This is a genomic window from Nocardia sp. NPDC019395 (genome assembly GCF_040632335.1).
In the GTDB taxonomy this organism is placed as follows: domain Bacteria; phylum Actinomycetota; class Actinomycetes; order Mycobacteriales; family Mycobacteriaceae; genus Nocardia.
Genome location: NZ_JBEYBT010000004.1, coordinates 112785 through 225173 on the forward strand (window position 1 = coordinate 112785; position 112389 = coordinate 225173).

Annotated in this window: 115 protein-coding genes (1 of these 115 cut by a window edge); 64 read left to right on the forward strand and 51 right to left on the reverse strand. The window is 66.4% G+C overall.

Translation table 11 applies throughout. The features are described 5' to 3' along the window. Positions 1-242 precede the first annotated feature (242 nt). The 3 genes from ABZ827_RS13910 to ABZ827_RS13920 are packed head-to-tail and all read left to right on the forward strand — an operon-like array spanning position 243 to position 2510. On the forward strand, positions 243-500 hold the full coding sequence (locus ABZ827_RS13910; RefSeq protein ID WP_357236863.1) for a hypothetical protein: 258 nt from the start codon (positions 243-245) through the stop codon (positions 498-500). A gap of 41 nt (positions 501-541) precedes the next feature. Continuing rightward, positions 542-748, forward strand: coding sequence for a lasso peptide biosynthesis B2 protein (locus ABZ827_RS13915; RefSeq protein WP_357236865.1), 207 nt, complete (start codon positions 542-544; stop codon positions 746-748). Next, the gene (locus tag ABZ827_RS13920) at positions 735-2510 is read left to right on the forward strand and encodes an ABC transporter ATP-binding protein (protein ID WP_357236867.1); all 1776 of its coding nucleotides are present in this window, start codon (positions 735-737) and stop codon (positions 2508-2510) included. The genes ABZ827_RS13915 and ABZ827_RS13920 overlap by 14 nt, the downstream gene beginning before the upstream one ends. Positions 2511-2820: 310 nt before the next feature. Here ABZ827_RS13920 and ABZ827_RS13925 read toward each other — a convergent pair whose 3' ends face one another. The 5 genes from ABZ827_RS13925 to ABZ827_RS13945 form a co-directional block, all read right to left on the reverse strand. Continuing rightward, positions 2821-3366: a hypothetical protein gene (locus ABZ827_RS13925; protein WP_357236869.1), complete on the reverse strand. Its 546-nt coding sequence runs from the start codon at positions 3364-3366 to the stop codon at positions 2821-2823. A gap of 290 nt (positions 3367-3656) precedes the next feature. Further along, positions 3657-3962, reverse strand: coding sequence for a hypothetical protein (locus ABZ827_RS13930; protein WP_357236871.1), 306 nt, complete (start codon positions 3960-3962; stop codon positions 3657-3659). After that, positions 3959-4705, reverse strand: a complete 747-nt coding sequence (locus tag ABZ827_RS13935) for a TNT domain-containing protein (RefSeq protein WP_357236873.1) — start codon at positions 4703-4705, stop codon at positions 3959-3961. Before ABZ827_RS13935 ends, ABZ827_RS13930 begins: the two co-directional genes overlap by 4 nt. A 29-nt stretch (positions 4706-4734) precedes the next feature. Beyond that, positions 4735-5145 (reverse strand): hypothetical protein, encoded by a 411-nt coding sequence (locus tag ABZ827_RS13940; protein WP_357236874.1) that lies wholly within the window; start codon positions 5143-5145, stop codon positions 4735-4737. Continuing rightward, positions 5142-8951 carry a glycohydrolase toxin TNT-related protein gene (locus ABZ827_RS13945; RefSeq protein WP_357236876.1) on the reverse strand — a complete coding sequence of 1270 codons (3810 nt, stop codon included), beginning with the start codon at positions 8949-8951 and terminating at the stop codon, positions 5142-5144. Before ABZ827_RS13945 ends, ABZ827_RS13940 begins: the two co-directional genes overlap by 4 nt. Before the next feature lie 673 nt (positions 8952-9624). Here ABZ827_RS13945 and ABZ827_RS13950 point away from each other — a divergent pair. The 4 genes from ABZ827_RS13950 (at position 9625) to ABZ827_RS13965 (ending at position 12739) form a co-directional block, all read left to right on the forward strand. Further along, entirely contained in the window at positions 9625-10194 is a 570-nt protein-coding gene (locus ABZ827_RS13950) for a DUF3558 domain-containing protein (RefSeq protein WP_357236878.1), read from the forward strand. A 50-nt stretch (positions 10195-10244) separates the two neighbouring features. Beyond that, positions 10245-10730, forward strand: a complete 486-nt coding sequence (locus ABZ827_RS13955; protein ID WP_357236880.1) for a hypothetical protein — start codon at positions 10245-10247, stop codon at positions 10728-10730. 8 nt (positions 10731-10738) lie between these two features. Then, on the forward strand, positions 10739-11899 hold the full coding sequence (locus ABZ827_RS13960; RefSeq protein WP_357236882.1) for a hypothetical protein: 1161 nt from the start codon (positions 10739-10741) through the stop codon (positions 11897-11899). 78 nt (positions 11900-11977) lie between these two features. Beyond that, on the forward strand, positions 11978-12739 hold the full coding sequence (locus ABZ827_RS13965; protein ID WP_357236884.1) for an ESX secretion-associated protein EspG: 762 nt from the start codon (positions 11978-11980) through the stop codon (positions 12737-12739). A gap of 73 nt (positions 12740-12812) precedes the next feature. On the opposite strand, the gene ABZ827_RS13970 is transcribed toward ABZ827_RS13965, so the two are convergent. Both ABZ827_RS13970 and ABZ827_RS13975 read right to left on the reverse strand, forming a co-directional pair. Then, the gene (locus ABZ827_RS13970) at positions 12813-13007 is read right to left on the reverse strand and encodes a hypothetical protein (RefSeq protein WP_357236885.1); all 195 of its coding nucleotides are present in this window, start codon (positions 13005-13007) and stop codon (positions 12813-12815) included. Between the two features lie 173 nt (positions 13008-13180). Beyond that, positions 13181-13369 (reverse strand): hypothetical protein, encoded by a 189-nt coding sequence (locus ABZ827_RS13975; RefSeq protein ID WP_357236887.1) that lies wholly within the window; start codon positions 13367-13369, stop codon positions 13181-13183. 284 nt (positions 13370-13653) lie between these two features. On the opposite strand from ABZ827_RS13975, the gene ABZ827_RS13980 reads away from it, so the two are divergent. Then, positions 13654-14538 carry a helix-turn-helix transcriptional regulator gene (locus ABZ827_RS13980; RefSeq protein ID WP_357236889.1) on the forward strand — a complete coding sequence of 295 codons (885 nt, stop codon included), beginning with the start codon at positions 13654-13656 and terminating at the stop codon, positions 14536-14538. Further along, positions 14535-14744 (forward strand): DUF397 domain-containing protein, encoded by a 210-nt coding sequence (locus ABZ827_RS13985; protein WP_357236890.1) that lies wholly within the window; start codon positions 14535-14537, stop codon positions 14742-14744. Before ABZ827_RS13980 ends, ABZ827_RS13985 begins: the two co-directional genes overlap by 4 nt. Before the next feature lie 164 nt (positions 14745-14908). On the opposite strand, the gene ABZ827_RS13990 is transcribed toward ABZ827_RS13985, so the two are convergent. Then, positions 14909-15799 carry a MerR family transcriptional regulator gene (locus tag ABZ827_RS13990; protein ID WP_357236892.1) on the reverse strand — a complete coding sequence of 297 codons (891 nt, stop codon included), beginning with the start codon at positions 15797-15799 and terminating at the stop codon, positions 14909-14911. Positions 15800-15944: 145 nt separating this feature from the next. Continuing rightward, positions 15945-16595: a Uma2 family endonuclease gene (locus tag ABZ827_RS13995; RefSeq protein ID WP_357236894.1), complete on the reverse strand. Its 651-nt coding sequence runs from the start codon at positions 16593-16595 to the stop codon at positions 15945-15947. A 141-nt stretch (positions 16596-16736) separates the two neighbouring features. Between ABZ827_RS13995 and ABZ827_RS14000 the strand changes: the two genes are divergently transcribed. Both ABZ827_RS14000 and ABZ827_RS14005 read left to right on the forward strand, forming a co-directional pair. Continuing rightward, the gene (locus ABZ827_RS14000; RefSeq protein ID WP_357236896.1) at positions 16737-18188 is read left to right on the forward strand and encodes an MFS transporter; all 1452 of its coding nucleotides are present in this window, start codon (positions 16737-16739) and stop codon (positions 18186-18188) included. Between the two features lie 197 nt (positions 18189-18385). Continuing rightward, positions 18386-18898 (forward strand): anthrone oxygenase family protein, encoded by a 513-nt coding sequence (locus ABZ827_RS14005; protein ID WP_357236898.1) that lies wholly within the window; start codon positions 18386-18388, stop codon positions 18896-18898. Positions 18899-18977: 79 nt separating this feature from the next. Here the strand turns inward: ABZ827_RS14005 and ABZ827_RS14010 are convergent, their stop codons facing one another. Beyond that, the gene (locus tag ABZ827_RS14010) at positions 18978-20021 is read right to left on the reverse strand and encodes a ferredoxin--NADP reductase (RefSeq protein WP_357236900.1); all 1044 of its coding nucleotides are present in this window, start codon (positions 20019-20021) and stop codon (positions 18978-18980) included. 100 nt (positions 20022-20121) lie between these two features. On the opposite strand from ABZ827_RS14010, the gene ABZ827_RS14015 reads away from it, so the two are divergent. The 4 genes from ABZ827_RS14015 to ABZ827_RS14030 are packed head-to-tail and all read left to right on the forward strand — an operon-like array spanning position 20122 to position 24270. Further along, positions 20122-21543, forward strand: a complete 1422-nt coding sequence (locus tag ABZ827_RS14015; protein WP_357236902.1) for an AMP-binding protein — start codon at positions 20122-20124, stop codon at positions 21541-21543. Next, complete coding sequence (locus ABZ827_RS14020; RefSeq protein ID WP_357236903.1) at positions 21521-22426, forward strand: acyl-CoA dehydrogenase family protein; 906 nt, start codon at positions 21521-21523, stop codon at positions 22424-22426. Before ABZ827_RS14015 ends, ABZ827_RS14020 begins: the two co-directional genes overlap by 23 nt. Further along, positions 22413-23501, forward strand: a complete 1089-nt coding sequence (locus ABZ827_RS14025; RefSeq protein ID WP_357236905.1) for an acyl-CoA dehydrogenase family protein — start codon at positions 22413-22415, stop codon at positions 23499-23501. The genes ABZ827_RS14020 and ABZ827_RS14025 overlap by 14 nt, the downstream gene beginning before the upstream one ends. A gap of 1 nt (position 23502) precedes the next feature. Then, entirely contained in the window at positions 23503-24270 is a 768-nt protein-coding gene (locus ABZ827_RS14030; protein ID WP_357236907.1) for an enoyl-CoA hydratase/isomerase family protein, read from the forward strand. Positions 24271-24457: 187 nt separating this feature from the next. Here ABZ827_RS14030 and ABZ827_RS14035 read toward each other — a convergent pair whose 3' ends face one another. Beyond that, entirely contained in the window at positions 24458-25195 is a 738-nt protein-coding gene (locus ABZ827_RS14035) for an SDR family NAD(P)-dependent oxidoreductase (protein WP_357237415.1), read from the reverse strand. Between the two features lie 143 nt (positions 25196-25338). Further along, the gene (locus ABZ827_RS14040) at positions 25339-26103 is read right to left on the reverse strand and encodes an SDR family NAD(P)-dependent oxidoreductase (RefSeq protein WP_357236909.1); all 765 of its coding nucleotides are present in this window, start codon (positions 26101-26103) and stop codon (positions 25339-25341) included. 100 nt (positions 26104-26203) lie between these two features. On the opposite strand from ABZ827_RS14040, the gene ABZ827_RS14045 reads away from it, so the two are divergent. From ABZ827_RS14045 to ABZ827_RS14055, 3 genes are all read left to right on the forward strand, one after another. Then, the gene (locus ABZ827_RS14045) at positions 26204-27352 is read left to right on the forward strand and encodes a thiolase family protein (protein WP_357236911.1); all 1149 of its coding nucleotides are present in this window, start codon (positions 26204-26206) and stop codon (positions 27350-27352) included. Beyond that, entirely contained in the window at positions 27349-28290 is a 942-nt protein-coding gene (gene meaB, locus ABZ827_RS14050; protein WP_357236913.1) for a methylmalonyl Co-A mutase-associated GTPase MeaB, read from the forward strand. Before ABZ827_RS14045 ends, meaB begins: the two co-directional genes overlap by 4 nt. Before the next feature lie 231 nt (positions 28291-28521). Further along, positions 28522-28803, forward strand: a complete 282-nt coding sequence (locus tag ABZ827_RS14055) for a hypothetical protein (protein WP_357236914.1) — start codon at positions 28522-28524, stop codon at positions 28801-28803. A 28-nt stretch (positions 28804-28831) separates the two neighbouring features. Here the strand turns inward: ABZ827_RS14055 and ABZ827_RS14060 are convergent, their stop codons facing one another. The 4 genes from ABZ827_RS14060 to ABZ827_RS14075 are packed head-to-tail and all read right to left on the reverse strand — an operon-like array spanning position 28832 to position 31924. Further along, positions 28832-29260 carry a nuclear transport factor 2 family protein gene (locus ABZ827_RS14060; protein WP_357236915.1) on the reverse strand — a complete coding sequence of 143 codons (429 nt, stop codon included), beginning with the start codon at positions 29258-29260 and terminating at the stop codon, positions 28832-28834. Between the two features lie 2 nt (positions 29261-29262). Continuing rightward, positions 29263-30336, reverse strand: a complete 1074-nt coding sequence (locus ABZ827_RS14065) for a dihydrodipicolinate reductase (RefSeq protein WP_357236917.1) — start codon at positions 30334-30336, stop codon at positions 29263-29265. Positions 30337-30364: 28 nt separating this feature from the next. Next, positions 30365-31219, reverse strand: coding sequence for an acyl-CoA thioesterase domain-containing protein (locus tag ABZ827_RS14070; protein ID WP_357236918.1), 855 nt, complete (start codon positions 31217-31219; stop codon positions 30365-30367). 48 nt (positions 31220-31267) lie between these two features. Further along, a complete protein-coding gene (locus ABZ827_RS14075; RefSeq protein WP_357236919.1) occupies positions 31268-31924 on the reverse strand; it encodes a TetR/AcrR family transcriptional regulator in 657 nt (218 codons plus the stop codon). A gap of 184 nt (positions 31925-32108) precedes the next feature. Between ABZ827_RS14075 and ABZ827_RS14080 the strand changes: the two genes are divergently transcribed. The 4 genes from ABZ827_RS14080 (at position 32109) to ABZ827_RS14095 (ending at position 35642) form a co-directional block, all read left to right on the forward strand. Beyond that, a complete protein-coding gene (locus ABZ827_RS14080) occupies positions 32109-33107 on the forward strand; it encodes an acyl-CoA dehydrogenase (RefSeq protein ID WP_357236921.1) in 999 nt (332 codons plus the stop codon). A gap of 119 nt (positions 33108-33226) precedes the next feature. Continuing rightward, the gene (locus ABZ827_RS14085; RefSeq protein ID WP_357236923.1) at positions 33227-34015 is read left to right on the forward strand and encodes an enoyl-CoA hydratase; all 789 of its coding nucleotides are present in this window, start codon (positions 33227-33229) and stop codon (positions 34013-34015) included. Positions 34016-34213: 198 nt separating this feature from the next. Beyond that, complete coding sequence (locus ABZ827_RS14090) at positions 34214-34723, forward strand: hypothetical protein (RefSeq protein WP_357236925.1); 510 nt, start codon at positions 34214-34216, stop codon at positions 34721-34723. Between the two features lie 364 nt (positions 34724-35087). Next, positions 35088-35642, forward strand: a complete 555-nt coding sequence (locus tag ABZ827_RS14095; protein ID WP_357236927.1) for a hypothetical protein — start codon at positions 35088-35090, stop codon at positions 35640-35642. Between the two features lie 79 nt (positions 35643-35721). Here the strand turns inward: ABZ827_RS14095 and ABZ827_RS14100 are convergent, their stop codons facing one another. The 7 genes from ABZ827_RS14100 to ABZ827_RS14130 form a co-directional block, all read right to left on the reverse strand. Further along, entirely contained in the window at positions 35722-36543 is an 822-nt protein-coding gene (locus tag ABZ827_RS14100) for an acyl-CoA dehydrogenase family protein (protein ID WP_357237417.1), read from the reverse strand. 51 nt (positions 36544-36594) lie between these two features. Next, positions 36595-37710 carry an acyl-CoA dehydrogenase family protein gene (locus ABZ827_RS14105; protein WP_357236929.1) on the reverse strand — a complete coding sequence of 372 codons (1116 nt, stop codon included), beginning with the start codon at positions 37708-37710 and terminating at the stop codon, positions 36595-36597. 71 nt (positions 37711-37781) lie between these two features. Next, on the reverse strand, positions 37782-38198 hold the full coding sequence (locus ABZ827_RS14110) for a nuclear transport factor 2 family protein (RefSeq protein WP_357236930.1): 417 nt from the start codon (positions 38196-38198) through the stop codon (positions 37782-37784). After that, positions 38182-39396, reverse strand: a complete 1215-nt coding sequence (locus tag ABZ827_RS14115; RefSeq protein WP_357236932.1) for an amidohydrolase family protein — start codon at positions 39394-39396, stop codon at positions 38182-38184. The genes ABZ827_RS14110 and ABZ827_RS14115 overlap by 17 nt, the downstream gene beginning before the upstream one ends. A gap of 3 nt (positions 39397-39399) precedes the next feature. Beyond that, positions 39400-39735 carry a hypothetical protein gene (locus ABZ827_RS14120; RefSeq protein ID WP_357236934.1) on the reverse strand — a complete coding sequence of 112 codons (336 nt, stop codon included), beginning with the start codon at positions 39733-39735 and terminating at the stop codon, positions 39400-39402. Then, positions 39725-40987 (reverse strand): aromatic ring-hydroxylating dioxygenase subunit alpha, encoded by a 1263-nt coding sequence (locus ABZ827_RS14125; protein WP_357236935.1) that lies wholly within the window; start codon positions 40985-40987, stop codon positions 39725-39727. The genes ABZ827_RS14120 and ABZ827_RS14125 overlap by 11 nt, the downstream gene beginning before the upstream one ends. A 4-nt stretch (positions 40988-40991) precedes the next feature. Further along, positions 40992-41522: a carboxymuconolactone decarboxylase family protein gene (locus ABZ827_RS14130; RefSeq protein ID WP_357236937.1), complete on the reverse strand. Its 531-nt coding sequence runs from the start codon at positions 41520-41522 to the stop codon at positions 40992-40994. A gap of 337 nt (positions 41523-41859) precedes the next feature. On the opposite strand from ABZ827_RS14130, the gene ABZ827_RS14135 reads away from it, so the two are divergent. From ABZ827_RS14135 to ABZ827_RS14215, 17 genes are all read left to right on the forward strand, one after another. Then, the gene (locus ABZ827_RS14135) at positions 41860-43233 is read left to right on the forward strand and encodes an ABC transporter substrate-binding protein (RefSeq protein ID WP_357236939.1); all 1374 of its coding nucleotides are present in this window, start codon (positions 41860-41862) and stop codon (positions 43231-43233) included. A 6-nt stretch (positions 43234-43239) separates the two neighbouring features. Continuing rightward, positions 43240-45366 carry an ABC transporter permease gene (locus tag ABZ827_RS14140; RefSeq protein WP_357236941.1) on the forward strand — a complete coding sequence of 709 codons (2127 nt, stop codon included), beginning with the start codon at positions 43240-43242 and terminating at the stop codon, positions 45364-45366. Further along, positions 45344-46057: an ABC transporter ATP-binding protein gene (locus ABZ827_RS14145; RefSeq protein WP_357236943.1), complete on the forward strand. Its 714-nt coding sequence runs from the start codon at positions 45344-45346 to the stop codon at positions 46055-46057. The genes ABZ827_RS14140 and ABZ827_RS14145 overlap by 23 nt, the downstream gene beginning before the upstream one ends. Beyond that, positions 46054-46761 (forward strand): ABC transporter ATP-binding protein, encoded by a 708-nt coding sequence (locus tag ABZ827_RS14150; RefSeq protein ID WP_357236944.1) that lies wholly within the window; start codon positions 46054-46056, stop codon positions 46759-46761. Before ABZ827_RS14145 ends, ABZ827_RS14150 begins: the two co-directional genes overlap by 4 nt. Next, positions 46758-47135, forward strand: a complete 378-nt coding sequence (locus ABZ827_RS14155; RefSeq protein ID WP_357236945.1) for a hypothetical protein — start codon at positions 46758-46760, stop codon at positions 47133-47135. The genes ABZ827_RS14150 and ABZ827_RS14155 overlap by 4 nt, the downstream gene beginning before the upstream one ends. A gap of 150 nt (positions 47136-47285) precedes the next feature. Next, positions 47286-48452: an acyl-CoA dehydrogenase family protein gene (locus ABZ827_RS14160; RefSeq protein WP_357237419.1), complete on the forward strand. Its 1167-nt coding sequence runs from the start codon at positions 47286-47288 to the stop codon at positions 48450-48452. Beyond that, positions 48452-49219, forward strand: coding sequence for an SDR family NAD(P)-dependent oxidoreductase (locus ABZ827_RS14165; protein WP_357236947.1), 768 nt, complete (start codon positions 48452-48454; stop codon positions 49217-49219). The genes ABZ827_RS14160 and ABZ827_RS14165 overlap by 1 nt, the downstream gene beginning before the upstream one ends. After that, positions 49219-50454 (forward strand): CaiB/BaiF CoA-transferase family protein, encoded by a 1236-nt coding sequence (locus ABZ827_RS14170; protein WP_357236949.1) that lies wholly within the window; start codon positions 49219-49221, stop codon positions 50452-50454. Before ABZ827_RS14165 ends, ABZ827_RS14170 begins: the two co-directional genes overlap by 1 nt. Next, positions 50451-51320, forward strand: a complete 870-nt coding sequence (locus ABZ827_RS14175; protein ID WP_357236951.1) for an enoyl-CoA hydratase-related protein — start codon at positions 50451-50453, stop codon at positions 51318-51320. The genes ABZ827_RS14170 and ABZ827_RS14175 overlap by 4 nt, the downstream gene beginning before the upstream one ends. Positions 51321-51395: 75 nt before the next feature. Beyond that, positions 51396-52559: a thiolase family protein gene (locus ABZ827_RS14180; RefSeq protein WP_357236953.1), complete on the forward strand. Its 1164-nt coding sequence runs from the start codon at positions 51396-51398 to the stop codon at positions 52557-52559. 7 nt (positions 52560-52566) lie between these two features. Continuing rightward, positions 52567-53715 carry an acyl-CoA dehydrogenase family protein gene (locus ABZ827_RS14185; RefSeq protein WP_357236955.1) on the forward strand — a complete coding sequence of 383 codons (1149 nt, stop codon included), beginning with the start codon at positions 52567-52569 and terminating at the stop codon, positions 53713-53715. A 70-nt stretch (positions 53716-53785) separates the two neighbouring features. Continuing rightward, positions 53786-54439, forward strand: coding sequence for a hypothetical protein (locus tag ABZ827_RS14190; RefSeq protein ID WP_357236957.1), 654 nt, complete (start codon positions 53786-53788; stop codon positions 54437-54439). Between the two features lie 124 nt (positions 54440-54563). Further along, positions 54564-55370: an alpha/beta hydrolase gene (locus ABZ827_RS14195; protein ID WP_357236959.1), complete on the forward strand. Its 807-nt coding sequence runs from the start codon at positions 54564-54566 to the stop codon at positions 55368-55370. A gap of 84 nt (positions 55371-55454) precedes the next feature. Continuing rightward, positions 55455-57218 carry a non-ribosomal peptide synthetase gene (locus ABZ827_RS14200; RefSeq protein WP_357236960.1) on the forward strand — a complete coding sequence of 588 codons (1764 nt, stop codon included), beginning with the start codon at positions 55455-55457 and terminating at the stop codon, positions 57216-57218. Continuing rightward, positions 57215-58441, forward strand: coding sequence for a cytochrome P450 (locus ABZ827_RS14205; RefSeq protein WP_357236962.1), 1227 nt, complete (start codon positions 57215-57217; stop codon positions 58439-58441). Before ABZ827_RS14200 ends, ABZ827_RS14205 begins: the two co-directional genes overlap by 4 nt. Positions 58442-58458: 17 nt before the next feature. Further along, entirely contained in the window at positions 58459-59640 is a 1182-nt protein-coding gene (locus ABZ827_RS14210) for an aminotransferase class I/II-fold pyridoxal phosphate-dependent enzyme (RefSeq protein WP_357236964.1), read from the forward strand. Positions 59641-59875: 235 nt separating this feature from the next. Then, entirely contained in the window at positions 59876-60694 is an 819-nt protein-coding gene (locus tag ABZ827_RS14215) for an LLM class F420-dependent oxidoreductase (RefSeq protein ID WP_357237420.1), read from the forward strand. Positions 60695-60831: 137 nt separating this feature from the next. Here ABZ827_RS14215 and ABZ827_RS14220 read toward each other — a convergent pair whose 3' ends face one another. The 4 genes from ABZ827_RS14220 to ABZ827_RS14235 form a co-directional block, all read right to left on the reverse strand. Next, entirely contained in the window at positions 60832-61809 is a 978-nt protein-coding gene (locus tag ABZ827_RS14220) for an NADPH:quinone oxidoreductase family protein (RefSeq protein WP_357236966.1), read from the reverse strand. Next, positions 61806-62582, reverse strand: a complete 777-nt coding sequence (locus ABZ827_RS14225) for an enoyl-CoA hydratase-related protein (protein WP_357236968.1) — start codon at positions 62580-62582, stop codon at positions 61806-61808. The genes ABZ827_RS14220 and ABZ827_RS14225 overlap by 4 nt, the downstream gene beginning before the upstream one ends. 71 nt (positions 62583-62653) lie before the next feature. Next, positions 62654-63640: a phosphotransferase family protein gene (locus ABZ827_RS14230; RefSeq protein ID WP_357237421.1), complete on the reverse strand. Its 987-nt coding sequence runs from the start codon at positions 63638-63640 to the stop codon at positions 62654-62656. A gap of 26 nt (positions 63641-63666) precedes the next feature. Continuing rightward, positions 63667-64968, reverse strand: a complete 1302-nt coding sequence (locus ABZ827_RS14235) for an acyl-CoA dehydrogenase family protein (RefSeq protein WP_357236970.1) — start codon at positions 64966-64968, stop codon at positions 63667-63669. A gap of 36 nt (positions 64969-65004) precedes the next feature. Between ABZ827_RS14235 and ABZ827_RS14240 the strand changes: the two genes are divergently transcribed. From ABZ827_RS14240 to ABZ827_RS14275, 8 genes are all read left to right on the forward strand, one after another. Then, positions 65005-65676 carry a helix-turn-helix domain-containing protein gene (locus tag ABZ827_RS14240; protein WP_357236972.1) on the forward strand — a complete coding sequence of 224 codons (672 nt, stop codon included), beginning with the start codon at positions 65005-65007 and terminating at the stop codon, positions 65674-65676. Between the two features lie 175 nt (positions 65677-65851). Then, a complete protein-coding gene (locus ABZ827_RS14245) occupies positions 65852-67087 on the forward strand; it encodes an acyl-CoA dehydrogenase family protein (protein ID WP_357236974.1) in 1236 nt (411 codons plus the stop codon). Positions 67088-67376: 289 nt separating this feature from the next. Then, positions 67377-68321: an acyl-CoA dehydrogenase family protein gene (locus ABZ827_RS14250; protein WP_357237422.1), complete on the forward strand. Its 945-nt coding sequence runs from the start codon at positions 67377-67379 to the stop codon at positions 68319-68321. A gap of 6 nt (positions 68322-68327) precedes the next feature. Then, positions 68328-69107, forward strand: a complete 780-nt coding sequence (locus ABZ827_RS14255; protein ID WP_357236976.1) for an enoyl-CoA hydratase/isomerase family protein — start codon at positions 68328-68330, stop codon at positions 69105-69107. Continuing rightward, the gene (locus tag ABZ827_RS14260) at positions 69104-70300 is read left to right on the forward strand and encodes an acyl-CoA dehydrogenase family protein (protein ID WP_357236978.1); all 1197 of its coding nucleotides are present in this window, start codon (positions 69104-69106) and stop codon (positions 70298-70300) included. Before ABZ827_RS14255 ends, ABZ827_RS14260 begins: the two co-directional genes overlap by 4 nt. After that, positions 70297-71412 carry an acyl-CoA dehydrogenase family protein gene (locus ABZ827_RS14265; protein WP_357236980.1) on the forward strand — a complete coding sequence of 372 codons (1116 nt, stop codon included), beginning with the start codon at positions 70297-70299 and terminating at the stop codon, positions 71410-71412. Before ABZ827_RS14260 ends, ABZ827_RS14265 begins: the two co-directional genes overlap by 4 nt. Before the next feature lie 94 nt (positions 71413-71506). Continuing rightward, entirely contained in the window at positions 71507-71758 is a 252-nt protein-coding gene (locus ABZ827_RS14270; protein ID WP_357236982.1) for a hypothetical protein, read from the forward strand. Continuing rightward, on the forward strand, positions 71755-72165 hold the full coding sequence (locus tag ABZ827_RS14275; RefSeq protein WP_357236984.1) for a PIN domain-containing protein: 411 nt from the start codon (positions 71755-71757) through the stop codon (positions 72163-72165). The genes ABZ827_RS14270 and ABZ827_RS14275 overlap by 4 nt, the downstream gene beginning before the upstream one ends. Before the next feature lie 64 nt (positions 72166-72229). On the opposite strand, the gene ABZ827_RS14280 is transcribed toward ABZ827_RS14275, so the two are convergent. The 6 genes from ABZ827_RS14280 to ABZ827_RS14305 form a co-directional block, all read right to left on the reverse strand. Further along, entirely contained in the window at positions 72230-72946 is a 717-nt protein-coding gene (locus tag ABZ827_RS14280) for a histidine phosphatase family protein (RefSeq protein WP_357236986.1), read from the reverse strand. Between the two features lie 193 nt (positions 72947-73139). Then, positions 73140-74840 carry a class I adenylate-forming enzyme family protein gene (locus tag ABZ827_RS14285; protein WP_357236988.1) on the reverse strand — a complete coding sequence of 567 codons (1701 nt, stop codon included), beginning with the start codon at positions 74838-74840 and terminating at the stop codon, positions 73140-73142. A gap of 161 nt (positions 74841-75001) precedes the next feature. Continuing rightward, positions 75002-76195, reverse strand: a complete 1194-nt coding sequence (locus ABZ827_RS14290) for a MaoC family dehydratase N-terminal domain-containing protein (RefSeq protein ID WP_357236990.1) — start codon at positions 76193-76195, stop codon at positions 75002-75004. A 12-nt stretch (positions 76196-76207) separates the two neighbouring features. Further along, positions 76208-77191, reverse strand: coding sequence for an MDR family oxidoreductase (locus ABZ827_RS14295; protein WP_357236992.1), 984 nt, complete (start codon positions 77189-77191; stop codon positions 76208-76210). Between the two features lie 170 nt (positions 77192-77361). Beyond that, a complete protein-coding gene (locus tag ABZ827_RS14300; protein WP_357236994.1) occupies positions 77362-78138 on the reverse strand; it encodes an SDR family oxidoreductase in 777 nt (258 codons plus the stop codon). Positions 78139-78182: 44 nt separating this feature from the next. After that, a complete protein-coding gene (locus tag ABZ827_RS14305; RefSeq protein ID WP_357236996.1) occupies positions 78183-79718 on the reverse strand; it encodes a class I adenylate-forming enzyme family protein in 1536 nt (511 codons plus the stop codon). Between the two features lie 100 nt (positions 79719-79818). On the opposite strand from ABZ827_RS14305, the gene ABZ827_RS14310 reads away from it, so the two are divergent. The 5 genes from ABZ827_RS14310 to ABZ827_RS14330 are packed head-to-tail and all read left to right on the forward strand — an operon-like array spanning position 79819 to position 83783. Then, positions 79819-81063: a CoA transferase gene (locus ABZ827_RS14310; RefSeq protein WP_357237423.1), complete on the forward strand. Its 1245-nt coding sequence runs from the start codon at positions 79819-79821 to the stop codon at positions 81061-81063. Beyond that, the gene (locus tag ABZ827_RS14315) at positions 81060-82328 is read left to right on the forward strand and encodes an acetyl-CoA hydrolase/transferase C-terminal domain-containing protein (RefSeq protein ID WP_357236998.1); all 1269 of its coding nucleotides are present in this window, start codon (positions 81060-81062) and stop codon (positions 82326-82328) included. Before ABZ827_RS14310 ends, ABZ827_RS14315 begins: the two co-directional genes overlap by 4 nt. Then, positions 82329-83096 (forward strand): enoyl-CoA hydratase-related protein, encoded by a 768-nt coding sequence (locus tag ABZ827_RS14320; RefSeq protein ID WP_357237000.1) that lies wholly within the window; start codon positions 82329-82331, stop codon positions 83094-83096. A 44-nt stretch (positions 83097-83140) separates the two neighbouring features. Further along, positions 83141-83356, forward strand: a complete 216-nt coding sequence (locus ABZ827_RS14325) for a hypothetical protein (RefSeq protein WP_357237002.1) — start codon at positions 83141-83143, stop codon at positions 83354-83356. After that, positions 83337-83783, forward strand: coding sequence for a PIN domain-containing protein (locus ABZ827_RS14330; RefSeq protein WP_357237004.1), 447 nt, complete (start codon positions 83337-83339; stop codon positions 83781-83783). The genes ABZ827_RS14325 and ABZ827_RS14330 overlap by 20 nt, the downstream gene beginning before the upstream one ends. A 41-nt stretch (positions 83784-83824) precedes the next feature. Here the strand turns inward: ABZ827_RS14330 and ABZ827_RS14335 are convergent, their stop codons facing one another. Both ABZ827_RS14335 and ABZ827_RS14340 read right to left on the reverse strand, forming a co-directional pair. Beyond that, positions 83825-84241, reverse strand: coding sequence for a hypothetical protein (locus tag ABZ827_RS14335; protein ID WP_357237006.1), 417 nt, complete (start codon positions 84239-84241; stop codon positions 83825-83827). 182 nt (positions 84242-84423) lie between these two features. After that, positions 84424-85683 carry an FAD-dependent monooxygenase gene (locus ABZ827_RS14340; RefSeq protein WP_357237008.1) on the reverse strand — a complete coding sequence of 420 codons (1260 nt, stop codon included), beginning with the start codon at positions 85681-85683 and terminating at the stop codon, positions 84424-84426. A gap of 110 nt (positions 85684-85793) precedes the next feature. Here ABZ827_RS14340 and ABZ827_RS14345 point away from each other — a divergent pair, with 110 nt between their 5' ends. Then, positions 85794-86504 carry a TetR/AcrR family transcriptional regulator gene (locus tag ABZ827_RS14345; RefSeq protein WP_357237009.1) on the forward strand — a complete coding sequence of 237 codons (711 nt, stop codon included), beginning with the start codon at positions 85794-85796 and terminating at the stop codon, positions 86502-86504. 701 nt (positions 86505-87205) lie between these two features. On the opposite strand, the gene ABZ827_RS14350 is transcribed toward ABZ827_RS14345, so the two are convergent. Together ABZ827_RS14350 and ABZ827_RS14355 are read right to left on the reverse strand one after the other, a co-directional pair. Next, a complete protein-coding gene (locus tag ABZ827_RS14350; RefSeq protein WP_357237011.1) occupies positions 87206-87403 on the reverse strand; it encodes a ferredoxin in 198 nt (65 codons plus the stop codon). A gap of 5 nt (positions 87404-87408) precedes the next feature. Beyond that, positions 87409-88698, reverse strand: coding sequence for a cytochrome P450 (locus tag ABZ827_RS14355; protein WP_357237013.1), 1290 nt, complete (start codon positions 88696-88698; stop codon positions 87409-87411). Between the two features lie 139 nt (positions 88699-88837). Between ABZ827_RS14355 and ABZ827_RS14360 the strand changes: the two genes are divergently transcribed. From ABZ827_RS14360 to ABZ827_RS14380, 5 genes are all read left to right on the forward strand, one after another. Next, complete coding sequence (locus tag ABZ827_RS14360; RefSeq protein ID WP_357237424.1) at positions 88838-89995, forward strand: acyl-CoA dehydrogenase family protein; 1158 nt, start codon at positions 88838-88840, stop codon at positions 89993-89995. A gap of 180 nt (positions 89996-90175) precedes the next feature. Further along, positions 90176-91405, forward strand: coding sequence for an acyl-CoA dehydrogenase family protein (locus ABZ827_RS14365; RefSeq protein ID WP_357237014.1), 1230 nt, complete (start codon positions 90176-90178; stop codon positions 91403-91405). 32 nt (positions 91406-91437) lie between these two features. Next, on the forward strand, positions 91438-92364 hold the full coding sequence (locus ABZ827_RS14370; protein ID WP_357237016.1) for an LLM class F420-dependent oxidoreductase: 927 nt from the start codon (positions 91438-91440) through the stop codon (positions 92362-92364). Positions 92365-92374: 10 nt separating this feature from the next. Further along, complete coding sequence (locus ABZ827_RS14375; RefSeq protein WP_357237018.1) at positions 92375-93256, forward strand: SDR family NAD(P)-dependent oxidoreductase; 882 nt, start codon at positions 92375-92377, stop codon at positions 93254-93256. 158 nt (positions 93257-93414) lie between these two features. Beyond that, positions 93415-93852, forward strand: coding sequence for an excalibur calcium-binding domain-containing protein (locus ABZ827_RS14380; protein WP_357237019.1), 438 nt, complete (start codon positions 93415-93417; stop codon positions 93850-93852). A gap of 22 nt (positions 93853-93874) precedes the next feature. On the opposite strand, the gene ABZ827_RS14385 is transcribed toward ABZ827_RS14380, so the two are convergent. Beyond that, positions 93875-94333, reverse strand: coding sequence for a MarR family winged helix-turn-helix transcriptional regulator (locus ABZ827_RS14385; RefSeq protein WP_357237021.1), 459 nt, complete (start codon positions 94331-94333; stop codon positions 93875-93877). 113 nt (positions 94334-94446) lie between these two features. Here ABZ827_RS14385 and ABZ827_RS14390 point away from each other — a divergent pair, with 113 nt between their 5' ends. Beyond that, the gene (locus tag ABZ827_RS14390; RefSeq protein WP_357237023.1) at positions 94447-95052 is read left to right on the forward strand and encodes a TIGR03086 family metal-binding protein; all 606 of its coding nucleotides are present in this window, start codon (positions 94447-94449) and stop codon (positions 95050-95052) included. A gap of 85 nt (positions 95053-95137) precedes the next feature. Here ABZ827_RS14390 and ABZ827_RS14395 read toward each other — a convergent pair whose 3' ends face one another. From ABZ827_RS14395 to ABZ827_RS14405, 3 genes are all read right to left on the reverse strand, one after another. Then, the gene (locus tag ABZ827_RS14395; RefSeq protein WP_357237024.1) at positions 95138-95725 is read right to left on the reverse strand and encodes a DUF5825 family protein; all 588 of its coding nucleotides are present in this window, start codon (positions 95723-95725) and stop codon (positions 95138-95140) included. Next, complete coding sequence (locus ABZ827_RS14400; RefSeq protein WP_357237026.1) at positions 95722-97623, reverse strand: RiPP maturation radical SAM C-methyltransferase; 1902 nt, start codon at positions 97621-97623, stop codon at positions 95722-95724. Before ABZ827_RS14400 ends, ABZ827_RS14395 begins: the two co-directional genes overlap by 4 nt. A 508-nt stretch (positions 97624-98131) precedes the next feature. Next, a complete protein-coding gene (locus ABZ827_RS14405; protein ID WP_357237028.1) occupies positions 98132-98293 on the reverse strand; it encodes a hypothetical protein in 162 nt (53 codons plus the stop codon). 160 nt (positions 98294-98453) lie between these two features. Between ABZ827_RS14405 and ABZ827_RS14410 the strand changes: the two genes are divergently transcribed. After that, positions 98454-98585 (forward strand): hypothetical protein, encoded by a 132-nt coding sequence (locus tag ABZ827_RS14410; RefSeq protein WP_357237029.1) that lies wholly within the window; start codon positions 98454-98456, stop codon positions 98583-98585. Positions 98586-98670: 85 nt separating this feature from the next. On the opposite strand, the gene ABZ827_RS14415 is transcribed toward ABZ827_RS14410, so the two are convergent. The 8 genes from ABZ827_RS14415 to ABZ827_RS14450 form a co-directional block, all read right to left on the reverse strand. Beyond that, positions 98671-99471, reverse strand: a complete 801-nt coding sequence (locus tag ABZ827_RS14415) for an NAD(P)-dependent oxidoreductase (protein ID WP_357237031.1) — start codon at positions 99469-99471, stop codon at positions 98671-98673. A gap of 82 nt (positions 99472-99553) precedes the next feature. Further along, positions 99554-100393 (reverse strand): NAD(P)-dependent oxidoreductase, encoded by an 840-nt coding sequence (locus tag ABZ827_RS14420; protein WP_357237033.1) that lies wholly within the window; start codon positions 100391-100393, stop codon positions 99554-99556. 21 nt (positions 100394-100414) lie between these two features. Further along, on the reverse strand, positions 100415-100933 hold the full coding sequence (locus tag ABZ827_RS14425) for a DoxX family protein (RefSeq protein WP_357237035.1): 519 nt from the start codon (positions 100931-100933) through the stop codon (positions 100415-100417). Positions 100934-100936: 3 nt separating this feature from the next. After that, positions 100937-101905 carry an alpha/beta hydrolase gene (locus ABZ827_RS14430; protein WP_357237037.1) on the reverse strand — a complete coding sequence of 323 codons (969 nt, stop codon included), beginning with the start codon at positions 101903-101905 and terminating at the stop codon, positions 100937-100939. Between the two features lie 72 nt (positions 101906-101977). Beyond that, positions 101978-103663, reverse strand: a complete 1686-nt coding sequence (locus ABZ827_RS14435; RefSeq protein ID WP_357237039.1) for an OB-fold domain-containing protein — start codon at positions 103661-103663, stop codon at positions 101978-101980. Positions 103664-103789: 126 nt separating this feature from the next. Continuing rightward, positions 103790-105142, reverse strand: a complete 1353-nt coding sequence (locus tag ABZ827_RS14440) for a cytochrome P450 (RefSeq protein WP_357237041.1) — start codon at positions 105140-105142, stop codon at positions 103790-103792. Positions 105143-105158: 16 nt separating this feature from the next. Then, complete coding sequence (locus tag ABZ827_RS14445) at positions 105159-105353, reverse strand: ferredoxin (protein ID WP_357237425.1); 195 nt, start codon at positions 105351-105353, stop codon at positions 105159-105161. 45 nt (positions 105354-105398) lie between these two features. Then, the gene (locus tag ABZ827_RS14450) at positions 105399-106106 is read right to left on the reverse strand and encodes an SDR family NAD(P)-dependent oxidoreductase (protein ID WP_357237043.1); all 708 of its coding nucleotides are present in this window, start codon (positions 106104-106106) and stop codon (positions 105399-105401) included. A gap of 233 nt (positions 106107-106339) precedes the next feature. Between ABZ827_RS14450 and ABZ827_RS14455 the strand changes: the two genes are divergently transcribed. Both ABZ827_RS14455 and ABZ827_RS14460 read left to right on the forward strand, forming a co-directional pair. Further along, positions 106340-107806 carry an aldehyde dehydrogenase family protein gene (locus ABZ827_RS14455; RefSeq protein WP_357237044.1) on the forward strand — a complete coding sequence of 489 codons (1467 nt, stop codon included), beginning with the start codon at positions 106340-106342 and terminating at the stop codon, positions 107804-107806. Then, positions 107803-109011 (forward strand): CoA transferase, encoded by a 1209-nt coding sequence (locus ABZ827_RS14460; RefSeq protein ID WP_357237046.1) that lies wholly within the window; start codon positions 107803-107805, stop codon positions 109009-109011. Before ABZ827_RS14455 ends, ABZ827_RS14460 begins: the two co-directional genes overlap by 4 nt. An 88-nt stretch (positions 109012-109099) precedes the next feature. Here ABZ827_RS14460 and ABZ827_RS14465 read toward each other — a convergent pair whose 3' ends face one another. Further along, positions 109100-109357, reverse strand: coding sequence for a hypothetical protein (locus ABZ827_RS14465; RefSeq protein ID WP_357237047.1), 258 nt, complete (start codon positions 109355-109357; stop codon positions 109100-109102). A 204-nt stretch (positions 109358-109561) separates the two neighbouring features. On the opposite strand from ABZ827_RS14465, the gene ABZ827_RS14470 reads away from it, so the two are divergent. Then, positions 109562-109999 carry a TIGR03667 family PPOX class F420-dependent oxidoreductase gene (locus ABZ827_RS14470; RefSeq protein ID WP_357237048.1) on the forward strand — a complete coding sequence of 146 codons (438 nt, stop codon included), beginning with the start codon at positions 109562-109564 and terminating at the stop codon, positions 109997-109999. A 66-nt stretch (positions 110000-110065) separates the two neighbouring features. Here the strand turns inward: ABZ827_RS14470 and ABZ827_RS14475 are convergent, their stop codons facing one another. Further along, entirely contained in the window at positions 110066-110686 is a 621-nt protein-coding gene (locus ABZ827_RS14475; RefSeq protein ID WP_357237049.1) for a GTP cyclohydrolase, read from the reverse strand. 258 nt (positions 110687-110944) lie between these two features. Between ABZ827_RS14475 and ABZ827_RS14480 the strand changes: the two genes are divergently transcribed. Next, positions 110945-112389, forward strand: the 5' end (the start) of a protein-coding gene (locus ABZ827_RS14480; RefSeq protein ID WP_357237050.1) for an alpha/beta fold hydrolase. It continues 1951 nt past the right edge of the window; 1445 of the gene's 3396 nt are visible here — the first part of the coding sequence; its start codon is at positions 110945-110947; the stop codon falls past the right edge of the window.

Below are 112389 nucleotides of genomic sequence, written 5' to 3' on the forward strand. Positions count from 1 at the left end.
TCGCATCCGAGATCACGACGATTTCCCGTGCCGCGCTCGGCGCAGAGACCGATTACAGCCGCTCCAACTCGCTGCGCCGGAACCGCAGCTCGCGTTCCACACGGCGGCGTGGAGAGCCGGAGAAGCGACCACGACCCCGCCCACACCTGGGCCTGGTCACGATGGCGCCGCGCCGACAACATCAAGCCCGCCTCAGGCACTACCGGCAACGAGGACATCCACTCCGGTGAGAAAATCCGGCCATGGGGATCGACCTACAGTTGCACAACGGCCGCCCACATGGGCCCGGTCGACGCTCGAAGCGCAAGCCCACTTTGGTCCGTCAGTCCTATGAGCACGGCGCTGCGCTGGCTCAGTTGATCGAGAGACTCGCTGCCAATACCTCAGGCAAGCTCTGGATGGTTGACCCATACAGCGATATGGTTTTCAACGAGCAAGTAGCTGCCGCTGCATTCCGCGAGATCCCAGACCTGTTGGACCGCAAGTTCTCGGCGCGGTGAGCGCCTCCGCCGCAGGCCGATTCGGCTGTTTGACGAGGTCTGTGGCAACCGTTCTGTTGAGCCGGCGATACGGTGCGTGGACCACATGGTGTGTCGGCGTTCGCAACGAACTGCCGTTCACGGCGCACGCGTGGGTCGAGGCGGAGGGCGAACTCGTCGGTGAGGCAGGAGATATGGATACATTCAGCCGACTGATCGTGGTGGGTGGGTATATGAACCTGGGTGGAGATGTCAGTGGCCAACAGTGATTCCCGGCCCGGCGAATCATGGCCGCGCCGGGTCGGCGCTTTGTTCCGGTTGATCGCCCCACATCGGAAAGCGCTGCTGGGCGCGACCGCGCTGCTGCTCGTGGGTACCGCATTCTCGCTGGTGCAACCACTTCTGGCCGGGCAGGTCATTCGGGATGCGTCGGCGGGTGACGCGATCGCATGGTCGCTGGCCGCGCTGGTGGGCGCCTATCTCTTGCATGCCGTTACCGATACCTGCGGGCTCTACGTGCTCGAACGGTCCAGCGAATCCGTGCTGCTGTCGGTACGCAATCGTTTGTCGGGGCATCTGCTGAGATTGAGCGTCCCGACGCTCGATTCGCTCAGGATCGGGGACCTGATCTCGCGGGTGACGGTGGATCCGACGGTGATCCGCAATGTTGTCGGAACCACCCTCGTGCAACTACTGACCGGAGCGGTGACGCTCATCGGGACCGTCGGGGTGATGATCTATCTCGATTGGCTCCTCTTCTCCATCGTTTTCGTAACGGTCGGTATTGCCGCGAGTGCGATGTTGCTGGTCATGACCAGGATCGAACGGGCCTCGACCCAATTGCAGGTGAGTGTAGGTGCGCTGTCCGCCGATATCGAACGAGCGCTCACCGGAGTGCGCACGGTCAAGGTGAACAATGCTGAGGAGCGTGAGCACGAGCATTTGGCCGAACGGGCCGGTGCAGCGTTCTCCGTCGGGGTTCGTGCCGCCCGGTTGCGGGCACTGGGAAATCCGGCCATGCATCTGGCCGTGACCGGTTCGTTCGTGGTCTCCCTGGTGGTCGGCGGTGTCCGGGTCGCGAACCACCAGATGGAGTTGAGCAGCCTCGTATCGATGATGCTGCTGGCGATGAACCTGTTGATTCCGGTCGGCGATCTCTTCAACGGCTCAGTCGGTCTCCAGCAAGCTCTGGGCGCGCTGAGCCGGATAAGGTCGACACTCGAATTACCCTGCGAGGACATCGACGATATCCCGGCGAACGATATCGAAACAGATAGTGGCACAACGACTGACGAGGCTGCCGGCACCGCGGATACGGTACTCGAATTCCGGGATGTCCATTTCGCCTACGACGAGCGGGCGATCCTCGGCGGTGTGTCGTTCTCGGTTCCGGTATGCGGACACGTGGCTCTGGTCGGGCAATCCGGGGCCGGAAAGTCCACCGTGTTCTCGCTGGTGAGCAGGTTTTATGATCCAGTCGGCGGCGATATCCTGCTGGGGGGCCGGTCCTACGCTCAAAGGCCGCGTCGGGCGTGGCGTTCCGACGTCAGCTTGCTGGAGCAGAACGCGCCCCTGTTGTTCGGCAGTCTTCGCGAGAATTTGACGTATCGGCAACCCGGACTCGCTGATGAGGACCTGCAACGTGCGGTAGAACTCGCCGGTTTGTCAGATCTGGTCGCCCGGCTGCCGCGTGGCCTCGACACCCCGGTGGGCGAACACGGTGTATTGCTCTCGGGTGGCGAACGCCAGCGGGTCGCACTGGCGCGGGCATTGGTGCGTCGGCCGGTGCTGTTGATGCTGGACGAGCCCACGGCGATGCTGGATGCCGAGACCGAGCAGGCTCTGCACGTGACCATCCAGGCGGTGCGGAAGGAATGCGCACTGCTGGTCATCGCCCATCGCCTGTCCACCATTCGGGAAGCCGATACAGTTGTATTCCTGAAGGACGGGCTGATCGTCGACAGCGGTCCGCACGACGATCTGGTTGCCCGGAACGAGGACTATCAGCAGCTCATCGGCGCGAAGGTATGATCTCCTTCTGGTGGATGGCCCGTTAATACTCCAGCCGCACTTGGTTATGTTGTGCGGTAGGTCTTTCGTCGGGCCGAAGGGCGAGGACCTGGCTGCGTGGGTGGCCGGGCTGGATGATCTGTTTGGGCTGGCGCTGCAGCGGCCACGGCGCGGATGGTGCGGAGACGCTCGAGCCCGTCATCCGGGTCGGAGGATGTGGCCCCCGACTCGTCCCCATCGGGGGATTTGTTGTCGCCTTCGTGCCGCGTGGACTCGGTGGCTACAGGGTCCGCGATAGGCTGATTGCCTATGGCGCCGGCCCGGTCCGTGTCTAGAACTGGTAGGTCCGGCTCTCGGGCCAGGTCCCCCACTGGTTGTGCTGTGTGATCGCCCAGCCCGCTGTCTGTCGGCACGCCTCGTGGATCACCGTCACGTTGGTGCGGTAGCGGCGCGTCGCTTTGTTGATCATCAACTGGTGGTCGATCGGTGGGCCGGCCGGCGGGTCCGTCGGTGACGTCGCCTGGACTCGGTACACGATCTCCTCCGGGGTCTCCCCGATCAATCGGGCCTCCACGTTCCATGTCGGGGGATAGACCTGGTAGCCCTGGACCTGCCGTCCGGTCTGGATCGCTTGGTCGTATTCCTGGGCGATCACTTCCAGTGGCATGCTCGTGTGGGCTGTGATCGCTGCTGTCTGCCGGTTCACCACGTAGCTTCCCAGGCCCATCGCTTGTCCGCTCTGGATTTCCTCCTGGGTCAGGACTTCCCTGCACGCCCAGCCGAATTGGGTCGGTAGGACTCGGAACTGCCGCGACGAGTTGAGGGCTGTGGCCAGATACTGACGGACTTGCTGCGGTGTTTCCAGGGGGTCCGGCATAGGTTACCTCCGGGGGAGTCGACGGGATGAGCTGGAGATGGCAGGAGGCTTGAACCAGGGACTGCGGTGGGTGTCGCCGGAGGTGAGGGCCCGCCGTCCGGTGGGCATGGGGCCCATATGCCTGTGGAGGTTATCGGCCCATCGGGTCTTCGCTCAACGCCCACAGAATCAGGAGCCTGGGTCGGGGCTGGCGTGGCATACGAGATATCCCCGGGGCATGTCGAATATCGCGGCTGTATTCATCCGATCGGGGCCGGCTCTTCAGTGCCTGGAGGAGCGCTGCTCGGAAGTTATTCGTCGGCCTCTCGCCTGGACGCTCGGTTGAGGATGTCGGTGTACAGCAGCCGCCCGCCGAGCAGCCGCAGAGCGGCGAGGCGAGATTTGGCTCGTCCAAGATTGGTTGTGCGCGAACCATGTTCGTAGTAGAAGACGTCCCACCAGCCGTCGTCGGCTTGGATCATGCACCAGGCATTTTCTCGGAGGGCACCCTCTGAGACGAGTTCTTCTGGAGCACCGACCTTCGAGAATCGGCCGAGTTGACTCACGGGATCCTGCGCGAACAGGTTTTCGGGGTGGACGCCACCGTCTGTGGTCACAGTTTTATCTCCTCGATGAATCCGGCGCCCACTAGATCGACGGCGGGCATGAGGGTGAAGTATTGATTCGCACCGCCGGGTAGACCGAACCACGGCGCGGCCGGTCCGGCCCAAACAGGGGTGGGCTTGAGTACGCGCCAGCGTCGATATCCTGATTCCACACAATCGATCGGCAACGAACGCTCTGGTATCAGGGCACCCGCGTCATACAGAAAACGCGTGAAGGTGGTACCGAAGGTGTCCATGATCCGGCCGGCCGGGAGGCGGGTGGGTGAACGGTCCGTCGGTGAGGCGAACCCGTCGGGGTGCCGTGTCTGGTCGGGCCATATCAGCCGTCGCCGACCGGACGAGGCGCCGAAGTCCTCGGGAACGACGTACTGACGTGCCCATTGTGGTTCGCCCATACCGCTGAACAGGTCAGTACCGTCCAGCAGGCCACGCAGCACTCGATGCGTTATCGGAACTCCACCGATTGCACCTGCCGTTCCCCGGCCTGGTTCCAGGGGCTGTCTGCCGCTGAGGGCACCGCCGATCAACCCCAAAAACCCGTAACAAGCCGCAGACTCGCTGTCGTATATGCACAGGTCAATTTTATTGCCACGCTCGTACCAAAACACCTCGAATGTGTCCACGGAATCGCCTGGGATGAGGCAGAAATGGTCATCACGTAACCGCCCGACTGACGCATCCGTGTCGGGGACACCCAAGCCATGCAAGATCCGCTGCAGTTCACTGAAATCCACGTTGAAACCTTACGCCTCGCGATTCGCCCTCAGGCCGGCCACTGCTCTTGGCACCGGTCTATCACCCGGTCCATCTCCTCCTCGCTGAGTACCACCGGCTCAAAGTTTTGACTCTGTGCGTGCGTGAGGAAATCCTCAGGGACAGCCGCCCCGTACTCGCCGACGAAATACCCCCAGTAAATCCGCCATACCCATACGCCGTCGGTAGCGATTCCGGTCGGCACCACGTAGCCCTTCGACGGATCCAGCGGGTCTTCGATGGACTGACTGACCCACATTGCAGGGCAGTTACTCAGGTAGTTGGCCAGTGGTTCACGAACACTTTCATCGACCTTGTCCATCAGGTCGCGCGCCGACACGCTATCCGGGCTCGAGGCAGCGCCGCCATCCGCTGATTCCAGAATTTCCTTTATATCCGGTATCTTGAGCATATCGATCACCCTTCCCACTCGTTCCTTTCCATTTCTTCGATACTGCCATCGGGATGGAATCGATGGAAGGTATTATCCAAAGACCGTACTCGAATATACCCGATCTCACCGGAAGGCCTTCGGTCTACTCCCATGGTTCCCGAACTGTTGATATACAGATATCCGTCAGGCGCGACAACGGTAGTATTCAGAGACTGAGCTAATTGGACTGCAACATTTCCATCCAGGTGTCCGGTATTGCAGGACAGCAGACGAACCGGCATGCCAGGTTGGTAATCTGGTCGGTGACTGATTATGTTCGCCAGTTCTCGTGCAGAAAGTCTGTTTCCTCCTGAATTCATTTCGACAATATCGGGGGACCCATGGGCAATAACATCGTAGTGCCCAGGTAACGGTGATGCGTGCTGCGCGAACCGGTAGAAATTATCGTTCTCGCTCATCAACGAAAAACCTGGGCGCCCGTTCAAGGGGTGAGACTGTCTGGAAGGCCCTTCGTCGGACGGCCAATCGTCCGGACTGTTTTCCGGTGCGATGCCACTCGAACTCGGAGGCGTGTCACGTGGCTCGGGCGATACCTCTTCGAGGTATCCGGCCTCCACCAGCGCTTGAACCGAGCTGGGTAGGAAGTGCTGAGTACCCAGCCCGATCTCACCCATTTGTGGCGCGATCTGCCCCATCCAGACCGGTAGTGGCCTGACCACCCGGTACTGGTGATAGGAGTCTCCTTCGAGGTTGGTGGGCGGTAATGCACGCTCCGGATAGGTGACGCCCGGCGGCGATGTGAATCTTCCGTTGGGCCCGCCGAATCGGTCGATTATCTCGCCGACCGGCAGCACCACCGGGTGCCTGTCGGTTGGCGTGGAGAAACCCTCCGGATGCTGGGTTGCGTCGGCCCAGTTCAGGTTTCCGTCCGGGTCCGTGATGGAGTCCATCCACTGGTCTCGACCCATCCCGTGGTATGGGTCGAAACCGGACGGAATCATGGCCTCGACCGCCGGGTGAGGTCGTCCGACTCCTGGCGGCGGGGGAGGAAATGTCCCGTGCTTGTCTCTGTACTCTTGAGCCGCTTCCCTCAAGCGTTCATCAATCGCGCTTATTCGCTCGAGTTCGCTGGTTTCGAGATCCGGGTGGACCAGTTCGTTCGTAGGAACAGGGCTGCCATCCGGCCGGTAGTGGTCGCTCTCCGGCAGCGATGGCGACGAGGGGTCGGAACCAGCAGTGGCTACGGGCGAAGAATGCCGGTCGGTTGGAGCTTGGTCTGTGTTCTCCGGTTTCGAATTTTCGATACCGGTGGGTACTGCGGCACCAACTGGCGAACTCGGTGAATCCTTGGTCGGAGACCGGTCGGTTGGCCTGTGTGGTTCGTCGACGGTGCTTGCCGTCGTCGGATGGGCAGGAGGTTGAGCCGAAATTTGGTCGGTGGCATTCCAGATGGGATCACCGGGGCGCGGCCTGTTCGGGTTCGGTGTCGGAGCATCGGTCCGGCGCGGTGACTTCGACGGATCATCTGTTGGCCCGGCGCGGTCGGGCGTCGAGGGACTCCGGTCGTGTGTAGGACCGGAGTTGGTGGGGCGGGCGGGTATGGGTGGACGCGAGAAGTCGGCGAGTAGACGCGCGTGGTTTGCGGGGTCGTAGATGTTGTAGTCGAAGCCCGGTGTGTTGGGAGCTGTTTCGAGTGTGTCGGGGGTTCGATCTGTGCCCTGCGGGCGTGCGTCGCCGGGCGTAGTGGCGTCGCCTGGCTGCTGTGGGGTGCCGGCGCGGGATTGGTTCCGCGGAGCGTTGGCGGGTGTGGTGCCTGCGTGTGTGCCTGTCGCCGCGTCCGTGGGAGAGGTGGAGCGTGGAGTGTCGGCCGGGGCGGTCGCTGTCGGGGCGGGGCCGGGCGGGGGCACGGTTGGTGTTGCGGTGGCGGCCGATGTGGTGGTGGGAGTGGTTTCCGGAGCTGCGGTTTCGGGTGTAGCGGGGGCTGACGGGGGTGGGGTGTTTTGGGCTTGTGGGGCACCGGCTACGGGTGTGGTGCCGGGTGTGCCCGCCGTGGTTGTCTCGCCGGGTGTTGTCGGTGGGGTCTGGTTGGTTGCGGTGTCGGGTGTAGGCGGGGTCTGTGGTGTGCCCGGTGTGGTGGTGGGGGATCCGGTTTCTGGGGAGGTCGTGGTTTCCGGTCCCAGGTTGAGGCTGGAGGCTGACGGTAGGTTCAGACTGGAGGTAGGTTGCTGCTGAGTCCCGGGTGCCGTCGCAGTGTCCGGGGTATTCGGAGCGCCGGAGTGGGTGGACTGCGGTGTGTCCGGGCTGCCACCATTGGGTTGCTGGCTTTGCGGCGGGTTCGGTTCCCCGGGATCTGTGCCCTGCGGCTGCTGCCCCGCCGGGGATCCGGTGTCGGTCGGCCGGGCCTGCTGGGAATCGGGCGGTCCCGGTTCGGTCGATTGCGGGTTAGGTGTGTCCGGTGGTCTTGACTCGGTCGGCTGCGGTTGTTGGGTCTCCGGGGCGGGCTGGGTCTGGCCCGGCTCAGGGGCGGCTGGGGTCTGCTGAGGTGGCCCGTCCTGACTCGACGGGGACGGGGGATCCTGACTCGCGGGCTGGTCGCCGGTTTCCGGCGGCTGACCTGTCGGCGGCTGCTGACCAGGAGACGGCTGACCGGGTGGCTGCTGCTCGCCGGGCGGCTGCTGACTCGACGATGACGACTGCGTCTGCGTCGGCCCCTCGGGGGCCGGAGGCTGAGTGTTCGGCGCCGGCGGCTGATTCTGCTGCTGTTCCTGGGACTGGTTCCGACCCTGGGTTTCGCGGTCGCCGTTGTCCGGCGGGTTGTTGTTCTGCGACTCCTCCGGAGGGTCCTCATCGTTGTTGTTCTGGTTCTCGCCGGTGTCGGTGGAGTTGTTCTCCCCCAACGTCTCTGTTCCCCGCTGTATACCTCCGACTGCCGACGACGTCAGGTTTTCCGGTGACAGCGCCTGTTCCAGGCTGAACTCACGATCGTTGAGCGCGGCGTCGGTGGCTTCCCCGGCGACCTCGCCCGCGACCCCGGCCACCGCCTCTTGCGCTCCGTCTTTGGCCGCGTTCGCCAGCGGGTTCCCGCCCTCCGGGCCGCCGGGCACATTCCTCGACGTCAGCCCGTCCGGGCCCATAGCCCCGGTGACCGCCCCAGTGGCCGCCGCGGTCACCGCGGTTTTGCCTGCTTCCTTCAGGTCATCCACCGTGATTTCGTCACGGCGGCCGGTCGCGACCTGCACGGCCTTGACGCCAAGGTCCAGGCCGACCTCTTCCAGCGCCGCGGCCCAGGCGCCGCGCACCGCTGCCCGCGCGGCGGCCTTCAACGCCGCTTTCGACAGAATCCGCTGGAGGAGTTGTTTGATCGCTGTCCGGATCGCGATCCGTGTCGCGGTTTGTGCCACGGCCGCTTCCGCGGCTGCGGCGGGGGCACCGATACCGGTCGCGGCGGCGGTCAACGCGACAGCCATCTCGACGGCGAAGATGGCCAGACTCGCCAAGATCACCAGTTTGGTGTGCTCGATATCGGCCGCGCCGTCGCCGATTTCGTCGCCGAGGGTCTCGATATGTTCGATCAGCCCGTCGAAGGCGCCCGCACCGTGCCCGAGTTCGGTCCACCGATCCGAGATCGCCTTCGCGGTATCACCTTCGATCGCGGCCAGGACCTGATCGATCGCGTGGTTGGCGTCGGGGCCGATCTCGCGCAGGTCGGTGGCGAGCTGGGTCCACGCCGACTCCACCCGGCGCATCGCGGTCTCATCACCCTCGGGCCAATCGCCGGCTCCCACGACGTACTTCGCGACCCACTGCAACGCCTCGGGGATTTCGATACCCATTCAGCACACCCCGGCCGGGATCGTCGCCGGTTCGGTGACACGGTATGGGATCCCGTGCTCTACCTGCTTGAACGAGCGGCGCACCGTCGGCCCCCTCCACTGCGACAACAGAACCATCACCCATAACCGACGCCGCCGGACACCACCTGGTTCCCTCGATCCAGCAAATTTCCGGAGCGATCGAACCGGACGGATTCTGCCAGCCGATCCTGTCGGCCGAAACCGGGGCTGCGTGAATTGCTGGTCACTGCTCGCTGTCGCCCGGCCTCTCATGCTCGCGCACCAGCTGCGTTTCTGTAGATCCGCCTGCTCGTCCGGCGCGGTTGGTCGGCGCCTTGCCGAAGTCGCGCAATCCGATGGGCCCGAGGGGAGGACAGATTCACTCGTCTGAGACAAGATCTGCGGCCGGAGCGCGCAGGTCACGGGCCATGCCACGATGTGCAGCGCCCCGACCTCAGGGCACCGGACGAGTTCGGGTTCGTGCCGACCTTTGCCGAAGCAGCAGGGTGGGCACGCAGTGCGCGGCCTTCTGTCAGGCGAGCGCTTCCGGAGTGGTTCTCCGGCCGGTCCGAACCTGATGCGGGCGGCCCCGGGGATGATAGGGTCGCCGGGACGCGGGGGGCCGGCCGGTTCCCGTTCGAAGTACTGGACTACCGGTGTCGGGAGGTTTGTGATGACCGCTGTTCGGTCGATCCGAGGGATTGTGTGCGGGGCGGGGATCGCGCTGCTGGTCGCGGGGTGTGGGACGGGTAGCGACGGGACGGCGACGCCGGTGACCACGACTACGGGCTTGCCGATCGCGGCGGAGGCGCCGTCGTCGTTCGATCCGTGTACCGATATTCCGCAGGATGTCCTGGCGTCGGAGAGCCTGGTGCCGGATAGTCTCGACTCCAACGTGGACGGCGGCCAGGGGATCAAATGGCGCGGATGTGGTTACGTGGCACCGGACAGTTATGCGGTGGGGATCACCACGACGAATCTGACATTGCCGGTGATCCGGGACAACGACCGGTTTGTGGTGCGGCAGGAGTACACGGTTGATGGCCGGGCAGCGATGGCGGTGGACGCGGCGGACGATCCCGATACGCGGGCGTCGTGCACGTTCTATGTAGAAATGGCCGGGGGGAGCCTCGAACTGTCGATGAGTAATCCGGCGTCCAACGATAAGACCGGGCATCTGGATACGTGTGGCTTGGCGTTGGGTTTGGCGGAGAAGGTGGCCCCATTGATCCCGGATGCGTAAGCGCCGGATTCGATGGTATCGAGTTGATTGGATGAAGGAGGGGGTGGGCTTTGAGTGAGGATACGCCGCCGCGCCCGCTGGAGGGTTTACTGACGGAGGCGCGTGAGGGTCGGCTATCGGTGAATCTGGGTGCTGGATCACCTGAGGCAATCCGGGTGAACGCTGAAGAATTTGTGTATATGGAGCGGGACTGTGAGGGGTTCAAACTTCTCATCCGTTCGCTTCAGCGAGTCGCGGAGGAGATCTGGGAGCGTGAGCGGTGGGATCTCGGGGAGAACAGTGAGGGTCTTTCCTCCGCAGATGTTCTGGTGAAGCGTTTCCGAACCAAGGCGCAAAATTCGGATGACGGCAATGATGTTCGTGCGATCTTGGAGCAGCATTACCAGATCGTCGAGGATATTCAAGAGCTGCACCGGGTGATAGCCCAGCGGTACATGGAGACCGATGACGGGTTCGCAGCACGATACAACGAGTTGATGGCGGGCGCGCCGCCTCCGGTGCCGTTGCAACTGCCGCCGGCGTTCCCGATCCCGTAGGGGGCACGATGACCTTTCAGAACGAGAACCCGAAAATCGGTGATCCGGAGGAACCCAACGGGTTCTCTCACCCGCAGATCAATGGCGCGTTCAAACCGCTGGCGCCCGGTGACCACGGGAAGATGGCGTCGGATCAGTACGGGCAGATCGCGGCCCAGTGGGAGAGCGGTGTGGGGGTGTTCGCCGCGCGGATCCGCCGGTCCAGCGCGGCGGCCTGGGACGGAGTAGCCGCGGAGCAAGCACGCCAGGCTATCGACAACTACGCAACCCGAGCCGAGGATCTGGTTCCCACGCTGCATGCCCTCGCCGTTCAGGTCGAGAACGCCGTGGTGTCGATCATGCGTACCCAGAACAATCTGCCCGAAGTTGTCGAGAAACATTGGGCCGTGGATCCGCGCGAGTGGACTTTCCTCGGGTTCGACAACGAACGTACGGATACCGAGGAGGCGGCCCGGCAGGTGATGCGGGACGACTACGTGACGGGGTTCGTACAGGCAGACGGGCTGATTCCCGTCTTGCCGGTACCGGTGAATCCGACGCAGCCACTGCACACCGAACTGCCTACCGGCAACGGCGACCAGCCCGTACCGGGTGGTACGAACACCGATCAGGGCGGCAATCCCGACGGATCGGATACCGGCCAACCGGCGGGGGAGAACCCCACGGGGGAGGAACCCGGCGAGGAGCAGCCCGGTCAGGATCCGGGCACCCAGCAACCGTCGGATACCGAGCAGCCAGGTGAGACGACGCCCGCGAATACGACACCTTCGACCACCGAGAGCCCGGCAGCCACGACACCGAGTACAACCAATATGCCCAGCACGACCGCCCCTGGACCTGGCACACCGGGTTCGCCCAGCGGCAGTCCGGTGACCACCGGGGAGCCCGGCCGTACGGTGCCCGGTACTCCGAACACCGCGGGCGCTCCCGGGCCGGCGGCCACCGGGACCACCGCTTCCGGCGCACCGCGCGGCGGTATGCCGGGAATGATGTCGCCGGGTGCGGCCGGTCGTGGACAGCAGGGAGCAGACGACGAGAAGCATGAGATCCCGGATTATCTGATCAATGCCGAGAACGCCGAGGAGCTGCTCGGAGAGTTGCCGGCGACGATTCCCGGTGGCGTGCTCGGCGCCGAGGCGCCGGCCGCGCGGCCACCGGAACGCGACTGAGCGACTGTATGCCCGCGCCGGGCACCCGCAGGCGGCGGCCGGAGCTGCCGTCATATTTTCGAGGAAACGCCACCGACAATGAGCACATGGATCTGGGAGCCGGACGATTTCGCCGCGCTCTGGTATCGCGATGGAATCGACAGGTTCCCGCGGCCGCTGCATTTTCTCAGCCGATACAAGACCCGCAATCCGTACGAAGCTCATGCTGCCGAGGTCCGGGCCCGCTATGACCGTGACGAGCGCGAACTGATCGGCCGCACCCTGCACACCCTGACCGATGGGGTGCTGCGGATCGAGATCCTGGGTTCGTCGACGGCGACCACGAAGGGCGGGACGCGGGAGTACCGGGTGGTCGGTGCCCGCGATACCCATTACGGGATGACGTTGGCGCAGTCGGCGATCGACGGTATCGATGGTCCGGTGCACGCCCACCTGTTCGCCGCCGAGCAGTTGCCGAAACGTCTCGCCGGGCTGCTGCCGGCGTGCGATCCCGGCCGCGAGGCGCCCGGCACGTTCCATATCGACGAGCTCGGGCGCGACGGTGAACAGCGGCAATCTCTCCGGCGTGGTCCCGGCGAACAGTACCGGCGGCTGGCGAAGCGTCCCGCCGACGGTGGCGGTGGCGCGGGCCTGCGTGTGGGGTCGATCCTGGACCGGCCGACGCCCTGGTACCGGTTCCAGTGGTTCGATATCACCGGTGACGGGCGCTACCTGGAGAAGCGGACTCGCGAACATGTGAGCGTGCGGCCCGCGAGCGCGCAGGATTTCGCGGCGGGTTTCGCCGAGTGGATCGACCGCGCGCAACGCCGCCTCCGCGAGGACGAACCAGACGGCTGGTGACGCCCCCAACGGCTGTGCAGGCGTCGGGCTCGATGCCGAATCAGGGACGAACAGATCCGGGGTCGGCTCTCGTTCATTCATCGAGATACCTGGCGATTTCGGTGAGGGAGGATGCTGTGTGCAGGTATTCGCCGTCGTCCACGTCGAGTAATGCCCAACAGGCCGGGGCGCGGGGTTCGCGGATGAGCTGATATCCGGAGTTCCGGGCCCGTTCCGCGAGCGTCTCGAATGGCGCGGAGATATCGGCTCGATTCGATTCAGCGGCCACTGTTCCGCCTTCGTCTGGATGGCTGCCACCGGCACAGGGCGTCGGCGATCCGGGCGAGGGTCGCGATATCGGCCGGAGTCTTCCATATGGCTGCCTCCGGAATGGAAGATCCACCAGGGATCCGGTGCGGTAGTTCATTTTTCATCGCTTTTCTTTCGTCTGCGCGAAATCGGTCAATAGCCCAGAAATTCCTGATCGCCGGGCACCAGCCGGCGCTCCTCGACCAATCGATCCCGGGCTTGATGTTTGAGCGGACAGGCCGTGAGCGGGCATTCGATATGTGCCTGCATCACGAGATGGGCGTAGGACACGGTCATCACCGGGACGCGCCGATGGTTGGTTACCGGTAGTCCGAATGTCATGGTCACCTCGCGATTTCGGGCATGAGTAGGTTGTCCGGTACGGGGACGAACCGGAAGATATCGGGGCGTGCGCAACCGCCTCGGGGCATGGAAATTTCGTGGCGGAAGTATCCATATCTCGGGCGCACAATCAGTAGAACATCCGCTTCCCAAATTGTGAATGGCTTCGTAAGATTCAGGCACGCAATGGATTTGATCCGAATGGATCGGTAATTCCAAGCTGTTCGACTGTTCCATTCAGGATGACATAACGGTGAGTAACGCCTAACGGAAGGTGCCGTACTGTGACGATCGAATCGACCCCGCCCACCCTGCCCCGGCGCGTTCTCGGGCGTCGGTTGCGCGAACTGCGTGAGGTAGCCGGGCTTACCCGGGCGAAGGCAGCCCGCAGCTGCGAAATGGGCGCACAAACCTTGTGGCGCTTGGAATCCGGTCGTAACAGCGAGACCAAGAAGATCATCGTCAACGCGCTCTGTGATACGTACCAAGCGAGCGATGACGATCGCCGGGAGCTGCTGTGGCTGGTCGACGAATCCCGGAAGGACGGGTGGTGGCAGTCCAATCCCGATGCCATCACCCCCAAAGCGGAAATATTTCTCGGGCTCGAACGGGCAGCGTGTGAGGTCTTTTCCTGGCAGACCATGACGTTGCCGGGCTTGCTCCAGACTCCGGCTTATCGGCGGGCTATGTGGGAGGTATCGGAGCCGCTCGGAACGTCGATCGACCCTGAAGGCGAGATCATTCTCCTTCGGCAACGCCAGGAAAGGCTTTGCGACCGAGCGGGTTTCGCGCTGGAGGTCGCACTGAGTGAATCAGTGGTGAGGCACCGCATCGGCGGGTGTAAGACCATGGCGGATCAGCTGGACCATCTCGTTGCGTTGGGTGCGCAGCCGCATATATCGCTGCGGATCGTGCCGTTCGATGCTCCGAATCATCTCGGGATGGTGTCGAAACACTTCGTCTACCTGGAGTTTCCTCAGAATCTGAACCCGGCTCTGACCGAACCACCCGTGGTCTATGTCGAAGGCTTCACCGGATCGCTGTATCTGGACAAGCCAACCGAGATCGACCAGTATCAGGCCACTCGCGCGTCCATTCTGCAAGTAGCATTGGACGAAGACGACACACTGCGCCTCATCGAGGCGACGGCGAGGGAGTATCGGGCATGAGCGTCGACCTATCTGGGGCGGCATGGTTCAAGAGCAGCCGCAGCGCTAGCGGCGACGACTGTGTCGAAGTTGCGCACCTGGAAGCCGGGTTGGTAGGTGTGCGTGATTCGAAGAACCCAACCGGCCCCGCGTTGGTGTTCGGCCCGGCTGAATGGGGTGCGTTCACGGATGCTGTCGATCGCGGCGGGTTCGAGCCGACTTCCTAAGAGACCACGCTCCTTAACTAGACGACCCCGCCGCCGGAAAATATGTCCGGGGGCGGGGTCGTTGCTCTGCCATCGGTACGAGGGTCGAGAGCCTGCACCGGTCGGCGATCGACTGCCGGCGTTGTCGGCGACATCATCCAGGATCTCGCGACGACCGGAGCCCACTATGCGTGGGCACGGAGTGCGGCGATGAGCCATTCCGCGCCCGGGACCATCGGTGGACGAGCGGGCCAGCCGTTGATGATCGCGAGCAGTGACCAGTAACGCTCGACCCGGGCGTCGGTGAACGTGGCCATCTGGTCGGCGAGGGCGGTTCGGTCTGTGCCGTCCGGAACAGCCCGGGCGAGGACGTCGGCCGCGGCCGGGGAGTCCGGTGCGATACCGGCCTCGAGGGCGGTGGTGCCGGCGGTCATATCGACCTCCGGGACCTGTGCGTCCTCGGCGCGGGCGCCGGTGACCGCCATTTCCCGGCAGCGGTCCCGGAAGCCCTGGTCGCGGACCAGTTCCGCCAGCTCGATCCAGGCGTCGACCTGTTCGGGCGACGGGTCGTCGGGCAGGGTGGCGGGCATCGACCGCATGCCGTTGGCGATATGGGCGCCGGGGGCGTCCGGTTCGATTCCCGCGAATGCCTCGTCGACGAAATCGTCGATGATCCGCTGGCGTTCCGCGGCGGACAGGGTGGCGAGTTCGTGCATGATTCTCAACTCCTCGGTAGTGCTGTCGCGGTGCGCGACTGAACGCAGGACCGCTCGCCGCACCCGCAACGTGCGGATCTCGGCGTCCAATGCCCGCGCGTGCGCGGCCGCCACCGCGGCCAGGCTGGTTTGCCGCTCCAGCACCGCACGGACGGTGGCCAGATCGATATCCAGCTCGCGCAGGGTGTGCACCAGCTCGAGCCGGGCAACGGCTTCGGTGTCGTACAGCCGGTACCCGGCGCTGCTGCGGGTGGTGGGCGGCACCAGGCCCGCATCCGACCAGAACCGGATGGTCCTGGCGTCGAGGCCGGTGCGCCGCGCCAGCCGGCCGATGGTGAACAAGGTGTCGCGGTCGGTCACGAGTACAGCCTGAACCTTCCAGCGGGTGGAAGGTCAAGAGGGCTGGTCCGCAACCGGTCGCGGATCAGGGGGAGGGGCGGGTCGCCTCGTCTTTGCCTTGTCTGGTCCCAGAGGCGCCGGCTTCGCCTGTTTTCCGGTGCCTCACTCAGAAGGCCAGGGCTCCCCACGGAATGTCGATCGGGAACGGATAGCCGAACGAGATCCCTGCTTCGTCGGCGTGTGTCCATTCGCCGACCAGCCGGTAGTCGGACCGGTGCAGCGGGCGGACGCCCTCGGGCAAGGTGGCAACCCCGGTTTCCAGCCCGTAGGCCCGGATCGTCGCGATGGCGCTGACAACCGGTTGCAGAGTCACCTCCCAGTACCAGGGGATGCCCGCAGCGGCGTATCGACTCTTCTCGGCTTCGATATCGGATCGGGTATCGGACGGCGACAGCACCTCACCGACTAGCACGGTATCGACGGCCCGCACATCGTGATACGACGGAATGCACCGGTGCACGAGGAAATCCGGCGTGAGGAAGTCCGATTTGCCGCTCGGCCCGAGAAACACGTTGGTCTCGGTCTCGACTTCCCAGCGGTGTTCAGGATGTGTGGAAACGTACTCACGCGCGCAGCGCTCGATCTCATTGACCAGCCGGCGAGTGAACTTCTGATGCTCGCGGGGCCCGCGCCGTACCCACACCACCCGCCCGTCCCGGAGTTCGATCTGCCGCGCGAGCTCTTCGGGTAGGCGCCCCAGTTCCTCCCAGGTCATGCGCTCGGGGAGGTCGGGCTTCTCGATCCTGGGCGAGGACATATGCCGATCGTAGGCTGGCAACGGGTGGAGGGGCGCGCTACCGTCGGCCGTCAGGTGTCCAGTCGCCGAACGCCGGGCTGTCGTCGCTTTCCTCGTGTGTCGAGCAGTGCCTGTCTTCCCGGGATCCGTATCTTCGGTGGCGTGAGCACCGCTGAGCTGCCCCGACTCGGTTCGGCCACCGGCCGGTGGATAGTGCTGGCCACCGTTCTCGGGTCGGCGGTGGCCTCGCTGGACGCCACCGTCGTCAATATCGCGTTACCCCGTATCGGTGGAGCCCTGGACACCGATGTCGCCGGATTGCAGTGGACGCTCAACGGCTACACCCTCACGCTCGCGTCGTTCATTCTGCTCGGCGGGTCGTTCGGCGACAGGTTCGGCAGGCGCAAGGTGTTCGTCGCGGGCGCGGTGGGATTCGCGGTGGCGTCACTACTGTGCGGGGCGGCGGTGAATATCGAGATGCTGGTTGCCGCACGGGTGTTGCAGGGCGTGGCGGGCGCCATGCTGACGCCGGGCAGCCTGGCTTTGATCTCCGCGTCCATCGATCACCGCGACCAGGGGGCGGCCATCGGCCTGTGGTCGGGGTTCGGCGGGGTGTCGGGCGCGCTCGGGCCGTTCCTCGGCGGCTGGCTGATCGAGGTCGCGGGGTGGCGGTCGATCTTCTTCATCAATGTGCCGCTGGTGCTGGTTGTCGTGCTGGTGGCGTTGCGGCATGTGCCGGAGAGCCGGGACCCGAACGCCGCGGGCCGGATCGACCTCCCCGGCGCACTGGTGGTCGCCCTGGCGCTGGGCGCGCTGACGCTCGGACTGATCGACGGGGTGCCGATACTGGTGGGTGCGGGTCTGGTGCTGCTGGCGGTATTCGTCCGGATCGAAATGCGCAGCGACCATCCGCTGGTGCCGCCGTCGTTGTTCGCTTCGCGGGTGTTCACGGTGGCCAATCTGGTCACCCTGGCGGTATACGCGGCGCTGGGCGGGGTGTTCTTCCTGCTGGTTCTGGAACTGCAAGTGGTGGCGGGTTATTCGCCGTTGCGGTCGGGAGTCGCCACCATACCGATCACGGTGCTGATGCTCGTATTGTCCGCCCCGGCGGGACGCTGGGCACAGCGGCACGGGCCCCGGCTGCCGATGACGCTGGGACCGGTTCTGGCCGCCGGCGGGCTGGTGCTGTTGCTGGGGATCGGGCCGGACGCGTCCTACCCGGTCGATGTGCTGCCCGGGGTCCTCGTGTTCGGGCTCGGGCTGTCGGTGCTGGTCGCCCCGCTCACCGGTGCGGTGCTGGGGGCCGTGGCGGCCAGCGAGGCGGGGATCGCCTCGGGCGTGAACAACGCTGTCGCCCGAACGGCGCAACTACTCGCGGTCGCCGCATTGCCCGGCCTCGCCGGTATTTCCGGGGCGCTGGATGATCCGATCGCCTTCGACTCCGGATTCACCGTCGCTATGTGGATCTGCGCCGGTCTGCTGCTCACCGGTGCCCTGCTGGCGGCGGTACTGCTGCGACCGCCGCGGCACGCACCCGACCTGGGCAATATCGATTGCCTGCCGCAGTGTGGGGTGGACGGGCCGGCCGTCGCGCCGGAGCGGACCGCGGGCTGAGCGAGGACTACGGCCCGCGATCGTCGGCGCCGCCGGCCGGGTCGGCGCCGGTCCGCTGCCGTTGTGTCGCGGCCACGGTCCGTATGTCCTGACGTGCTGTGCCGGAGGTCGGTACAGTATCCGAGGTCCATCCGCGGATTTCGCCGCGCCGCACCTCATGAGAGGCAGTCGGGGGACCACTCGGACGAGGTGAGGGAATGCTCGACAAGATAAGCGCAACCGTGCTCGTGGCGGCGACAGTGGCCACGGGATTGATGGCCGGAGTCTTCTGGATCTACTCGCTGGCGATCATGCCGGGACTGCGGTCGACCGACGACCGGACGTTCATCGGTTCTTTCCAGGCGATCGATCGGGCGATCGTGAATCCGCTGTTCCTTGCGACCTTCATGGGTGCGCTCGTACTGGCGGTGGCCGCCGCGCTGCTGCAGCTCGGGCAGGAGCGGCGAGCGGTGCTGCTGTGGGCGGCCGCCGCGGCCGTTCTGTACCTGGTAGCCGTGGTTGTCACTGTCGCGGTGCATCTGCCGTTGAACGATGCCTTGAAAGCCGCGGGCTCGCCCGCGGATATGGCGGACCCCGCCGCGGTACGGGCGGCGTTCGACGAGGCCCGGTGGGTGGCCTGGAATATCGTCCGCGCGGTGACGAGCACCGTGGCATTCGCCTTCTTGTCCTGGGCACTGGTGGAGTGGGGGCGCGCCCAGGCTGCCGGCTGATCGCCGGCCGTTCCCGTGGGCCGGACCGGTGGCTCGGTTCGGCCGAGGACGCCGATCCGGTGTCGGGATGCCGACCGGGTCATTCGTAACGGACGGTCACCGACGGCGTATCGGGGACGGCTTGGCAGGTGAGGATGTAGCCCTCGTCGAGGTCGTCGTCGGTGAGGGCGTCATTGATGCGCATGGTGGCCTTGCCCTCGGTGAGTTTGGCCATGCAGGTGGCGCAGTTGCCCGATTCGCACGAGAACGGGGGAGTGAGGCCGGCGCGGCGGGCGCTTTCCAGGAGCGTTTCGCCGTCGCGGCGGGGGACCGATTTCTTCTTCCGGTTGAGGAAGATCGTCACCGTGCCCTCTTCGGTGGCCGCGGGTTCGGCTGGCGGGGGCGCCTGATCGGACTGCGCCGCGGGGGGATTCGCGGGAGCCGGGGCAGCGGGTGCGCCGCTGCCGAAACGTTCCGAGAAGATCCGGCCCGGGCCGGGTAGCGCGTTCTCCACCAGCTCCATGAAAGGTTCGGGGCCGCAGATATAGGCATCGCCCGCGAAATCGTCGCCTACGAATTCGAGGACCTTCGCCGCGTCCACGTAGCCGTGTTCGTCGTCGCGGTGCCGTAGCACCGTCAGCCGGCCCGGATACTTGGCGACCAGCTCGTCGAGGGCGGCTTCGAAAATCGCCGAGGGCCGGTCGCGGTCCGCGCAGAGCAACCGCACGGGACGGTCGGTGCTCGCCAGGGTGCTCTTGGCCAGCGAGATGATCGGGGTTATACCGCTGCCGCCGGAGAAACCGAGTACCGGCACATCGCCCTCGCGCAGGCAGAACCGGCCCGTCGGGACCGTCAGTTCCACCTCGTCGCCTTCGCTGAGGTTGTCGTGCATCCAGTTCGACACCGCGCCGCCGGGCACCCGTTTGACCGTGGTCATGAACTCGGTATCGGTCTCGGGGGCGCTGGACATCGAGTACGACCGGAACAGCGGTTTGCCGTCGACAGTGAACTTGAAGGTGCAGAACTGCCCGGCTCGATAGGAGAACGGCCCGTCTTCCGGTTCCAGCACGAACGTGCGGGTATCGGGTGTTTCCTTGACGATCCGGATCACCTTCGCGCGCCGGAACAGTGGTGGTCTCGCCATGGTCGCCTCCTTCTGGTATTAAGATTCTATCCAGGCGAGAATAGTATTCTCAAATTCGGATAGGAACAGCGATGAAGAGCTACCGGATCGGGGGCGGCAGATGACTGAGCCCGCAGGGGGCGCAGAGCCCACAGTGCTCGCCTTCGAGGAGCGCGAGTACACGCGCGCGGAGCTGGACGCCGCGGCGGACGGCCTGGCTGAGGTCCTGGCGGCGCGCGGGGTCCGAACCGGGCAGCGGGTGGCGCTCATGTCGTCCAACCGGCCCGAATTCGTGACCGCGGTGCAGGCGATCTGGCGGCTGGGGGCCGCCGTGGTCCTGCTGAGCCCGGCGTGGAAGAAGGCCGAGGTGGCGCACGCCCTGGAGATCACCGGCACCCAGCACGCCCTCGGCGATCACCCGGTGCTCGGCGAGCTCACCGATATGTTGTCCCTGGACGACCCCGTCCCCGCCACGACCCGTACTTTCGATACGCCCGACCCGGCCTCCGACGCGGTGCTCGTCTTCAGTTCGGGCACCACCGGATTACCGAAGGCGGTCCGGCACACCCACGGGTCCTTCGCGGCGGCGGTCCGGCACTGGCAGGATGCGCTCGGGATGGGCCCCGGTGACCGTATCCAGGTCGCGACCCCGCCGTCGCATATCCTCGGCATCCTCAATATCGTGACCGCCTTCGAAACCGGATCCTGGGTGCGGTTGCATCGCCGGTTCGAATTGCAGAAGGTTCTCGCGCATATCGAATCCGACAAGATCACCATCGAGATGGCGGTCGCGCCGATCGCACTGGCGATGGCGCAGTACCCCGATCTGGAGTCCTACGATCTGTCCTCGCTGCGGTACATCATGTGGGGTGCGACGCCGGTGACGGCGAGTGTCGCCGAAACGGTGACCCGCCGCACCGGTGTCACCTGGTTGCCCGCGTACGGGGCGAGCGAACTCCCGGTGATCGCGTGCAGTCCGCTCGATTCGCCACGCCTGGACAGCGTGGGCAAGGCGGTACCCGGGGTCGAGGTGCGGGTGGTCTCACTGGACGACGGGAAACCGGTAGCTCCGGGGGCCGACGGGGAGATCCAGTTGCGGTCCGCATCGCTGATGGCCGGGTATCTGCCCGAATCCGCGACCGCCGGGGCGTTCGACGACGGCTGGTACCGCACCGGCGATGTCGGGAATCTGGACGCCGACGGCTGGCTGCGGCTCACCGACCGGTCCAAGGAAATGATCAAGGTTCGCGGTTTCCAGGTGGCGCCGGCGGAGATCGAAACGGTACTGCACGGCCACGACGCTGTCGCCGATTGCGCGGTGTTCGGCGAACCCGACGGTGCGAACGGGGAGGCCATCGTGGCCGCGGTCGCAACATCCGCGACGGTCACCGCCGAGGAGCTGATGGCCACGGTCGAACAGCAGCTGGCCGGCTACAAGCGGTTGCGCCGTGTGCTGTTCGTGGACGAAATCCCCCGCCTGCCATCCGGCAAGGTGCTGCGGCGAGTGCTGAAGGAGCGTTATGGACGTCCGGCTGACGAGTGAACAGCGGCAACTCCGGGAAGCGGCCGCGAAACTGGCCGACGAGTTAGGGCCCGGATCGGTTATCGACCTGGACGACGAGAAGCGCAGGAAGCGGCTCGAGGACGCGGTATCGGGCACCGGCTTCCGGGAACTCCGTTCCGACGGCGCCTCGGGGGTCGAGGTGGCGATCGTCGCGGAGGAATTCGGGCGAGGACTGGTCGATGTCCCGCTCCTGGGACCGGTACTCGCCGATGATCTGCACGGGCGGTTCGACGGTGATACGTCGCGGTGGACGGTCGCGGTGGAGGGGAACGCGATCGACGCCCGCGGCTGTGACCGGGTGCTGAAACTGGACGGCAACCGGCTGCTGGGGGGATCGGTCGGCGCCGCGGTGAGCGGTGCCGATCTCACCCGCACCGCCGCGGCGGCCGAGGGTCCCTGGGAACCGCGCGGGGATATCTCCGACGCCCATCGCGAGCGCTGGCAGGCGCTCGCGCTCACGATCACCTGCGCGGACCTGGTCGGAACGGCACGGGGCGCGCAACGGGTCGCCGTGGAGTACGCGAAAGTCCGTGAACAGTACGGGAACTCGATCGGTTCCTACCAGGCGGTGGCGCATCTGCTGGCCGAGAGCGAGGCCCTCATCGAGGGCTCGATCAGCGTGCTGTGGCACGCGGCCTGGGCTGTCGACGAACTCGAACCGGCCGAGGCGTTGCGCGCGGCGCGGATCGCGAAGATCTACGCCGCCCGAGCCACCCGCACCGTCTGTGAAACCGCTATCCAGGTGCACGGCGGTATCGGCAACACCTGGGAATGCTTGGCCCACGTCTATTTGCGGCGGGCCCTCGTGTCCACCGAACTGTTTCCCGTCCGCCTGGAGGAGGCCGGCCTTGGACTATCGTGATTCCCCGGAAGAAGCAGCGTTCCGGCAACGGTTGCGCGAATGGCTCGCCGATGTAGCGGGCAAATACCCGACCTCCGGCGACGAATACTGGGCCCGGCAGGGTGAATGGCATTCCGAGCTGTACCGGGCCGGTTTCTTCGGTCTGTCCTGGCCCAGAGAACACGGCGGTCAGGATCTGCCGCCGGTCTACGACGTGATCCTGGACGAGGAACTGGCCATCGCGGGCGCTCCACCGCGGCCGAGCCTGGGCTATCTGATCCAGGGGCTGGGCCGGCACGCGAGCCCGGAACTGTGCCGCCGGTTCCTGCCCGGGATGATCGACGGCAGCCAGCGCTGGTGCCAGGGATTCAGCGAACCGGGCGCGGGATCGGACCTGGCCTCGCTCACCACCACCGCCACCCGTGACGGCGACGAGTACGTGATCCACGGGCACAAGATCTGGACCAGCTATTCCGATGTGGCCGATTGGTGTCTGCTACTGGCTCGGACGGATCCGGAAGCCAAGCGGCACAAGGGTATTTCGGCGTTCATCCTGTCGATGAAACAACCCGGGGTCGAGCAGCGGCCGCTGGAGATGATGAGCGGCGTGACGACCGAATTCGGGCAGGTTCTGTTCGACGGCGCGCGGGTGCCCGCGGACCAGATGGTGGGCGCACCCGGTGAGGGCTGGAAGCTCGCGATGACGGTGGTCGGGCACGAGCGCGAACCCTCCACTCTCGGCTACGCCGCACGGTACGGGAAACTGGTGCGGCAGTTGGCCGCCCGGGTGGAAGGGACCGCCCCCGAGGAACTCGCTTGGGCGGCCGTGCAGGCCGAGATGCTGCGGCTGCACGTGCGGCGGCGGCTGTCCGAACAACTCGACGGCGTGACCCACGGACCGCAGGGGTCGCTGGACAAACTGCTCATGACCTGGGTCGATCAATCGGTCGGGCATGCCGCCCTCACCGTCGCCGGCACCGGTGACCAGGAGATGTTCGGTGCCTACCTGTACAGCCGCGCGCAGAGCGTGATGGGTGGAACCTCGCAGATCCAGAAGAACATCATCGCCTCGCGCATCCTCGGATTGGGAGTCTGAAATGTACGATATGCCCTCGGAAATCGACGTCCGGGCCGACGGTTCACTGCGTATCGTCACCCTCAACCGGCCGGACGCCCTCAATGCGGTGGACGATGCCCTGCACACCGGGCTGGCGCGGCTGTGGCCGCGACTGTCCGAGGATCCCGAGGTGCGGGCCGTGGTGCTCACCGGCGCCGGTAAGGCGTTCTCGGCTGGTGGTGATTTCACCTATCTCGAAGAGCTGGGCCGCGATACGGTGCTGCGCGAGAAGACCATCGCGCACGGCCGCGATATCGTCCTCGGTATGGCGCGCTGCCGGGTACCGGTGGTGACCGCCGTCAACGGTGCGGCCGTCGGTCTGGGCTGCAGTCTCGTCTCGCTCAGCGATATCGTCTATATGGCCGAAAGTGCCTACCTCGCCGATCCGCACGTGCAGGTGGGTCTGGTCGCCGCCGACGGTGGCCCGCTCACCTGGCCACTGCACACCAGCCTGCTGCTGGCGAAGGAGTACGCGCTCACGGGCGCCCGCATCTCCGCCGACCGCGCCCGGGAAATGGGCCTGGCCAACCATGTGGTGGCCGATCCGATGGCCGAGGCGCTGGCCTGCGCGAAGCGGATCGCCGAAATGCCCCGCCAGGCTGTCGAGGCCACCAAGCGGGTTTTGAACATGCAGCTGGAGAAGGCCGTACTCGTCTCCCTGGACTACGCGCTCACCGCGGAATACCAGTCGTTCCAGACCGACGATTTCCACGCGACCATCACCCGGCTGACCTCCGGAAAGAAATAGCCTCCCGGCTCGAACAGACTCCCGGCTGCGCGAAGGTCACAGTGGCCGCGCCGCAGCAGGCGGGAACAACTGTCCGATTCGAGATCGACTCGGGCGAGTGTGAGGTAGATCGTGTCCTGGTGGATCCGGTCGATTTCGAATGGGCCGATATCGACCGGATCCGGTCGGCGGTGGATGCCGAGTGTGGCTACCGAGTAGCCAGCAGAGACTCCGAGCGCTGGATCGTGCCGGTGATCCCGGTGGCGTCCTGGGCGGCGAGCAGGGCCGCGGCCCGGCCCATCGTCTCGGGCGGTTCCACCATCTCGGCCGGGATATCGCCACCGCCGGACGCTCGCCAGCCCTCGGTGAGCACAACGCGCGATGGGCTCAGGCAGTTCACCGCGATATTGTCCGGTCGCAGATCGGAAGCCAGGCCGAGGTAGAGGCGTTCCGCCGCGGCCTTGGACACCCAGTAGGCGTTGGCGCCGCGGTCGGTCATCTCGACGCCGGTGGTGGTGACCGCGATAAGCGATCCGCCGCCGCGGGCGCGGATATGCGGGATCACCTCGCGGGTCACCAGGAAAACGCCGGTGAGGTTCACATCCAGGCAGAGCTGCCAGCGTTTGAGCGGGGTGCTCTCCACCGGGCCCAGCCACAGCACACCGGCATTGGCGACGAGGATATCGATTCCGCCGAATTCGGCGACGACCGTGGACACCGCGTCGCGGACCGATTCTTCCCCGGTGACATCGCAAGGCACTGCCAGCGCCCGCCCACCCGCGGATCCGATCCGTTCGGCCACTTCGTGGATGGTCCCCGCGACCCGCCCGGTCTGTTCGGACCGGGCGGCGACCGCGACGGCCGCGCCCTGCTGAGCCAGGATCTCGGCGATCGCGGCACCGATACCGCGGCTGGCGCCGGCGACGAATGCGACCTTGCCCGCCAGCGGGCCGGAACCGGCCGCGTGGTCCAGTGCTCCCGGACTACTGCTCTGCCCCGTATCGCCGTTCGAGCCCGGGCCGGACCGGGCGGTGCCCGCCCCGGCCCGGCCCTGCGGTTCGACTCTGTCGCGGGCCGATTCCGCGGAACTCACTTCGGCGGGAACCGCAGCGCGCCGTCGAGGCGGATGACCTCGCCGTTGAGGTAATCGTTCTCCACGATCGACTGCACCAGCTGCCCGTATTCCGGCGGGCGGCCCATCCGCTTCGGGAACGGGATCTGCGGCGACCAGTACTGTTCCAGCTGATCCGCGGCCTTGCCGTAGGCGGGGGTGTTGAACGTGCCCGGCGCGATGGTGACCACGCGGATACCCAGCGGGGACAGGTCGCGGGCGGCCACCAGGGTCATCCCGATCACGCCGCCCTTGGCGGCCGAGTAGGGGAGCTGGCCGATCTGGCCCTCGTAACCCGCGACGGACGCCGTGTTCACGATCACCCCGCGGCCGCCTTCTTCGGCGGGCTCGGATTCGGCGATCGCCGCGGCGGACAGTCGCATGACGTTGAAGACAGCGGTCAGATAGAACTCGATGGTGGTGCGGAACCCGTCGAGTGCCAGGGGCGAGCCGTCCTTGCCCACCAGCCGGCCGCCGCTGGCGGGGCCGCCGTGGGTGTCGACCGAGATACGCAGCGGGCCGAGCGATTTCGCTTCCTCGATGGCCGCCTGAACCGACTCTTCACTGGTGGCGTCGGTATGCACATAGCGGATACCGAGCTCGTCGGACAGTTCTTTGCCTTTGTCGTCGGCGACGTCGGCGACCACCACCTTGGCGCCGGCGGCGTGCAGCCGCCGGACGGTCGCCTCGCCCAGTCCACCCGTACCGCCGACGACAATCGCCGAACTTCCCTCGATCTGCATAGCGCTTCCCTCTCTTGCGATTCTCGCTCTCAGATTGAGAGAATACTATTCTCATGTATATCGGCAAGATCGTCGACGTGGCGGAAATTGGAGAGAACTGATGCCCGAAGCCGTGATCGTATCCGCGCTGCGCACCCCGATCGGTACCGCCGGAAAGGGAACCCTGCGGGAAACCACCGCATTCGACCTCGCTCACCACGTGGTCGAAGCGACGACAAAACAGCTGGACACCGATGCCCCCATCGATGATGTGGTCCTCGGCGAAGGCCGCTACGGCGGTGGTGTGATCGCCCGGCACGCCGCGATCACCGCCGGGCTGACCGGAGTCCCCGGCCTGGCCCACAACCGGCACTGTGCCGCCGGGATGGCGGCCGTCCAGACCGCCGCGGCGGGTATCCGGGCCGGGATGGACCGGCTGGTGCTGGCGGGTGGGGTCAACGCGGATTCCACCGGCCCGAAATCGCGGTTCCGGGTCGGCCCGGACGAATGGGTGGATCCGTGGACCTCGCCCTCGCATCCGGACCGTCCGGACGCGCCGAACCTGGATATGTCGATCACGGTGGGCTGGAACGCCGCGGTGAAATCGGGGATCTCCCGGGAAGACCTGGACGCCTGGGCGCTGCGGTCGCACCGTAACGCGATCGCCGCGATCGACGAGGGCCGGTTCGACGACGAGGTCGTCCCGATCGATACACCGTTCGGGCAGTTCGCGGTCGACGAACATCCGCGCCGGAGCACCACCCTGGAGAAACTCGCGTCGCTGAAGGTCCTGCACCCCGAGATCGAAGGTTTCTCGATCACCGCGGGCAACGCCGCGGGAGCCAACGATGGCGCCGCCCTGCTCACCGTCGCCAGCGACGAACTGGGCCTGCCGGCCCTGGCCACCATCCGGTCCTGGGCCTCGGTGGGCGTGGACCCCGCCGAAACCGGTCTGGCCCCGATCGAAGCGATCACCAAGGCGGCCCAGAAGGCCGGGATCTCGCTGAGCGAGGTGAAACTGTTCGAGATCAACGAAGCGTTCGCATCGGTCCCGATCGCCGCCGTCCGTGCCCTGGACCTGAACGCGGACCTGGTGAACGTGAACGGCAGCGGCTGCTCCCTCGGCCACCCGGTCGCCGCCACCGGCGCCCGGATGATCGTCACCACCATCCACGAATTGCGCCGCCGCGGCGGCGGACTCGCAATCGTCGCAATGTGCGCCGGCGGCGGTATGGGTTCCGCAACGGTCCTCGAGGTCGCCGCCCCGTGACCCGCACCCCCCGCGCCGCCGGCGGCGACCCGGCGACCCTGATCGCCGCGGCGCGTACCGGATCGGTGCGCGCCGCGGGCCGGTTGCTCACCCTGATCGAAGGTGACCGGCGTGCCGAGGTACTGGAGTTACTGGACCCCGCGGCCATCCGCGTCGTCGGTCTCACCGGCCCTCCCGGTGCGGGCAAATCCACCACCATCGCCGCCCTGGTCGGCGCCTACCGGGCGCAAGGGTTGCGGGTGGCCGTACTGGCCGTGGACCCCTCCTCGCCGTACAGCGGCGGCGCCCTGCTCGGCGATCGTATCCGGATGGCAGCCCATATCGACGATCCGCAGGTGCTGATCCGCTCCATGGCCACCCGCGGGCATCTGGGTGGTCTGTCGGCGGCGGTCCCCGCGGCGATTCGGTTGCTGGGCGCGCTGTCCTACGATCTCGTGGTCATCGAATCAGTGGGCGTCGGACAGTCGGAGATCGAGATCGCGGCCGTGGCCGATCCGACCGTCGTGCTCCTCACCCCGGGCGCGGGCGATGCCGTGCAGGCAGCGAAGGCCGGGCTGCTCGAGGTCGCCGATCTGCTGGTGGTGAACAAGGCCGACCGCCCTGGTGCCGATCAGACGGTCCGCGAGCTGCGGGCCGAATCCGACGTACCGATCCTCACCGCGGTCGCCGCGGACGGCACCGGTATCCCCGAGTTGGTGACCGCGATCGACGATCACCATCGCGCCGATACCGCCGACCGGCGGGCCGCCCGGGCGCGATCGCAGATCCTGTCACTCGTCTACACCAGGCTGCGGTCCCATCCGGACCTCGATACGCTCGCCGACGCTGTCGCCTCCGGGCACTGCGATCCCTACACAGCCGCCGAACGCTTGGCCCCTCGGGCCGCGGAGAACCCAGCGGAGTCCACCGCGGAAATGGAGGACGCCTCGGCAGGATGACCGCTCCCGCACGGAAGCGCTCCTCCGGGTAGCGGCTTGCGCCCGGGGCGGCCGCTGACCTGGATCCGGCACCGAGGATATACGGGCTCGTCGGGGCGCGCCTGTGACCAGAAGCAGAGCGCCGCAGTAAGTCTCATTGCGGAAGGAGGATGGGCGCTCCGGCTCGGGGGCCGTACAGCGTGCGACGCGACGACAATGTGCGGCTCGGGACGTATACAGCATGATGGAGGCGTGAACGCTCCCGCATCCGGACCGATCTTCGATGTGTTCGCCGTTTTGAACGGCGCGGTGGACCTGCGGTCCTATCCGCGCCGGAACCTGGTTCTGAGTTCATCGCCGTCCGGCGACTTCGTGTTCGGCAGAGCCGGCGTCGAGCGCGCGGTCTTCGAGCCTGTTGTCCACCTGGCCAACGGTATCGAGTGGCTCGAATCCCAGGGTTGGGAACTGGTCACCGTGGTCGACCGGGGCATCAACGGCGGTGGCGTCTTGTTCGCGTTCATGCGCCGGACCTGACGGCAACCACCTGGCTGTGCGGCCCCGTTCAGCCGGCTCCCGCCGGTTTGTCCTGTGCGGGGGTGAAATCCATATGCAGGCGGGTCAGGCGCTGGGAGCGGATTTTCCACCGGCCGTCGATTTTCGCGTAGGTCTCGTGGTAGTGACCGAAACCGTGTAGCCGGGTGCCGTCCGGGAAGGTGAGGCGGTCTTCCATGGCCCATATTCCGGTGGCCTCGGTATCGGAGATCAGGTCGATCTCCGGGGTGTGGCCGTGGTGGATCGTGATCGCGTCGCCGATCCTGGGTGTCAGGAAAGCGAGGAATTCGTCGGCGCCGGTGATCACCTCACCACCCGACCCGGAAACGTCGATGACGACGTCGTCGCAGAACAGTTGCCGGAAACCGGCCCAGTCCTTGGTGTCCATCAGGCGGAAATAGCGGGATTTGAGCGCGCGGATCGCTTCGTAGTCGTTCATTCTCATCCCAGTGTCGCGGTGATCGGGGGCAGGTCGAGGACGGTCCGGATGCCCGGTGCCGCCGCGCAGACGTAGCGGACCGCGTTGACGGCCCGGTTCGCGGTATAGGCGGGGGAGTGTTCGGCCATCTGGTCGAGTGGGAACGGGAACACCATATCGATTTCGAGCGGGGCGTCCCCTTCCACGCTGAGATGCCAGCCGGTGGGGCGGATTTCCCATTCGGTCTCCGCCTGTTCACCGCAGTGCCAGATGGCCTGGAAGCCCAGCACGGTGCGGCCGCCGCTCGTCCCGGAGATCGTGATGCGTTGCGCCGCTACGGTTCCCTGCTCGATCGTGCCGGCCGCGATATCGAAGGTGCGTGTCGCGGTGGCAAACTCACCCGAGGCTGTGACCTCGTCGAGGGGCAGCCCGATTCCGTCGGCGAGCAGCCGCAGCGACGGTCCGAAACTGTTGCGCAGATGATCCAACCGGAACTGGGCGAATTCACCCGGAGGACTGCCGAATCCCATGATGTCGAACAGGATCGCCGGTGAGTCGCGCCGGGACAGGTCGGCGTATTCCTGGATGCTGAGCGTATCGAGGCGCCGCTGGATCGAAGCCAGCACCAGGGGAACGGCTTCGGTGATGAATCCCGGGCTGCTGCCGGTGCTGTGGATCGAGGTACCGCCGGTCGCGCACGCCGCCTCGACCCGGGCCCGGACCTCGGGGTCCATGCTGCCGGGATGGTGGAAGACACCGGCCGTGGTGACGATATTCGCACCGGCGGCGAGGAGCCGGCAGACCTCGTCGATATCGCAGGTCTGCGGCATATAGAGCACGCAATCCGGTGCCGCGCGCAGGATTTCGCCGATATCACCGGTCGCGCGAACCCCTGTCGGTGTATCCGATCCGCAGAGTTCGGCGGCATCGCGGCCCTGTTTGGCAGTGTTGTGCGAATACACGCCCGCCAGGGTCAGGTTCGGGTGCTCGACGATCGCGCGCAGGGCGCGGGCGCCTATGGTGCCGGTGGCCCATTGGACAACTCGGTACGGTCCGTCGGAATATGCGGCCGAGGTGGCCAGAGGAGAGGGCTGCATTGCTCGCCTATCGGTCGTGCCGGGTGGCTCAGGGCCGGAACCGCAGCAGGGCTTCCTGCGCGAACGAGGCGACCAGGGTGCCGTCCGCCGCGAGCACATCGCCGCGGCCGTACGCACGCCCATGTGCCATGACCAGGCCCTCGTGTCGCAGCAGCAACCAATCGTCGCTACGGAACGGGCGATGGAACCACAGGGTGTGCGAGGTGGTGGCGGAGGTGAACTCGGTGCCGTTGCCGCTGTGGTCGAAACCTTCGATCGGGCGCAGCACGGTGCCGATCACGTTCAGATCAGTGGCATAGGACACCAGGCCGGGCGCGAGTTCGGGGCCGACCTCGGGGGTGCGCATCCACAGGTCGTATTCGGCCGGCCCGGCAGCCTTGTCGTTGAGGTCGGTGAGCGAGCGGGTCTCCCAGGGAATCAGGCCGATCTCGACCTCATGCTCAGGGCCCGGAACCGGTGGTACCGCGGCGATCTCCTGATTCTCCCGGCCGTCTTCCAGCGCGGTCATCGACAGCAGCGCGGTGGCGATAACATCGCCCTTCTGCCGCGCGACGATGGTCAGGGTGGCGAACGAGCGTCCGCGATGCTGCGGCTGTACGACGTAGTAGACCGGGGCGTCGCTCTTACCCTCGCGGGCGAAGATGACGTGCACCGATTTGACCGTCTTGTCCGGGCACGCGAATGTCGCCGCGCGCAGGAACTGCGCCAGCAGCTGGCCGCCGAACAGCCGATGGTATTCCAACTGCTGATTCGGGCCCTCGAACACCGACAGAGTGGCCTGCGGGTCCGGGGTGGGTGCCGGTTCGGTGTCGTCGGTCTGCGGCACGGAGGGGCGCAGACTCAGATCCATACAAGCGAGAAGGTCGGTCCAGAGATCGGGCATACATCGAGTGTAAACCCGTATCTCTGATTTGGAGAACGGTATTCTCGCTCAGATTCGGCGAGCGAACCCGCGCGCGCAGAATTCCCAGATCTCCTCGGGTGAGATCGGGTACGCGGTCTCGTCGTCGATACCGCCGTTGGACTGCGCCGTGAACATCACCGTCTGCATCACCATCGCCGCCATCCGGCGCGGGTTGACCTCTTCGCGCAGCAGGTCGTTCTTATGGGCGTCGATCATGAGCTCGGTGAACAGCGCCAGCAGCGGCGTATGCGCGACCTTTACCTGTGCCGGGTGGCTGACCAGCAGTTGCGGGGCGAAATCGGTGAACAGCGGGCGCTGCGCGGTGGGGTCCGGGCGGCACAGTTCGTAGAGGAGCTCCACGGCGAGCTGGAGGCGGTCCAGGGCGTCTTCTTTACCGGCCGCGGCGGCGCGGATCTGTTCGGCCGTGCGGCTGAGGGCATCTTCGAACAGCGCGAGCAGCAGTTCGTGCTTACCGTCGAACTGCAGGTAGAAGCTGCGCAGCGACTGCTTCGACCGGTCCACGACCTCTTGGACCGTGAAGTCTGTGGTGCCCTTTTCGGTGATGATCGCCTGGGCGGCATCGAGAAAGCGCTGCACGCGCTGTTCGGCGCGCAGCTTCGCCGTGCGGATGGACCGCTCGACGGCGCGCTGCTTCCAGGCCGGTTCCTCGCTTGGGCTGGTCACCGGCTGGCCCGTCCGATCCCATCGATCCCATATGTGGAGAACATGGGTGCACTGTACCGGAGAACGTCGCATGTCCGGGCAGGCACGTCCGGTGTTCGCGCCATTGAGGAGACTATTAATTTCATCTCAAGAGAATGCTATTCTCCTGAACGTAACGCAACCCCGCCGACAGGAGGCAGCCCGGATGCTGTTCGAGTTCGATGCCGACCAACGGCTGCTCCGCGATACGGTCCGTGAGGTCACTGCCAAGGAATGCCCCGCCACAGTGATCCGGGAGATCGTGGACGCGGGCGCCGAGCCGGACCGGCTCTGGAAGACCTACGTCGAACTCGGCTGGACCGAACTCGTGGAGCCGGAAGCGACCGTGGAGCTCGGTATCGTGCTCGAAGGGCTGGGCCGGGCCACCGATCCGACGCCCTATCTCGCCACGATGACCCAGTTCGCGCCGCTGGCAGGCGATTTCGCCGGTACCGAGGGTTCCGGCGCCGCGGTTTTCGAGGGGGTCACCGCGACACGTGACGGTGACGGCTGGCTGTTGCGCGGCACCGCGAGTCAGGTGCTGGACGGTGACCGTTGCGATCAGCTGGCCGTGGTCACCGCGGCGGGGGTGTTCGTCGTGCCGGCGCGTGCTGTCACCACCCGGCGTGTCCAGGTCTTCGATCCGGTCCTGCACGTCGCCGAGGTCACCTTCGACAATGTCCGGGTCTCCGACGGTGATCGTGCCGCGGGTGATCCGGAACGGGCCCGGCAATTGGCATTGACGGGCCTGGCACTCACCACGGTGGGTGCGTGTCAGCGCATTCTCGATCTCGTTCTCGACCATGTGCGGACGCGGCGTCAGTTCGATACCCCGATCGGTGCGTTCCAGGCGGTGCAGCACAAGGCCGCCGATATGCATCTGGCCATCGAGCGGGCCCGGGCCCTGGGCTACTTCGCGGCCCTGTGTCTCGCGGAGAACGATCCGCGCCGCAAACTGGCCGCCGCGATGGCGAAGGCATCGGCGGGGGAATGCCAGTCGGTGGTGTTCCGGCACGGTGTGCAGTTGTTCGGTGCCATGGGGTTCACCTGGGAAAACGACCTGCAGTTCGCGATCAAACGGGCGAAGGCCGGGGAACTGCTGTTCGGCGGCGCGGCCGTCCATCGCGCGGTGGTGGCGCGGGAGTACAGCGCGGCGCGCCGGTGATCGGCGCCATCATGGGATCGCGCCCGGGTGCCGGTCGTTCCGGCAGCCGGGTGGCGTAGCAAACGGAACACGAGCATCGGGTGTGTGCCCGGTGCACCCCGGAACCGAGGAGCATTGTTTTGTCCTATATCGACTACGCGGTTGCCGACAAGATCGCGACGATAACTCTGAACCGCCCCGAAGCGGCCAATGCGCAGAATTCGGCATTATTGGACGAATTGGACGCCGCATGGACCCGGGCGGCCAACGACGACGATGCTGTGGTGATCGTTCTGAACGCGGCGGGAAAGCATTTCTCCGCCGGCCACGATCTCAAGGACGACAGCTGGCCCAAACCGGAGAAGATCACTCTCGACTGGATTTATCAGACCGAGAGCCGCCGGTATCTGGAGTACACGCTGCGGTGGCGAAATATCCCGAAGCCCACGATCGCGGCCGTGCAGGGCCGCTGTATCGCCGGCGGACTGATGCTGTGCTGGCCCTGTGATCTGATCGTGGCCGCGGATAACGCGCTGTTCTCCGATCCGGTGGCGATGATGGGTATAGGCGGCGTCGAATACCACGGGCACACTTGGGAACTCGGTCACCGAAAGGCCAAGGAGATCCTGTTCACGGGGCGGCCGGTCACGGCGCAGGAAGCCGAGCAGGCCGGTATGGTCAATATGGTGGTTCCGCTCGACGAGCTGCCGGCCAAGACCTCGGAGCTGGCGGGGCAGATCGCGAAGATGCCGCCGTTCGGGTTGCGCCAGGCCAAGCGGGCGGTGAACCAGACACTCGATGTTCAGGGTTTCTACGCCGCGATCCAATCCGTTTTCGATATCCATTCCACCGGGCACGGAAACGCACTGAGTGTGAGCGGCTATCCGATCCTGGTCGATCTCGATCAGATGAAGACGAACATGAAATAGATATGAATCGGGGGATCGTTCCCGTTCGCCGCGGTAACGATCCCCCGTTATCGAAGAAGTGCCGCCGAGACGGAAACCGGCAGTCAGGGATTCTTCCGACACGGGCAGCGTAACCGAATTGCGACCGCCCCGAACACTGTTTTTCGAATTTCCACGGATGGACGACAATTCGGAATGTCCATCGGAAAGGTTTCCGCCATGAGATCCATCAGATTGCGGCGTGCCACGACCATATTCGGCTTGATAGCCCTCACCGCCGCGGCCGTAGTCGGCTGTGGCGATTCCGACGACAGCGCGGCCGCGGCAACTTCGGCCCCCGCCGCCACCAGTTCCGCCGCGCCCGCCGCGGCGTCCCCGGAGACCCAGAAGGCGATCAACGACGCCTTCGTCACGTTCTTCGACGGTAAGGCCGACCCCGCGACCCGGGCCGGCCTGGTCGAGAAGGGGACGGAGTTCAAGCCCTTCCTCGAGGGGATGGCGTCCGACCCGCGCGCCATGGGCACGAGTGTGACCGTTTTCGCCGTGCAGGTTGTGGACGACAAGACCGCCGATGTGACCTATACCCTGCTGCTGGGCGGTAATCCGGTGCTCCCGGATCAGTCCGGGCAGGCGATCAAAGAGGGTGACACGTGGAAGGTCGCCGCTATGACCTTCTGTTCGTTGCTCGCGGTTCAGGGCACCGGTCAGGTCATCCCCGCCTGTAGCTGATCCCGGCGCGGGTATCGAAACGCTGTCCCGGAATCTGTTTCGGCTCGGGACCGCTGTCGCCGTTGTGTATGTCGGCGCGGGCGGCCGGAGGCCGGGTGCGTCGTATCGGTTTGCGCAGTATCGATACGTCACCCGGACCTCTGGTCGCCCGCACGCCGAACGTCCTGTCCGGCAGGGCCGATATCGCTGGTGCGGAGTGGATCACGCATGAGCTGACCAGGGTAGACAATATTTACCGGACGTCCATCCGGCAAAACATGTGAATCCGTCCGTACCCATGAGGATGTCGGGCTAAACTCCCCGCGGCCCCAATGGAACACAGTTTCCGTGGTGGCACATCATCACTCTCCAGAAAGACGAACCGATGTCACGAAGACACCGGGTAGCGCGGACCGCCGCTGCCTGCGGAGTCGCGCTCTCGCTCAGCGCGATCACCGGCTGCGGGGATTTCCTCGGGCCCGATAACTGTTATGTACTTCCGACGACCCAAGCGCCCGCCGGCGACGTGGCGATCGACGCTCCCGGCGCGGTAGCGAATCAGGATGCCGGTGGTGCGACCCCGGATTCGCCGATCGTCGCCGCGGCGTCGATCACCGGTGTGTACCAGGCCTTTTTCGCACCCGCGACACCGACGGTGGATCGGATGGCCCTGGTCGAACGCGGGAGCGATTTCGAGGCCGAGATCTCCGGTATGGCGAACCATATTCGTACCGCGCTGACCACGATCGAAATCGCGGACGTCGCACTGCTCGACCGATTGAATGCCGAGCTGCGCTTCACCCTGAATATCTCCGGTAACGCGGTAGTGACCGATCAGGTCGGACACGCGATCAAAGAATCGGACGGCTGGAAGATCGCCGCGACCACCATGTGCGGCCTGGTCGCGATCTCCGGGGGCACCTCGCGGGCCTGCGCCTGACCCGAGTTCACCAGAACGGCAACAATTCTTCGGCCCGCACCCCTGGCGCGCCGACCAGGGGCAACGGCCGGTAGGCGGGTTACAGATGTGCCAGCCGGGGGGCGTAACCGAGCTCGCGCAGAGTCGCGCCCGCCTCCCGGGTGAGGTCGCGGGCGCTGCCGAGCAGCCCGTCCAGAACCAGAACACGCCGATAATGACGATGGAACTCGTGCTCGGCGGTGAAACCTATTCCGCCCAGCACCTGCTGGCAGTTGCGGGCGGTGAGTAACGCCGCACGACCCGCGGCGGCCTTGGCCAGTGACGCGCCGAGCGAATCGTATCGGTCCGGTCGGTGCGCGGCGATATCCGCGTGGGCCGGGTGGTGCGCGTCGTCCGGTACGAGGGCCAGGGTCGCCTCGGCGCCTTCGATGGCGACCAACGTTTCGGCGAGCCGATGCCGGATCGCCTGGAATCCCGCCACGGGCCGGCCGAACTGCTCCCGTTCGAGTGCGTGTGTACGGGCGAGCCCGAGCATCGCGCGCGCGGAACCGGTCAGCCACCAGCCCAGGGCGCGTCGAGCGCTCTCCAGCGGGACTGTCGCCGCGGCCGTGGGGAGTTCGGTGATATCGCCGAGACGATACAGCGGAAGTTCGGGGTCGAGCATTTCCGGCGCGGGATCCGCTTCCGGATCCCAGCGCACCCAGGTACCTCCGGTGAAGGGCAGGGGTATCGCCTGGCCGAAGGGCCGATCCGCCGCGCGCGCCACCACATCGTTGATCAGCGGCGCATGGCTCCCGGTCTCGCCGAGCAGCCGGAATACCAGGGGGACCGCGATTTCGGCGGTATCGTCACCGGTGAGCAGGTCGTACCAGCCGAGGTCGCGTAAGGCCGGATACAGCGCGGTGCCGGTGGCGGTGGCCATCGTCTTGCGCAACGTATCGGTGAGCAGGGTTTGTTCGGCGGCGTCCACCGCTCACTCCTTTCCCAGGTCGAGCAGGCGGCGGGCGATGATATTGCGCTGGATCTCGGCGGTGCCGCCGTAGATGGTCGCTGCCCGGGAATACAGGAATTCCGAACGCCACTCGGTATCGTCCAGTTCGATCTCCCCGGGCAGCAGATCCCGGGCGGTATCGAACAGCTGCTGTTCGGCAGTGGCCAGCAAGACCTTGTCGATGGAGGTGTCCGGACCCAGCGCGGCGCCGTCGGCCAGGCGCCGCTGGGTCACCCGGGAGCGGCAGCGCACGGTGTGCAACGCCAGGTAGGCGGCACCGAGATCGGCGTCGTCGCCGACCGCGGTCTGGTCGAGCACACGATCGAGCCGGGTGAACAGATGCGCGATCCGATGCCAGAAACAGGTGGACCGTTCGTAGGGCAGCAGATCCATCGCGACCCGCCAGCCGTCGCCGGGCCGGCCGAGCATCCGGGCCTCGTCGACCACGACGTCGTCGAAATAGACCTCGGCGAATTCGTCGACACCGTGCATGGTGCGCAGCGGGCGGACGGTGATCCCCGGGGTGTCCATATCGACGAAGAACGCGGTGATTCCATCGTGGCCCGGGCCGGTGCGGGTCAGCAGTACACAACGAGAGGCGAACTGCGCCAGGCTGGTCCACACCTTCTGCCCGTTGATCACCCATTCGGAGCCGCGCTGTTCGGCGCGGGTCCGCAGGGAGGCCAGGTCCGAACCGGAACCCGGCTCGGAGAAACCCTGACACCACTGTTCGCTACCGTCCAGCAGCCGGGGCACCATTTCGGCGGCCAGCTCCGGGCGGGCGTAGGAGATCATGGTGGGGGCGAGCACCTCGACCATGGAGTAGATACCCGGCTCGGCCAGGCCGCGGGTGGCGACCTCCTCACCGAGTATCGCCCGCAGCGACGCGGGCCCCCCGAGGCCGCCGACGGCCTCGGGCCAGCCGTAGCGCATCCATCCCGCCTCGTAGAGCGCCCCCCGGACCTTGCCCAGATGCGCGACCTGGGCATCGAAACCGGGTTCGGGTCCGGGGGTGAGGTCGTGCTCGTCGAGCCAGTCACGCAACCGCGACCGGAATTCCTCGACCTCCGCTGCCGCCTCCGGGCCTGACTCACTCATGCTGTGTCGATGCGGCATGAGTGAGGGCCCTGCGTGGTGACGCTTCGCTGCCGCCTCCGGGCCTGACTCACTCATGCCGACGGCCGCTCGAATGCGTGCGGAATACCGGAATCGTGGACTCCGCTGCGCCGGATGAAGGTCATCGCGCGAGTACGTAACCGCCAGCCCTTCTCGGTGCGCTGGTACGTATCGGTGTAGTAGCCGATCCGCATATCGTGGCTCGAATGCTCCACGAAGCACAGCGGTTGGGTGCCGGTGCCGGTGTCACCGTCCAATTCGACCAGCGGCAGGCCGGTGAGGAACAGGCCCTTCGGCGCCGCGTCGACGAGTTCGGGGAACACATCGAGGGTGTAGGTGTCGCCGAATGCGCTGTAGGTGCCGTCGGGCGTGAAAACCCCGATCAGGCCCTCGATATCGCCCTTGGTGATGGTCACCGCGTAGCGGGCGAGCAGCTGCTGGATTTCGATCAGGTCATCGTTTGCCGCCATAGACCTTTCCGCCTTTCATGACGAACCGCACCTGCTGGGTGACGGTGATATCGGCCAGGGGATCGCCGGGCACCCCGATCACATCCGCGAGCAGGCCCTCGGCGAGCCGGCCGCGGTCGTCGACCTGGATCAGTTCGGCCGCGGTGACCGTCGCCGCGCGCAGTACCGCGAGCGGGTCGAGCCCCCGTTCGACCAGCGCCACCAACTCGTCGGCGTTGCGGCCGTGCGGGATCGCCGGTGCGTCGGTGCCGACCGAGATCTTGACTCCCGCGTCGTAGGCGGCTTTCACCGACGTCCGGGCGCGCGGGAACATCTCGGCCGCCTTGGCCTGGAGCTCCGGTGCCGCTTTGGAGACATCCATGGCATCGGCCAGCCGCGTGGTCGGGACCAGATAGGTGCCCTCGCGGACCATGAGATCGATGGCTTCGTCGTCGACCAGGAAGCCGTGCTCGATACAGTCGATCCCGGCTCGGACAGCCTCTTTGACCGCTTCCGCCCCGTGTGTGTGCGCGGCCACCCGTAGTCCACGCCGGTGCGCCTCGTCGACGATCGCGCGCAACTCCTCGTTCGAATAGTGCTGCGCGCCGGGCGCTCCCGTCAGTGACATGACGCCACCGGAGACGCAGACCTTGATCAGCTGGGCGCCGTGTTTGATCTGGTATCGGACGGCCTTACGTACCTCGTCGACCCCGTTGGCGATGCCTTCTTCGAGGGTCAGCTTCAGTACATCGGGGGCGAAGGCCGAGAACATGGTGGGGTCCAGATGCCCGCCGGTGGGGGTGATGGCATGGCCGGCCGGGACGATCCGCGGACCGTCGATCCAGCCGGCGTCGATCGCCTTACCGAGCGCGACATCGAGCAGATATCCGCCGGTCTTGACGAACAGGCCGAGATTGCGCACGGTGGTGAAACCGGCGCGCAGCGTGCGCCGGGCATTCCCGACCGCGCGCAGCATCCGCGTCGGCGGATCGTCCTGTACCGAGGAACTCAGCCCGGTTTCGCCCCGGCCGCCCATCAGCAGATTGACTTCCATATCCATCAGCCCCGGCAGCAGGACGAGATCACCCAATTCGATGATCTCGCCCTCCGGCTCCCCGCCGACACCGACGATCCGGTCACCGTCGACGCGCAGGATTCCGGGTCGAATGATCTCGCCGGAGTCCACGTCGAGCAGTCCGGCTGCCCGCAGTGTCAGCATGGGCTACACCACCGGTTCGCGCACGATGTCCAGGTACGCCGCCCCGCTGTCGGGCACCCGCGGCTGTTTCCAGACCTCCACCGGGAACGAGGCCATGATCAGCGACTGCATCAGGTGGAACAGATTGCGGGCGTCGTCGGGCAGATCGTCGAGATCGAAGCGGTCGCAGTAGGCGATGGCATCCTCGAGCCGTGCCATTCCCGCGTCGTAGAACTCCTGCATCTCGGGCATGGTGGAGGCGAGCCGCTTGGCATACCGTTCGGGCTCGGTGGGCAGAATCCAATCCTCGAACTTCGCCAGATCGGCGAATTCGGCGGGCAGCTTCGACTCAGTTGCCATTGCGGTACTCCTTCACTTTGTCCTGGGCCGTCTTGTGTAGATGGCGGAGCAGGATCTCCTGATCGTTGAGCGGGAAATCGGTGACCGTGCGGGTCGCGATCATGGTCTGGGTGGCCTCGAGGGTGTTCGCGTCCTGCAGCGCGTACTCCTTGAAGGTCACTCCGGCCAGTTCCTGGGCCAGCCGTTCCCGGGCGTTCTTCGCGGGCACGAAGTACAGGTTCGCCTCGAAGGTGTGCTTGTTCACCGCGGTCGGCCAGTAGTGGTAGGTGAGGTACCAGCCCGGCGCCCAGAACAGCAGCGAGAAGTTCGGCCAGATCTCGAATTCGTCCACACCCCAGGCCCGGTGGCCGGCGGGGTTGATACCTACGGGCAGCGGGTCGAGGCCTTCGATATCGGGCTTGTCCCACGGGCCGAACAGACCACTGCGCAGGATGCGCTCGATCGGCTTGACCATGTTCAGGTCCTTGGGCGGCGCCATCCCGCCCCACGACGAGATCATCGAATGCGGCGGCTGCAGGTCGTAGTGCAGCGCCTCGTAGCCGTAGCCGGCGAGCTTGTCCGCTTCGTCCTTGACCGCCTGCTTCATATGCAGGATCGGCGCGTGGTAGAACTCGGCGAAGGCGTCGATGAACAGCTTCCAGTTACTGCCGACCTCGGCCTTGTAGCTGAAGACCTCGGTCATCTCGTGGAACGGATAGCCCTCGAGGCCCTTGATCATCGGGCCGAGGAAGGTGGTCAGCGGTTCGGCGTCGTGGTCGAGGTTGATGAAGATGAACCCCTCCCACACCTCGCAGCGCACATCCTTGAGCCCGTAGTCGGCCTTGTCCAGACCGAAGAATTCCTTCTCCTGCTGGACGAAGGTCAGTTCGCCTTCGAGGCTGTAGCGCCAGGCGTGGTATTTGCAGGTGAACTGCTTGCAGAAGCCCGAGGTCTCCTCATTGGGGAAATCGTCCCAGACCAGCTTGTTACCGCGGTGCCGGCAGACATTGTGGTAGGCGTGGATCTCGTTGTCGTTACCGCGCACGATGATCAGCGAGGTGCCCGCGGCGGGGAGTTCCTTGGTGAAGTAGCTGCCCTTGCGCGGCAGCCGCTCCACCCGTCCGACGTTGAGCCACGTGCGCTTGAAGATGGCCTCGCGCTCGTCCTCGTAGAACTGTGGGTCGATGGAATCGGAGTAGTCGACCGGCTCGGTCCCCAGATCCGGGTAGTGCTCCGTCCAGCTACCCGCTGCCGGTTTGTTGAAGTGTGCCAAGGGATTACCTCTCGTACTCGGATCGGATGCCGAAGGTGTTGAAGGCTGCGGCAAGCGTGTTGTAGGTGCCGATGGTGAAGATCAGATCCATCCGCTGGTGCTCATCGAGGTGTGCGCAGAGTCCGTCCCAGGTGGCGTCGGACAGGTTCGACTTCTCGTCGAGCTCGTCGACGGCGCGCAGGATCAGCTGCTCGACCGGTTCGGCGGCCTCGCCCCGCGTGACGGCGGCGATCTCGTCCTCGGTGATCCCCTCCGCGAGCGCTGCCTCGCGGTGGTGGTTCCACTCGTAGACGCAGTCGCGGAGGTGCGCGACCCGCAGGATGGCCAGTTCGCGCTGCCGGGCCGGCAGTGACGACTGGAACAGCAGATGGACGTTCAGGGTGAGGAACGCCTTGGTCAGCGCGGGGTGCCGGACGAGTGTCGACAGGGCGTTGCTCGCCGATTCCGGGTTGCGCAGCCGGCGCGGCAGCATGACCCGCAGCGCATCGTCGACGTTCTCGTCCCATCGGTCCGCGGGCAGCGGTGGTACTCGCATCGCGCCTCCTCTCGATGAGAATGGTATTCTCGCTTTCGGATAACAGATTTCCACGAGGCGGCCGGATAGTCAACGCGAAGACGTATCAACAGGTGGCGAGGTCGCCCGTGACACTGGTCGCGCTGACCGCTGCCGCAGTGGACACAGTCATCTGCCGCAATGTGTACCCGAAAAACAGGATATTGATTCTCGATAAGTGAGAAGCTAGTTTTCATTCACCGAGAGCTGGGTAAGCGGTCAATCGGCCGGAGTATTCGACTCGAACTCGGTACACGGGCGGGCCTCTCGCCCGATCACGATCGGCTGACCGATGGGGGTCAGCTCAGAAAGGACCGTCGTGAGACCGAAGAGAACAGCCGCCGTCCTGATAGCGGTGGCGTTACTCGCCACCGCCGGGTGCTCAGGCCGTAGTGGCAGCGCAACCGAGAACTCCTCCTCCGGCGACACCGTGGTCGCCGACTTCGGCGACCTGACCGGGGTCTGCGGCGACGGTGACGCCTCGGGCTCGCCCACCCAGGGGGTTACCGACAGCGAGATCACCGCGGGCGTCTTCACCGATGTCGGCTACTCCAAGAACCCCGAATTCGTCGACGCCGCGAAAGTCTTCACCTCCTGGTGCAACGCGGCCGGCGGTATCAACGGCCGCACCATCACCACCGAAACCCACGACTCGAAGGTGATGGCCGTCCGCCAGAAGATGGTGGAAGCCTGCCGCACCGATTTCGCGCTGGTCGGCGGGGGCGCCGGACTGGACGGCCTCGGCGTGAAGGAACGGCTGGAATGCACCCTGCCGGACTTTCCCGCGCAGATCTCCCAGCAGCCCAACCTGGGCACCGACCTGCAGGTGATCGCCTCGCCGAGTACCTTCGCCCACTACGACCCGTACAACGCCTCCCGGCAGTGGCTCACCAAAGAGGCCTATCCGCAGTCGGCCGGTGCGATCGGGATCATCAACGGCGACTCCCCGGTGACCAAGGTCCTCGGCGACAAGGCCGTCGAATCGCTGAACGCGATGGGCGCGAAGGTCGTCTACAACCAGCTGTATCCGGTGGGCGGGGTGACCGACTGGACGCCCTACGCCCAGGCCATCAAGAACAGCGGCGTGCGTGGCCTCATATTCATCGGCGAGGACGGTCCGCTGGCCAAACTCGAGGAGAAACTGACCTCGATGGATTACAAGCTGGATTGGATCGACCCCACCAACAACGCGTTCCGGCCCGACTACGTCGAGCTGCTGGGCCGCTCGGCGAGCTTCCAGAACAATGTGGTGGATCTCGGTGGCGTGGTTCCGCCGCAGCTGGCCGATCAGTCGCCGGCGATGCAGCAGTTGCAGAAGCTGTACGAGAAGTACGCGCCGGACGCGGTGATCAGCCTGCCCGCTATCCGCGCGTTCTCGGCCTGGCTGCTGTTCGCGAAGGCCGCGAAGGCCTGCGGATCCGAACTCACCCGGACCTGTGTGGTGGACAATGCGAAGAAGGAGACGGAGTGGAGCGGCGGTGGGCTGCACAGCCCGAACGACCTGTCCGCCGCGGATCCGGCACCGAAGTGCTTCAACGTTATGCAGGCAACGCCCGAGGGCTGGAAGGCGCCCGAATTCGGCGCCGACGACGGACTGTTCCGCTGCGGCACCCCGCCCTACCGGTACACCGGTAACTACGGCGAGCCGATGACACTGGCCGATGTCGGCAAGACCATGGCGGACGTCAAGTAACCGATCATGGACCAATTCCTCGCCTTCGGGATCGTCGGGCTGAGCACCGCCGCCGTCTACGCCGTGATCGGCAGCGGACTGGTGCTCACCCATACGACCACCGGAATATTCAACTTCGCGCACGGCGCCGCGGGCATGATGGCTGCCTTCTCCTACTGGCAGCTCACCGCCGGCTGGGGGGTACCGATGCCGATCGCGCTGGCGATCGTGCTGCTGGTGCTGGCGCCCCTGTCCGGCCTGCTCGTCGAACGGGCGCTGCGGGCCGTGCAAGGGCTGGGTGACGCGGAAAAACTGGTGATGACGGTCGCTCTGCTGAGCGGCCTCATCGCCACCGCGCGCTGGATCTGGGATCCGATGGAAGCCCGGACGCTGCCCAGCTTCTTCGCCGATATCGATCCGATCCGGTTGGGCAGCGCCACCATCACCTGGCATCAGGCCTTGACCATGCTGGTGGCGATCGCGGTCGCGGTGGGTCTGCGGGTGCTGCTGTTCAACACCCGTACGGGTGCGGAGATGCGGGCCACCGTCGACGACCGGGCGCTGGCCGGGCTCACCGGGGCGGATCCGATCCGTGCCAACCGGGTCGCCTGGATCCTCGGTATCGAATTGGCCGCGGTGGGTGGCATTCTCATCGCGCCCACCGTATCGCTGGACGCGGCCACGCTCTCCCTGTTGATCGTCAGCGCCTACACCGCGGCGATCTTCGGCAGGCTGCGCAGCCTGCCGATGACCTTCCTCGGCGCGGTCGTGGTGGGTCTGACGGAGAGCTACCTCACCGGGTATCTGCCGCAGAACGAATACCTGCCGGGTCTGCGGCTCGCGGCACCGGCCCTGCTGTTGTTCGCGGCGCTGCTGCTGTTCCCGCACGGCAGGTTGCGCGGCCGCGACCGCAAACTCAGTCCGGTGCCGACCCCGTCACGCGGTGGCGCGGTGTTCTTCGCCGGGGTGATCGTGATCCTCGGATTGATGGTCGCCACGACACTCGGCGAGAGCGATCTGATCGCCTACGGGCCGATGTTCGCCTTCGGCGTCATCGCGCTGTCGTTCGTACCGCTGTCCGGGTACGCCGGACAGATCTCGCTGTGCCAGCTGAGCATGGCGGGTATCGGTGCCATCGCCTATGGGCAACTGGCACCTGACGGCGAACTGTGGGGTCTGCTCGCAGCCGTGCTGATCGCGGCGCTCGCCGGAGCTCTGATCGCGCTACCCGCGTTGCGTCTCTCGGGTGTGTACCTGGCCTTGGGAACCGCTGCTTTCGCGGTGGTGCTCGACCGGTGGATCTTCACCCTGCCCTCCTTCGAGATAGCGGGGGTGGAGATTTCGTTCTTCGATCAGGGATCGGTCGAGTTGTACGGGCCGAATCTGTTCGGACTGAAGCTGGATGACGTCCAGGGCATCACCATCTTCGCGGCGGTCTGCCTGGCCCTCGCCACCCTCGGTGTCGCGGCGCTGCGGCGCGGGCGATTCGGCCGCCGGCTCATCGCGCTGCGCGACAGCGAAGCCGCCTACGCCACGCTCGGTGGGAACCTGTTGCGTGCCAAGGTGGCGGTGTTCGCGCTGAGTGCCGGTCTGGCCGGGCTCGGCGGCGCGCTGTACGGAATGCAGATGGGATCGGTCAGCCCCGAACAGTTCAATTTCGTGGCCGGTCTGCCGATCTTCCTGGTGGCGGTGTTCGCCGGACTCGGTGCCCTGGGCAACGGACTGTTCGTGGGTGTCGCGCTCTACGGGCCGATGCTGGCGATACCGGTGCTGTTCCCGTCCACCGAGAATCTGATCCAGGTCATCCCGGCGCTGGCCGGTATCGCCTTCGGCGGCGGTGTGGTGAGCCACGGTGCGGTCGCCCGGATCCGGGAAGGGTTCGAGCCGGCGATCCGCAACCGGCTGGCTCTGGCACTGATGGCCGGTCTCCCGGTGGTGCTGTGGCTGCTGCGGCTGGCCGACATCATCGACGGCTGGATGCTGTTCTGGGGCTCGGCGATCGCCGTGTACGCAGTGCGGATATGGGCGAACAACCGCGAACAACGCGCGGCGGCGGGCGAACCCGATGTGCCAGTCGAATGGTGGGGCGTCAAACGGCCCTGGCGGCCGGCGGACAAGGAGGTGCTCGATCATGCCATCGCTGCTGGACGTTAGCGATATCACGGTCACCTTCGGCGGCCGCCGCGCACTCGACGGCGCCGGGTTACGGGCCGAAGCGGGCGAGGTGACCGGACTCATCGGGCCCAACGGGGCCGGGAAGAGCACCCTGTTCGACGTGATCTGCGGGTTGCGGCGGCCGGTCGGCGGACGGGTCCGGCTGGCCGGCCGCGATATCACCCGGCTCGATCCGTCGCGGCGGGCCCGGCGCGGAATGGCACGGACCTTCCAGCGGCTCGAGCTCTTCGGACGCCTATCGGTCCGGGACAACCTGCTGGTGGCGGCCGAACTCGGGCCGCGCCGCCGGCACGCCGGCAAGGTCGCCGACGAGATCATCGACCGGCTGGGCCTCGGGGAACGAGCCGGGGATCTGGCCGACGCGTTGCCCACCGGGCTGGCCCGGCTGGTCGAAGTGGGGCGCGCCCTGGCGGTTCGGCCCACCCTGCTGCTGCTCGACGAACCCGCCGCCGGCCAGGACAGCGCGGAAACGGATCGCTTCGCCGAACTGTTGCGTTCGGTCGCCGCGGACGGTACCGCGGTGGTGCTGGTCGAACACGATATGGGTCTGGTGATGAGCGTCTGCGATCAGGTCTATGTCCTCGACCTGGGCAGTGTGATCGCCAGCGGGCCACCCGAGGTGATCCGCCGCGACGAACAGGTCCTGGCGGCCTATTTGGGGGACTCATGACCGCATTACTGGAACTGAGCGGTATTCGCGCCGCCTATGACGCGATCACCGTGCTGCACGGCGTCGATCTGAGTGTGCGGGCCGGTGAGGTGGTCGCGCTGCTCGGTCCCAACGGTGCCGGGAAAACCACCACGTTGAAGGTGGCGGCCGGGGTACATCCGGTGGCGGACGGGGATCTACGGCTCGGCGGACGCATCGTCAACGGGGTCGACCCGCGTGATCTCGCCCGCGCCGGTGTCTGCCTGATCCCGGAGGGCCGGGGAATCTTCCCCAATCTCACGGTGCGCGACAACCTGCTGATGATGTCGTTCACCGGGCGTCCAGTGGCGCAGATCGAGGATATCGCCTTCGCGCGGTTCCCGATTCTGGCCCAGCGCGCCGGACAGACCGCGGGCACCCTGTCCGGCGGCGAGCAGCAGATGCTGGCGCTGGCCCGCGGCCTGGCCACCGACCCGGCCGTATTGCTGCTGGACGAGTTGTCCATGGGGCTGGCCCCGCGCGTGGTGGAGCGGCTCTACGAACAGGTCGCCGAAATCGCCCGCCAGGGTGTCGCGGTGCTGATCGTCGAACAATTCGCCGCCGCGGTACTCGATATCGCCGATACCGCCGCGGTGCTGGTGCGCGGCCGCGTCGAACACCAGGGCCCACCCGATCTCGGGCTCCGCAACCAATTGGCCACTCTCTATCTAGGAAGTTCCTCATGACCGAATCCACTCGCGCGGACCGTTTCGTCCAGGAGCTCGCGGAACTGAAGATCCCCGACCCCGCCGCCGGACGCGGCGGCCTGTGGCTGCGGGTCGGTGTCGCGTTGCTGGTCCTGGGCCCGGTGGTCATCGTTTTGGGCTATCTGATGTCCAACAACACCTCCGACGCACTGGTACAGCGCGATTCGATCATCATCGCGCTGGCCGGTGTGGCGCTGAGCATCGTGGGCGCGGCGCTGTTCCTGCGGTACTCGCTGACCGGCGTGCTGCGGTACTGGATGGCGCGGCAGTCCTATGACCTGGCCCAGCTCGCCGGGAACCTGCCCGGTGCCGCCGAGAAGGAGTTCGGCGAGGTCGGTGTTCCGCAGCGGTGAACCGCTCGAAGGTGGCAGCGGTGAACCGCTCGAAGGTGGCAGCGGTGAACCGCTCGATATGACACAGCGGTGGACCGCTCGACACCAGAGTGGTCCACCGCCCAGCCGCGTGCGGCGGCGATGACGAGAGGAGTTGATGTGCCCGACGGTATGAGTTTCGAGCTGAGCGAGGATCAGCGGCTGATCCGGGATTCGGTGGCCGAACTGGCCCGTAAGTTCGACGACCAGTACTGGATGGAGAAAGACCGGGATCACGAATTCCCCACCGAGTTCTATCGCGCCATCGCCGACGGCGGCTGGCTGGGCATCTGTATTCCCGAGGAATACGGCGGGCACGGGCTCGGTATCACCGAGGCCTCGATCCTGGCCGAACAGGTATCGCGCTCCGGCGGCGGGATGAACGCCGCCACCGCGATCCACCTGTCCCTCTTCGGTATGCAGCCGGTGATCGTGCACGGTTCGGAGGAACTGAAGCAGCGCACCCTGCCGCGGGTCGCCCGCGGGGATCTGCACGTATGTTTCGGTGTCACCGAACCGGGCGCAGGCCTGGACACCAGCCGGATCACCACCTTCGCCCGCCGCGACGGCGACCACTATGTGGTCAACGGCCGCAAGGTGTGGATATCCAAAGCGCTGGAGTCGGAGAAGATCCTGCTGCTCACGCGTACCCAGAAGTACGACGAGGTCGAGAAGAAGACCAGCGGTATGACGCTGTTCCTGACCGACCTCGATCGCGACCATGTCGATATCCGGCCCATCCCGAAGATGGGCCGTAACGCGGTGTCGTCGAACGAGCTGTTCATCGACGATCTGCGGATCCCGGTGGAAGACCGGGTCGGGGAGGAGGGGCGCGGATTCGAGTACCTGCTCGACGGCCTGAACCCCGAACGGATGTTGATCGCGGCCGAAGCACTCGGGATCGGCCGGGTCGCACTGGATCGCGCGGTGCGCTACGCGAACGAGCGTGAGGTTTTCGGGCGGCCGATCGGTAAGAATCAGGGAATCCAGTTCCCGCTCGCCGATTCGCTGGCCCGGTTGGACGCGGCCGAATTGGTGCTGCGTAAAGCGACCTGGTTGTACGACCAGGGCAAGCCCTGCGGCCGGGAGGCCAATACCGCCAAATATCTGTGCGCGGAAGCCGGTTTCGAGGCCGCCGACCGGGCAATGCAGACGCACGGCGGTATGGGGTATTCGGAGGAGTATCACATCTCCCGGTATTTCCGGGAGTCACGGGTGATGCGGATCGCGCCGATCAGTCAGGAAATGATCCTCAATTATCTGGGGTCGCATGTGTTGGGAATGCCGAGGAGTTACTGATGGCAGCGAATAACGGACTATTCGATCTGACCGGCCGCACGGCGCTGGTCACCGGTGCGGCGGGCGGTATCGGCTCGGCCGTGGCCCGGGCACTGGCCGCGCAGGGCGCGGCGGTGCTGGTCACCGACCTCGACGGGGACGCGGCGGCGGCCGTCGCCGAGAAGATCACCGCGGACGGGGGCACGGCCCGCGCCTGCGCGCTGAATGTCGCGGACCCGGATTCCGCGGTGGCGGCGGCGGAGCAGGCGGCCGAATTGGGTGGCGGGACAATACATATCGTGGTGAACAATGCCGGGATCACGGCTCCCGCGATGTTCCCGAAGACCACCCCGGAATCCATGCGCAAGATTTTCGACGTGCATGTGCTGGGAACATTCAATTGCAGTCAGGCCGCGTTGCCGTATCTGGCGACCGACGGCACCGGCCGCATCATCAATGTCACCTCGTCCGCCGGGCTCACCGGGACATTGGGTCAGATCAACTATTCCGCCGCCAAGGCCGGGATCATCGGTATCACCAAATCGCTGGCCCGTGAACTCGCCCGCAAGAATATTCTGGTGAACGCGCTGGCCCCGCTGGCCGCGACCCCGATGACCGAAACCATCCGCACCGACGAGAAGTTCGCCGAGCAGATGCTCAACCGGATCCCGCTGCGCCGCTGGGCCGAACCCGACGAGGTGGCGGGGGCCTTCTGCTTCCTCGCCTCGGACGCCGCGTCCTTCGTGACGGGACAGGTGCTGCCGGTCGACGGCGGCATGGTCATCTGATGACGGCGGCCGGTCCGCTGGCGGGGGTGCTGGTGGTGGCGCTGGAACAGGCGGTTTCCGCGCCCATGTGCACCCGCACCCTCGCCGATTTCGGAGCCCGGGTGATCAAGGTGGAGAACCCGGTGGGCGGTGATTTCGCCCGGCACTACGACGATGTGGTGGCCGGGCAGGCCGCCCATTTCGTCTGGGTGAACCGCGGCAAGGAATCGGTGACACTGGATCTGAAGTCCGAACGCGGTATCCAGATTCTGCACGAGCTGCTCGCCCGTGCCGACGCCCTGGTATCGAATCTGGCACCGGGCGCCACCGCGCGCCTCGGCTTGACTCCCGCCGAACTCGCCGAACGCTATCCGCGGCTGATCGCACTGGAAATCGACGGATTCGGTGCCGGCGGGCCGCTCTCGCACAAACGTGCATACGACCTGCTGGTTCAGGCCGAATCCGGGGTGTGCGCGGTGACCGGCCGGGAAGGTGAACCGGCCAAGCCGGGCCCCGCGGTGGCGGATGTGACCACGGGACTGTATGCGGCACTGTCGATCCTGGCGACCCTGTGCGGCCGCTACCGGGAAACCGGACCGGCCGGTGGTGCGATCAGTCTGAGCCTGTTCGACACCATGGCCGAGATGATGGGCTACCACCTGAACTACACCCGCCATTCGGGTGTCGAACAGCAGCCGCTCGGGATGAGCTCGCCCGCGGTCGCCCCGTACGGGGCCTACGCCACCGGTGACGGTCAGACCGTGGTGCTGGGCACCACCAACGACCGCGAATGGCAGCGGCTGGCCCGGGATATCCTCGGCCGGCCCGAGCTGGCCGAGGAGGCCCGGTTCCGGACGAACTCCGATCGGGTACGCCACCGCGGTGACCTGGACGAGGCGATCGGTTCCTGGTGTGCCGGGCATACGCTGGCCGAAGTCCAGAAGGCCGCCGACGACGCCGGTATCGGGAACTCGCGCTACAACACCACCACCGATGTCATCGGCCATCCGCAGTTGTCGGCCCGGGATCGCTGGCGCGAGATCGACAGTCCCGGTGGCCCGATACCGGCGCTGTTGCCACCGGCCGTGGTCACCGGTTTCGAACCTCCGATGGGAGCGGTTCCGGGCCTCGGCGAACATACCGACGCGGTCCTGCGTGAACTGGGCCGGACCGCGGCGGAGATCGCCGATCTGCGGGCGGCGGCGGTGATCGGTCCCGCATACGGGGCCGGATCGGCCGATCGGAGCCGGTCGTGAACGCCGCGGCCGATGGGACGCCGGCGGAACTGCTGGTCGCCGACCACGACGGCGTCCGGACCGTCACGCTCAACCGCCCACACCGCAAGAACGCGATGACCTGGACGATGTGGCGCGATCTGGCGGATGTCCTGCGCGATACCGGTATGGACCGGTCGGTGCGGGCGCTGATCCTCACCGGCGCCGGTGGCGCGTTCTGTTCCGGCGCCGATATATCGGTACCCGATGCCCGGCATCCGATGGACAAGTTGCGGATCTTCACGGATCTGGCGCTGCAACTACACGAACTGCCGACACCCACTGTGGCCAAGGTGACCGGGGTGGCGGTCGGTGCGGGCTGGAACCTGGCGCTGGGCTGCGATCTGGTGGTGGCCACCCCGGACGCGACGTTCGCGCAGATCTTCGCCCGGCGGGGTCTGTCGCTGGACCTCGGTGGTTCCTGGCTGTTACCGAAACTGATCGGATTGCAGCAGGCCAAACGGCTGGCGCTGCTGGCCGAGACCGTGGACGCGGCGCGCGCCGAAGCGCTCGGGCTGGTCACCTGGGTCGTGGCCGGCGACGAGATCGATGGGTTCACCGATGATCTCGCGGCCCGGCTGGCGGCGGGGCCGCCGGTGGCGACGGCGCAAACCAAGGCGCTGCTCAACGAGGGTGCCGACGCGACGCTGCGTGAGGCGCTGGCGGGCGAGGCCCGCGCGCAAGGTGTCAATTTCGCGACCGCCGACGCTCCGGAGGCCTACGCGGCCTTTGCCGAGAAACGCGCACCGCGGTTCACCGGTGCCTGGTCGCTGCCGCCGGCCGGCGCGCGGCCGGCGGACAACCGTCCGGACCCGAACAACACCACCGGGAACAGCCGAAATGGTTGAGTCTCGACCGGGAGCCGGGCGATCGGGAGATGCTACGGCGGGTAATGGCCGAGATATGGAGAAACGGAGGCCCGGATGCGGGATGTAGTGATCGCCGGCGCGGTGCGCACACCGGTCGGTAAACGGAAGGGCGGGTTGTCCGCGATACATGCCGCGGACCTGTCCGCGGTGGTGCTGCGCGCGCTGGCCGAACGCACCGGGGTGAATCCCGCGCTCATCGACGACGTCGTCTGGGGATGCGTCTCCCAGGTCGGCGACCAGTCGAGCAATATCGGCCGGTACGCCGTGCTGGCCGCGGGCTGGCCGGAGTCCATCCCGGGCACCACCGTGAACCGGGCCTGCGGGTCGAGTCAGCAGGCGCTGGACTTCGCCGCGCAGGCAGTGATGTCCGGGCAGCAGGACGTGGTGGTGGCCGGTGGGGTCGAGGTGATGAGCCGGGTTCCGCTCGGTTCCGCCCGGGCCACCGGACAGCCCTACGGTCCGGCGGTTCTCGACAGGTACGACGATTTCTCCTTCAACCAGGGAATTTCGGCCGAACTCATCGCCCAGAAGTGGGGTTTCACCCGCACTGTTCTCGACGAATACTCGGCGCGATCACACGAACTGGCCGCCGCGGCTCAGGACAGCGGGGCCTTCGCCGATCAGATCGTCGAAGTCACGGCACCGGCCGGTGAATTCACCGAGGGCGGTGTCGTCACAGCGGACGAGGGCATCCGCCGCGGCACCAGCGCGGAGAAACTGGCCGGCTTGAAACCGGCCTTCCAGGAGGACGGCGTCATCCACGCCGGTAATTCCTCCCAGATCTCCGACGGTGCCGCCGCGCTGCTGATCACCACGGCCGAACTCGCCGCCCAGCTGGGATTGCGCCCGCTCGCGCGCTACCGGGCCGGGGCCGTGACCGGTGCCGATCCCGTGCTCATGCTCACCGGGCCAATCCCGGCCACGGAGAAGGTGCTGCGCAAGGCGGGTCTGGCGCTGTCCGATATCGGGGTTTTCGAGGTGAACGAGGCATTCGCGCCGGTTCCGCTGGCCTGGCTCGCCGAAACCGGGGCCGACCCGGCCCTGCTGAACCCACTGGGCGGTGCCATCGCGCTCGGGCACCCGCTGGGTGGGTCGGGTGCCGTGCTGATGACCCGGATGATCCACCACATGCGCGACAACGGCATTCGCTACGGCCTGCAAACCATGTGCGAAGGCGGCGGTACCGCCAATGCCACTGTCGTCGAACTCATTTCATAGGAAGAATATGCGTCGCGATCTGTTCACCCCCGACCACGAAGCGTTCCGGGATCTGGCCCGGGAGTTCATCGAGAAAGAAATCGTCCCCAACTATCCCGAATGGGAGAAGCAGGGACAGATGCCGCGTGAGGTGTTCCGGCAACTCGGCGGACTCGGGTTGCTCGGTACCGCCATCCCCGAGGAATACGGTGGGATGGGGACGCGGGATTACCGGTACAACGTGGTGCTGCAGGAGGAAGCGCAGCGCGCGCTGGTCACCCTCAGCACGGTCCGGACGCAGCTGGATGTGATCCTGCCGTACTTCCTCGAATACGCGGACCGGGATCAGCGGGCCCGCTGGTTCCCCGGTCTCGCCGACGGGAGCCTGCTCACGGCCGTGGCCATGACCGAGCCGGGCACCGGATCGGATCTGGCGGGGATCCGCACCACCGCTGTGCGCGACGGCGACCACTACGTGCTGAACGGCGCGAAAACCTTCATCACCGGTGGGTTGCTCGCCGATCTGGTGGTCGTGGTGGCCCGGACCGGCACCGACCCCGATAACCGCCGGGCCGGGCTGACCCTGCTCGTGGTCGAAGGTGGAATGCCCGGTTTCACCCGGGGCCGGGTACTGGAGAAAATGGGCTGCAAGGTCCAGGACACGGTGGAGCTGTCGTTCGACGATGTCCGGGTCCCGGTGGCCAACCGCCTGGGGGAGGAGGGCGCCGCCTTCGGCTATCTGGGCCACAACCTGCCGCAGGAACGGATGGCGGTGGCGGTGGGGTCGGTGGCTCAGGCCCGGGCCGCTGTCTCGGCCACGATCGACTATGTCAAGGAGCGCAAGGCTTTCGGGACACCGGTGGCATCGTTCCAGAACACCAAATTCGAGCTCGCCGCCATGTCCGCGGAGGTCGAGGCGGGGCAGACCATGGTGGACCGGGCGGTACTGGACCTGGTGGACGGGCAGCTCTCGGGGGCGGACGCGGCCCGGGTGAAACTGTTCGCCACCGAGACCCAGGCCCGGGTGGTGGACCGCTGCCTGCAACTGTTCGGCGGCTACGGCTACATGATGGAATACCCGATCGCCCGGCTGTACACCGACGCCCGCGTGGCCCGCATCTACGCCGGCACCAGCGAGGTTATGAAAGTTATCATTGCCAAAGACCTCGGTTTGTGATGTATAGCACAGTAGATATTTCGTTGAGATCTGCATCACAACTCGGCGTTCGAACTTACTGTTTCAGCAGTTGGTTTATCGAACGGAGTACCCGGTGATCGGTTCCTGGGATGGGCGCGATGCGGCTGATTGCCTACTGGACTCCGAATGCGCGGTGGGGGCGGGCCTACATCCGGTAGACATCGTCCGCGCGCACGCCCGCCGCCGTCCCCTGCGGCACCGGCTGGCGATCGTCGCGCCGAACACCGTGGACGCGGTGCAGTACGCGGGCGGGTTCATCTTCGACCGGATGATGGCCGGTTGGGAAGTGGTCGCCGTGCTCACCGAACACGACGACGTCCGGCCCCTGGCGATACTCGGCGCCACCGTGCTGGACCTGAACACCGCGATGGCCTCCCCGGTACACGACACCTGGCCGGAAAGTGTGCTGCTCGCACCGGATGTGTTCGTCTCGAACGAGTGGGTTCGCGAAGGAACCCTCAACTCCCTGGACAAAGGGCTGGCCGAATTCGCGGTCTGGGGCGACGACCTGCCGGAGGAGCTCGCCCGCCGGGTGGCGTCCGTACATCACCGGCTGAGTTCGGCGGCACGGGCGTTCAAACGGTGCGCGCTCGCCGCGGCGAATATCCCGGAGCGGCCGGACGAAGACCTCGAGACCTTCCACGGCGGCGAGGTTCTCCTGGCGGACCTGCGGGGTCGCCAGGACCTCATCCGGGCGGTCTGATCCGCCGACCGGTCGCCTGCCGCCGCACCGGGGCGCGATGCGACCGGGCAGGCATCCACTGCTAGCTTCGGCGTGAACGGCTCGGCGGCAGGTCGAGGGTATGGATCGGACGGAAACCTGAACGATGTCGACAGCGCTGATCAACGGTATCCAGTTGAGTTACCAGGTGTCCGGGACCGGGCCGCTGGTGCTGCTGATCATGGGCAGCGGCAATCCGGGCCGGGTGTGGCGGACGTATCAGGTGCCCGCTCTGGTGAGCGCCGGATTCCGTGTCGCGACGTTCGACAATCGCGGAATCGCTCCCGCCGAGGAGAGTTCCGGCGAGATCACGCTCGCGGATCTGGTGGCCGATACCGCCGGGTTGATCGAATATCTGGGTGCGCCCGCGCATATCGTGGGCACGTCGCTGGGCGCGCTGGTGGCGCAGGAGCTGACTCTTGCCCGTCCGGACCTTGTCGATCATGCGGCCATGCTGGCCACGGCGGGTCGCCCGCATCCCATGCTGCTCGCGATCAATGCCGGTCGCGCGGCGCTCCACGACACGGGCAGCCGACTCCCGGCCCAGTACAGCGCGGCCGCCGAAGCGGCGCTGCACCTGTCACCGCGCACCTTGGAAGACCCCGAACAGGCCCGGCAATGGCTCGACACATTCGAATTCGCGGCGTCCGTGCCGACGACCCCCGGCGTACGAGCGCAGCTGGGCATCGACTACTCCCTCGATCGACTCGCCGACTATACGCAGATCACCCGGCCCAGCCTGGTGATCGGCTTCTCCGATGATCAGCTCGCGCCTCCGCTGTTTTGCCGCGAGGTTGCGGAAGCGATTCCCGGCGCCCGTTACGTCGAAATAGACGGGTGTGGCCATCTGGGTCACCTCGAACGTCCCGAAGAAGTCAATCGGGTGCTCATCGAATTCCTGACCGGCGGGTGAATTCCGGATGAGCAGTCTCGATCTATTCCCATTGTTGGTGATCATGTAACACGCCGGTCGATCGGCTCAATTACAGTCACCGACGTGCAATCGCCTGACGACGTGCCGCTACAACCGCCGAACCGGGTCTGGTTGCAAGGTCTGGAAGAACGAATTCCCGGTATCACCGATGAGGTCGCGCTGAAAGATAGCCGATCGGCATTGACATACGGGCAACTCGATAACTGGGTCGACCGGATATGCCTGGAATTGATCGAATCCGGTGTCACCGAATCGGATTCGGTCGCGGTGGTTGCGCCGCCGCGGCGCACCCCCGCTACGACCGCGGCGATGCTCGCTATTTGGCGTCTCGGTGCGGTGTATGTGCCGTTGGCCGCGGACCAGCCACGCGAACGCACGGCGGCTGCCCTCGCGGTCTGCCCCGTCCGGGTAGCCTTGCTGGACCCCGAGGCTACGAGACCCGAGTTACCCGGCGATATCGTCACCGTCACCGTTCCCCCGCCCGGGGCCGCGGTGCCGAACCGCCCGGCATACCCGTCCGTCGGGCTGGACAGTCTCGCCTATGTCATCTTCACCTCAGGGTCCTCGGGCACCCCGAAGGGGGTGGCGGTGCCGCATCGTGGCATCCTCGCCATGGCCGATGCCACCGCCCACGCTCTGGACCTGCGGCCCGGCTCACGCATGCTGCAATTCGCGCCCGCATCGTTCGATGCCTCGCTCGCGGAGATCACCTCGGCGCTCGGTGCGGGCGCGACGGCGGTCTTCGCCGGGCACGATCAGCTGACCGACGGCCTCGCGATCGCCGAAACGATCGTCGCGCAGCGGATCACCCACGCCATCATGGTGCCGTCCGTGCTCGCGGCGATTCCCGAGCATCGGATGCCGGCTGGGCTGAGCCTCATCATCGCCGGCGAAGCGGCGAATCCGGCAGTCGTCGACGAATGGACGGTCCGGCACCGCCTGGTCAATTCCTATGGGCCGACCGAAACCACTGTCTGTGCCACCATCAGTGACCCGCTGGGCGAACCCGGGCAGCCGCTCGCCATCGGGCGCGCCATCGCCGGCACCACGTTGCGGATCGTCGGCGAGGACGGTGCCCCGGCGGAGCCCGGTACAGCAGGGGAACTGTGGATCGGTGGACTCGGCGTGGCACGCGGTTACCTCGGAATGCCGCAGGAAACCGCAGACACATTCGTGGCCGACCCGGTGACCGGTGACCGGTTCTACCGCTCCGGGGATCTCGTCCGGCAATTGCCCGACGGCCAGCTCGGATTCCTCGGGCGGATGGACCGGCGGATCAAATTGCGCGGCCGCCGCATCGAACCGGCCGATATCGAAACCACCGCGCTTCGTCTTCGCGGGGTACGTCAGTCCGCCGTAATCGCGACCGATACACAGCTCATCTGCTGTGTCGTGGCCGACGAGGGGATCGGCGCGGGCGATATCCGTGGTTTTCTCGTCGAACATCTGCCCGGTTATCTCGTGCCGGACCGGGTGGAGATCATCACCGAAATGCCGCGGACACCACACGGCAAGACCGACTTCGCCGCAGTGGCGGAACTGATCGGGACCCCGGGTTCGGCGCGCCCGGCCGCGGAGCCGGCGACCCCCACCGAACGGGTGCTCTGTGGGCTCTTCGCGGAGATCCTGACTCTGTCCGAGTATCACGCGGCCGACAGTTTCTTCGACCTCGGCGGCGAATCCATGGAAGCGGCGCGGCTCACCCGGAGTATTCGCCGGACATTCGGCGTGGAGATGACGATGCGGATGCTGCTCGATGCACCGTCTCCCGCACAATTGGCCCCGCTGCTGCCGATTCCTGATCCGGATCTGGTGAGCGGCGCGTGACCACGACTTTCCCAGCGACGGGCCGCGGCGATACACGGTCCTGGGATCTCACCGAGCCGGCCACGCATATGCGGCCCGAACTGGCGAAATTCTGGCGTGACCGCCGGCAGCGGACGCCGATCTTCCGGCACGAGGATTCCTCCACACATCCCGGATTCTGGGTCGTCTGCGCCCACGACCCGGCCGTGCGGATCTATCGCGACAGCAAACGGTTCACCTCGCAGCGCGGCAATGTCCTGCTCACCCTGCTCGCCGGCCGCGACAATGCCGCAGGGAAAATGCTGGCGGTGACCGACCCGCCGCGGCACGACAGAATGCGCCGGCTGATGACCCCGGCGCTCACCCGGGAAGCAGTGTTCTCACTGGCGACTCGAATTCGTGAACGCACGGCGCGACTACTGTCCGAGTGGGCGAATTCGGGTGAATTCGATTTCGCCACCGAGATCGCCTCCCGCATTCCCATTTGGACCATCTGCGATCTGCTGGGCATTCCGGATAGTGAACACGATCTGCTGGTATCGCTGACCAAACAAGCGCTGAGCTCCGACGATGCCGAGCAGTCCGCAGTCTCGGCGGTGGCCGCGCGCCAGGAGATACTGCTCTGCCTGCTCGACCAGGTACAAGCCCAGCGGCGGCGTCCGGCCGACGGACTGATCACTCGCTTGATCGGTTCGGAGTTCGAGGAAGCGCCGCTGACCGACGATCAGATCGTCACCAACTGTTACAGCATTGTTCTGGGCGGCGACGAGACGAGCCGGCTGACCATGATCAATGCGGTACACGCGTTCGCGGAAGATCCCGCTCTGTGGCGACGATTCGGCGAGGTGGACGATCTCGGCACCGCCGTCGAGGAGATCATCCGGTGTTTCGCCCCCACAATGCATTTCGGCCGCATCGCGACTACCGATCTCGATATCGACGGCGTGCACATTACGGCGGGAGATATCGTCACGATGTGGAACATTTCCGCCAATCGGGACGAGAAACGGTTCGAGGATCCGGATACGGTGTGCTTCGACCGCAAGCCCAACCCTCATCTGGCCTTCGGTTACGGCCCGCATTTCTGCATCGGTGCGCCGCTGGCCCGCTTGGAGATTGCCATTGTGCTCGATGAACTGCGCCGCATGACGCCGGCAATCGTGGCGACAGGCACCCCACAACCCTTGTATTCGAATTTCCTGCACGGGTATGCCACCCTGCCGGTCGCGTTCGGACAACCATGAACACCGAGGCGGAACATATGAATCCATCCGATACCGAGCGCTACCGGATCGGTAGCGATCCGAGCCCGGTGTCGGAAGCAGCCGCACCGCTGGACGAATTCATCGCCGAAATGCGCGCCGAAACACCGCGTATCGCCGGCTTCCCGGCAAACCTCGACTTCGGTTTCAGCAGATTCGCCGGTCTGCTCGATATCTTCGCAACCAATGTCGGTGATCCCGATAGCGAAGACAAGGCCGGCGTCGGCGTCAAAGCGATGGAACAGGCCGTGGTGGAGTTCATCGCCCGGCTTGCCAACGGCGACCCGGACCATACCTACGGATATGTGACCGGGGGTGGTTCCGAAGCGAATCAGTTCGGTCTCGACCGCGGATGCGAACTGTTGCCGGAGGCCCGGATCTATTGCAGCCGGGCGACTCACTACTCGGTCGCCAAGAGCGCACGACTGATGCGCAAGGAACTCGTCGTCGTCGACTGCGACGCGCAGGGGCGCATCGATACCGACGCGCTGGCCGGCGCCTGCGCGGCCGATACCGGACGCGGAGCGGTCGTCGTCGCGAATATCGGTACCACCATGACCGGCGCTGTCGACGATATCGACGCGATCATCGCGGCGGCGTCCACGGCGGGCCGGGTGTACGTGCACCTCGACGGCGCGCTGAGCGGGCTCATCCTTCCGTTCACACCCATGCGGGAGTCATGGGGATTCATCCGCCCGGAGGTCGGGAGCGTCACGGTGTGCATGCACAAGGCGCTCGGCATGCCGCTGCCCAGCGCGCTCGCGCTCTGTCGCTCGGAACTGGTGACTTCGCAGGTGGCGGGTGAGTATATCGGCGCGGCCGACGCGACTCTCGCCGGCTGCCGAAGTGGCCTGGCCGTCGCGCTGATCTGGCATGCTCTGGCCCGTCGCGGCACGACCGGTTTGGCGAGCATCGCACAGAACTCCCTCGCCATGGCCGAGCACGCGGAACGGAGGTTGGCCGAAGCGGGGATGCGCCCCACCCGGAACCCCTCGTCGATCATGGTCAATTTCGACCGGCCCGCCGAATGGATCTGCCGGAAATATCATCTGGCCACCGTCGGGGAGCGGGCCCGTATCGTCACCGTATCCCATATCCGTGACGAGGTGATCGATGAATTGTGCCGAGACCTGACTGCGAGTCGGTCCGTGATTACGGGGCTGATCCCGCAGAGTCATTGAGCACGAGCAATCGGCTCGGCACCGGCTCCCACCGGCCGGTTTTCGAGCACGCCAACTCATAGCGGGTCATGCACCCATATCGAGCAGGACTTTGCCGACCGCGCGACTTCTCGAAGTGCCGCGGCAGCCTGCTCCGATAACCGAGCGATCGGTGGTGACAGTGATCCTCTACTGTCGATTGTCCGGATACCCGATGCCGAGGCGCCGCGCCCTCGGATCGACAGTGGAGGTGGTCGTGGAATTCGGGGTTTCGACCTTTGTGACCGATGACGGGATCGGCCCGGCCGTGCTCGGGCGGGCGCTGGAGCAACGCGGACTGGGCTCGCTATTCCTGGCCGAGCATTCGCATATCCCGGTGGAGCGGACGTCCCCGTGGCCCGGTGGCGGCGAACTGCCACGCCACTACTACCGGACCTTCGACCCGTTCATCGCGCTGGCCGCGGCCGCCGCGGTCACCGAGCGACTGCGCGTCGGCACCGGTATCGCGCTTGTCGTTCAGCGCGACCCGATTCACCTGGCCAAAGAGGTCGCGACCCTCGACCGGATATCGAACGGGCGGGCCGTTCTCGGTGTGGGCGCCGGCTGGAATCGCGAGGAGATGCGCAACCACGGCACCGACCCGAAAACCCGGATGCGGTTGCTGCGCGAACGAGTCCTGGCGATGAAGGCCCTCTGGACCCAGGACGAGGCGGAATTCCACGGCGAGTTCGTCGATTTCGACCCGGTGTTCTCCTACCCCAAACCGGTCCGCACCCCCCATCCGCCGGTGCTGGTCGGCGGCTCCGGCCTCACCACATTCGACCGTGTCCTGGACTTCGGCGACGGCTGGATGCCGCTCTACGGCCGCGACACCGATGATCTGCCGGACCGGATCAGCGAGCTGCGCGGGCGCGCGGACCGGCCTGTACCGGTCACGATGTTCGGTGTTCCCCCGAAACCGGATATCGTCGCCGAACTGGCGGCGGCCGGAGTGGACGAGGTCCTGTTCAACCTACCCACCGAACCCGAAACCGAGAGCCTGCGCCATCTGGACCGCCTGGCCGATCTCATCTGATCACCGGCCCGTCATATCCCGGGGCATCCTTCGGCCACGTTCCGCAGGAGGACAGTCGACACAGGCACGAGCCTCATTCAGACCGCGGCTCACGAATACGAGGGCCTGTACTGTCTGGTCGACAGGCCTATCGGTGGTCATGGGTTCAGATCGAGCAGGATTTTGCCGACCGCGCGGCCGTCCGCGACTTCCCGAAGTGCGCTGGTCGCCTGTTCGAGGGGGAATACAGCGCCGATATGCGGGGATACGCGGCCGGAGATGAGGAGCTCGGTGAGCTCTTTCTCGTTTCGGTCGAACTCGTCCGGGTCGATGTCCCGGAATTGGAAACCGAGGATCTGCAAACCTTTCACCAGCACCAGATTCAGTGGGATGCGGGGGACGGTTCCGGAGGCGTAGCCGATGGTGACGAAACGCCCGCCGCGGCCCAGCGAGCGCAGGGCGGGTTCGGACAGGTCGCCGCCGACCGGGTCGAGCACCGCGGCGGCGCCGGCGGGTACGGCGTCGCGGAGTTTTTCGCGGAGCGCGCCGTCACGGTGGTCGATCAGATGGGTCGCGCCGTAAGAGTGGGCGGTGGCCAGTTTCGCCGCCGAGGAGGCCACCGCCATCACCTCCGCGCCGAGGGCGACCGCCAACTGCACTGCCGCCAGCCCGACCCCGCCGCCGGCGCCGAGCACGATCACGGTTTCGCCCGGGCGAACCCGGGCCACCGAGCGCAGTGAGTGGTACGCGGTGCGGTAGGCGACGCCGAATGCCGCCGCGGTGTGGTCGTCCACGCCGTCCGGGATAGCCGTGAGATTCGCGGCGGAGGAGAGGATCTGGTCGGCGAAGGCGCCGTAGAGGCCGGTTCCGGTGACGCGGTCACCCACCGTCCAGCCTTCGCATCCGGGGCCCAGCTCGACTATTTCACCAGCGAATTCGCTGCCGGGCACGAACGGCGGTGGCACGCTGATCTGGTATTTCCCGGCGATCAACAGCACATCCGGGAAGTTCACGGCGGCGGTGTGCACCCGTACCCGCGCCTGCCCCTCCGCAGGCGCGGGTACGGGTTGCTGCTCGATCCGCAGAACGTCCGGTGTGCCGTATTCCGGGCACACCACCGCGCGGACAGTGGTCACTTTCCCTGCCAGACCGGGGCGCGCTTCTCCATGAACGCCATGGCGCCCTCTTTGGCGTCCGCGCTGGCGAAGACCACGCCCTGCCAGTGCCGCAGGCGTTCGGCCGCCTTCCCCGGGTCGGTGACCGACAGCCGGACGAGTTCTTTACAGGCGGCGACACCCAGCGGACCGTTGGCGGCGATACGTTCGGCGAAGCCGAGGGCGGTGTCGAGTACCTGATCCGCAGCCGTCACCGCATTGAACAGACCGATCTCGTAACCTCGTGCCGCGTCGAAGAATTCGCCGGTCAGGGTGAGTTGCAGGGCGATGCCGAGGGGAATCCGCTCGGCGATATAGGTGCCGCCGCCTCCGGGGAACAGCCCGCGCTGGACCTCGGGGAGCCCGAATTTCGCGGTATCGGCGGCGACGATCAGATCGCAGCCGAGCAGCAGTTCCAGGCCGCCGCCGACAGCGGTGCCGTTGGCGGCGCCGATCACCGGGACCTCCACCGCGCCCCGGGTGAGCCGCTGGAACGCCCGGTTCTCCGGGGTATCGCCGAATCCGACGTCTTCGCCGCCGGAGAAAGCGCGCAGGTCCATTCCGGAGCAGAAGGCACGGTCGCCGGCCGCGGTGAGGACCAGTGCGCGGATCTGCGGGTCCTGTTCGGCCGCCAGTACGGTCGCGCCGATCCCGGCGATCAGATTGCCGTTGAGGGCATTGCGGGCCTGTGGGCGGTTCAGGGTGAGGATCGTGACCGCACCACGGGTTTCCACCAGGAATTCTTCTTCGCTCATGCTGTGTCGATCGGTCACGAACGAGGGCCCTCCGTGGTTACGCTCCGCTGCCGCCTCCGGGCCTGACTCGTTCATGACGTGTACCCCGTTGTTTCGGCGAGTTCGGCGGCAGATCGCATGAGTTCGGGCACGATCGGGCCGAAGGACTGCAGTTTCACATCGTCGCCGGCGCGCTGGAAACCTTGTTCCAGCACGATGGCGAGTTTCCATTTGGCGAGCACCAGGTAGTAGTCGAGATCGTCGACCTGGCGCCCGGACACCTCCGCATAGTGCGCCACTACCTGGTCGCGTGAGGGCATATCGCGCATATCCACATAGCCGGACTCATCGGGTGCGGACGTGTCCTCCGGCCAACCCTGCACCATCCAGGCCAGATCGAGCTTCGGATCGCCCACGGTGCCCATTTCCCAGTCCACGATCGCCGCCAGGCGGGCGGGCGCACCGTCCCGGTACATGACATTGGCGAACTGGTAGTCACCGTGCATGAGGCCCGGAATGTAATCCAGTGGGCGGTGTTCGCGCAGCCAGCGGGTCGCGGTGTCCATACCGTCGAGTTCGCGGCCCTTGATCCGGTCGAAGAATCCGGTCCAGCGGGTGACCTGGCGTTCGTGGAAACCGTCCGGCCGGCCCAGATCGTGCAACCCGCGACCACGCCAATCCACCTTGGACAGCAGCGCGATGCCCTCGGCGAGCTGATAGGCCAGGCCCGCCCGGGCGGCGGGGTCGGCGTCGAAGGGAGCCGGCCAGACCCGGCGGTGGTCCATCGGGGACCAGCCGTCCACGAAACCCATCAGGTAGAACGTCCGGCCGAGCACGGATTTATCGGTACACACGCCCACCGCCGAGGTGTGCGGGACCTCGGTTCCGTCCAGAGCTTCGATGATCCGCCATTCCCGCAGGATCCCCGAATCCCGGTCCGGTGGGGCATGTTCCGGCGGAATCCGCAGTACGCAGCGGTGCTCGCCGCGGGTGATCTCGTAGATCTCGTTCTGCGTACCGCCCGACAGCAGCCGGGTCCGCAGTGGTTCGCCCTTGCCCGGTAGCCCGGACTCGTCCATCCAGTGCGCCAGCGGCGCGAAGTCGATCACTGGTTGCCTGCCTCGTTGTCCAGGAATTCGGCGTATTTCTTACGCGCCGCTTCGAGCCGTCGCGGAATCCACTCCGTCGGCCAGAGGTCGTCGCTGGGCCGGTGGTCGCGAAGCACCTGTTTGGCGACCGTCATCTTGTGGACCTCCGTGGGACCGTCGGCCAGCCCCATCACCCCGGCGCCGTGGATCATGGTGAAGAACGGCATCTCGTTGGTGGTGCCGAGGGCGCCGTGCACCTGCATCGCCCGCCAGGCGATATCGTGCAGCACGGTCGGCATCACGACCTTCACCGTGGCGATATCCTTCCGGACCTTCTTGTAGTCGTTGTATTTGTCGATCTTCCAGGCGGTCCGCATCACCAGCAGCCGGAACTGTTCGAGCTGGGCGTAGGAGTCGGCGATATAACCCTGGACGAACTGTTTGTCCGAGAGGCGACTGCCCGCGGTTTCCCGGCTCAGGGCCCGTTCGCACATCATGTCGAGGGCCTTCTGCGCGAGGCCGATCGTGCGCATGGCGTGGTGGATCCGGCCGCCGCCGAGCCGGGTCTGGGCAATCGCGAACGCCTGCCCGGCCCCGCCGAGCAGGGCCTCGTCGGGCACCCGGACGTTGTTGTAATGGATGAGCGCGTGGGACCCGTCGTTCAGCGGTTCCCCGGCCAGCCCGATATTGCGTTCGATCTCGATCCCAGGAGTGTCGGCCGGCACCAGGAACATCGACATTCCCTGGTATGGGCTCACTTCCGGATCGGTCACGACCATGACGATCAGGAACGAGGCGGTGCGTGCATTGGAGGAGAAGAACTTCCGGCCGTTGATCACCCACTCGTCACCGTCGCGTTCGGCGCTGGTGCGGAACAGGGTCGGATCGGCGCCGGCCTGTGGTTCGGTCATCGAATAGCAGGAGAAGAGTTCGCCTTCCAGCAGCGGCCGCAGATATTTCTCCTTCTGCGCTTCGGTGCCGTAGTGGGCGATGATCTCGGCGTTGCCGGTATCCGGAGCCTGGCAGCCGAAAACGATCGGCGCCCAGGAACTGCGGCCCAGGATCTCGTTGAGCAGCGCGAGTTTCAGCTGCCCGTAGCCCTGACCGCCGAGTTCCGGGCCCAGGTGGGTGGCCCACAGGCCCTGTTCCCGGACGCGCTGTTTGAGTGGATCGATAGCCGCCCGGCGGGCGCCCTCCAGTGGTACGAACTGTTGATGCGGCCAGACGAGGTCGAGTGGTTCGACCTCCTCACGGACGAAGGTATCGGCCCAGTCCAGCTTCTCCTGGAAGTCGGGGTCGGTTTCGAAATCCCATGCCATTTGCGCCTCCTCTCGTTGAGTGAGAATATCCTTCTTGTGGACAAGAACGCAATTCTTCCGGAGTCGGGGCTGGTCGGGCGGATCGCCCGGAAGGCGGTGGCCGAACGGGAAGCCGAATACGCCGGCGAGGTCCGCCGGCTCCTCGACGCGGCGCTGGATCAGGTGCGGCGGGGTGGTCCGAACGCGCGGCCGCGGGTGGCCGATATCGTCGCCGCCGCCGGGTTGTCCAACGACGCCTTCTACCGGCATTTCCGCTCCAAGGACGCGCTGATGGCGGCGGTACTGGCCGATGGGGCGGAACGCCTGGCGGACTATGTCGCGCATCGAATGTCGAAGGAGTCGCGGCCGGAGGATCGTGTCCGGAGCTGGGTCGCGGCGATCCTGGCGCAGGCGGAGAAAGCGAGCGCGGCCGATACCCGGGCGGTGCTTCATCAGACCGGCGCGCTGGGCGCGGATCTGGTATCGGGGCAGACCGGGTCGGCTCCGCAGCGGCTCGCTGTGCTGTTGCACGGGCCGTTCGGGGAACTCGGGGTGCGGGATCCGCGGTACTGTGCGGGCCTGCTCGCCTACGCGATGGTCGGCAAGTTGTCGGAATACCTGTGGGCGGATATCGAACCGACGCCGGGGGAGGTGGAGCGACTCGCGGACTTCTGTCTGTCGGCGGCAACGGCCGAGGCGGGGCACGGCAGGGAGCAGGGCGGTCCCTGAGCCTGTCGCGCACGGCTTCGGTCCGGGTGGGGCACATCGGAAATATGCGGCACGTTCGGTGCCGGCCCAGGTCCGGAATCGGATCCGGGGACCGCCGCGGTACCTGTCGTGGACTCGCGCTGAGCTAACCCGGCAAACATTGCAATCCTTATTAGGATTGACGTAATGTACGCCCATGGACTTCACGATGGGTGCGACCGCCGGGGAGCTCCGCGGCGAGCTACGCCGGTTGATCGCCGACGAGGTCCCCGCCGACTATCTGGGTGCCTTCACCGATGATCCCGCGGATCTGGCTGTCGCTCAACGCTTCTGCTCGACACTGGCCGAACGCGGACTGCTGTGCCTGGCCTGGCCGGAGGAGTTCGGCGGGCGTGGCGCCTCGATCTGGGAACAGACCGCGGTGCGCGAGGAGATGTGGGCGCAGCACGAACCACGCGGTGCCCAGTACATGGGCGTCAACTGGGTCGGTCCGACGATCATGCGGCACGGGAGCCCGGAGCAGCAGCGCAAACATCTCCCGCCGATCGCCCGCGGGGAGGTGATCTGGTGTCAGGGGTTCAGCGAGCCCGACGCGGGATCCGATCTGGCGTCGTTGCGCACCACGGCCCGCCGCGACGGAGACGGCTGGGCCATTTCGGGGCAGAAGATCTGGACCTCCTACGCGACCATGGCGCAATGGTGCTTCCTGCTGGCCCGGACCTCGAACGAGGGCCGTAAACAGCAGGGGCTCACGGTTTTCCTGCTGCCCATGTCCGATCCGGGTATCACGGTGCGGCCCATCGACGCGATGCTCGGGCCGCATCATCTCAACGAAGTTTTCTTCGACGGCGTCCGGGCGACGGAAGCGGATGTCCTGGGTGAGGTCGGCAACGGATGGTCGGTCGTCCAGGAAGTGCTGGCGTTCGAACGGGTAGGTATCGCCCGCTACGCCCGCTGCGAACGACTCCTGCACGCCGCGCCCGACGTACTCGGCGCGCAGTGGGACGAGATCCCGGCGACCTTGCGCGGTCGCTGGGCCCGCATGCTCACGCGGTGCCGGCGGGCCCGGCTGCTCGCGTACCAGGTGGTATCGCTGCAGGATTCCGGAACCGTCGCGCCCGGTGACGCGGCGGCGTACCGGATCGCGGTGACCCGCCTCGACCAAGAGAGCGCCGAGGTCCTGGTGGAACTGGCCGCGACTGTACCCACCGATACCGATACCCGGCGCCGGTTCCGGCGGGCTGTACACGACCACTGGCGTTACGCCAATGCCGCCACCGTGGCCTCCGGCAGTATCGAAGTGCAACGCATCCTGCTGGCACGCGAATTGCTGGCCGGGTCGGCGAACAGCGGCGCGGCAGCACGGCCCGGCCGGGCCGGATCCAGAGATGCGAACGGACGTGGCTCGGTGCCCGGGCAGGTCCGGTCATGAGCGAGTTGTCCGCCGCGGCAGTTGGTTCCATGTCCACGGTGTCGAACGGTGCGACGCCTGCCGGCCACCTGGCGGACCGGTCGGCGACAGCGCACGCGGCCGCCGTGAACTGTGCGTCGGAGTCCGTGCCGCGGCGTGCGCATCCGGGCGGTACGGCCGGGGATCGCGCTGCCGCCGGACACATGCGACTGGCCGGCGAGGGTTCGCGAGCCTCTCACGATCGGCGGGGCTGCCGCGAGAGGCGGAGGAGGACATCGTGAGTACATCGATCCCGGAGGCCGCCCACGAGGTGCGCCTCGAACTCGCAGACGAGGCCCAGGAATTCGGCCGGGAGGTCGTCCGGGCGTTGGGGGCGGCCGGTGGAGACGAACTCGTGCAGCGCGCGGAACGCGAACCGGGGAGCCGGGGGCCACTGGTCGAGCCGGTCCTCGGCGACCTGGGCGCCTGGGATCTGGCGCCGCGGCGCGATCCGGTGGAACTCGAGGCGGCGGCTGCCGCCTGCCGGGCCGCCGGATACTGGGCGGCGCCCTACCCGGTGGCGGAGCGGCTGGCGCGCCCGGACGATCCCGGATACGACGGGTTGATCGTTGTCTCTGCTCCGGAACCGTCGGGGCAGGTGGCGGGTATCGACCTGCGTTGGGCGACCGTATCGCTGGAAGGGGTGCGCGGGGTCGCGACCGCGGGGGAAACCGTGACGTCCGTGCGGGAATCGGCATTCGTCGTCCCGCTGGATATCCGGCCCGTGGACGGTGACGGCCGAGCGGATCTTGCGCTCGCCCTGACCCTGCCGTGCTGGACTCTGCTGGGCATGCTGGACCGGGCGCTGGAACTGGCCCGCACCCATGTGCGGGTCCGGGAACAGTTCGGCCGGCCGCTGTCGGATTTCCAGGGTGTGCAGTTCCAGCTCACCGATGCCGAGGTCGAGCGGCGGGGAGTCGACCTGCTGGCACGGTACGCGCTGTGGAGTATTCAAACCGGCCGGGCCGAAGCGGTCGATGACGCGCTGGCCTTACGGCTCGCCGCCATCGAGGCGGCCGATATCGTGTTCCGGGTGGCGCACCAGCTGCACGGTGCCGTCGGTTTCTGCGATGAGACCACGCTGTCCTGGCTGTCCCGCTACAGTCTGCCGCTGCGCCGGCTGCCGGTCGGCGGCGTGGGCACCGAGGAAGCATTGACCAGCCGGATCGGCCGCCGCGGTCTGGCCGGTTTGTTCTCCGACCCGGCGGGGGTATGAGGCGTTATGGGATACGACCTGCCCGAGGTGCTCACCGTCACCGGTGACGGTCCGGTACGGACGGTCACCATCAACCGGCCCGACGAGTTGAACGCGGTGAACGCCGATCTGCACCGGGCGCTGGCCCAGGTGTGGCGGCAGCTCGCCGCCGATACCGAGGCGCGGGTGGTGATCCTGACCGGGGCGGGTCGGGCGTTCAGCGCCGGTGGTGATCTGGACTGGATCACCTCGTTCCTGGACGACCCGGTGGCCCGCGACGAGAGCATCCGCGAGGGCGCGGAGATCATCGAGGAACTACTGCGCTGCCCGCTGCCGGTGATCGCCGCGGTCAACGGTCCGGCGGTCGGATTGGGTGCCAGTATCGCGATCCTCTGCGATATCGTGCTCATCTCCGAACGTGCCCACCTCGCCGACCCGCATGTGGCGGTCGGGCTGGTGGCCGGTGACGGGGGAGCGGCGTTCTGGCCGCTGCTGACCCCGATTCTGCGCACCCGCGAATACCTCTACACCGGTGACAAAATCGACGCCGCCACCGCGGTCGAAGTCGGTCTGGCCACTCGGGTGGTTCCCGCCGGCGAATTGCTCACCGTGGCCCGTGCCCTCGCCGACCGGCTGGCGAAACAACCGCAGAACGCGCTGAGTAGTACCAAACGTGTGGTGAACATGCATCTTTCGCAGGCGCTGGCCGGTCCGTTGCAGGCGGGTTTCGCGGCCGAGGTGGTGACGATGCAATCGCCGGAACACCGGGAACGGCTGGAAGCCCTCCGCGGACGGGCTCGGCGATGACCTCGGGCGATCTCGAAGCTTTCCGTGCGGTAGTGCGGGAATGGTGCCGGACCCATGTTCCGGCCGATTGGCGGACCACCCAGACCGGTGCGACCGATGCGGAATTCGTCGCCTTCCAGCACAACTGGTTCCAGAAGTTGCGCACCGCGGGATACGCCGTGCCGCACTGGCCGCGCGAATACGGCGGCGGGATGTCGATCCCGGAGCAGATCGTCCTCTACCAGGAACTCGCCGCGCACGACGCCCCGCGGCTGGTACTGGCGTTCGTATCGATCCATCACGCCGCCGCCACCCTGCTCGCGGCGGGCACCGAGGCCCAGCGGCAACGGCATCTGCCCGCGATTCTCGACGGCGAACTGTGGGTGCAGGGCTTCTCGGAGCCGGGCGCCGGTTCGGATCTCGCGGCGCTACGCACCGCGGCCCGCCGCGACGGCGACGACTATGTGGTGACAGGGCAGAAAGTGTGGGCGAGCGGCGCGCAATACGCCGACTGGTGCCTGCTGCTGGCCCGCACCGACCCGGAAGCCCCCAAACGCAAGGGCATCTCGTATTTCCTGATGGATATGCGCAGCCCCGGAATCGAGGTCCGGCCCATTCGGCAGGCGACCGGTGAATCGCATTTCTGCGAGATCTTCCTCGACGAAGTCCGGATCCCGGCCGCGAACCTGATCGGCGCCGAGAACCGGGGCTGGCAGGTGGCGCAGCAGACGCTCGGTGCCGAACGCGGCCTCACCATGCTGGAGCTCGCGGAACGCCTCGGCAACGCGGGTTTCCGCTGGCTGGTCGAGGAATGCCGGAAACCGGACGCCTTCGGCCGGTCCGTCCTCGACGACGCGCGGACCGCCGATCAGCTGGTCCGGCTGGAGATCGAACTGACCGGGCTGCGGGCCCTGTGCCGCGATCTGGTCGAACGCCACGACGCGGGCACCGTCGGCCCGGCCGATGCGTCCATCGTCAAGCTGTACTACAGCGAGGTCCTGCAGCGGATGACCGATTTCGGTGCCGAGATCAGCGGTCTGCCCGGCCAGACGGTGCTGCGCAAACCGATGTCGGGTGGCTGGGAATCCGGTGCCTGGGTGCTGGATTTCGTCGGCTCCTGGGAGTGGACGATTCCCGGCGGCAGTAGCGAGATCCAGCGCACGATCATCGGCGAACGCGGGCTGGGCCTGCCCAGAGAACCTGCGGGGGCATGATGAGCGACGATTTCAGCGAATTCCACGACGAACTGCGCACGGTCGCGCGGGAACTGCTCGGTAAGGCCGGTGAGGCGGCTGTGGAGTGGCCGTCCCTGGCCCGCGCCGGGTGGACGGGGCTCGAGGCGGCGACCGAATACGACGGTACCGCGGCGACGTTCAGCGAAATAGCGATCCTGCTGGAAGAAATCGGCCGGGCAGCTGCCCGCACCCCCTACCCGGCAGTCGCCGCGGCGGGTATCGGCGCATTGTGCCTGCTCGAGCCGAACACCCGCCGCGACGATGTACTGCGCGAAACCGTCATGGGGACTGCTCTACCCGTGACGGTACTCGGTGGAGATATGGTGCCGGCGGCCGGCGGCGATTCGGCTTGTGCCGGCACCGGAGGCATAGTACCCACCTTCGAATTGGTCCAAACCGGTCCGGAAATTTTGTTGTCCGGGTCGGCGGATTACGTGCTGGATGCCCCCTCGGCCACCGTGCTGTTGATTCCCGCGCGCGCCGCGGACGGAATATCCGGCATCGCCCTGGTCGAACCCGGCGCCGGTGTCCTGATCACCGAACAACCGGTTGTCGACGCGACCCGTTCACTCGGCCGGGTGACCGCCGATGACGTGGCCCTGACTCCGCAATCGTTCCTGCCGTTCGCCGCCGCTATCGACCGGCCGCTGCGCCACCTCTACGACCGGGCCGCACTCGCGGTCGCCTGCGACAGCCTGGGCATCGCGGCAGCCATGCTGGACGCGACGGTGGACTACGCCCGGGTCCGCGAACAATTCGGCCGCCCTATCGGCTCTTTCCAAGCGGTGAAACACGCCTGCGCCGATATCCTCGTAGAACTCACGATCGCCCGGCAGCTGGTCACCGCCGCGCTGACAGCGATGGCCGGCAGATCACCGGACACCAGCCGAACGGTCGCGATGGCGAAATCGTTCACCGGCGAGGCCGCGGTCCGAATAGCCGGTAAAGCCATGCAGTTGCACGGTGGCATCGGCTACACCTGGGAGAGCGGGATCCACCGCTATCTCAAACGTGCCACCCTCAACCGCTCCCTGTACGGCTCCCCTGCCGGCCACCGCCGCGAACTGGCCGAGCGCTATCGGAACCACTGACCGGTCACCGTGGGTGATTACAACCCTCAGAGTTCGGTTCGTGCCTGGTCGGCGCCGTCGGCCAAGTGGGAGTATCGACGGTAGGATAGGTAGCATGAGTGAGCGTACCGCCAAGTATTCGATCACCATGCCCCGTGACCTCGCCGAGGCAGCCCGGAAGCGTGGCGGCCCCTCGGGCCTCTCCGCGTACGTTGCCGCTGCGGTCGCCCGTCAGATCGAACGAGATAATCTCGACGAACTCATCAGGGTGGCCGAAGCGGAACACGGCCCGATCGGCGACGAAGAGATCCAGGCCCTGCGCGACCGGCTACACCAGGCCCGACGCGGGGAGGGAAACGCCGCGTGAGCGGATCCGCGTCCCCCGGAGGCACTCTGGTTCTCGACAGTGAGGGGCTCGCCAAGGCCGTGCTACGCGACCGCGCGGTCACCGGCTGGCTCGCCCTGGCCCGCGCCGATGACATGCGCGTAATCACCTCTGCCGCCACATTGGTCGAGGTGATTCATCCCCGGATCAAACGGTCAGCCTTGGAATGGACGCTTTCCCGGCTTGTGATCGAACCGGTCACCGAGTCCATCGCGCGTCACGCGGCCGCTTTGCTCAGCGACGCGAAACTGCACGGCCACAAATACGCCATCGACGCCATGCTCTCCGCCACTGCACTCGCCGCCACCGGCCCCGTCACCATACTCACCTCCGATCCCGACGATCTGACCGCACTCTGCGGCAGCCACGCCACCGTCATCAAAATCTGATCGGGCAAGGGTGACCGTGATCGCTTCCTGCCGAGCGAGACGGGCGGGACAAGCGGTTATCCGGTCAGGCAGTCGGGGTTCCGTCCCAGGAAACGAGCTGCCAGCCCTTTTCCGGAGTGCCCTTCACAACGACTCGGCCGGTGTTCTGCAAGGGGTCGTTCTGCAGTTTGCCCGGATCCGGGTCGGCCACGGACATGAGCGTCCAGATCATGATGGCGCCGCCGTGGGAGAAGATCGTCGCACGCTTGCTGCCGCGGTTCTGGATGTCCTGGATGGAGTCGTCCATCCGCTTCTTGAACTCGTGGCCGTCGATCGAGCCTGGGATGCGGGCGTCCAGGTTGCCCTGGATCCACTGCAGCGGTGCCGCGAAGTAGTCCCGGCCGCCCTCGTGCTCCGGTTGGCCCTCGTAGATGCCCGCTTCGATCTCGTGCAGACCCGGCTCGACGGTCACGGGACGATGACACCGGTCCGAGGTCGGCTTCGCTGTCTGCTGGGTCCGGATCATCGTCGACGCGTAGACACCGTCGAATTTGCAATCGGCCAGGTACTCGGCCACCGCGGCGGCTTGGGCCCAGCCCTTATCGGTCAGCGCGGGGCCGGGGGTGGAGGTGTCGATCAGACCGGAAGCGTTGCCGGCCGATTCGCCGTGGCGGATGAAGGTGAGGAACATTTCACCGGTGTGCGGCGCGGCGACCGCGCTGCCGCCTCCGGCTACGAGGATCGCCATCGCCGCGATGATCGCTCCGATCATCGCGGACAGGCGGGATTTGATCAGGTACACGGGGACTCCTCCGGGATGAGTGCGGGCCATGCCGGCCGAAAAACCGGCCGGAACCGGCACGTTAAGGGCAGCGAGAGAGAATGCCGGGATTCTTTCCCGCTGAATGGCATTCTCGTCATTCGACCCGGAGCGTCACCTGCCGTCGGCCGGTAGCGCGGATCGGGTGCTCGCCGCGACGCGGGGCCTCGCTGCCCTACTCGGCGGCGAGCCGTCGAGCCGCCAGCGTGCGGAGATCGGCGGATTTGATCTTCGAGCTGCCGGTCAGGGCGAGGTCGTCCTCGGTGAAGAACAGGATCTCGCGGGGGACCTTGTAGCTGGCGAGCTGGGCGCGGAGGTGGTCGCGGATCGCGGCGGCGTCGAGTACCTGTCCGGTGTGCGGGACGACGCAGGCCACGACCATCTCGCCCAGGGTTTCGTGCGCGACACCCACCGTGCGCCCGATCTTGACACCGGGATAGCCGGCCAGCACCTCGTCGACCTCGAGCGGGGAGACGTTCGCGCCGCCCGTCTTGATGATGTCGGTGAGCCGGCCTTTCCAGTACAACCGGCCGGCCTCGTCGAGGTAGCCGCCGTCGCCGGTGTGGAAATAGCCGTCGTCGTCGAGGGTTTCGTCGAGGGGAGTGCCCAGATAGCCGAGCATGAGGGTGGGGCCCTTGACGTAGATCTCGCCGTGGTCGCCCCGGTTCAGGGTGGCGCCGGTGAGCGGGTCGGCGATTTTGATCGTGTTCCCGGGCAGGGGGACACCGCTGCTCCCGGCGATTGTCTCCTCCGGAGTGCAGGCGGGGAAACAGGTGGTGATGGTGAAGGTTTCGGTATTGCCGTACGCGTGGCCGGGCTCGGTCCAGTCGGTCTCGATGGTCGGGTGGGTGGCCAGCGGGAGGTCCCGGTCGACGAAACGCAGACTGCTGAGGTCCACCGACTCCCAGTTCGGGGCACCCTGGAGCTGGGCCTGCTGGTGCGGCCACGAGACCGGGAAGGTGACCCGTTCGGACTGCATGAGTTCCAGGGCCGCCTCGGCATCGAACAGCGACTGCAGGACCAGTGTTCCGCCGGCGGCCAGGGTGGCACCCAGCGCCTGACCGAAATTGCCCGACCAGAAGAAGCCGTTGGCGGTCCAGCAGCGCACCTCGTCGTCCGGGCCGAAACCGAACATCCGCGCGAACCGCCACATCTGGATCGTGACCCCGCGATGTGCGCTGCGGATACCCTTCGGTTTGCTGGTGCTGCCGGAGGAGAAGAACAGTACCGCGGTATCGCTGGGCTGCACGGTTTCGGCGGCGGCGGTGATCAGCGCGGGATCGGTTTCCTTGCCGCGGGCCAGGAAATCCGGCCAGCTCTCGATTGCCGTACCGGGCAGGGGATCGCCCACCACCGCGAGATGGCGGAGGAAAGGGTAAGAGGTCGAGGCGACGGTACCGGGGGCGGCCGTGCCGAGTTGCGGTTCCAGGCCGGTGAGGACCTCGCCGAAATCGGTTCTCGCGACGCGGCGTTCGAACAACAGCACCGAGACCCCGGATATCCGGAGCAGATGATCGAGTTCCGGCTGAGTGGAGAAGGTGCTGAGCGCCACCGCGACCCCGCCGGCCAGCGCGGTCCCGAAAACCGCCGCGAGCCATTCGGCCCGGTTGGTCATCAGCACACCGACCCGGCTGTCCTTCCCGACACCGCACGCCCGCAGCGCCCGCGCGACCTCATGCGAGCGCTCCCACAGATCGGTGTAGCTCCAGCTCGAGCCCTCCTCCGGGGAGATCAGCGCGGTGCGCGCGGCGTACGCGCCGGTCACCTCGCGCAGGAATCCCGGTAGCGTGAGCGTCCCCAGACCGGGTTCCTCGGCCAGTGGTGGCCCCGCGGCGATCGCCGCCGTCTCGGGGGTGTGCGGGGTCCCGGTGCTCATCGCCGGTGTCCTCTCTGGTGGTGCTCTGTACGCGGCGCGCGGCGAGTTCTCTTGCGCGGTCCCGTGGTTGTGTTGTCCCGCGGTGCGGGTGGTCGGCCGCGGCGTGCGCGGTCCCGGGGTGCGGCGCGCGGTGGACTGTCGCGTGCCGCACCGTTGCCGCGTTACAGCGGGAGTTCTACCTCGGCGGTGCAGGACACCAGCGTGCCGCCGTCCTGGTTGGTGAGCTTCAGCTTCACCTGGACCAGCGGGACGCCCCAGGTCGATTCCGGTGTCTTGTCCACGATCTCGCCGTCGAAGTACGTGACATCGCCTTCGAACGCGGGCAGCCGGAAATCGGCCTTGGTGTGCCGGACCATTCCGTCGTTCCCGGCCCAGTAGGCCAGGTAGTCGGTGCACCAGCCGCCCATGGTGGCCCCGTAGCCGTAGGCCCGGGCCATGCCCACATCACTGGCCTTGTCGGCGTCGATATGGCCGCGCGAGGGGCCGACGTACAGGCCGTCACGCAGGCGCGGGTCGATCTTCGCGCCCTCTTCGTCGAAGCCGAAACCCTCGGTCCAGCCCGGGTCCTGGTAGACCCACGGGTCCTCGATACCTTCGGGTGCGGTCCACCGGAACGTGCCCCAGATGTTGAACAGGAAGGCCCGGTACTCGGTGGTGAAACTGGCGATACTGTGCGGTCCGATCACCCGGCGCGGCAGTTTGTCGCCGACCTTCACCTCGTCGAAATGCGGTGATACTCCGAGCCGGTTCGAATGCAGCCATTCGGTGCGCAGCGCGTCGACCTCGGCCAGTTCCGCGGCGGTCCATTTCTTGATCTCGCCGAGCTGGTTCTCGTACATACCGCGCTTGTTCGCCTCTTCGGCGAGATAACGGATCGCCGTCGACCGTTCCTTGGCGACCAGCGTGCCGTGCTGGTTGCGGTGGACGGTGTCGCCGCGGGAGAACATGGTGGGGCCGGCGAAATTCGTCTCCGTCACCTTGTAGTCGTGGAAGCGGCGATCCTGGAACAGCTGATCACCGGGGCGTACCGGGCAGCCGTAGAACCACCACTCCTCGCCGCCGAAGATCAGATGGCTGTTGGGGATACGGCCCACGCAGGCCGGTGCCGCGCCGTGCCCGTAATCCAGCGCGACCGCGATCGACTGCGGCGCGATGAGTCCGCCGTACCGGGATTCGCGGGCGAATTCCTGGTCCCAGTGCAGCGGGTTCGGGTAGTCCATCGCCATTACCCAGCGGCGGATATCGGAGGTGCTGCACGGATCCCAGAGCTGGCCGCCGCCGATCGGTTTACCGACGCGGTGGTCGACATCGCTCAGATCGAGTTCGACGGTGGATTCGGTCGCCTTCTTGGCCATGAGAACTCCTGCTCAGCGGTTCACATCGACGACTATGCGACCGCGAACTGTGCCCGCGATGAACCCGCCGGCCGCCTCGATCGCCTCGCCCAGGGGGATCTCCCGGGCGATCGAATCGAGAACGGTGGGGTCCAGATCGCGGGCCAGGCGGCCCCAGGCGTCGAGTCGTTTCGATATGGGTGCCATCACGCTGTCCACGCCCAGCAGCGAAACGCCGCGCAGGATGAACGGGGCGACGGATGCCGGGAAATCCATTCCCTGGGCCAGACCGCAGGCCGCGATCGCGCCGCCGTACCGGGTCTGCGCGGCGGCATTGGCGAGGGTGTGGCTGCCGGCGGTGTCGACGACACCGGCCCAGCGTTCCTTCTGGAGGGGTTTACCCTTCTCGGCGAGTTCGGCGCGGTCCACGACCGTGGTGGCCCCGAGCTGCTTCAGATAGGCGTGCTCACCGGCTTTCCCGGTGGCGGCCGCGACGCTGAACCCGGCCTTGGTGAGCAGGGCGATGGCGACACTTCCGACCCCGCCGGTCGCGCCGGTTACCAGGATCTCGCCGTTGTCGGGGGTGAGGCCGTAATTCAGCAATGCGTCCACGCACAGCGCGGCGGTGTAGCCCGCGGTGCCGATCGACATGGCCTGGCGTTCGGTGAATTCGGCCGGCAGCGGGATGAGCCAGTCGCCGTTGAGCCGGGCGCGCTGGGCCAGCCCGCCCCAATGGGTTTCGCCGACGCCCCAGCCGTTGAGGACGACCTTGTCGCCGGCCGACCAGCGGGAGTGGCTGCTGCTGGTGACGGTGCCCGCGAGGTCGATGCCCGGAACCATCGGGAACTTGCGCACGACAGGGGAGGCGCCGGTGATCGCGAGCGCGTCCTTGTAGTTGAGGGTGGAGTAGGCCACCTCGATCTCGACATCGCCTTCGGGCAGCTGGGTTTCGTCCACGCTGGTGAGTTCGACCTGTGGGCCGGCTTCACCCTTGTTTATGACAACAGCGGAGAACATCAGTGATGTGGTCCTTCCTCGATCCGTTCGGATATATGTCGTTCCAGCATCTCGAACGGCGGTGTGCCGGGGACAGGGCGCCGGGCGGTGATAGGGGAAGAATTGAATTCTCTGTATTGAAGAATCATATTTCCACCTGTGATAATCACTGTCAACACCCTGTACGGCGGTCAGCGCGCCGTCCACCCGCCGTCGACGACGATGGTCTGCCCGGTGACATAGCGGCCGGAATCGCCGGCCAGCCAGACGACCGCGCCGACGATGTCCTCGGCGGTGCCCTCGGTGGGCAACGGGATATTGCGCTTCAGATATTCGGCACCGCGTTCGCTGTCGTACAGGCTGTCGGTGATCTCGCTGCGGAAGAACCCCGGCGCGACCGTATTCACCCGGATACTGTGCCGGGCCCACTGGACAGCGAGCTCCGAGGTGAGTCCCGACAGGCCGGCCTTGCTCGCGGCATATGAGGCCTGCGGAATACCCGGGACCCCGACCCGCCCGCTGATCGAGGAGATATTCACGATCGAACCGCGGCCGCGATCGCGCATATACGGGAACACCTGCTGCGCGAGCAGCAGCGGTGCCACCAGATTCAGGTCCATGGTGCGCCGGATATCTTCGAGCGGTTCGGATTCCGCGCGTTCGGTACCGAACCGGTTACCCGCGGCATTGATCAGGATCTCCGGCGGGCCCAGCCTGTCGGCCACTTCCGGAACGATTTCCGCGATCCGGTCCGGTTCGGCGAGATCGCCGCCCAGGGCCAGTCCGCCGATCTCGCCGGCCAGTGATTCGAGGCGGTCGCGGCGCCGCGCCACCACCGCGACTCGCGCGCCCAGCCCCGCCAGCGCCCGGCTCACCGCGGCTCCCAGCCCGGACGAGCCACCGGTCACGATGGCGACTCGGCCGTCCAGTTCGAAGGGGCGCACGGCCGCAGCTCGCGTATCGCTCATACCGTGTGCATCGGGCCCTGCCGACCGCTCCCGGCCTGATTCGCTCATGCCGATCCCGCCCGGGCGATGAGCTCGGGGAGTTCCGTACGCACGACTTTGCCCATCGCGTTGAGGGGCAGCGTATCGACCGTGGCCCACACCTCGGGAACCTTGTATCCGGCGAGCTCGCGCCGGCAGTGTTCGGCCAGGTCGGCGAAATCCACCGCGGCTCCGTTCGTTTCGATAACGGCCGCCACCTGCTGGCCGAGGCGTTCGTGCGGTATCCCGCAGACGGCGGCCTTGCCGACCGCCGGATGGGTATCCAGTACACGCTCCACCTCGAGTGGGTAGATATTCGCGCTACCGCGGATGATCACCATCTTCTTGCGGTCCAGCAGCGTGAGCCGTCCCGCGGAATCGACCGTGCCGATATCGCCGGTGGCCACCGGCCCCTCGGGGGGCGGCTGGATCCCGCCGTCGGCCCAGTGTCCGAGCAGCGGCTGCCACAGGTTCGCCCACGGTCCGTCGGTGCGTCCGGCCAGGTGCAGTTCACCGATTTCCCCCGGGGGGAGCCGGTTTCCGCTGTCGTCATAGGCCGCTACGTCGAAGTGCGGCAGTACGTGGCCGCTCGTGCGCGGGGCCCAGTCCGAACCGGGCGGATCGATCGAGACGACTGTCGGGGCCTCGGTGAGACCGTAGGTTACCCGGGGGACCAAGCCGTGGGAGGCCGCGAACGCCTCACGGAGCTGATCCGGGGTGTCGCTGCCGCCGCTCCATACCTCCTGTAGCGAACTCAGATCCAGATCGGGCAGGGCGGCCAAATCGTAGAGCTGCGCGGGTGCGCCGTTCCAGACCGTGACTTTCCGGGTCGCGATCCATTCCGCGACACCGGCCGCATCCCGGCGATCCATGATCACCGCGCAGCCGCCGGCCTGGGCGGTGAGCAAGGTGGTCAGGACCATCATATTGAGGATCGTCAGCGGAAAACTGTCGCCTTTGCGCAGATCCGGGCCCCAGTGGCGGGTTGCCGTCAGGACCGCGCCGGGCAGCAGCATATTGCGCTGGCTGTGCACAACCGCTTTCGGCCGCCCGGATGTGCCGCTGGTGAACGCGATACCGGCGGGCGCGTCGAGATCGGTCGCGATATCGGGTGCGGCGGGTGCGGATTGCGCCGCGGCCCACACCTCGGTATCGACCAGAGAAGGCGCTTCGACCAGGCAACGGGGCCCGGCCAGGACCACCTTCGGTTCGATCAGATCGTGCAGGTACTGCTGTTCGGCCGCGGCCATCGCTTCGCCGATTCCCGCCCAGATCGCGCCGATCCGCTGCGCGCCGTGAAAGGCCGCGACGATATCCAGATCATTGGGCAGGCAGGCCGCGACCCGGTCGCCGGGCCGCACGCCGAGCGACCACAGCGCGCCCGCGGCAGCGCCGGCCCGCTCGTCGAGTTCGCGGTAGGACCATATGCCCGACGCTGCTTCGATCGCGGGGGATTCCGGGTTCGCCGCGAGGGCAGGACGTAGCACCTCGGCGATGGACGCGGGGAGGCGTATCGCGCTGCCGCCGTCGTCCTCGACATTCTCGCCATTGAAACTGGGCACCCATACTTGATATCACTATCCTTACAAAGATTCATCAGATAGCCGTCGATTTGTTCGCGCGGCCCGGTGAAGGTAGGGCGTAATGCAACACACAGGGCCGCTGGCCGGGGTCCGGGTCATCGATCTGACAGCCATGGTGATGGGCCCGTACTGCACCCAGATCATGGCCGATATGGGTGCCGATGTGATCAAAGTGGAACCCCCGGCCGGGGACAACACCCGCTATATCTCGGTGGGTCCCGAGGAGGGGATGGCCGGGGTCTTCGTGAACGTGAACCGCGGTAAACGCAGTGTGGTCCTCGACCTGCGCGACGAATCGAACAAGACGGTACTGCGCGATCTGATCGCCGACGCCGATGTTTTCATCCACTCCATGCGCGGAAAGGCCGTAACCGCACTGGGTTTCGGTTACGAACAGGTGGCCGCGGTGAACCCGTCCATCGTCTACACCAACTGCTACGGCTACGGCCGCCGTGGCCCCGATGCCGACCGCACCGCCTACGACGACACCATCCAGGCCGAATGCGGGCTGCCCTTCGCGCAGCAACTGCTCACCGGCGAACCGAGTTACGTCGGCACGATCATGGCCGACAAGGTAGCCGGGATGACTGCTCTCTACGCGACCATGATGGCGCTGTTCCATCGCGAACGCACCGGCGAAGGCCAGGAAGTCGAGGTGGCCATGTTCGAAACCATGGCCGCGTTCATGCTGGTGGAGCACGCCAACGGCGCCCTGTTCGATCCGCCGCTGGGCACCGCCGCGTACCCGCGGGCGGTCACCAGCGAACGCGCCCCCTACCGCACTGCCGATGGGTACATCTCCGCGCTGGTCTACAACGACAAGCAGTGGAACGCCTTCGTCGGCGCGGTCGCCCCGCCCTGGGCGGGCCCCGAGTTCGCCACCCTGGCCCAGCGTGCGGCCCGGATCGACGTCGTGTACGCCCATCTGCGGGAAACCTTCCGCACCCGCACCACCGCGGAATGGCTGGATCTGCTGAATTCCCTGGATATTCCGGCCGCCCCCGTGCGTACCCTCGACGAACTGCTCGACAACCCCCAGCTCAACGCCACCGGTTTTTTCGAAACAGTCGAAACACCGACCGGGCCGGTACGTTTCCCTGGGCCACCCGCCTGGTTCTCCCGCACTCCGGGCCGGGTCGCGGGACCCGCACCCAGGCTCGGAGCGCATAACGAGGAAGTTCTGGGTGGTGTCGCCGCCGCGGCCGGCGGCCGTTCTCGGTACGCGGCGGAAACCGGTGTGGGTGAGGCGGGCGCCGAAGGAACCGGCAAGCCGGGCGGCAACGGACAACCGGCCGTGCCCGTGGATCAAGGCGAGCGCCGGTGAGCACGATCGAGGCAGCCGAACTGGACCTGCGGAGATTCCTGCGCCCGGGCGACCGTATCGTCATCGGTCAGGCGTGCGGAGAACCGAGCACCTTGATCGAGGCGCTGATCGCGCAGGGTCGCGATATCGGCGGCCTGTCCGCCTTCGTCGCCACCAGTTTCTCGGGCATCTTCACCCCGCAAACCGCCGAATCGTTCGCGCTGTCGAGTATGGGCGCGATCGGCACCCTGCGCGTCCTCAGCCGGGAACACGAACTCGGCATCATCCCCTGCCATGTCAGCCGGGTGGGTCCGATGATCGAAACGGGACACCTCGGCTGCGATGTGGCGTTCGTCCAGGTCAGCCCGGCCGACGAGAACGGGGTGCACAGCTTCGGTCTGATCGGGGACCACACCCGTGACGCCGTGGACCGGGCCCGGGTGGTGATCGCCGAGGTCAACGACCAGGTGCCGTACACACCCGGCGAAGGGTTGCGTGCCGGGGAAATCGACTGCGCTGTCCGGGTTTCCCGCCGGCCGGTTCAGGTTCCGCCCGCGGCCCTCGGCCCCACCGACGAAGCCATCGCGAAGTACGTCGCGTCCTACATCGAAGACGGTTCCGTACTGCAGGTCGGCGTCGGTGCCGTCCCGGACGCCGTATTACGCCTGCTCGGCGACCGGCGCGATCTGGGCGTCCACTCCGGGATGATCGGAGACGGCCTGGTCGACCTGATCGAGGCGGGAGCGGTCACCAACGCCCGCAAGCGGATCGACCCCGGAGTCTCCGTCACCGGTGCACTGATCGGTACTGATCGCCTGTACCGCTTCGCCGACCGCAACCCGCAGGTCCGCCTGTGCCCCACGTCCTACACCCACGACGCGGCGGTCCTCGCGCAACTCGACAAGCTGGTCACCCTGAACTCCGCGATGGAGGTCGACCTCACGGGTCAGGTGAATGCCGAACAGAGCGGTTCGGCATATCTCGGCGGTACCGGGGGTCAGGTGGATTTCGTCCGCGCCGGAGCCCGATCGCGCGGCGGGCACGCCGTCATCGCACTACCCGCCACCGCGAAACGCGGCACCGTCAGCCGGATCACCGCGCGGCTGTCGGGTCCGGTCACCACCGCCCGCAGTGATGTGGATGTGATCGTCACCGAATTCGGTGCCGCCGAACTCGCCGGCTGTTCACTCGCCGAACGCACCCGCCGCCTGATCTCCGTCGCGCATCCGGATTTCCGGGAAGATCTGGACCGGGCGGCCTCCGAGATCCAGCGAAGAGGGTTCTGAATGTCCGACGCCGTACTGTTCGACGCCCGCCTCGACGGGATCGCGGTCATCACCCTGAACCGCCCGGACCGCCGCAACTGCCTGGACAAAGAAATCCGGGCCGGCCTGTTCGAGGCCTGGGACCGCTTCGAACACGATCCGTCGCTACGCATCGCGATCCTCACCGGGACCGGCCGGAAGGCCTTCTGCGCGGGCGGGGACCTCGCGGAAATGGTCGAAACCCGGATGGCCGAACCGCCACGCGATATGTTCCCGCTGCCCTACGACACCATCGAACTGTCCAAACCCACCATCGCCGCCGTCAACGGCGCCGCCTTCGCGGGCGGCTGGATGATCGCCCAGGCCTGCGACTTATGCGTGGCCAGTACCACGGCCACCTTCGCGGTCACCGAGGTGAAAGTGGGCCGCAGTTCTCCCTGGGCGGCACCGCTGATCCATATGATCCCGCAGCGGATCATGATGGAAATCCTGCTCACCGGCGATCCCGTCACCGCCCAGCGCGCATACGAGATCGGCCTGGTCAACCGCCTGGCCGAACCCGATGATCTGCTGCCCACCGCGCTCGACCTGGCGGGAAGAGTACTGGCCGGGGCACCGCTGTCGGTACGTGCCGCACGCGAAACCGTCATGCTGGCGACCGATATGGGTCGCTCGGCTGCCCTGGAAGCGTCGCGCCACGCGGCTTCCCGGGCTTACCGCAGCGCCGATGCCCAGGAAGGCCCCGCGGCATTCGCGGAGAAACGGAAACCCCGCTGGACCGGGCAGTGAACAGACCCCTGGTGCGCTAACCAGCTGTTGGTATACTGGACGGTATGACCTCTACGACCATCAAGGTCCCGAAGCCGACCAGAGACCGGCTGCACCGGTTGGCGACAGCCGAGGGCCTGACCATGTCGCAGGCGATCGAGAAGTTGCTGGACGAGCACGCTCCGCGTCCGAAGCCGACGTTCGGCGGGTTCCGAAGTGACCGGCCATTATCAGCTGAGGAGATCGACCGGGAGCTGGCCGGTGGCTTCGGTGAGTGGTGAGAACATCATCGTCGATACCAGCGCGATCATCGCGATGTACGACGAAGCTTATCCGGAGCACGCATCGCTTACCGAGATCGCGACCGATACGACGGGCTTGCTGATCGTCTCTCCGCTGATTGCGGCAGAGGCCGATTACATGCTTGCGACCCGCTTGGGTGCTGCGGCGGCCCGCAGGTTCGCCGAGGACATTTCCGCAGGAGCCTTCGAGCTGGCCGAATGGACGCGCGACTACCACGCCGCCGCCCTGGCCGTCGTCTCCAGCTTCGGCGACGACGACTATGTGGGCATGGCGGACGCCTCGATCGTGGTGCTTGCCGACCGGTACCGAACCACCGATGTGATGACGCTCGATCGGCGCCATTTTCGCAAGCTGCAGCCACTATGGGGCGTCGCCCACTTCACTCTGCTGCCGTACGACGCCTGAACGAATCAGCGACGAGTTCCCGCGGCTCGGTGGGCGACGCTTCAGAAGACTTCGGCCGAGAATCCGCTGACTTCGCGGACGCCGAAGACGTCGTGCAGCACGGTGGTGATGACGTGCACGATATGGTCGCGGTCGAGTTCGGCCTCGTCCGGCCGTAGTTCGTAGTTCGGATCGCCCGCGACGAACCCCAGTTCGGCCAGGAGAGCGAGCTCTCGCTCGGTGAGTCCGGCCGCCTCGGTGGTTTCGCGGCGGCGCAGGCGCTGGATCAGGGTTCTGCGCCGGTTCCGTGCCGGGTCGGTGACTTCGATATGGAAGACGCCCTCGGTCGTTGCCAGCCATTGGACGACGCCGGGACCGGCACTGATCACTACTGTGCCGTGCCCGGCGTCGCCGCGGCCGTCCCCCGACTCCATCGATCGATCCACCAGATCCCGGACGGCGTCGCGCACCGATTGCATCGCGGCCTACTTTCGAATCGCTGCCCCTGATCCGAACCTGGTGACATGCTGTTTCTCACCGAGGCGGCAGGGCCCCTTCTCCGTGCCGGTCCGGATACCGACAGCGTAGCGCCGCGATCTCGCCGGTATGACGGGTATCGCGACGACTCGTCGACGATGTGGTTCCCCCACCCGGGCAGGTGTTACCGAAGGTGGACATCCGAGGGCGGGCGGGTGTTTCGGGCAGGTCGGAGTGTCCAGGAGTAGGCAGGCGTTATCGAACGGCCGAAGAGTGCGTTCGGTAGCAGGGGGAGCACGGTGTCGCGGAGCGCGGTTGCCAGTGGTGAGTTCCAGTGGGCGGGTGCGGCGACCCGGCGCGAGAGTTGGGCGATCATCTGGGTGCGAGGTCTGCGGAGACGGTCGTATTCCCGCAGTCCGGCCGCGCAGCCGAGGGTGTCCACGGTGGCGGCGAGTGTGGCTGCATCTTCGAGTGCCTGACAGGCGCCCTGCCCGAGATTGGGTGCCATGGCGTGTGCGGCGTCGCCGAGAATCGCGACCTTCCCGCGGATGTAGGTGCGCAGATTCGGTAGCTCGTAGGTGTCGTGCTGCAGGACGGCATCCGGGTGTGCGGCGCCGAGCAGGGCGGGGACGGGGTCGTGCCAGCGCGCGAACCGCTCGCGAAGTAGGTCCAGTCCTGTCCGGGATCCGGCCGGCGCGTTTCCCATCAGATAGCAGTAGGCACGACCGTCGGGCATCGGCATGTAGCCGAATCGCTCACCCCTGCCCCATATTTCGACGCTGCTTTCGACGGCGTGGGGCGCGGTGAGCAGGCGCCAGGTGGTGTATCCCAGATAGCGCGGGCCGGCGGCGTGCGGCCAGATCGAGCGTCGGGTCACGCTGTGTACTCCGTCGGCGCCGATCACGAGGTCCGCGGTGGCCGTGCCGCCGTCGTGGTGGACTGTGCCGTCGGGTAGTACTTGCCGCACGGTGGTTCCCGGCCGCAGGGCGTGCGCGGGGAGGGCCGCACGCAGGATGTCCACGAGTGCGGCCCGGTGGATGATGGCCCACGGGCCGAAGCGTCGTTCGAGTTCTTCGATGTCGTTGCGGATCAACCAGGTGCCGCTGATGTCTCGGATGCCCTGTAGCGGGGCACCCTGCCCGCCGGTGCGCAGGAGGTGGCCGAGGCCGAGTGCGTCCAGGGCGCGCAACCCGTTGGGCTGGATCGACAGCCCCGCACCGATTTCGGTGATCTTCGGCGCGCGTTCGAACACCTCGACCTGCCAGCCACGCTGGTGGAAAGCCACCGCGGCGGCCAGGCCGCCGATACCGCCGCCCACGACGAGCGCCTTCATCGCCGGCCCTTTCGATCGCAGGGCGACCCGGCACTGTCGTGCATCCGAGCAGACCTGGATTGCCGCCACCACACCGCCGTCACGACCAGCAGAATCGCCGGAAGTGCCCACCACCGGTACCTCATGTCAACTCCTAGAGTCTCTAAATTATTTAGAGCCATTAAGACACCATAGATGCTCTAGGATGTCAACGAGTGCAGTGAACCGGCAGAAGGGTGACGATGTCGACGCAGACCGGCGGAAGGCGCGAGCGACTACGCAAGGCGACCTTGAAAGAGATCCACGAGGCAGTACGCACACTGCTGGTCGAGCAGGGGGCGGCCGCGGTGACCATCAACGCGGTGGCCCGGGAGGTCGGGATGAGCGGGCCGGCCCTCTATCACTACTACGCCGGCCACGACGCGCTGGTCGGCGCGGTGACCGCGGATTTCTTCGACGAGCTGGCCAGTGCGATGGAACATGTCCGCGACGCTCGTGCCGACGCGCCGGTCGGTGAGCGCATCCTGGCGGTCTGCCGTGCCATGCGTACCTGGGCGATCACCCACCCGGCCGAGTTCGGCTGGATCTTCGCAGCCCCGATCACACCGTTGAACCGGCAACCGGATGCCGAGCGCCACCGCGCCGGGCAGCGATTCGAACGAGTGCTGCTGGATCTGACCGTCGAGCTGTGGCAGACGAGCCCATTCCCCGTACCCGACCCAGCGGAACTACCCTCGTCGCTGCGCGAGCAGCTGATCACCTACTCGGCATCGATCGACAACCGGTTACCGCCGGAGGCCGCACACGTTTTCTTGTCCTCCTGGATCCGGCTGTACGGCCTGTTGTGCATGGAAGTCCTGCACCAGCTCGACTTCGCCTACTCCGACCTCGAACCGGTCTACGAAGAATGCCTCCGCGACCTCACCGGCGTCCTCGGCCTGGCGCGGCCGTGAGTCTCGATACCCCTGCCCCGGCCACGCACCACAACCGATCCCGGCTCGAGATGGACGGACGGCGCGGTCCAGCAATCGCTCTGTTCCGTCCCGACTTCGAGGCAGCAGTTCGCACACACCAGATTGAGGCCGTGTGTTCCGGACGGCCGGCAACATCCGGAACGCCGGAGATAGTCGTTGTGTGGTTTCACATTGCGGATGTCATCCGGGTTCAAGAGGATGGTGCCGCGGGTGGCCGCGGCACCGATATCCGACGGCCCGAAAGGCTCGGGGTCCACGGCGAACGCCCCGGGCCCCATACGTGGAATGTGCTGATATGTACAGGTCGGGTCATCGACAAGGATGTGGCAGGGAACGGAGACCCGGTAGAGATTCGGAGTCAGGCGGGTGCCGCAGCGGGCGCAGGCGAAAACGGTCATCGCGTCCACCCGGATCGGCGGAGGGATTGCGGCGGAGGCGTTCCGGCCTCCCGGCGGGCTCATCGGCCGGGGCGGATTCCGCCCTTTCCACGAGTGATCATGACCCGATTCTAGACCGGGGACGCGATATACGAATGATCAGAAGAACTCGGCCGACATACCGCCGCCTCGTCGGCCGGGTTCACGGTCGCTGGAATCCATCGGCCGGCGATCACTGCCCGACGTCCGGGGCCGAAACCGTGTCCCGCCCCGGGTCGTATCCGGTGCGGGACCTCATGGTGACTACGACTCGCCGACGATTTTGATCGCCCATTCCGGGCAGGCGTCCTTGGCGGTGGACACTGCCTCCTGGAGATCCTCGGGGATCTCCGTGTCGATCGCTTCGGCGTAGCCGTAGTCGTTGAGCGTGAAGACTTCCGAGCACAGGGTGGTGCAGATTCCGTGGCCCTTGCAGGAATCGGCGTCGACGATGACCTTCATGAGACCTAGCCTTCCTTACGGTCGAATTCGAGGTGCAGGGCGGTGATTCCGCGCAGGATGAAGGTCGGCAGGTATGTGTAGTTTCGGTTGTCTGCCGGGCCGTGCACACTCTCGTCGATCCGGATATCGGTGGTGCGTTCCAGCAGGCGTTTGAACGCGACCTTCGCCTCGGCGCGGGCCAGCGGGGCGCCGGGGCAGGTGTGGATACCGCGGCCGAACGCGATATGCGAACGCGCGTTGGAGCGCTGCGGGTCGAAGGTGTTCGGGTTCTCGAACCGGCGCGGGTCGCGGTTGGCGCCACCGTTGGCCAGCATCAGCACGGTGCCGGCGGGGACGTCGACGCCACCGACCGTGGTGGCCTTTTTCGCCATCCGGAAATCGCCCTTCACCGGGCTTTCCATCCGCAGCATTTCCTCGATGAAATTGTTGATCCGCTCGTGGTCCTCGCGCAGCCACTTCTGCAATTCCGGATCCTCGGCAAGCATTTTCATGCCGGAGGACAGCAGTCGCACGGTGGTTTCCTGGCCGGCCGAGAACAGGTTGGCCGCGACCCGGACAACATCCAATACCTCCGGCCGGCTGCCGTCGGGGAAAGTGGCCTCGGCGAGGCTGGTGAGCACATCGCCGCGTGGGTTCGCCCGCCGGTCCTCGATATAGGCCGAGAATTTGGCGTAGAGGAATTCGATCGGGTTGTGCGACATCCCGCCTTCGCCCTCGGTGCTGCCGACGGTTTCGGTGCGGTGCGGGTCGCGCTGCAGGGAATTCAGGAACTCGGCCTGATCTTCCTGGGGAACACCGAGCAGATCGGCGATGATGTAAAGCGTGAAGGGGCCGGCGAATTCGCGGATCATATCGCCTTTTCCGGCGGCCAGATACTCGTCGAGTACCTTATCGGCCATATCCCACATCGCCTCTTCGTTCTCTTTGAGGCGTTTCGGGGTGATGAGCCGCATGAGCAGGCCGCGGTGCGCGGTATGGGTGGGCGGGTCCAGCGTCGGTAGCTGATCGCTGAGCGGAAGCGAATCCCGGTGCTCGGCGATCAGCGCGTCCACATCGGAGGTTTCGTCGATCGGGACCGGGAAGCCGGGGAACGGGCCGGTGACCGAGATGCAGGAGGAGTACTGTTCGGCATCGTTGAGCACTTCCAGTGCTTCGTCGTAGCCGGTCACCATCATGACGTTGTGGTGCTTTTCCCGGGTCACCGGGCATTGGTCACGGAGAGCCTCGAAATACGGGTACGGATCGGCGACCAACTCCTGTCCGAGGAAGAAGTCCAGATCCTGGAAGTTTTTCACGTGACGGTTCCCTTCGCTCCGCCGGCTCCCACCGCCACGAGCAGCTCCGCCGGTTGACTTCCGCATTTGAGAATATAACTCTCATCTGTGAGTATGAGATTTCCACACGGCGTGCCGTGCGTCAACCGGAGGACCGGACATCATGACCCTCGATCTCACCGCTGACCAGCGGCTCTTCCAGCAGACGACCCGGGAATTCCTGGCGGAGACCGTCCCGGTGGCGACAGTACGCGCTCTCGGTGAGGCCGAGCGCGGATTCGACCGCGGCTGGTGGCGCTCGGCCACCGAACTTGGCTGGACCGCGATGCTGGTGGCCGAGGAGTACGGCGGCGGGTCCATCGCCGGCCGTCCGCATACCGAGTTGGCATTGGTGGCCGTCGAACTCGGCCGGGCCTGCGCGCCGGGGCCGTTCGTCACCACCAACGCGGTACTGGCCGGACTGGCGAGCGCGGGCGCGGGATTCGGCGACACCATATCGGGGATCGCCGCGGGTGAGCTGATCGCCTCATGGGCCGTCTATGAACCGGGCCGGGGCATGGACGTGATCAATGCCCTGGCCGGAAGCGACGACTCCGACGCGACGGTGCGGGCGGTACCGGACGGTGACGGGTACCGGCTGACCGGAACGAAGGACCGGGTCGAATCCGGCGATCAGGCCGATCTTTTCCTGGTGACCGCCGCCGGCCCCGACGGCCCGGTGCAGCTGCTGGTCCCCGCCGACGCAGCCGGAGTGACGGTCACCCCCACCTGGACCCTGGACCTCGTCCGGCGGACCGCGCGGATCGAATTCGACCAGGTCGCGGTGCCCGCCTCCGCGGTCGCGCATACCGGCGCCGCGGCCGCCGCGGCGATACGCGCCCAGCTGCACACGGCCGCCGTCCTGGCCGCGGCGGAAACGGTGGGCGCCACCGATAAGGCTGTGGACACCACCCTCGGCTGGTTGGCCGATCGCTTCACCTTCGGTCGCCCGCTGGCGTCCTATCAGGCTCTCAAACACCGGATGGCCGATAACAAGACCTGGCTGGAAGCCTGCCGGGCGACCGCCGGCGCCGCCGCCGGGGCCTGCGACGACGATCCGGCGACCGCGGACGAAGCGGTGAGCGTCGCGAAATCCTATGTGGGCGCCAAGGCGTCGGTGATCGGCCAGGACTGTGTGCAGCTGCACGGCGGGATCGGTGTCACCTGGGAACACGATCTGCATCTGTACCTGCGCCGGATCGGCTTGGGTCGCGCGCTGTACGGCACCCCCGAAGAGCATCGCCGCCGGATAACCGACCTTCTCGTCGCGGCGGCATGAGCGGGCCGGGCCCGGAGGTGGCAGCGGAGCATAACCACGTAGGCCCCCGCTCGGGCCCGATCGGCAGAGCATGAGCGGGTCAGGCCCGGAGGTGGCAGCGGAGCGTAACCACGTAGGCCCCCCGCTCATGCCCCATGGGAACTGCGTAGCACGACGGACATCCTGGAAGGCAGGACCATTATGAGCACCGATTTGGAACCCGTCGCCGAGTTTCGCGAACGCGCCCGGGTCTGGCTGCGCGACAATCTTCCGCCCGCCCCGCCCGAGCAAGGGCCGCCGGACAGCAAGGAGGAGTGGGATCGGATCCGCGAACTCCAGCGGATACTCCACGAGGGGGGATTCGCCGGTATCTGCTTCCCGAAGGAATACGGCGGCCTCGGGCTCACCACGGCGCATCAGCAGGCGTTCACCACAGAGTCCTACCCGTACGAGATGCCGGTCAGCCTGAACGTGCCGACGCTGTCCATCTGCGCGGCGACCCTGCTCGATCTGGGCACCGAAGAGCAGAAGCTCGAGCATCTGCCCGCGGTATTGCGCGGTGACGAACTGCTGGTCCAGTTGCTGTCCGAACCGAACGGGGGCTCCGACCTCGCCGGACTCACCACCCGCGCCGAACGCGACGGCGACCGCTGGATCCTCAACGGGTCCAAGATCTGGAGTTCGGGCGCCTACGCCGCCGACTACGGGTTGTGCCTGGCCCGCACCAACTGGGATGTGCCCAAACATCGTGGGCTCACCATGTTCCTGGTCCCGATCGGCGCCCCGGGCGTCACGGTCCAGCGGATCAAACAGGTCACCGGATCCACCGAGTTCTGCCAGGAATTCTTCGACGATGTCACACTCGGCGACGATGCGCTGGTCGGCCAGGTGGACAACGGCTGGGAGGCGGCCTCCCGGCTGCTGTATCACGAGCGGTCCGCGATCGGCGGGACCTCGCCCTACACCAGTGGTAAGCGCCCGCATATGGGCGGTGAGGATTCGCCGGTGCTGGAGATAGCCCGCCGGCTCGGCCGTCTCGACGATGTCCGGGTCCGGGAGGATATCGGCGAAGCGCGGGCCATGACGGTGGTGCGCGACCAGTTGATCGCCCATATAACCAGCAGCATCATGGCCGGTGATCTGCCGCCCGCGGCCGGTTCGATCACCCGGCTGTTCAGTGCCGAGAACTCCTGGCTGCAAACCGATATGGCGGTCAAGATCGCCGGGGCGGACGCGGCCACCCATTTGCCCGGCGACCCTCTCGATACTGCCAAGATCGGCACCGATTATCTGTTCCGGGCGGCGTGGAGCCTGGCCGGGGGTAGTACCGAAATGGCCCGCAATGTGATCAGCGAACGAGTCCTCGGGATGCCGCGCGAATACGCCGCCGACCGCGATGTGCCGTTCAACGAGGTCAAACGGGGCCGATAGATGCACCGGATATCGAACGCGCGGAGGCAGTGATGCGGTTTATCTTCCATTACCCGGAAACCGGCGGCGTAGACGGTGATGTCCTCGACGCGGGTCCGCTGGGCAAAGTAGCGGTGGCCGCCGAACAGGCCGGTTTCAGCGGTTTCTCGTTCAGCGAGCATCCGGCTCCCGGGGCACGCTGGCTGGGTGCGGGGGGTCACCAGACGCTGGACCCCTTCGTATCACTTGGTTACGCCGCGGCGCTCACCGAGCGGATCCGATTGATCACCTATCTTTCGGTGGCGCCCTATCGCAATCCCATGTTGCTGGCGAAAGCCGCCGCGACATTGGACAAACTGTCCGGCGGGCGGGCGATCCTGGGCATCGGCACCGGCTATCTGAAGGGCGAATTCCACGCGCTGGGAGTCGATTTCGACGAACGCAACACCTTGTTCGACGAAGCGCTCGAGGTACTTCCGCTGCATTGGAAAGGTGAGCCGTTCAGCTACACCGGGAAACATTTCAGCGCCCGCGATGTGCAGGCCCGCCCGACACCGATCCAGCAGCCGATCCCGATCTGGATCGGCGGTAATTCGGCGTTGAGCAGGCGCCGGGTGGCCCGCGCGGCGAACGGGTGGATCCCGATGTCCGGTGGGGCCGAGCTCAGCAGTACCGCTCGCACACCCGAACTCGGCGGGATCCGGGAACTGTCCCGCAAGATCGCCGAGGTGCGCGCCGCGGCCGAAAACGCCGGGCGCTCGGAACATATCGACCTCGTGTACTCCTACAGCCACACGGGTCTCACCGGCACCGGCACCGGTGCCGATCCGGGACCGCATCGGGAGGCGTTCGCGGAACTGGCGCGCGCCGGGGTGGACTGGATCGTGGTCTCCACCCGTGCCGATGTGCACGCAACTCTCGACCCGAGCGCCACCTTCGATTTCCTGGCGGACTTCGGCGCGACCTACATCGACCGATAAGGACACCGGGATGGGCTGGTTCGAGGAACGCAGCGGCCTCGCGGGCAGTGTGGCCGTCATAACCGGCGGGGCAGGGGGATTGGGCCGGGCGATCGTCTCGGACCTCGCGGACAACGGCGTCCGCCCCGCCGTTCTCGATATCGATCCCGTCGCCGCCGACGAATTACGGGCGTTGCTCGCGGACCGCGGGCACGATGCTCTGATATGTACGGGCGACGCACGGGATCCGGTCGAGCTGGAAACCTTGTTCGCGGACGTGGAGTCGCGGTGGGGCCGCCTCGACATTCTGGTGAACGTGGTGGGTGGCACGTTTCGTGCCCCGTTCACCGAAACCCGGCCCAAGGGCTGGGACGCGCTGCTGCGCACCAATCTGACCCACGTACTACACGCCTGCCACCTCGCCGTCCCTTTGATGCGGGCCGGCGGACGAGGCGGCAGCATCATCAACATCACCACCATCGAGGCGCACCGTGCCGCACCGGGTTTCGCTGTCTACGCGGCGGCGAAGGCCGCGGTGGAACAGTTCGGGCGGACACTCGCGATCGAAGTGGCACCGGACGGTATCCGGGTCAACAGTATCGCCCCGGATTTCGTACCCACCCCGAATCTGGAACGGATCGGCACCGGCGACAACGCCATGATGGACCCGGAGGGGGTGAAGGTCGCGATCCCCCTGGGCCGCGCCGGCCGCCTCACCGATATCTCGCACTGCGCGGTTTTCCTGGCCTCGCAGATGTCGTCGTACCTCACCGGCACCACCCTGCACCCGGACGGCGGAACTTCGGCGTCGGCCGGCTGGTTCAACTGGCCTGAAGAGGGGTGGGCCAACCACGCCCCGCTCCGAGTGCTGCGCGCGGACGCGGAATCGAGGACGGGCGGCAATGACGAGTAGGGAGGTGGCAACCGTCGAGTTCAACCCACCTCCGTGAGGTCGCGCTGTACCCAATCTTCGCATCACTGAAACATCCTCTGTTCTTGCGCCGATCATATGTCGCATCGATCGTGCGCGGCGCTCGGGCGCCTGCGCCACAACAGAACAGAGGAACAACCATGCGACGGACGTTAACGGCAGCCACCGCCTTCATCATGTGCGCTGCGCTGTCCGGATGTGGTGCCGAGACGGCACCCGTCGAAACCCCGGCCACTACTTCCGGCATCCCGTCCACGACGGCGATCATCTCGACCCCACCGCTACCGACGACCACTACGGCCACCCCGACGGTCGCGCCCACGACGACGACCTCGGCTGCTGTGCGGGTTTCGCCGCAGGCCGTTCCCGAATCGCCCCGGCTCGCCGTGCCGGCCGTTCCGGAACCGGCGTGGACACCGGAAGCCACCGTCGCGCCGCCGACAGCGCCCGCGCCTTCCTCGGCCTACTACGGTTCGTGTGCCGCCGCTCGTGCGGCCGGTGCCGCGCCGCTGTACCGGGGCGATCCCGGCTACCGGGCGGGATTGGACCGCGATGACGACGGAGTCGCCTGTGAGTGACGGTAGCGTCCGAACCGGCTGATCAGTCCGCTCCGGGATTGTCGTCTATCCCGTCCCGGGGCAGTTCGGCCAAGGTGCGGAGGGCGCTGAGGAATCCGCGGCGGTCCGCCGGTGGCAGGTGTCGCAGAACCTGCTGCTCCTCCCTGGACTGGATCTCGGCCTGCGTTCGCGTGACGATGCGGCGGCCCTCCGTGGTCAGTTCCAGCAGCCGGGCGCGGCGGTCGGCCGGGTCGGGGGTGCGGTCGATGAGCCCGTGTTTCTGGAGGTCGTCCAGGACCGCGATGATCCGGGTCTTGTCCGCGCCGATCTCCTGGGCCAGGACGCCCTGGCCGCGGGCGGGGCCCCGGCTCAATGCGATCAGGACGCTGTAACCCCACATGCTCAGACCGTGTGCTTCGAGAACCGGACGTTCCATGGCGATGAGACTGCGGGTCAGCGGCGCGAGCATTGCCGCCAGGTCCGGACGATCCGTTGATCCCATGGGTCGAATTTACCGGGAGCGGTACCCGCCGCCGCGCGGGCTGATGTCCGCCGGGCGGTCACCGTGAATAATAAGCATGGACATATAATATGCGAGCGCTTATTATTTGGGGTATGACTGACGAAGACATCCGCGAGCTGGACCGCACGGCGGTGCTCGCCACCGTGAAAACATCCGAACTCGTTACCGCGGACCTGCTGACCCACCCGACCCCCTGTGCCGGGTGGACCGTCGGCGACCTACTCGCCCATATGGCCGCCCAGCATCGTGGTTTCGCCGCCGCGGCCCGCGGTACGGGCGGCGACCTCGCTCACTGGCAGGTACGTACACCCGGCCCGCACACTCGGGAGGAATACGCGGAATCCGCGGCGGAGGTCCTGGCCGCGTTCGCCCCGGCCGACGTACCGGAACGTATGTTCGCGCTACCGGAATTCGGGCCCGATGTGACCGTGCCCGGGCAGCAGGCCATCGGATTCCACCTGATCGACTACATCGTCCACGGCTGGGATCTGGCGCGTGCCATCGGAGCCGAATACGAACTGGACGAGGCCTGCGCCGTACCGGGGCTGCGGATTGCCGGTCAGGTCCCCGACGGTCCGGATCGGGACAATCCGGAATCACCCTTCGCGCATGCGCTGCCGGGAGCCGGCTCGGGCTCCGCGCTCGACCGGATCCTGCGCATGCTCGGCCGGTCTCCGGACTGGCCCGAATCGGAGTGAGCCGGAGGTGCCGCCCGGGCGACAGAGTTGTTCTTGTCAGGCAGTGACTCCGAGCCGGGGCGCCCGCGACTCGTCCTCGCCGGTCTCAGAAGGCGGTGCACGGAATCGGGAATGTCCCGACTCGGTACGGCGGCAGTAGGAAGTGCGTGGTCTCGACAAGGGCAAGCCCGTTGTCCTGTAGGTCGGTCAACAGTGCCGACTCATCGCCGGTCAACTCGTCGACCCGGGTAGCCGCGGCCAAGGCACGGAACTGGGTTGCGTGTGGCTCGCCCAATGTGGCGCGAAAACTCGCTCCGGGTCGGCGAAGGTCCCGGATGGCTACGAAATCCGGGCCCTGCCGGTAACAACACAGGCCTGCGCGGTGACGTTCCCGCCACCGCGCCTGTATCTCTTTCGCGTTCCGGCCGTATGCGCGCGCGGGTGGAGGCAAGTGGACGATATCGTCGAGTTCCTGCGGCGGTGCGGAGGCGAGCGTCCAGTCGATCCGGACTGCGGCCTGCATCGCCGCCCCGAGCAATCGCAGCACGGCGAAATCGTCTGCGCCGCCGCTGAATCGCACGGGATCGGCGAGGGAGACGACCTGCCCCAGCCGCCGGGCGGCGGCGACCGTGGCGGCCGGATGTGTGACGTCGGCGGGGACGGTTTCCGGCCATCGCTCGATCGGGCCGGTCATATCGGTACCTCCAGACGCAGCAGTACCGGCTCGGGTTGCTCGGGACGCACGATCGAGCGTTCGATCCCACCCGGCGTCGTCGCCACCGCGAGCCAGCGTCCGCCTTCGGTGAACACCAGCCCGTGGGCCAGTTGTTCGGCGAGCCATGCCGTCAGTTCGGCCTCGTCCCAGTGGAAACCGGCCGAGGCGAGCGTGCGCTGTAATCCGCGGACGGTCCGGCCGTGCTCCAATTCGATCCAGGTCTCCCGCTCTTTCGGATCGGCGAACACATAGTCCTTCGCTGTCCAGCCGAACCGGCGATCCCTGATGATCAGGAGGCCGTCGATATCGTGACGCAGTAGTGAGCTCTCCGAATAATGCGCCTGCCATTCGGCGATCGCGGCATCCAGTGGGGCTATCTGCTCGTCGCTCAGCCCCTGGGCCGGAGTGTCGAAGTCGTAGACGAGGTCGGCGAGCACCTGCCGATCGAGGTCGTATACCGGGTCGTACCGCTCGGCCGGACGGCGTTCGACGAAGCCGGTGGCCGGATCGTCGAAATTGGGCGAAAAGCGTTGTAGGACGATCCGTGAGGACTCGCCCGGGGGCTGCAGGTGAATCAAGGCAGGGACCTGTTCGACCACCCGGCGATAGTCGTCCTCGCCCTCGCCGGGAAATCCGTACAGCCAGGTCCACTCGACGGTGATTCCTTCGGATTCCAGGTCCCGTAACGTGCGCACATTGCGCACTCCGTCGATGCCCTTATCCATTCTCCGCAGCGCATCGTCTACCAGAGATTCGATGCCCGGCTGCACAGACCACACCTTCGCCGCCCGCAACGTAGCTGCCTGCTCCGCGGTGATATTCGCCTTGATCTCATAGTGCAGTCGCAGGTCGACATCCATTTCGGCTATCGCTGGGAGTGCGGTACGGAAGTAGGATATATCGAGGATGTTGTCGACCACGGTGACGTCCAATACGCGGTGCTTGCGCACCATATGGTCCAACTCGGCAACGAATCGGGACGGTTCCTTCGCCCGGTAGGCCATGGTGGAGCCGTTCAAACCACAGAAGGTGCAATGGTGCTTTTCGCCCCACCAGCAGCCCCGTGAACTCTCCAGCACCAACTCCGGTTCAGTGAATTCACTGACCAGGCTGGTGTCGTAGGACCGAAACCAGTCGTCGAACAGGGGACTGTGCATATCGGTGGCCTCGACCGGGGCACCTCTGTGTGCGTTTACCCGCTGCGCGCCCTGTGGGTTCCGCCAGCAGAGGCCGGCAATCGCGCCGAGATCGCCAGGGTCGGATCCGAGCGCCCCCAGCAATTCCGGAAAGGTTTTGTCGGATTCGCCGCGCAGCACCAAGTCGACGAATTCGAATTCGCGGTGGATGGTGACACCCATGACGCCCTCGGCGTTGTAGCCCCCGAACAGGGTCAGGACTTCCGGTGCGTGCTGCTTTATCCGTCTGGCCACGGCCAGGCTCGCCACGTTCTGGCTGAATGTGGAGGTGAACCCGACCAGTGCCGGACCCATGCTCAGTACCTCGCGGGCCACCGAGGAGACGAAATCATCCGCGAGCCCGCGCATGCAGGAGATCAGCGCGAGGTCGATCCGGTGCTGCCGCGCGTAATCCGCCATCTGCTCGATTCCGAAGTCCGGGCCGTTCAATGCCCCGGCGAAGACCCAGTCGCCGAGTGCATGGGTAAATCCGTCGTCGGAGACGCTGCGGTAATCGTCCACGGTCAGCCCGGCATCCAGCAGCACTTCGGCCCATCGGAGATTGGCATAATATGCTGCGGGTTCGGCGACCCCGTGCTCGGCGCAACTCGCCTTCAGTACGCCGAGTGCAAGCGATGGACGAGTCAACTCGTGCCACGGCATGCACACCAATACGGTGCGCGGCACGCTCTCGGCACTCATTCGTGACTCCTCGGCGCCGCCCGGTGAATCGCGGCGATCGTGTGATAGCAGTAGTGCTCGACAGCGGGCGAGGGCGAAGGGGGCACGTTACTCATTGCGTCCACGCGGTGACCGGTTGTGGCCTCCAGGTGCCGGGCTGCGGCCACCACCACCAGCACCACCAACTCGTAATGGACCCTCAGCCGTCCGGTGCAATCGCCACCCACACCCTGGTGCCGGGGACACCGTGGTTCCCGGCTGCACACCACGATGCCGGGAACCACCGCGCTCAGCTGGTCGTCTACATCTTGGGCGGCAACCCCATAATGACGTTTCCACAAGCCCACGAGGAGACGCGGTCGTCGTACCGCTGACCAGAATCGCCACTTCCAGCTGATCGCGCGGATTCCCTGTACCGCAGCAAAAGCCTGCTCGTCGGTCAGTGGCCCGAGACGCGGAAGGGATTGCTCCAGCCAGGGCGGCAGCCCCGCCGGCACGGACCCCTCCCGCATCTGAGGGGAACTCTGTATCAAGCCGTCTCGATATCCTTCTTCAATCGGATATCCGAATCGACATAGCGCGTGGTGGGCTTGGTGCTGAGTTGCCGCACTTTCTTCACCGACAGTGCGGACTTGTCCCGGCCCGCACCGTCACGCCGGGTATTCGAATCGAAGGATTTCGGGTGTGCCATAGGATATTCCTCTCGGGGCACCAGACGGCTACCAGGACCCACATCGCTGACCAGTGGGTATGTAAACGATCTGGTTCTGCCCACTTTCGTCGGTCGCGATCTGTCCGGCCGCCGACATCACTGCCGACGGACGTCCGGCCGGACCAGGGGTCGATCATCGATGTACCTGATCCAACGTCGCGAAGGTACCGCAAATATCGGCGACTTCCCGTGGCTGGTGGGATGCATGATCGACCCGGATCCCGAACATGCTCGGCCGGTCTCCGAACTGGCCGAGCAGGACTTATCGTGAAGGCTGGGAGCCGAGGGGATGGGTGCACCGCGGCGGCCTTTGCCGCCGGCCGAGAGGTGCCATCGAGTGCCGGAACGTTGCCGGCTCAGGAAGGTCCGACGGCCGCGCGGATGGCAGGGTCGAGGAGGCCGAGGTCGCTGCCCAGCCGGTCGGCGAGTTCGCGGGCCACCGCGACATCCTTGCGCAGGAAATCCCCGACGGATTCGGAGAAGGCGGCGACCGAACCCTTGGCCGCGACACTGAGCACCGCGCGGCTCGAACTACTGGCATGGGGGAGTGCGGCCAGCACCTCGGACTCGGCGAGACCCAGCTGATCGGCCAGGCGCACCGCCTCGGTGACCAGTCCGATCTGGGCGGCGAACAGCGCGTTGTTGACAAGCTTCACCCGCTGGCCGTTACCGAGGGCGCCGACCGGCAGCACCGGGTCGGCGTACGCGGCCAGTACCGGCCGAGCATGTTCGACCGCCTCCGGACTGCCACCGAGGAAGACCGTGATCGCGCCGTCGGCGATATTGTGCGGGCCGCCGCTGACCGGCGCATCCACGATATGGCGCCCGGCTGCGGTCGGGGATCCGGCGATCGCGGTCGCGGTATCCGGGCTGCCTGTGGTGTGCAGGATCAGCACCGAGTCGCGTGGCATCGTCTCGAGCAGGCCGCTACCGAGACAGACCTCGCGCACCTGCTCGTCGGTGAAAACGCAGACCACCACTGCCTCCGCGTCCTGGCCCGATTCGGCGGCGGACCCGACAGCGGTGGCCCCGGTGCCGTTGATGGCGTCGCGGGCCGCGGGTGTGCGCCCGACCGCGCGGACATTGTGTCCGGCCGCGACGAGACGCCGGATCATGGGGATGCCCATCCGGCCTGCGCCGACGAATCCGATACGCACTCGTTCTCCTTGGATTGTGTCGCGGCGGATTGCACCGGCGCTCGCGTGGACGGGACAGGTCACCGGGGGCCCGGTGCTGGGCTCAGCGGGGCTTGCCCATCATGCCGAGGGTTGCGTCGGCGGTGTCGAGTACCGCCCCGGGGGTGATGTCATCCGCCGCCGCCAATTCGGCGATCAGACGCACATCCTTGCGCAGGAGATCTCCGGCGTGTTTCGCGATCTGATCGAGTGATCCGCCGCCGGCCAGGATCCGGCCCAGCGCGAAACTGTTACCGCTGCCGTTGCCGATCACCTCGCCGAGGCGCTGTGGGCTCACGCCCAGTCGCTCACCGAGTTCCAGGGTGCTCACCGCGGTGGCCATATGCGCGGTGAAGAGCAGATTGTTGAGTAGTTTGGTGGTCTGGCCGGCTCCGACATCGCCGAGATGCACCACCGGGTTCGCATAGGTGCCGAACACCGGCAGACAGCGTTCCAGAGTATCGGCGTCACCACCGGCCATCACCAGCAATCGGCCCGCCTCGACCGCCGGAGCGCCACCGCTCACCGGTGCGTCGATCAGTGAAATACCCTGTGCGGCCGCTGTTTCGGCAAGAGCCCGGCAGGTGTCGGGGTGCACGGTGCTGTGGATCGCGATGATGGGCCGGGTAGTGCGCCCGGCCGCCGAGGCGGCGAATCCGGCGAAAATACCGTCCTCGCGTTCCAGGACCTCCCGAACATCGGCGTCACCGACGACGCAGAGGCACACCAGATCGCTGTCGGCGGCCAGGGCGGCCGGGCTCTCGGCGATTTTCGCCGCGGTATCCGCGTAGGGGTCGGTCGAGGCCGTGCGGCGCGCCCACAGGGTGGTCTGGTACCCGCCCTCGACGATCCGGCGCGCCATCGGCCCGCCCTGACTTCCCAATCCGATGAATCCGACGCGCATGAGATTCTCCATTCGCACAGCTCAGGAATCGGCGCTCGCCGAATCCGCTTTCGGGGTGGCCGGCCGCCAGAACACGGCCAGCAGCGCGGCGGTCGCGAGTACCCCGACCACCAGCGCGATCGCGCCACCGGTCCAGCCGGTGATCTCGATATCGGCGGCACGGTCCAGTGACAACGCGCCCGGTCCCAGAATCCCGATGGCCACGCAGACCACGCCCAGTACGAGCACGTATTCGTAGCCGTCCTTCATCACGAAGAACCCGTTCTTCCGGTGGGCCAGCAAGGCCGCCACCAGCATCACCGAGATGACCGCTGCCGCGGCGAGCGGTGTGAGCAGGCCGACGACCAGCAGGACACCGGCACCGATCTCGGTGATCACGCTGAGCCACGCCTGCAGCACACCGTTGCGCAGTCCGAGGCTGCTGAACCAGCCCGCCGTACCGGCGATCTTGCCGCCCCCGATCCAGTGATTGACCCCGTGCGCGATCATGGTCCCTCCCACGACCAGCCGCAGCAGCAACAGTGCGATATCGGTGTCCATCGATTACCTTTCCGGCGCCGCGGCGCCGCCGTCGAATTGCAGGGTGGGACCGGAGAACTCGCCGGTCCGGCGGGCGGTGAGACATTCCTCGGCGAATGCGAGGACGGTGAGGTGGTAGGCCGGTGCCGTATAGCCGAGGCTGATGTTGTGCCCCGTATTGGGCTGCAAATTCACGACCACCCGGGGTGAACCGGTGAACAGCGCCCCGGCCGCTGTCATCTCCGCCGGGTCGTTGCGCCACACCCGTTCGTGCTCGCCGAGGGTGAAGCGCACCGGGATGCGGACGCGGGGTGCGAGTCCGAGGAACTCCCGGGCGGCCCATTCGTTGAGGGCCTTCGCTTCGATCCCGGAACCGCGGGCGGCGACGGCGGCGCCCCCGAGGACATCCTCGGGGTACAGCCGCCGCGGACTCCAGATCAACTTCCCGACCCCGGCCGGCCGTTTCCCGGGCACCCGGTTCGCACCCCAGAGCAGTTCCTGGGCTTCCGGCGCGTGCCGGCGCCCGGTGCCGGCGAGTTCGAGTCCGAGCAGGCCGGCACCCCGGTCGGCGGCGGCCATCCGGACCGCCAGTTCGCAACCCGCCGAATGGGCGAGCAGGAAAACGCCCGCCCCGCGGGGTAATCCGTCGAGCAGGGCGTCGATGGCTCCGTACATCAGCTCCACCCGCCGCCGCGGGTCTTCGAGCCGGTCGGCGTAGGGGCCGGAACTCCGGAATCCCGGCCGGTCGAGGGCGAGCATCGTGTACCCGAGTCGTTGCCCGGTACGCAGCAGCGAGAATTCCGGATGCCCGGGGCAGTCGAAATACCGGGCATCGACCGCGCCACCGTGTAGCGCGACCACGACCGCCCGGGGTGTGGCGGCCTCGGACAGCAGCCCGGACACCGGAATCCCGTCGACCTCCGGCACTTCGGCGACCACCGGCAGCGGACCGGTGGAATCCGCCGGGGCCAGATCGCAATCGGTCAGTGTCATAAGGCACTCCGCGCCAGTGTCATGAGGGCACTCCGCGCCGGGGTCATCGGGCACTCCGTACCGTAACGCCCATCAGGACGCGCTCCGTAGCAGCATGGCGCCGCCGGGGGTGAGTCCGCCGCTGGAAACCACGGCGACCCGCGCATCCCGGACCTGGCGTTCCCCGGCCGTTCCGCGCAATTGGACTATCGCCTCGTGCAGCAGTCCCATCCCGTGGGTGCGGCCGTGCGACAACTGCCCGCCGTGGGTGTTGAGCGGCAGGATTCCGTCACGGGCGATATTCTTCCCGCCGTCGAGGAAATCCTTCGCTTCACCGATCTTGCAGAAGCCCAGTGCTTCGATCCAGGACAGGCAGTTGATGGTGAACCCGTCGTAGAGTTCGGCCACGTCCACGTCGTCGGGTCGCATATCGGTCCGGGTCCACAGATGAGCGGCCGGGCCGAGGACCTGTGGTTCGTGGGTGAGGGTGCTCTGATCCCATTCGATCCGTTCGACTATTTGGGTGCCGACGGCCTCCACCCGGATACCGGGTACCGGCAGGTCCGCGGCCGCGTCGGCGGCCGAGACGATCACCGCCACCGCACCGTCGCACGGGACATCGCAGTCGTAGAGACCGAACGGCGTGGTGATCGGCCGGGCGTTGAGGTAGTCGTCCATGGTCATCGTGTCGCGATAGACAGCGCTCGGGTTCAGCGCGGCGTTCGCGCGCTGGTTCAACGCGATCCAGCCCAGGGTCTCCCGGGTGGTTCCGTAGTCGTGGAAATGCCGCTGCGCCTTCTGAGCCAGCGTATGGGCGGCGGAGGTCGATCCGAACGGATTCATCCAACTGGTGGTGCGGCCGCCGCCGGAAGCCTTGATGGTGCCGCGTTTCATCATCTCGTTGAACGTGGCCTCCCAGACCGTGCGGTAGCACAGCACATGTTTTGCCAGGCCGGCATGTACGGCGAGCATCGCCGCGATCACCGACCCGCCGGGGCCGAATGTCTCGATCCCGCCGTTGTGCCAGGTGGGCCGGATACCGAGCGCCGCCTCGAGTGCCGTGACACCGCCCTCGCCGAAACCGCCGAGGTTGCCACCGCCCGGGTAGGACGACAGGCCGTCGATATCGTCGAGGCTCAGCCCGGCGTCGGCGACGGCACGTTCGCAGGCGTCCACGGTGAGATCCAGCGGCGGCCGCATGAGCCGCCGCCCGATATCCGACATGCCGATACCGGTGAGCACGACGCTGTCCTCGAATTTATCGCGCCGCAGCATCGGGGCGACGTACTGCCCGAATTCGGCCGGCGCGATCTCGTCGACCGGCAGCGGAGCCGGGTCGGACTGCTCCGCGGCGGGACGGAACAGCGGCAGCCAAACATCGTCGTCCTGCTGGAATACGACTTCGAGCCGCATCCCCAGCGTGAGGTCCGTCGGATCACAGTCGATGATGTTGGTGGTGAGCCGGACCCGCGGGTCGTCTTCGAGCGCTACCGTCGCCACCACATACGGCGGTGGCAGACCCGGCAGCGCGAATCGGTGGTTGACCGTGAAGGAGGCCAGCGTCGCGGCACCCGAGACCACGCGTGGAGCCAGTTCGCGACCCCGGCAGTACCGGCAGATCGGTTGTGGCGGATGGATCAGCGCCGAACACGCCCGGCATTCCTGGATCCGCAGCTGCCCGTCGGCGCCGGAGGTCCAGAAGAACTCGGTGTCCAGGGACAGCAGCGGGAGCGGCCGCCCCGAACGGGGTGCCGGATCGTCACCGGTCGTCGATGCCATATCGCCTCCTCGTGTCGCCGGTGAGCTGCACTGCCCGCCGCGACCTCTGGTTCAGTGTTTCCGCGACCGCGGCGGGTGGCCGGCCGGCCACCCGCCGCGGAACGCCGAAATCCGTTGTTGTTGCCCTCAGATCTGCGCGGCGTCCTTCCGGACGGTGACGGGCTCGGCGAGACGCTGTTCGTCGCAGACCGTCTGCAGTTTCTCCAATGTCTCCGCCAGCCCGGGCCCCAGCGGTTCCCCGGGGGTGAACGTGGCAGGTAGGTGGCGCATCCCCTGGATCACCGCGATCGTCTCGTAGTGCACCGCCTCTTCCGGGATACAGCGGAAATCCGGTATCCGGTCGAGTACCGCCAGCAGCATCCGCTTGTACACCGCGCGGGCCACATTCGACCCGATACAGCGGTGGATACCGAGACCGAAACTGAAATGCCGATTACCTTTCCGGTCCAGGACAACGGAATCCGGCTCGTCGAACACCGCCGGATCACGGTTGGCCATCGCCCAGGACAGCCACAGCCGTTCTCCTTCGACGAACCGGGCGCCGGCCAGTTCGATATCGGTGTTGAGGGTCCGGCCGTCGCCCGGGGCCGGGGTGAAATAGCGCAGGAATTCCTCGGTCGCGGAATCGAGTAGTTCGTCCCGTTCCCGGCTGAGGGTTTCGCGTTCCACGGGGTGTTCGGACAGCCATTCCAATGAATGCGCCGTGAGCGCGGTGGTGGTGTCGAAACCGCCGCCGATCAGCAGCCCGAGCATGCCGAGAATCTCGATATCGGAGAGCGGTTCGCCGCCGAGTGTGGCCTCGGTAGCCAGCGCGTGGATGAGGCCCGGCCGCGGCTTTTCCCGGATCTCGACGAGATTCGTGTACATGTCCAGGCCCATTTCCTGGTGCATCAGATGCACCCGCTCGTACTCCGGGGAGTCCGGCGGCGTGTAGACCGTGGCATGCGCGGGTTCGCTGTAGACCGCCCAGTTACGCAGTGGGATCCCCAGCATCGCCAAGGTCAGCACCGCGGGCACGATATTGGCCAGATCGTCGACGAAATCGATCCGCCCGCTCGCGATCTTCTCGTCGAGGGCGGCGCGCACGAGTTCGTCGACGAACGGAATCCACCGCTGGACGGCCGCGGGCGAGAGATACGGGTTGAGCACCGAACGTAATTCGCGGTGTTCGGGATCGTCCATCTCGAGGATGCCGTTGCGGATGGCGGCCTGATTCGTGGAAGGGATCGTGATCCCCTGATACCCGCGCCGTACGCCCTCGATATCGCGATCGTTGGAGACGTACGGGCAGCGGGCGAGTTCGAAGACCTCCCGGTTACCCGCCGCCACCCAGTAACCGTCGTGGTTGTCGGTCCAGGCGATCGGGCAGTGCTGGTGCATATGCTCGGTGATCGTCTGGAACGACTCCCGGTATCCGGGTTCGTAGCGGTCGTAGTCGAAGCGGGGGTGCAGACGGTCGGTGGATTCGGTGGCGGACATCGGATGCCCCCTCGTGTTACTCGGTGAGCGAGATGGCGCGCTCGGGGCACGAGTGCACCGCTTCGCGCACCTGGTCCTCTTGGTCGTGGGCTACATTCTCGTCCACCGGCGACGAATGACCGTCGATTTCGCTGAGTTCGAACGCTTTCGGCGCGATCATCGAGCAGAGGGTATGTCCCTGGCAACGATCCTGATCGACATGGACCTTCACGGTTGTCACTTCCCTTCGGGTGAGATCGGCGGATACCTGGGGCTGTCAGGTGTTGCGTCCGCCGTTGACGCCGATGATCTGGCCGGTGATGTAACCGGCCTCTTCGGAGATCAGGAAAGCGCAGGTGGCAGCGATATCTTCGGGTTTTCCGACGCGCCGCACGGGAGTGCGCTGAATATGGTCCTCGACACTGCCGCCGAGCAGCCGGCGCTCTTCGGAGCGACGCAGCATCGGGGTGTCGATGAAGCCCGGGGGTACCGCGTTCACGGTGATACCGGAGGGGCCGAGTTCGAGCGCCAGCGATTTGGTCAGCCCGTTGACCGCCGATTTCGACGAGACGTAATGGGACATGAAGGGCTGGCCGGAATGCGCGCTCGACGAGGAGATGTTCACGATGCGGCCCCAGCCGGCCTCGAGCATATCCGGCAGAACTGCCTGAATGGTGTGGAAGACACCGTGCAGGTTGACCTCGATAACCCGTTTCCATTCCTCGAATTCGATGTTCTGGAAACGTTTGAATCCGTCCACGCCGGCCGCGTTCACCGCGACGGTGACCGGGCCGAGCTTTTCGCGGATGGTGCCCAGTGCCGCGGCGAGACTGTCCGGGTCTGTGACATCGGCCTGGTATGCGGAATCGTCGTCCGCGGAGGCGTTGCGGTCGAGTGCCGCCACGTGGAACCCGTCGCTGCGCAGCCGCTGCGCTATGGCCAGTCCGATGCCCGAGGCGCCGCCGGTGACAACTGCGGTTTTCACGCTTGCCTCTCCTCTCTCGCGCCCCACGGCGCAAGAACATGCATTCCGAATACGAGAACCGTACTCTCGTCCAGATCGGCTGCGCAAGATCTGCGAGATCCGCGCGACCGGGGCGTTTCGCGGCCGCGGATCGAATCGGTCCAGCTCATCGAATCAACAGTGCGAGCACCCTTGCCAAATGTACTATTCTCCTCAGACGAGAATGTTATTTCCACGAACTTCGAGGAGGCGGGATGTCAACGCAGGAAGAGGCGGTGACTGCCACCCAACGGCTGCTCATCGACGGGCAGCTGATCGAGACCGGGCGCACCCTGGCCTCGCTCAATCCCGCGAACGGTGAGGTGGTCGGCCACGCGCCCGAGGCGGGTGTCGCCGAGGTCGACGCGGCTGTCGCCGCCGCCCGCCGCGCGTTCGACACCACGGACTGGTCGACGAATCACGAATTCCGCGCGCGCTGCCTGGAACAGCTCTATCAGGCGCTGCAGGACAATGTGGAGCAGCTGCGCGCCCTGATGATCGCCGAGGTCGGCGCGAGCTTCATCCTGACGAAGGGTAATCAGCTCGAAACCCCGTTCGAGATCGTCAAGTACTACGCCGGGGTGCTGAAGGATTACACCTGGACCGAGGACCTCGGCCCGGTCGAGATACGCGGCGCGCAGCATCAGCGGTGGGTCGAGAAGGAAGGTGCCGGGGTGGTCGCGGCCATCGCCGCCTACAACTACCCGTACCAGCTGGCGTTCGCGAAACTCGCGCCCGCACTGGCCGCCGGCTGCACCGTTGTGCTCAAGGGTGCCCCCGATACGCCGCTGATCACGCTCGCACTGGGCGAACTCATCGCCCGGCACACCGATATCCCGGCCGGTGTCGTCAACATCCTGTCGAGCTCCGAGGTGGCCGTCGGTGAACGGATGACCACGCACCCCGATGTGGACGTGGTGTCGTTCACCGGTTCGACCCCGGTCGGCCGCAAGATCATGGCCGCGGCCGCCGACACCCTCAAGAAGGTTTTCCTCGAGCTCGGCGGTAAGTCCGCGGCGATCCTGCTCGACGATGCCGACTACAACCTGGGCGCCATGTTCGCGGCCTTCAGCATCTGCTCGCATGCCGGCCAGGGGTGCGCTATCACCACCCGCCTGCTGGTCCCGCGGGCCGATCACGACAAGGTGGCCGAACTGGTCGCCGCGAATCTGGCGAATATCACCTACGGCGACCCCGCCGACCCGAAGAACTATATGGGCCCGCTGATCAGCGAACGCCAGCGCGACAAGGTGCACGGCCTGGTGGAGCGTGCCGTCGCGGCCGGAGCCACCCTGGTGACCGGCGGTGAGAAGGTGGAGCCGGGCTACTTCTACAAGCCGACCTTGCTGTCGAATGTCGACCCCGACAGCGAGATCGCGCAGGAAGAGGTGTTCGGCCCGGTCCTGGCGCTGATCCCGTACGACGATATCGATCACGCCGTCGCGATCGCCAACAACTCCATCTACGGCCTGTCCGGTGGTGTGTTCGGCGCCGACGCCGAACGGGCCCGGGCGGTGGCCAAGCGCATCCGCACCGGCACCTTCAGCATCAACGGCGGCAACTACTTCCATCCCGACGCACCCTTCGGCGGCTACAAGCAGTCCGGGGTCGGCCGGGAGATGGGCGTTGTCGGTATGGAGGAGTTCATGGAGCGCAAGACCCTCGCCGAGGTGGTGGCATGAGCAAGCCGCTCGAGGGGATCACGGTTCTCGAGGTCGCGATGTACGGTTTCGTCCCGTCGGCGGGCGCGGTGCTCGCCGACTGGGGCGCGAATGTGATCAAGGTCGAGCACGCGGTCACCGGTGATCCGCAGCGCGGGCTGCGGCAGATCGGGAAGTTCAAGGTCGAGGGCGATCCGAACCCGAATATCGAGCACGCCAACCGCGGTAAGCGCAGTATCGGTATCGATATGTCGGTCGAAGGCGGCCGGGAGGTCATCTACGAACTGGCCAAGCGCGCGGATGTATTCCTCACCAGTTTCCTGCCCTCGGCGCGCACCAAGTTCGGGATCGATGTCGACGATATCCGGGCGGTGAACCCGAAGATCGTCTACGCCCGGGGCAGCGCGCTGGGTCCGCGCGGTGTGGAATCCGATCGCGGCGGCTACGATATGACCGCTTTCTGGTGCCGCGGCGGTGTGGCCGCCACCATCACCCCGGAAGGCACCGACGGGATGATCTCCCCGCCCGGCCCTGCCTTCGGTGACACCATCTCCGGCACCAACCTGGCCGGTGGTATCGCCGCCGCGCTGTTGAAACGGGAGCGTTCCGGGGAACCGTCGGTGGTGGATGTTTCGCTGCTGGGCAGCGGTCTGTGGTCACTCGGCCACACCGTCGCGCTGTCGGCATACCAGGGTGAACCGATGATCGCGCCGCCGCCGGGAACGCATGGTGCGATGTCGAATCCGTTGTCCGGTCTGTACAAGACGGCCGACGATCGCTACCTGTCGTTCGTGATGCTGCAACCCGGCAAGTTCTGGGCCGACGTCTGCCACCATATCGATCGGCCCGATATGGCCGAGGATCCCCGTTTCGCCGACGCCGCCCAGATCGCGGCGAATACCGATGCCGGTGTGGAGATCCTGCGCGAGGCAATCGCGCAGCGGACCCTGGCCGAATGGACGAAGAAGTTCGCGACCCTCAAGGGTCCTTGGGCTCCGGTCCAGGATTCCCGCCAGGTGGGGGACGATCACCAGATCCGCTCCAACGAATACATCCTGCCCGCGGGGGAATTGGAGTTGGTGTCGAGTCCGGTGCAGTTCGATGTCACCGCCCCGGAATTGCGGCCGGGCCCGGAGTTCGCGGCTCAGACCGAAGAGGTCCTGCTCGAACTCGGCTGGGACTGGGATCGGATCATCGAATTGAAAACCAGCGGAGCGGTCGCCTGAGTCCGGCGCTGCTGTAGGCGGTGTGGTACCGGCAGTCTCCGTGACCCGGTACCGCACTGCCGAGCTTTCCGGCAGGGGTGATGAGCCCTCAAGCTCCTTCGCAGCCGATGCCGTTGCCGTCGGCGTCCAGGTCGTACTCGTCGGGACCGATCACGTTGACCTGCCCGGTGTACTCCGGGCCGTCACCGTCACCGTCCTCGCAGTCGACATCGCTGGTGACGGGTACGCAGGGGTCGTACGAATCGTGACAATCGACCGGTTGGGCACCGGCGGGTCCGGCGGCGCCGATCAGGCCGAACGACGCGGCGGCCAGGGCTGTGACGCCCAGGGTGGCGAGTGCTCTCACGACGGCCTCCTTTCAGGGGGGTTGACGGACGGCTGAAGTCTCCCACGCGCCTCGGCGGCCGCAGGTGTGTTCGATGGAATAGTGACCTTCGGCAGTGAGCGTTACCGAATCCTGACCAGGCGGCCCTCGCCTCGCCGGCCGGTATGGGGCGGACAATGGAGGGGTTGTTTCGGACACCCCACCCGAGCGTTCCGGAGGACGGCGATGAGCACACCCCACGAGAACGGATTGATAGACACCACAACGGAATTCGGCATCCGTATCGCCGAACAGCTCGACCGCGAGGACATCATCTGGCTCACCACCATGAGCCCAGGCGGTACCCCGGCACCGAACCCGGTGTGGTTCCAGTGGCAGGCGGGTACCTTTCTGATCTTCAGCCGGCCGGACCAGCCCAAGCTCCGCAACATCGCACGCAACCCCCGCGTGGCCTTGCATTTCAACAGCACCCCCGGCGGGGGTGCGATCGGGATCTTTGCCGGCGCCGCCCGTGTCGAGATCACGGTGGATCCGGCCGAGCTCGACACCTATTTCGCCAAGTACGAGAAAGGGCTCGAGGGCCTGTCGATGACGCCGGAACAGTTCCGCGCGGAGTATTCCGTGCCGATCCGGGTGATCCCGGACCGCCTTCGTGGATTCTGAACTATGCCCGATCTGCGACTGCTCGCGGTTCGCGGCAAACGCGCGTGCCCGGGTGTCGACCCGGGATCAGTGCCCGGGTTGTTCCCGGGCCGAATCCTCGGGGGCCGCGATCGTACGCTGCCGTCGTCGTTTGGCCTCGAGATAGGCACGGCCGCGGGGGCTCAGCCCAGGGGTGTCGAGCGCTACCGGCGTGACTGCGATCCCGGCTTCCCGGACCGCGGCGACCTTGAGCGGGTTACCGGTCAGCAATCGCACGTGTGTCAATCCGATATCGCGCAGCGCACGGGCCGCGTCGGTATAGGTCCGGGCATCCGCCGGGTAGCCCAATGCTTCGTAGCTGGCGAAGGTGTCGACTCCGAACCGCTGACTGTGGTGGTAGCCGTGCGCCTTCGCGACCAGGCCCATCGCGCGGCCCTCCTGCTCCAGGTAGACCAGCACACCGGCGCCTGAGCTCTGAATAGCACTCAGCGCCGTATCGAGTTGGAGTCCGCAATCGCAGTCGTCGAATCCCAGGGATTCCCCGTAGAGACAGCGCGAATGAATGCGTACCGGGCAGCCGTCGACAGGATCGCCGAATATCAGGATATGCCCGCGTTCGGCACCTCCGGGCATCTCGACTACTCGAATCTGCTGATCGAGACCCTTGCGTGTGACGGTGTGGCTGGTGATCTCCCTCGGGTCTCCCATCGGCGATCTCCCTCCGGATCGAATCGCGTTCACCGCGGGCCGGCCTCCGCGCCACCGCCGTGGACTGCGCCCAGACCCGTCGAGTACACCGCGATGCCACTCGAAATAGCAAGCAGTGCAATTGTATTCGCAGCTGGCAACATGGTGGGAGGGTATTCTGCGAGGAGCGGGTCGGCGTATCGAACGTGGGCACAGTGCCCTCGGCCCCGCCGTGCCGCGACGTGCAGCGGTGCGAGACGACAGTGAGGGGACGAGGTTGTGGCAGATGCGGCGGTCGTACTGGTGCACGGGTTGTTCTCATCGGCGGCGACCTGGGCGGATATCAGCGCCCGGATAGCGGAGGATACGGTCCTCGGTAGCGCCTACGATATCCACTATCAGAAATACGACAGTCCGAAGATCCGGCTGAACCCGCTCAGGAGTATTCCGGATTTCGACGTCCTGGCCGCAGATCTCGCGGAGCTCATGGATTCCGCCGTGAGCGGATACGACGCGGTGGTACTGGTGGGGCACAGTCAGGGCGGGCTGGTCATCCAGCGGTATCTGGCCAGAATGATCGGACGGGACAGGGGTCTCGATCTGGCCCGGGTGAAAGCGGTTGTGTTGCTGGCTTGCCCGAATTCCGGTTCGGAGCTGGGAATGGTGCTGCGGCGGGCAGCGAAATTCTGGAACCACCCGCAGGAAAAGCAGCTGCGACCGATCAACGAGCGTGTGATGGACGCGCACACCACGGTGATCAACCGTATCCAGGACGCCACCGTTCTGGACGCACGGCACTGCCCGATACCGGTATTCACCTACGCCGGGACCACCGACAATGTGGTGACTCCCGCATCGGCGAGCGGTCACTTCCGGCAGGCGGCGGCCCTGCCCGGTGATCACTCTTCTATCCTCGAGGCCGCGTCGCCGTCGTCGCGTACCTTCGTGACCCTGCGCCGCCACTTGATCGCCGCGCTGGAATCGCGCGACGCCGCTGGTATCGCCCGGACAGCGCCGGAAGCGATATCGGACCAACATTCCGTGCGGCACAATCTCGCACCGCTGCAGGGCCGGTTCTTCGATCGGGAGCAGGAAATCGGGAAGACACTCGACGGACTCGACTCTCCCTATCCCGTGGTGTCGGTGACAGGCCTGGGAGGTATGGGTAAGTCCACCGTGGCGAGCCGTGCCGCGTGGCGGTGCGTCGAGGACGAATTCGTCGTTGCGCCACCGCGTTTCGATGTAATCGTCTGGTCGGATCAGTCCGGGGACGGCGCGACCACGGACACGCTGATCGACACGATTTCCCGGGTGATGGGCTATCCGTATCTGAAGGCGCTGTCCATGCCCGAGAAATTGGAGCGCGCGGTCGAGCACCTCAACAGTGAACGCTGCCTGCTGATACTGGACAATTTCAGCGCCACGGGTGAATCGGGGGTGCTGGACCTCATCGCGCGGATCGATCCGCGGCACAGTAAAGTTCTGGTGACATCCCGGATCGGTTATCCCGGTGAATGCTGGCCGGTCGAGGTGGGTGGCCTCGACGACTCGGCGGGCCGCGCACTGCTGACCGAGGAAGCGCAACGCCTGGGAATCTCCGCCACCGCCGGGGAGCTCGGCGCCTCGGCGGACGATTACCTTTCCGCGACCGGCGGAAACCCCCTGGTGATCAAACTGACAACGAGTCAGATTCGGTACGGCGGCGATGACCTGGCATCCGTAAC

What these genes read in the sequence shown, in the direction of transcription:
- ABZ827_RS14475 (WP_357237049.1), bottom strand. Translation starts at nt 110,686, where the DNA reads ATGGGAGACCCGAGGGAGATCACCAGCCACACCGTCACACGCAAGGGT.
- ABZ827_RS14015 (WP_357236902.1), top strand. Translation starts at nt 20,122, where the DNA reads ATGACTGAGCCCGCAGGGGGCGCAGAGCCCACAGTGCTCGCCTTCGAG.
- ABZ827_RS13945 (WP_357236876.1), bottom strand. Translation starts at nt 8,951, where the DNA reads ATGGGTATCGAAATCCCCGAGGCGTTGCAGTGGGTCGCGAAGTACGTC.
- ABZ827_RS14080 (WP_357236921.1), top strand. Translation starts at nt 32,109, where the DNA reads ATGCTGTTCGAGTTCGATGCCGACCAACGGCTGCTCCGCGATACGGTC.
- ABZ827_RS14245 (WP_357236974.1), top strand. Translation starts at nt 65,852, where the DNA reads ATGGACTTCACGATGGGTGCGACCGCCGGGGAGCTCCGCGGCGAGCTA.
- ABZ827_RS14040 (WP_357236909.1), bottom strand. Translation starts at nt 26,103, where the DNA reads ATGCAGATCGAGGGAAGTTCGGCGATTGTCGTCGGCGGTACGGGTGGA.
- ABZ827_RS14105 (WP_357236929.1), bottom strand. Translation starts at nt 37,710, where the DNA reads ATGAGTGAGTCAGGCCCGGAGGCGGCAGCGGAGGTCGAGGAATTCCGG.
- ABZ827_RS14070 (WP_357236918.1), bottom strand. Translation starts at nt 31,219, where the DNA reads ATGCCCGATCTCTGGACCGACCTTCTCGCTTGTATGGATCTGAGTCTG.
- ABZ827_RS14420 (WP_357237033.1), bottom strand. Translation starts at nt 100,393, where the DNA reads ATGCGCGTCGGATTCATCGGATTGGGAAGTCAGGGCGGGCCGATGGCG.
- ABZ827_RS14235 (WP_357236970.1), bottom strand. Translation starts at nt 64,968, where the DNA reads ATGGCATGGGATTTCGAAACCGACCCCGACTTCCAGGAGAAGCTGGAC.
- ABZ827_RS14120 (WP_357236934.1), bottom strand. Translation starts at nt 39,735, where the DNA reads ATGGCAACTGAGTCGAAGCTGCCCGCCGAATTCGCCGATCTGGCGAAG.
- ABZ827_RS14165 (WP_357236947.1), top strand. Translation starts at nt 48,452, where the DNA reads ATGGCAGCGAATAACGGACTATTCGATCTGACCGGCCGCACGGCGCTG.
- ABZ827_RS14210 (WP_357236964.1), top strand. Translation starts at nt 58,459, where the DNA reads ATGAATCCATCCGATACCGAGCGCTACCGGATCGGTAGCGATCCGAGC.
- ABZ827_RS14380 (WP_357237019.1), top strand. Translation starts at nt 93,415, where the DNA reads ATGCGACGGACGTTAACGGCAGCCACCGCCTTCATCATGTGCGCTGCG.
- ABZ827_RS14270 (WP_357236982.1), top strand. Translation starts at nt 71,507, where the DNA reads ATGAGTGAGCGTACCGCCAAGTATTCGATCACCATGCCCCGTGACCTC.
- ABZ827_RS14325 (WP_357237002.1), top strand. Translation starts at nt 83,141, where the DNA reads ATGACCTCTACGACCATCAAGGTCCCGAAGCCGACCAGAGACCGGCTG.
- ABZ827_RS14100 (WP_357237417.1), bottom strand. Translation starts at nt 36,543, where the DNA reads ATGGCCACCGCCACCGGCACCGCGCTGTATCCGGCCTTACGCGACCTC.
- ABZ827_RS14095 (WP_357236927.1), top strand. Translation starts at nt 35,088, where the DNA reads ATGTCACGAAGACACCGGGTAGCGCGGACCGCCGCTGCCTGCGGAGTC.
- ABZ827_RS14260 (WP_357236978.1), top strand. Translation starts at nt 69,104, where the DNA reads ATGACCTCGGGCGATCTCGAAGCTTTCCGTGCGGTAGTGCGGGAATGG.
- ABZ827_RS14410 (WP_357237029.1), top strand. Translation starts at nt 98,454, where the DNA reads ATGTACCTGATCCAACGTCGCGAAGGTACCGCAAATATCGGCGACTTC.
- ABZ827_RS14145 (WP_357236943.1), top strand. Translation starts at nt 45,344, where the DNA reads ATGCCATCGCTGCTGGACGTTAGCGATATCACGGTCACCTTCGGCGGC.
- ABZ827_RS14335 (WP_357237006.1), bottom strand. Translation starts at nt 84,241, where the DNA reads ATGCAATCGGTGCGCGACGCCGTCCGGGATCTGGTGGATCGATCGATG.
- ABZ827_RS14010 (WP_357236900.1), bottom strand. Translation starts at nt 20,021, where the DNA reads ATGGCGAGACCACCACTGTTCCGGCGCGCGAAGGTGATCCGGATCGTC.
- ABZ827_RS14110 (WP_357236930.1), bottom strand. Translation starts at nt 38,198, where the DNA reads ATGGCGGCAAACGATGACCTGATCGAAATCCAGCAGCTGCTCGCCCGC.
- ABZ827_RS14255 (WP_357236976.1), top strand. Translation starts at nt 68,328, where the DNA reads ATGGGATACGACCTGCCCGAGGTGCTCACCGTCACCGGTGACGGTCCG.
- ABZ827_RS14440 (WP_357237041.1), bottom strand. Translation starts at nt 105,142, where the DNA reads ATGTCCGCCACCGAATCCACCGACCGTCTGCACCCCCGCTTCGACTAC.
- ABZ827_RS13975 (WP_357236887.1), bottom strand. Translation starts at nt 13,369, where the DNA reads ATGACATTCGGACTACCGGTAACCAACCATCGGCGCGTCCCGGTGATG.
- ABZ827_RS14455 (WP_357237044.1), top strand. Translation starts at nt 106,340, where the DNA reads ATGTCAACGCAGGAAGAGGCGGTGACTGCCACCCAACGGCTGCTCATC.
- ABZ827_RS14385 (WP_357237021.1), bottom strand. Translation starts at nt 94,333, where the DNA reads ATGGGATCAACGGATCGTCCGGACCTGGCGGCAATGCTCGCGCCGCTG.
- ABZ827_RS13950 (WP_357236878.1), top strand. Translation starts at nt 9,625, where the DNA reads ATGACCGCTGTTCGGTCGATCCGAGGGATTGTGTGCGGGGCGGGGATC.
- ABZ827_RS14375 (WP_357237018.1), top strand. Translation starts at nt 92,375, where the DNA reads ATGGGCTGGTTCGAGGAACGCAGCGGCCTCGCGGGCAGTGTGGCCGTC.
- ABZ827_RS14155 (WP_357236945.1), top strand. Translation starts at nt 46,758, where the DNA reads ATGACCGAATCCACTCGCGCGGACCGTTTCGTCCAGGAGCTCGCGGAA.
- ABZ827_RS14425 (WP_357237035.1), bottom strand. Translation starts at nt 100,933, where the DNA reads ATGGACACCGATATCGCACTGTTGCTGCTGCGGCTGGTCGTGGGAGGG.
- ABZ827_RS14140 (WP_357236941.1), top strand. Translation starts at nt 43,240, where the DNA reads ATGGACCAATTCCTCGCCTTCGGGATCGTCGGGCTGAGCACCGCCGCC.
- ABZ827_RS14350 (WP_357237011.1), bottom strand. Translation starts at nt 87,403, where the DNA reads ATGAAGGTCATCGTCGACGCCGATTCCTGCAAGGGCCACGGAATCTGC.
- ABZ827_RS14435 (WP_357237039.1), bottom strand. Translation starts at nt 103,663, where the DNA reads ATGGCATCGACGACCGGTGACGATCCGGCACCCCGTTCGGGGCGGCCG.
- ABZ827_RS14195 (WP_357236959.1), top strand. Translation starts at nt 54,564, where the DNA reads ATGTCGACAGCGCTGATCAACGGTATCCAGTTGAGTTACCAGGTGTCC.
- ABZ827_RS13960 (WP_357236882.1), top strand. Translation starts at nt 10,739, where the DNA reads ATGACCTTTCAGAACGAGAACCCGAAAATCGGTGATCCGGAGGAACCC.
- ABZ827_RS14320 (WP_357237000.1), top strand. Translation starts at nt 82,329, where the DNA reads ATGTCCGACGCCGTACTGTTCGACGCCCGCCTCGACGGGATCGCGGTC.
- ABZ827_RS13910 (WP_357236863.1), top strand. Translation starts at nt 243, where the DNA reads ATGGGGATCGACCTACAGTTGCACAACGGCCGCCCACATGGGCCCGGT.
- ABZ827_RS14460 (WP_357237046.1), top strand. Translation starts at nt 107,803, where the DNA reads ATGAGCAAGCCGCTCGAGGGGATCACGGTTCTCGAGGTCGCGATGTAC.
- ABZ827_RS14345 (WP_357237009.1), top strand. Translation starts at nt 85,794, where the DNA reads ATGTCGACGCAGACCGGCGGAAGGCGCGAGCGACTACGCAAGGCGACC.
- ABZ827_RS14430 (WP_357237037.1), bottom strand. Translation starts at nt 101,905, where the DNA reads ATGACACTGACCGATTGCGATCTGGCCCCGGCGGATTCCACCGGTCCG.
- ABZ827_RS13965 (WP_357236884.1), top strand. Translation starts at nt 11,978, where the DNA reads ATGAGCACATGGATCTGGGAGCCGGACGATTTCGCCGCGCTCTGGTAT.
- ABZ827_RS14005 (WP_357236898.1), top strand. Translation starts at nt 18,386, where the DNA reads ATGCTCGACAAGATAAGCGCAACCGTGCTCGTGGCGGCGACAGTGGCC.
- ABZ827_RS14065 (WP_357236917.1), bottom strand. Translation starts at nt 30,336, where the DNA reads ATGCAGCCCTCTCCTCTGGCCACCTCGGCCGCATATTCCGACGGACCG.
- ABZ827_RS14030 (WP_357236907.1), top strand. Translation starts at nt 23,503, where the DNA reads ATGTACGATATGCCCTCGGAAATCGACGTCCGGGCCGACGGTTCACTG.
- ABZ827_RS14370 (WP_357237016.1), top strand. Translation starts at nt 91,438, where the DNA reads ATGCGGTTTATCTTCCATTACCCGGAAACCGGCGGCGTAGACGGTGAT.
- ABZ827_RS14115 (WP_357236932.1), bottom strand. Translation starts at nt 39,396, where the DNA reads ATGCTGACACTGCGGGCAGCCGGACTGCTCGACGTGGACTCCGGCGAG.
- ABZ827_RS13995 (WP_357236894.1), bottom strand. Translation starts at nt 16,595, where the DNA reads ATGTCCTCGCCCAGGATCGAGAAGCCCGACCTCCCCGAGCGCATGACC.
- ABZ827_RS14285 (WP_357236988.1), bottom strand. Translation starts at nt 74,840, where the DNA reads ATGAGCACCGGGACCCCGCACACCCCCGAGACGGCGGCGATCGCCGCG.
- ABZ827_RS14230 (WP_357237421.1), bottom strand. Translation starts at nt 63,640, where the DNA reads ATGGACGAGTCCGGGCTACCGGGCAAGGGCGAACCACTGCGGACCCGG.
- ABZ827_RS14045 (WP_357236911.1), top strand. Translation starts at nt 26,204, where the DNA reads ATGCCCGAAGCCGTGATCGTATCCGCGCTGCGCACCCCGATCGGTACC.
- ABZ827_RS14150 (WP_357236944.1), top strand. Translation starts at nt 46,054, where the DNA reads ATGACCGCATTACTGGAACTGAGCGGTATTCGCGCCGCCTATGACGCG.
- ABZ827_RS14060 (WP_357236915.1), bottom strand. Translation starts at nt 29,260, where the DNA reads ATGAACGACTACGAAGCGATCCGCGCGCTCAAATCCCGCTATTTCCGC.
- ABZ827_RS14265 (WP_357236980.1), top strand. Translation starts at nt 70,297, where the DNA reads ATGATGAGCGACGATTTCAGCGAATTCCACGACGAACTGCGCACGGTC.
- ABZ827_RS14090 (WP_357236925.1), top strand. Translation starts at nt 34,214, where the DNA reads ATGAGATCCATCAGATTGCGGCGTGCCACGACCATATTCGGCTTGATA.
- ABZ827_RS13925 (WP_357236869.1), bottom strand. Translation starts at nt 3,366, where the DNA reads ATGCCGGACCCCCTGGAAACACCGCAGCAAGTCCGTCAGTATCTGGCC.
- ABZ827_RS14170 (WP_357236949.1), top strand. Translation starts at nt 49,219, where the DNA reads ATGACGGCGGCCGGTCCGCTGGCGGGGGTGCTGGTGGTGGCGCTGGAA.
- ABZ827_RS14020 (WP_357236903.1), top strand. Translation starts at nt 21,521, where the DNA reads ATGGACGTCCGGCTGACGAGTGAACAGCGGCAACTCCGGGAAGCGGCC.
- ABZ827_RS14225 (WP_357236968.1), bottom strand. Translation starts at nt 62,582, where the DNA reads ATGAGCGAAGAAGAATTCCTGGTGGAAACCCGTGGTGCGGTCACGATC.
- ABZ827_RS14295 (WP_357236992.1), bottom strand. Translation starts at nt 77,191, where the DNA reads ATGTTCTCCGCTGTTGTCATAAACAAGGGTGAAGCCGGCCCACAGGTC.
- ABZ827_RS13985 (WP_357236890.1), top strand. Translation starts at nt 14,535, where the DNA reads ATGAGCGTCGACCTATCTGGGGCGGCATGGTTCAAGAGCAGCCGCAGC.
- ABZ827_RS14180 (WP_357236953.1), top strand. Translation starts at nt 51,396, where the DNA reads ATGCGGGATGTAGTGATCGCCGGCGCGGTGCGCACACCGGTCGGTAAA.
- ABZ827_RS14390 (WP_357237023.1), top strand. Translation starts at nt 94,447, where the DNA reads ATGACTGACGAAGACATCCGCGAGCTGGACCGCACGGCGGTGCTCGCC.
- ABZ827_RS14400 (WP_357237026.1), bottom strand. Translation starts at nt 97,623, where the DNA reads ATGAGTGCCGAGAGCGTGCCGCGCACCGTATTGGTGTGCATGCCGTGG.
- ABZ827_RS14160 (WP_357237419.1), top strand. Translation starts at nt 47,286, where the DNA reads ATGAGTTTCGAGCTGAGCGAGGATCAGCGGCTGATCCGGGATTCGGTG.
- ABZ827_RS14365 (WP_357237014.1), top strand. Translation starts at nt 90,176, where the DNA reads ATGAGCACCGATTTGGAACCCGTCGCCGAGTTTCGCGAACGCGCCCGG.
- ABZ827_RS14395 (WP_357237024.1), bottom strand. Translation starts at nt 95,725, where the DNA reads ATGACCGGCCCGATCGAGCGATGGCCGGAAACCGTCCCCGCCGACGTC.
- ABZ827_RS14405 (WP_357237028.1), bottom strand. Translation starts at nt 98,293, where the DNA reads ATGGCACACCCGAAATCCTTCGATTCGAATACCCGGCGTGACGGTGCG.
- ABZ827_RS14300 (WP_357236994.1), bottom strand. Translation starts at nt 78,138, where the DNA reads ATGAGCGATACGCGAGCTGCGGCCGTGCGCCCCTTCGAACTGGACGGC.
- ABZ827_RS14470 (WP_357237048.1), top strand. Translation starts at nt 109,562, where the DNA reads ATGAGCACACCCCACGAGAACGGATTGATAGACACCACAACGGAATTC.
- ABZ827_RS14290 (WP_357236990.1), bottom strand. Translation starts at nt 76,195, where the DNA reads ATGGCCAAGAAGGCGACCGAATCCACCGTCGAACTCGATCTGAGCGAT.
- ABZ827_RS14130 (WP_357236937.1), bottom strand. Translation starts at nt 41,522, where the DNA reads ATGCGAGTACCACCGCTGCCCGCGGACCGATGGGACGAGAACGTCGAC.
- ABZ827_RS14185 (WP_357236955.1), top strand. Translation starts at nt 52,567, where the DNA reads ATGCGTCGCGATCTGTTCACCCCCGACCACGAAGCGTTCCGGGATCTG.